Origin of the sequence: Pseudoalteromonas sp. SG43-3 (genome assembly GCF_014164385.1) — a bacterium.
GTDB classification, from domain to species: Bacteria; Pseudomonadota; Gammaproteobacteria; order Enterobacterales; family Alteromonadaceae; genus Pseudoalteromonas; species Pseudoalteromonas distincta.
The window spans coordinates 1-115,343 of the sequence record NZ_JACJFC010000009.1; the positions used below are offsets into that span (position 1 = coordinate 1).

97 protein-coding genes, 2 pseudogenes and 2 riboswitches (1 of these 101 running past the window's edge) are annotated in these 115,343 nt (G+C 39.1%); of the genes and pseudogenes, 50 read left to right on the forward strand and 49 right to left on the reverse strand.

Annotation, left to right across the window (positions count from 1 at the left end; translation table 11 throughout):
- Positions 1-221 precede the first annotated feature (221 nt).
- The gene (locus H5157_RS09910) at positions 222-1,646 is read right to left on the reverse strand and encodes a sodium-dependent transporter (RefSeq protein WP_182724612.1); all 1,425 of its coding nucleotides are present in this window, start codon (positions 1,644-1,646) and stop codon (positions 222-224) included.
- A gap of 189 nt (positions 1,647-1,835) precedes the next feature.
- Between H5157_RS09910 and H5157_RS09915 the strand changes: the two genes are divergently transcribed.
- From H5157_RS09915 to H5157_RS09940, 6 genes are all read left to right on the forward strand, one after another.
- Complete coding sequence (locus tag H5157_RS09915; RefSeq protein WP_024599115.1) at positions 1,836-2,138, forward strand: YciI family protein; 303 nt, start codon at positions 1,836-1,838, stop codon at positions 2,136-2,138.
- A gap of 160 nt (positions 2,139-2,298) precedes the next feature.
- Positions 2,299-2,556: a PepSY domain-containing protein gene (locus tag H5157_RS09920; RefSeq protein ID WP_024594903.1), complete on the forward strand. Its 258-nt coding sequence runs from the start codon at positions 2,299-2,301 to the stop codon at positions 2,554-2,556.
- Positions 2,557-2,558: 2 nt separating this feature from the next.
- Complete coding sequence (locus tag H5157_RS09925; protein WP_007375447.1) at positions 2,559-3,233, forward strand: response regulator transcription factor; 675 nt, start codon at positions 2,559-2,561, stop codon at positions 3,231-3,233.
- Positions 3,227-4,564: an ATP-binding protein gene (locus H5157_RS09930; protein WP_024606453.1), complete on the forward strand. Its 1,338-nt coding sequence runs from the start codon at positions 3,227-3,229 to the stop codon at positions 4,562-4,564. Before H5157_RS09925 ends, H5157_RS09930 begins: the two co-directional genes overlap by 7 nt.
- Complete coding sequence (locus tag H5157_RS09935; protein ID WP_182724613.1) at positions 4,551-4,961, forward strand: hypothetical protein; 411 nt, start codon at positions 4,551-4,553, stop codon at positions 4,959-4,961. The genes H5157_RS09930 and H5157_RS09935 overlap by 14 nt, the downstream gene beginning before the upstream one ends.
- A 123-nt stretch (positions 4,962-5,084) precedes the next feature.
- Positions 5,085-6,164, forward strand: coding sequence for an FAD-dependent oxidoreductase (locus H5157_RS09940; RefSeq protein WP_024606451.1), 1,080 nt, complete (start codon positions 5,085-5,087; stop codon positions 6,162-6,164).
- A gap of 69 nt (positions 6,165-6,233) precedes the next feature.
- On the opposite strand, the gene H5157_RS09945 is transcribed toward H5157_RS09940, so the two are convergent.
- Positions 6,234-7,271: an AI-2E family transporter gene (locus H5157_RS09945; protein ID WP_024595420.1), complete on the reverse strand. Its 1,038-nt coding sequence runs from the start codon at positions 7,269-7,271 to the stop codon at positions 6,234-6,236.
- Positions 7,272-7,441: 170 nt separating this feature from the next.
- On the opposite strand from H5157_RS09945, the gene H5157_RS09950 reads away from it, so the two are divergent.
- Positions 7,442-8,332 carry a TIGR01777 family oxidoreductase gene (locus tag H5157_RS09950; RefSeq protein WP_182692544.1) on the forward strand — a complete coding sequence of 297 codons (891 nt, stop codon included), beginning with the start codon at positions 7,442-7,444 and terminating at the stop codon, positions 8,330-8,332.
- A gap of 155 nt (positions 8,333-8,487) precedes the next feature.
- Entirely contained in the window at positions 8,488-9,651 is a 1,164-nt protein-coding gene (locus H5157_RS09955; protein ID WP_182692543.1) for a GGDEF domain-containing protein, read from the forward strand.
- 134 nt (positions 9,652-9,785) lie between these two features.
- Here H5157_RS09955 and H5157_RS09960 read toward each other — a convergent pair whose 3' ends face one another.
- Both H5157_RS09960 and H5157_RS09965 read right to left on the reverse strand, forming a co-directional pair.
- The gene (locus H5157_RS09960; protein ID WP_182724614.1) at positions 9,786-12,338 is read right to left on the reverse strand and encodes an exo 1,3/1,4-beta-D-glucan glucohydrolase; all 2,553 of its coding nucleotides are present in this window, start codon (positions 12,336-12,338) and stop codon (positions 9,786-9,788) included.
- Positions 12,338-13,612, reverse strand: a complete 1,275-nt coding sequence (locus tag H5157_RS09965; RefSeq protein ID WP_182696455.1) for a sugar MFS transporter — start codon at positions 13,610-13,612, stop codon at positions 12,338-12,340. The genes H5157_RS09960 and H5157_RS09965 overlap by 1 nt, the downstream gene beginning before the upstream one ends.
- A gap of 258 nt (positions 13,613-13,870) precedes the next feature.
- Between H5157_RS09965 and H5157_RS09970 the strand changes: the two genes are divergently transcribed.
- The 3 genes from H5157_RS09970 to H5157_RS09980 all read left to right on the forward strand — a co-directional run bounded on the left by H5157_RS09970 (position 13,871) and on the right by H5157_RS09980 (position 17,635).
- Positions 13,871-15,199 (forward strand): GH1 family beta-glucosidase, encoded by a 1,329-nt coding sequence (locus tag H5157_RS09970; protein ID WP_182696454.1) that lies wholly within the window; start codon positions 13,871-13,873, stop codon positions 15,197-15,199.
- A 46-nt stretch (positions 15,200-15,245) separates the two neighbouring features.
- Positions 15,246-16,568, forward strand: a complete 1,323-nt coding sequence (locus tag H5157_RS09975) for a glycoside-pentoside-hexuronide (GPH):cation symporter (RefSeq protein WP_182711620.1) — start codon at positions 15,246-15,248, stop codon at positions 16,566-16,568.
- Positions 16,569-16,630: 62 nt separating this feature from the next.
- Positions 16,631-17,635, forward strand: a complete 1,005-nt coding sequence (locus H5157_RS09980; RefSeq protein ID WP_182724615.1) for a LacI family DNA-binding transcriptional regulator — start codon at positions 16,631-16,633, stop codon at positions 17,633-17,635.
- A gap of 72 nt (positions 17,636-17,707) precedes the next feature.
- Here the strand turns inward: H5157_RS09980 and H5157_RS09985 are convergent, their stop codons facing one another.
- Both H5157_RS09985 and H5157_RS09990 read right to left on the reverse strand, forming a co-directional pair.
- Positions 17,708-18,376: a DUF2987 domain-containing protein gene (locus H5157_RS09985; RefSeq protein ID WP_259395138.1), complete on the reverse strand. Its 669-nt coding sequence runs from the start codon at positions 18,374-18,376 to the stop codon at positions 17,708-17,710.
- Positions 18,369-19,175 carry a glucosaminidase domain-containing protein gene (locus H5157_RS09990; protein ID WP_182724616.1) on the reverse strand — a complete coding sequence of 269 codons (807 nt, stop codon included), beginning with the start codon at positions 19,173-19,175 and terminating at the stop codon, positions 18,369-18,371. Before H5157_RS09990 ends, H5157_RS09985 begins: the two co-directional genes overlap by 8 nt.
- Before the next feature lie 248 nt (positions 19,176-19,423).
- Between H5157_RS09990 and H5157_RS09995 the strand changes: the two genes are divergently transcribed.
- Positions 19,424-20,716 carry an anti-phage deoxyguanosine triphosphatase gene (locus H5157_RS09995; protein ID WP_024595429.1) on the forward strand — a complete coding sequence of 431 codons (1,293 nt, stop codon included), beginning with the start codon at positions 19,424-19,426 and terminating at the stop codon, positions 20,714-20,716.
- 97 nt (positions 20,717-20,813) lie between these two features.
- Here the strand turns inward: H5157_RS09995 and H5157_RS10000 are convergent, their stop codons facing one another.
- On the reverse strand, positions 20,814-22,970 hold the full coding sequence (locus H5157_RS10000) for a prolyl oligopeptidase family protein (RefSeq protein ID WP_182724617.1): 2,157 nt from the start codon (positions 22,968-22,970) through the stop codon (positions 20,814-20,816).
- 164 nt (positions 22,971-23,134) lie between these two features.
- Here H5157_RS10000 and H5157_RS10005 point away from each other — a divergent pair, with 164 nt between their 5' ends.
- Together H5157_RS10005 and H5157_RS10010 are read left to right on the forward strand one after the other, a co-directional pair.
- Positions 23,135-23,449, forward strand: coding sequence for a DUF962 domain-containing protein (locus H5157_RS10005; RefSeq protein ID WP_182724618.1), 315 nt, complete (start codon positions 23,135-23,137; stop codon positions 23,447-23,449).
- Positions 23,450-23,961: 512 nt separating this feature from the next.
- Positions 23,962-26,532 (forward strand): TonB-dependent siderophore receptor, encoded by a 2,571-nt coding sequence (locus H5157_RS10010; RefSeq protein ID WP_182724619.1) that lies wholly within the window; start codon positions 23,962-23,964, stop codon positions 26,530-26,532.
- Positions 26,533-26,614: 82 nt separating this feature from the next.
- Here the strand turns inward: H5157_RS10010 and H5157_RS10015 are convergent, their stop codons facing one another.
- From H5157_RS10015 to H5157_RS10025, 3 genes are all read right to left on the reverse strand, one after another.
- Positions 26,615-27,673 carry a branched-chain amino acid aminotransferase gene (locus tag H5157_RS10015; protein ID WP_225913198.1) on the reverse strand — a complete coding sequence of 353 codons (1,059 nt, stop codon included), beginning with the start codon at positions 27,671-27,673 and terminating at the stop codon, positions 26,615-26,617.
- Positions 27,674-27,808: 135 nt separating this feature from the next.
- Positions 27,809-28,861, reverse strand: coding sequence for an acyl-CoA desaturase (locus H5157_RS10020; RefSeq protein WP_024606437.1), 1,053 nt, complete (start codon positions 28,859-28,861; stop codon positions 27,809-27,811).
- Positions 28,858-29,901, reverse strand: coding sequence for a flavin reductase family protein (locus H5157_RS10025; RefSeq protein WP_182724620.1), 1,044 nt, complete (start codon positions 29,899-29,901; stop codon positions 28,858-28,860). The genes H5157_RS10020 and H5157_RS10025 overlap by 4 nt, the downstream gene beginning before the upstream one ends.
- A 267-nt stretch (positions 29,902-30,168) precedes the next feature.
- Between H5157_RS10025 and H5157_RS10030 the strand changes: the two genes are divergently transcribed.
- The 5 genes from H5157_RS10030 to H5157_RS10050 all read left to right on the forward strand — a co-directional run bounded on the left by H5157_RS10030 (position 30,169) and on the right by H5157_RS10050 (position 34,628).
- Positions 30,169-31,344, forward strand: a complete 1,176-nt coding sequence (locus H5157_RS10030; RefSeq protein ID WP_182724621.1) for a PQQ-dependent sugar dehydrogenase — start codon at positions 30,169-30,171, stop codon at positions 31,342-31,344.
- 153 nt (positions 31,345-31,497) lie between these two features.
- The gene (locus H5157_RS10035) at positions 31,498-31,677 is read left to right on the forward strand and encodes a DUF6435 family protein (protein WP_007375469.1); all 180 of its coding nucleotides are present in this window, start codon (positions 31,498-31,500) and stop codon (positions 31,675-31,677) included.
- Positions 31,678-32,291: 614 nt separating this feature from the next.
- The gene (locus H5157_RS10040) at positions 32,292-32,579 is read left to right on the forward strand and encodes a hypothetical protein (RefSeq protein ID WP_024606435.1); all 288 of its coding nucleotides are present in this window, start codon (positions 32,292-32,294) and stop codon (positions 32,577-32,579) included.
- Between the two features lie 86 nt (positions 32,580-32,665).
- Entirely contained in the window at positions 32,666-33,145 is a 480-nt protein-coding gene (locus tag H5157_RS10045; RefSeq protein WP_024606434.1) for a hypothetical protein, read from the forward strand.
- Positions 33,146-33,875: 730 nt separating this feature from the next.
- Positions 33,876-34,628, forward strand: coding sequence for a DUF5677 domain-containing protein (locus H5157_RS10050; RefSeq protein WP_024606432.1), 753 nt, complete (start codon positions 33,876-33,878; stop codon positions 34,626-34,628).
- A gap of 387 nt (positions 34,629-35,015) precedes the next feature.
- Here H5157_RS10050 and H5157_RS10055 read toward each other — a convergent pair whose 3' ends face one another.
- The 7 genes from H5157_RS10055 to H5157_RS10085 form a co-directional block, all read right to left on the reverse strand.
- Complete coding sequence (locus tag H5157_RS10055; RefSeq protein ID WP_024606431.1) at positions 35,016-35,468, reverse strand: GNAT family N-acetyltransferase; 453 nt, start codon at positions 35,466-35,468, stop codon at positions 35,016-35,018.
- Between the two features lie 60 nt (positions 35,469-35,528).
- A complete protein-coding gene (locus H5157_RS10060; RefSeq protein WP_182724622.1) occupies positions 35,529-36,122 on the reverse strand; it encodes a DUF2238 domain-containing protein in 594 nt (197 codons plus the stop codon).
- Positions 36,123-36,183: 61 nt separating this feature from the next.
- Positions 36,184-36,975, reverse strand: a complete 792-nt coding sequence (locus tag H5157_RS10065) for an SDR family oxidoreductase (protein WP_182724623.1) — start codon at positions 36,973-36,975, stop codon at positions 36,184-36,186.
- 60 nt (positions 36,976-37,035) lie between these two features.
- Complete coding sequence (locus H5157_RS10070) at positions 37,036-37,539, reverse strand: DUF962 domain-containing protein (protein WP_182724624.1); 504 nt, start codon at positions 37,537-37,539, stop codon at positions 37,036-37,038.
- A gap of 84 nt (positions 37,540-37,623) precedes the next feature.
- Entirely contained in the window at positions 37,624-38,031 is a 408-nt protein-coding gene (locus tag H5157_RS10075; protein ID WP_182724625.1) for a hypothetical protein, read from the reverse strand.
- A gap of 71 nt (positions 38,032-38,102) precedes the next feature.
- A complete protein-coding gene (locus H5157_RS10080) occupies positions 38,103-38,777 on the reverse strand; it encodes a Crp/Fnr family transcriptional regulator (RefSeq protein WP_010553509.1) in 675 nt (224 codons plus the stop codon).
- A 3-nt stretch (positions 38,778-38,780) separates the two neighbouring features.
- Positions 38,781-39,452 carry a hypothetical protein gene (locus H5157_RS10085; RefSeq protein ID WP_182724626.1) on the reverse strand — a complete coding sequence of 224 codons (672 nt, stop codon included), beginning with the start codon at positions 39,450-39,452 and terminating at the stop codon, positions 38,781-38,783.
- A 676-nt stretch (positions 39,453-40,128) separates the two neighbouring features.
- On the opposite strand from H5157_RS10085, the gene H5157_RS10090 reads away from it, so the two are divergent.
- The 3 genes from H5157_RS10090 to H5157_RS10100 all read left to right on the forward strand — a co-directional run bounded on the left by H5157_RS10090 (position 40,129) and on the right by H5157_RS10100 (position 46,228).
- Positions 40,129-43,095, forward strand: a complete 2,967-nt coding sequence (locus H5157_RS10090; RefSeq protein ID WP_182724627.1) for a TonB-dependent receptor — start codon at positions 40,129-40,131, stop codon at positions 43,093-43,095.
- A 102-nt stretch (positions 43,096-43,197) separates the two neighbouring features.
- A complete protein-coding gene (locus H5157_RS10095; RefSeq protein ID WP_182724628.1) occupies positions 43,198-44,748 on the forward strand; it encodes a tryptophan halogenase family protein in 1,551 nt (516 codons plus the stop codon).
- On the forward strand, positions 44,741-46,228 hold the full coding sequence (locus H5157_RS10100; protein ID WP_182724629.1) for a tryptophan halogenase family protein: 1,488 nt from the start codon (positions 44,741-44,743) through the stop codon (positions 46,226-46,228). Before H5157_RS10095 ends, H5157_RS10100 begins: the two co-directional genes overlap by 8 nt.
- 52 nt (positions 46,229-46,280) lie before the next feature.
- Here the strand turns inward: H5157_RS10100 and H5157_RS10105 are convergent, their stop codons facing one another.
- Complete coding sequence (locus tag H5157_RS10105; RefSeq protein ID WP_182724630.1) at positions 46,281-48,857, reverse strand: exo 1,3/1,4-beta-D-glucan glucohydrolase; 2,577 nt, start codon at positions 48,855-48,857, stop codon at positions 46,281-46,283.
- A 239-nt stretch (positions 48,858-49,096) separates the two neighbouring features.
- Here H5157_RS10105 and H5157_RS10110 point away from each other — a divergent pair, with 239 nt between their 5' ends.
- The 3 genes from H5157_RS10110 to H5157_RS10120 all read left to right on the forward strand — a co-directional run bounded on the left by H5157_RS10110 (position 49,097) and on the right by H5157_RS10120 (position 53,062).
- Positions 49,097-50,425: a GH1 family beta-glucosidase gene (locus H5157_RS10110; protein WP_182724631.1), complete on the forward strand. Its 1,329-nt coding sequence runs from the start codon at positions 49,097-49,099 to the stop codon at positions 50,423-50,425.
- Positions 50,426-50,457: 32 nt separating this feature from the next.
- Positions 50,458-51,984: an MFS transporter gene (locus tag H5157_RS10115; protein ID WP_182724632.1), complete on the forward strand. Its 1,527-nt coding sequence runs from the start codon at positions 50,458-50,460 to the stop codon at positions 51,982-51,984.
- A 76-nt stretch (positions 51,985-52,060) separates the two neighbouring features.
- Positions 52,061-53,062, forward strand: coding sequence for a LacI family DNA-binding transcriptional regulator (locus H5157_RS10120; protein WP_007583313.1), 1,002 nt, complete (start codon positions 52,061-52,063; stop codon positions 53,060-53,062).
- A gap of 8 nt (positions 53,063-53,070) precedes the next feature.
- Here H5157_RS10120 and H5157_RS10125 read toward each other — a convergent pair.
- A pseudogene (locus H5157_RS10125) lies at positions 53,071-53,205 on the reverse strand (LysR family transcriptional regulator); the annotation flags it as partial.
- A gap of 242 nt (positions 53,206-53,447) precedes the next feature.
- Between H5157_RS10125 and H5157_RS10130 the strand changes: the two are divergent.
- Entirely contained in the window at positions 53,448-54,617 is a 1,170-nt protein-coding gene (locus H5157_RS10130; RefSeq protein ID WP_182721432.1) for an MFS transporter, read from the forward strand.
- 74 nt (positions 54,618-54,691) lie between these two features.
- On the opposite strand, the gene H5157_RS10135 is transcribed toward H5157_RS10130, so the two are convergent.
- From H5157_RS10135 to H5157_RS10170, 8 genes are all read right to left on the reverse strand, one after another.
- Positions 54,692-55,207 carry a M23 family metallopeptidase gene (locus H5157_RS10135; RefSeq protein ID WP_182721431.1) on the reverse strand — a complete coding sequence of 172 codons (516 nt, stop codon included), beginning with the start codon at positions 55,205-55,207 and terminating at the stop codon, positions 54,692-54,694.
- A 92-nt stretch (positions 55,208-55,299) separates the two neighbouring features.
- On the reverse strand, positions 55,300-55,566 hold the full coding sequence (locus H5157_RS10140) for a YrhK family protein (protein WP_165742813.1): 267 nt from the start codon (positions 55,564-55,566) through the stop codon (positions 55,300-55,302).
- 151 nt (positions 55,567-55,717) lie between these two features.
- On the reverse strand, positions 55,718-57,058 hold the full coding sequence (locus H5157_RS10145) for an SPFH domain-containing protein (RefSeq protein ID WP_182724633.1): 1,341 nt from the start codon (positions 57,056-57,058) through the stop codon (positions 55,718-55,720).
- Positions 57,051-57,389 carry a hypothetical protein gene (locus H5157_RS10150; RefSeq protein ID WP_024595217.1) on the reverse strand — a complete coding sequence of 113 codons (339 nt, stop codon included), beginning with the start codon at positions 57,387-57,389 and terminating at the stop codon, positions 57,051-57,053. Before H5157_RS10150 ends, H5157_RS10145 begins: the two co-directional genes overlap by 8 nt.
- 235 nt (positions 57,390-57,624) lie before the next feature.
- On the reverse strand, positions 57,625-59,112 hold the full coding sequence (locus H5157_RS10155) for a hypothetical protein (protein ID WP_182724634.1): 1,488 nt from the start codon (positions 59,110-59,112) through the stop codon (positions 57,625-57,627).
- A 583-nt stretch (positions 59,113-59,695) separates the two neighbouring features.
- The gene (locus H5157_RS10160; RefSeq protein ID WP_182724635.1) at positions 59,696-62,788 is read right to left on the reverse strand and encodes a pilus assembly protein; all 3,093 of its coding nucleotides are present in this window, start codon (positions 62,786-62,788) and stop codon (positions 59,696-59,698) included.
- 555 nt (positions 62,789-63,343) lie between these two features.
- The gene (locus H5157_RS10165; RefSeq protein WP_004336087.1) at positions 63,344-63,754 is read right to left on the reverse strand and encodes a hypothetical protein; all 411 of its coding nucleotides are present in this window, start codon (positions 63,752-63,754) and stop codon (positions 63,344-63,346) included.
- Positions 63,755-64,255: 501 nt separating this feature from the next.
- Positions 64,256-64,663 carry a hypothetical protein gene (locus H5157_RS10170; RefSeq protein ID WP_024609350.1) on the reverse strand — a complete coding sequence of 136 codons (408 nt, stop codon included), beginning with the start codon at positions 64,661-64,663 and terminating at the stop codon, positions 64,256-64,258.
- A 378-nt stretch (positions 64,664-65,041) separates the two neighbouring features.
- On the opposite strand from H5157_RS10170, the gene H5157_RS10175 reads away from it, so the two are divergent.
- Complete coding sequence (locus tag H5157_RS10175) at positions 65,042-65,590, forward strand: hypothetical protein (protein WP_182724636.1); 549 nt, start codon at positions 65,042-65,044, stop codon at positions 65,588-65,590.
- A gap of 75 nt (positions 65,591-65,665) precedes the next feature.
- On the opposite strand, the gene H5157_RS10180 is transcribed toward H5157_RS10175, so the two are convergent.
- The 4 genes from H5157_RS10180 to H5157_RS10195 all read right to left on the reverse strand — a co-directional run bounded on the left by H5157_RS10180 (position 65,666) and on the right by H5157_RS10195 (position 69,280).
- On the reverse strand, positions 65,666-66,916 hold the full coding sequence (locus tag H5157_RS10180) for a sodium:proton antiporter (RefSeq protein ID WP_182724637.1): 1,251 nt from the start codon (positions 66,914-66,916) through the stop codon (positions 65,666-65,668).
- A gap of 280 nt (positions 66,917-67,196) precedes the next feature.
- Positions 67,197-67,604 carry a hypothetical protein gene (locus tag H5157_RS10185; protein WP_101162764.1) on the reverse strand — a complete coding sequence of 136 codons (408 nt, stop codon included), beginning with the start codon at positions 67,602-67,604 and terminating at the stop codon, positions 67,197-67,199.
- 188 nt (positions 67,605-67,792) lie between these two features.
- Complete coding sequence (locus tag H5157_RS10190) at positions 67,793-68,605, reverse strand: alpha/beta fold hydrolase (RefSeq protein ID WP_182724638.1); 813 nt, start codon at positions 68,603-68,605, stop codon at positions 67,793-67,795.
- A 42-nt stretch (positions 68,606-68,647) separates the two neighbouring features.
- A complete protein-coding gene (locus H5157_RS10195) occupies positions 68,648-69,280 on the reverse strand; it encodes a hypothetical protein (protein WP_182724639.1) in 633 nt (210 codons plus the stop codon).
- Positions 69,281-69,568: 288 nt separating this feature from the next.
- Here H5157_RS10195 and sbcB point away from each other — a divergent pair, with 288 nt between their 5' ends.
- The gene (gene sbcB, locus H5157_RS10200) at positions 69,569-71,014 is read left to right on the forward strand and encodes an exodeoxyribonuclease I (protein WP_182724640.1); all 1,446 of its coding nucleotides are present in this window, start codon (positions 69,569-69,571) and stop codon (positions 71,012-71,014) included.
- A gap of 993 nt (positions 71,015-72,007) precedes the next feature.
- On the opposite strand, the gene H5157_RS10205 is transcribed toward sbcB, so the two are convergent.
- Positions 72,008-72,889, reverse strand: a complete 882-nt coding sequence (locus tag H5157_RS10205) for an NAD(P)-dependent oxidoreductase (protein ID WP_182724641.1) — start codon at positions 72,887-72,889, stop codon at positions 72,008-72,010.
- Positions 72,890-73,010: 121 nt separating this feature from the next.
- On the opposite strand from H5157_RS10205, the gene H5157_RS10210 reads away from it, so the two are divergent.
- Positions 73,011-73,571, forward strand: a complete 561-nt coding sequence (locus H5157_RS10210) for a glutathione peroxidase (RefSeq protein WP_024595202.1) — start codon at positions 73,011-73,013, stop codon at positions 73,569-73,571.
- Positions 73,572-73,659: 88 nt separating this feature from the next.
- The gene (locus tag H5157_RS10215) at positions 73,660-74,640 is read left to right on the forward strand and encodes a 2-hydroxyacid dehydrogenase (RefSeq protein WP_182724642.1); all 981 of its coding nucleotides are present in this window, start codon (positions 73,660-73,662) and stop codon (positions 74,638-74,640) included.
- 94 nt (positions 74,641-74,734) lie between these two features.
- Here H5157_RS10215 and H5157_RS10220 read toward each other — a convergent pair whose 3' ends face one another.
- Entirely contained in the window at positions 74,735-76,057 is a 1,323-nt protein-coding gene (locus tag H5157_RS10220) for a sodium-dependent transporter (protein ID WP_007375800.1), read from the reverse strand.
- Positions 76,058-76,198: 141 nt separating this feature from the next.
- Between H5157_RS10220 and H5157_RS10225 the strand changes: the two genes are divergently transcribed.
- Positions 76,199-76,957 (forward strand): 4'-phosphopantetheinyl transferase superfamily protein, encoded by a 759-nt coding sequence (locus tag H5157_RS10225; protein ID WP_182724643.1) that lies wholly within the window; start codon positions 76,199-76,201, stop codon positions 76,955-76,957.
- Positions 76,958-77,003: 46 nt separating this feature from the next.
- Here the strand turns inward: H5157_RS10225 and lysC are convergent, their stop codons facing one another.
- Both lysC and nhaD read right to left on the reverse strand, forming a co-directional pair.
- Entirely contained in the window at positions 77,004-78,395 is a 1,392-nt protein-coding gene (gene lysC, locus H5157_RS10230) for a lysine-sensitive aspartokinase 3 (protein ID WP_182724644.1), read from the reverse strand.
- A 75-nt stretch (positions 78,396-78,470) separates the two neighbouring features.
- A riboswitch (Lysine riboswitch) is annotated at positions 78,471-78,643 on the reverse strand.
- 101 nt (positions 78,644-78,744) lie between these two features.
- Positions 78,745-79,992, reverse strand: coding sequence for a sodium:proton antiporter NhaD (gene nhaD, locus H5157_RS10235; protein ID WP_101217585.1), 1,248 nt, complete (start codon positions 79,990-79,992; stop codon positions 78,745-78,747).
- 222 nt (positions 79,993-80,214) lie between these two features.
- Here nhaD and H5157_RS10240 point away from each other — a divergent pair, with 222 nt between their 5' ends.
- The 8 genes from H5157_RS10240 to H5157_RS10275 all read left to right on the forward strand — a co-directional run bounded on the left by H5157_RS10240 (position 80,215) and on the right by H5157_RS10275 (position 88,191).
- On the forward strand, positions 80,215-81,486 hold the full coding sequence (locus H5157_RS10240; RefSeq protein WP_182724645.1) for a hypothetical protein: 1,272 nt from the start codon (positions 80,215-80,217) through the stop codon (positions 81,484-81,486).
- Between the two features lie 3 nt (positions 81,487-81,489).
- On the forward strand, positions 81,490-82,038 hold the full coding sequence (locus H5157_RS10245; protein WP_024605891.1) for a condensin complex protein MksE: 549 nt from the start codon (positions 81,490-81,492) through the stop codon (positions 82,036-82,038).
- On the forward strand, positions 82,035-84,812 hold the full coding sequence (locus H5157_RS10250) for an ATPase (RefSeq protein WP_182724646.1): 2,778 nt from the start codon (positions 82,035-82,037) through the stop codon (positions 84,810-84,812). Before H5157_RS10245 ends, H5157_RS10250 begins: the two co-directional genes overlap by 4 nt.
- Before the next feature lie 108 nt (positions 84,813-84,920).
- Positions 84,921-85,472, forward strand: coding sequence for a DUF4136 domain-containing protein (locus H5157_RS10255; protein ID WP_182724647.1), 552 nt, complete (start codon positions 84,921-84,923; stop codon positions 85,470-85,472).
- Positions 85,473-85,655: 183 nt separating this feature from the next.
- The gene (locus H5157_RS10260) at positions 85,656-86,666 is read left to right on the forward strand and encodes a hypothetical protein (protein WP_157742992.1); all 1,011 of its coding nucleotides are present in this window, start codon (positions 85,656-85,658) and stop codon (positions 86,664-86,666) included.
- 3 nt (positions 86,667-86,669) lie between these two features.
- Positions 86,670-87,536: an SUMF1/EgtB/PvdO family nonheme iron enzyme gene (locus H5157_RS10265; protein WP_096041531.1), complete on the forward strand. Its 867-nt coding sequence runs from the start codon at positions 86,670-86,672 to the stop codon at positions 87,534-87,536.
- 9 nt (positions 87,537-87,545) lie between these two features.
- Positions 87,546-87,842: a hypothetical protein gene (locus H5157_RS10270; RefSeq protein ID WP_096041530.1), complete on the forward strand. Its 297-nt coding sequence runs from the start codon at positions 87,546-87,548 to the stop codon at positions 87,840-87,842.
- Entirely contained in the window at positions 87,826-88,191 is a 366-nt protein-coding gene (locus H5157_RS10275) for a hypothetical protein (protein ID WP_096041529.1), read from the forward strand. The genes H5157_RS10270 and H5157_RS10275 overlap by 17 nt, the downstream gene beginning before the upstream one ends.
- A gap of 6 nt (positions 88,192-88,197) precedes the next feature.
- Here the strand turns inward: H5157_RS10275 and H5157_RS10280 are convergent, their stop codons facing one another.
- Positions 88,198-88,689 carry a peptide-methionine (S)-S-oxide reductase gene (locus H5157_RS10280; RefSeq protein WP_182724648.1) on the reverse strand — a complete coding sequence of 164 codons (492 nt, stop codon included), beginning with the start codon at positions 88,687-88,689 and terminating at the stop codon, positions 88,198-88,200.
- Between the two features lie 176 nt (positions 88,690-88,865).
- On the opposite strand from H5157_RS10280, the gene H5157_RS10285 reads away from it, so the two are divergent.
- Entirely contained in the window at positions 88,866-90,716 is a 1,851-nt protein-coding gene (locus H5157_RS10285; RefSeq protein ID WP_182724649.1) for a TonB-dependent siderophore receptor, read from the forward strand.
- Between the two features lie 383 nt (positions 90,717-91,099).
- Here the strand turns inward: H5157_RS10285 and H5157_RS10290 are convergent, their stop codons facing one another.
- Positions 91,100-91,363, reverse strand: coding sequence for a YkgJ family cysteine cluster protein (locus tag H5157_RS10290; protein WP_007375812.1), 264 nt, complete (start codon positions 91,361-91,363; stop codon positions 91,100-91,102).
- Positions 91,364-91,532: 169 nt separating this feature from the next.
- Here H5157_RS10290 and H5157_RS10295 point away from each other — a divergent pair, with 169 nt between their 5' ends.
- The 5 genes from H5157_RS10295 (at position 91,533) to H5157_RS10315 (ending at position 98,161) form a co-directional block, all read left to right on the forward strand.
- Positions 91,533-92,711 carry an efflux RND transporter periplasmic adaptor subunit gene (locus tag H5157_RS10295; RefSeq protein ID WP_182693617.1) on the forward strand — a complete coding sequence of 393 codons (1,179 nt, stop codon included), beginning with the start codon at positions 91,533-91,535 and terminating at the stop codon, positions 92,709-92,711.
- A gap of 2 nt (positions 92,712-92,713) precedes the next feature.
- Complete coding sequence (locus H5157_RS10300; protein WP_182715799.1) at positions 92,714-95,863, forward strand: efflux RND transporter permease subunit; 3,150 nt, start codon at positions 92,714-92,716, stop codon at positions 95,861-95,863.
- Positions 95,864-96,007: 144 nt separating this feature from the next.
- Positions 96,008-96,178 (forward strand): hypothetical protein, encoded by a 171-nt coding sequence (locus H5157_RS10305; RefSeq protein WP_182715800.1) that lies wholly within the window; start codon positions 96,008-96,010, stop codon positions 96,176-96,178.
- Between the two features lie 36 nt (positions 96,179-96,214).
- On the forward strand, positions 96,215-97,171 hold the full coding sequence (locus H5157_RS10310; RefSeq protein WP_024599523.1) for a hypothetical protein: 957 nt from the start codon (positions 96,215-96,217) through the stop codon (positions 97,169-97,171).
- Between the two features lie 99 nt (positions 97,172-97,270).
- On the forward strand, positions 97,271-98,161 hold the full coding sequence (locus H5157_RS10315) for a dienelactone hydrolase family protein (protein ID WP_182715802.1): 891 nt from the start codon (positions 97,271-97,273) through the stop codon (positions 98,159-98,161).
- Positions 98,162-98,228: 67 nt separating this feature from the next.
- Here H5157_RS10315 and rhlP read toward each other — a convergent pair whose 3' ends face one another.
- From rhlP to H5157_RS10330, 3 genes are read right to left on the reverse strand one after another with little or no spacing between them, the layout of a single operon-like run.
- A complete protein-coding gene (gene rhlP, locus H5157_RS10320; protein ID WP_182720065.1) occupies positions 98,229-99,053 on the reverse strand; it encodes a rhombotarget lipoprotein in 825 nt (274 codons plus the stop codon).
- Positions 99,054-99,071: 18 nt separating this feature from the next.
- Positions 99,072-99,416 (reverse strand): lactoylglutathione lyase, encoded by a 345-nt coding sequence (locus tag H5157_RS10325; protein WP_182715803.1) that lies wholly within the window; start codon positions 99,414-99,416, stop codon positions 99,072-99,074.
- 13 nt (positions 99,417-99,429) lie between these two features.
- The gene (locus tag H5157_RS10330) at positions 99,430-100,365 is read right to left on the reverse strand and encodes a LysR family transcriptional regulator (RefSeq protein WP_138489302.1); all 936 of its coding nucleotides are present in this window, start codon (positions 100,363-100,365) and stop codon (positions 99,430-99,432) included.
- A gap of 133 nt (positions 100,366-100,498) precedes the next feature.
- Between H5157_RS10330 and H5157_RS10335 the strand changes: the two genes are divergently transcribed.
- Complete coding sequence (locus tag H5157_RS10335) at positions 100,499-101,524, forward strand: zinc-binding alcohol dehydrogenase family protein (RefSeq protein ID WP_182715805.1); 1,026 nt, start codon at positions 100,499-100,501, stop codon at positions 101,522-101,524.
- Positions 101,525-101,885: 361 nt separating this feature from the next.
- Entirely contained in the window at positions 101,886-102,542 is a 657-nt protein-coding gene (locus H5157_RS10340; RefSeq protein WP_182715806.1) for a nitroreductase family protein, read from the forward strand.
- Positions 102,543-102,655: 113 nt separating this feature from the next.
- Here the strand turns inward: H5157_RS10340 and H5157_RS10345 are convergent, their stop codons facing one another.
- Both H5157_RS10345 and H5157_RS10350 read right to left on the reverse strand, forming a co-directional pair.
- Complete coding sequence (locus tag H5157_RS10345; RefSeq protein ID WP_096792864.1) at positions 102,656-103,057, reverse strand: hypothetical protein; 402 nt, start codon at positions 103,055-103,057, stop codon at positions 102,656-102,658.
- Positions 103,054-103,494, reverse strand: coding sequence for a T6SS effector amidase Tae4 family protein (locus H5157_RS10350; RefSeq protein ID WP_232525520.1), 441 nt, complete (start codon positions 103,492-103,494; stop codon positions 103,054-103,056). Before H5157_RS10350 ends, H5157_RS10345 begins: the two co-directional genes overlap by 4 nt.
- A 189-nt stretch (positions 103,495-103,683) precedes the next feature.
- Here H5157_RS10350 and H5157_RS10355 point away from each other — a divergent pair.
- A pseudogene (locus H5157_RS10355) lies at positions 103,684-103,935 on the forward strand (NAD(P)H-dependent oxidoreductase); the annotation flags it as partial.
- A gap of 124 nt (positions 103,936-104,059) precedes the next feature.
- On the opposite strand, the gene H5157_RS10360 reads toward H5157_RS10355, so the two are convergent.
- The 7 genes from H5157_RS10360 to dapB all read right to left on the reverse strand — a co-directional run bounded on the left by H5157_RS10360 (position 104,060) and on the right by dapB (position 113,151).
- Positions 104,060-104,446: a hypothetical protein gene (locus H5157_RS10360; RefSeq protein ID WP_096792863.1), complete on the reverse strand. Its 387-nt coding sequence runs from the start codon at positions 104,444-104,446 to the stop codon at positions 104,060-104,062.
- A gap of 276 nt (positions 104,447-104,722) precedes the next feature.
- A complete protein-coding gene (ribB, locus tag H5157_RS10365) occupies positions 104,723-105,376 on the reverse strand; it encodes a 3,4-dihydroxy-2-butanone-4-phosphate synthase (protein ID WP_182715837.1) in 654 nt (217 codons plus the stop codon).
- 246 nt (positions 105,377-105,622) lie between these two features.
- Positions 105,623-105,796, reverse strand: a riboswitch (FMN riboswitch).
- A gap of 76 nt (positions 105,797-105,872) precedes the next feature.
- Positions 105,873-106,931 carry a S66 peptidase family protein gene (locus H5157_RS10370; RefSeq protein WP_182695624.1) on the reverse strand — a complete coding sequence of 353 codons (1,059 nt, stop codon included), beginning with the start codon at positions 106,929-106,931 and terminating at the stop codon, positions 105,873-105,875.
- Between the two features lie 158 nt (positions 106,932-107,089).
- A complete protein-coding gene (gene greA, locus H5157_RS10375) occupies positions 107,090-107,566 on the reverse strand; it encodes a transcription elongation factor GreA (RefSeq protein ID WP_004335404.1) in 477 nt (158 codons plus the stop codon).
- A gap of 48 nt (positions 107,567-107,614) precedes the next feature.
- Positions 107,615-110,833 (reverse strand): carbamoyl-phosphate synthase large subunit, encoded by a 3,219-nt coding sequence (gene carB, locus H5157_RS10380; RefSeq protein ID WP_039487473.1) that lies wholly within the window; start codon positions 110,831-110,833, stop codon positions 107,615-107,617.
- 16 nt (positions 110,834-110,849) lie between these two features.
- On the reverse strand, positions 110,850-111,986 hold the full coding sequence (gene carA, locus H5157_RS10385) for a glutamine-hydrolyzing carbamoyl-phosphate synthase small subunit (RefSeq protein WP_182724650.1): 1,137 nt from the start codon (positions 111,984-111,986) through the stop codon (positions 110,850-110,852).
- A gap of 361 nt (positions 111,987-112,347) precedes the next feature.
- Entirely contained in the window at positions 112,348-113,151 is an 804-nt protein-coding gene (gene dapB / locus H5157_RS10390) for a 4-hydroxy-tetrahydrodipicolinate reductase (RefSeq protein WP_182724651.1), read from the reverse strand.
- Between the two features lie 354 nt (positions 113,152-113,505).
- Here dapB and H5157_RS10395 point away from each other — a divergent pair, with 354 nt between their 5' ends.
- Positions 113,506-114,819, forward strand: coding sequence for a Na+/H+ antiporter NhaC family protein (locus tag H5157_RS10395; RefSeq protein ID WP_182724665.1), 1,314 nt, complete (start codon positions 113,506-113,508; stop codon positions 114,817-114,819).
- 132 nt (positions 114,820-114,951) lie between these two features.
- On the forward strand, positions 114,952-115,343 hold the 5' portion of the coding sequence (locus H5157_RS10400; protein WP_149602436.1) for a nucleoside-binding protein. The gene runs 397 nt beyond the window's last position; only the first 392 of its 789 coding nucleotides appear in the window; the start codon lies at positions 114,952-114,954; its stop codon lies off the right edge, out of view.

Consider the following 115,343-nt stretch of genomic DNA (forward strand, 5'->3'; position numbering starts at 1 on the left):
GAAAATTACGCTAGAACTAGGCAAAAATTTTTGTATCTAGTTGTTCTAAATAAAAAATTTTTAACGACGTTATAGTGCAATTTAATTCGTTAAATTGATCAAAGATTTATGCAGGTTGGTATAATAGTTAGACCAGATACCTGTAAAAAACGCCTATAAAAAATGCCGCTAAGCTTAACTGAGCGGCATTATATTATTCAATAAGCTTTTAAAGAGGCCTATTAAAAACCAAATATTTTTAAATCAAAAAACTTAGTCGCCACTGTATTTATAAATATTACAGCTAGAATGACAGGAATAAACGTTGAAAGTGAAAAGTTAACGTACTTTTCCATCAAGCTTCCCGCATAATTAGGCGAACCTAAGCTTAGCTCTTGTGTTAAGCGTGCTTTTTTCCAGCGGTACATTACAAACAAACACACCATTAAGCCATTAAGCGGTAAAATTGTGTCGTAAAATACATCAACAATAATATCAAAAAAGCTCTTACTAACGCCGCCATAACTGGTGAAAGATGTAAGGCTGTCAATCATACCAAACGACATTGTACATAAAATAGTAAGTACACCGGTTGAAAGTGTAAGGATGCCCAGTGCTTTTTTACGGCTAATACCTTTACGGTCGCTTAGTGTTGCTGTCGGTACCTCCACTATTGAAACAAGTGAAGTAATCGCTGCAAAAAATACCAATAAAAAGAATGAGAACGCAACAATAGACGCACCTACATAGCCAATATCATTTTGCAGTGCTAATAATATTTTAGGTAGGTATACAAAAATCATTGATACGGACGAGTCAGAAAGTGCTGATGGGTCTGTATTTGGGTCAAAGCTAAATATCGCTGGCAACACCATTAGCCCCGCTACAAACGCAACGAGTGAGTCAGTAATAGCAACCATTTTAGCGCTACTGACAATGTCATCCTTTTTAGAAATATACGATGCGTAAGTCATTAAGATACCCATGCCCAAAGATAGCGAAAAAAACGCTTGGCTTAATGCGCCATTTAAGACACTTGCATTCATTTTAGAAAAATCAGGAATAATATAGTATTTAACACCGGCCATTGCGTTATCAAGCGTTAATACATAAGTAACTAGAGCTAGTAGCATAACTAATAAAGCGGGCATTAAAAATTTGGCGGCTTTTTCTATGCCTTGTTTAACACCACCTAACAAAATTAAGTTAACGATAATAACCACAACAGCCATATAACCAAACACAGTGTAACTATTAATAAAAACACCAAAGTGGCCAGGATCTGCAAGTAAATCTAAATTACCGAGGCCTGTTTGCGTTAAATAACCAAAGATCCAAACCGTAATCACCATATAAAATACAGCAATCATAAATGGTGTAAGCACCGCAAAAAAACCAGCTAACTTCCATTTTTTATCGTTATTAGATAATAGTTTGTACGAACCAAGTGGATCTTTTTGAGCGTTACGACCCATTGCCATTTCAGCCATCATGACTGGTAAACAAATGAATATGACAAATAAAGCGTAAATTAATAAGAATGCGCCACCACCATTTTTAGTAGCAGAAACCGGAAAACCAACTAAATTACCAATACCAACAGCTGAACCGGCCGCTGCCATTATGAATCCAAGGCGGGAACTAAATCGTTCTCTATTTTCGCTCATGCATAAAACCTTTTTATTATTTTGTATATTTCAGCGACTCTACCAGTGTTACACAGAGATTTTCAAGCAATTACAGCTTAAAAATAAAATCGAAGTGTAAACCTGTGTAAATACGCTTTTAATTCACCAATTTTCAACGCTGTGGTAGTATTGCGTTAATCAAATTTAACAATTTTTATGAGATTCCTTATGTTGTACATGATTCACTCAACAGACGTTGAAAACAGCTTAGAGCTTAGAAAAGCAGCACGCCCGGCACATTTAGCACGCCTTAGTGAGCTTGATTCACAAAACCGTCTACTTACCGCCGGTCCATTACCGGCAGTCGATAGTGAAGATCCTCAAGAAGCAGGTTTTACCGGTTCATTAGTGGTTGCTGAATTTGAATCAATTGAAGCAGCTCGAGAGTGGGCAGCAGCAGACCCTTACGTTGCCGCTGGCATCTATGAAAATACAATTGTTAAACCTTTTAAAAAGGTATTTCCTGCTTAAAAAGTATTAAACCCTAGAGCGTGCGTTGCACTGTAATTCAGGGTTTGTTCACAGGTTTTTAATTAAAATTATCAGGATAAAAACGAATTTACCGTTTTTACTTGAATTTTAGTAACTTAGTTAATTAAACTAAGTGAGTCTGGTCTAGGAGTTTTCCATTATGCGCGTATTATTAAGCCTCGGTTTTATTGCTTGTGTTAGCTTAGCTAACTTTAGTCAAGCAGCAACCGCCACCCAAGCATCTCATGCTGAGGTGGACAAAAAGAAAGCCGTAATACTCGCAAAGAAAACAATTGGCGGTAAGACCTTAAAAATTACCGAAAAAACAGATTTTTATACCGTACGAATACTCAAATCTGACGGCCACGTCGTTGATTTACATATTAATAAAAAAACCGGCGAAGTGAAAAAGGATTAAAAATGCGAATTTTAGTTATAGAAGACGATTTACATTTAGCAGATAACCTACGTAATGCCTTAGAAAAAGAACGTTACAGCGTGGATTTATGCCACGATGGTGAAGCAGGTCTTTTCCACATTACAGAATACCCGCTTGATATGGCCGTAGTTGATTTAGGTTTACCTAAAATAGACGGTATTGAGCTAATTAATAAAGCACGAGCACAAGGCATTACAATCCCTATTTTAATCTTAACCGCGCGCGATCGCTGGCAAGATAAAGTAGAAGGTTTAGATGCAGGTGCCGATGACTACCTTACTAAGCCATTTCATGTTGAAGAGCTTATTGCCCGTTGTAATGCATTAATTCGTCGCAGTGCTGGTAAAGCAAATCCAGAAATGACTGCAGGTCCAATTAAAATCCATACACGTTCACAACAAGTATGGGTTGATGACAAAGAACTTAGCCTGACAGCTTACGAATATAAAGTACTTGAATACTTAATGGTAAATCCGCAAAAAGTAATTTCTAAATCAGAACTGACTGAGCACATTTACGACCAAGATTTCGACCTTGATTCAAACGTAATTGAAGTATTTGTACTACGTTTGCGTAAAAAGCTTGACCCTGAAGGCGTACTAAACCCAGTAGAAACACTACGTGGGCGTGGTTACAGGCTTAAAAGCCAGTGGTAATACCGCAAATATCGTTAAAAATAAGGCAAGGATTTATCCTTGTCTTTGTTTTGTTAGTCGCACTTCCTATCTTATTTTATTCAATTGGTAAGGCGTATTACGCTTCACTTGTTGATGCGACTGAAAAAACTCTCGAAGCACAGCTTTACTCGCTAATATCTGAAGTCGACTTTACTGAGCATGGTATTATTATGCCCAGCACTATTTTAGCGCCTGAGTTAAACAGATTAAATTCAGATACCTACGCAATGATTTACCGAGATGATGATCCTGTTTGGAACTCAGAATCGGCTGTAAATTTAAACTATGTACCTCAACAAATAGAAACCAAAGCCGGTGCTGCCGATTTCAGGCGCGTGGAGTATAATAACACCGCGTACTGGCAACTTAGCCTGACTGTAATTTTAAATAACATAGATCAATCAGAACAAGCTCGCTTTATATTAGTTAAACGTAATGACGCTCTACTTCGTTTAATGGATGGCTTTAAGCAAACCCTTGTAGATTGGATGTTTATAATGGGCATTGCAATTGCAGGCCTGATGGCGATTGGTTTTATTTGGAGCGCTCGCCCACTCCAAAGACTCGATAAAGAAATAAAAGCAATTGAATCGGGTGATATTCAAGAAATTAAAGGCCTCTACCCTGTAGAACTGCAAACAATAAAAGCAGATCTAAACTTGCTACTTGAGTCGCAACAACGCCAAAAAGAACGCTATAGAGCCTCATTGAGCGATCTTGCTCATGCACTCAAAACGCCGCTTGCTGTATTAAAATCAAGTCCATTGGCAAACGATGCCGATGCACAAGAACAACTCGACCGCATTAATGTGATGATCGAGCACCAATTAAAACGTGCTGCAACGGGCGCATCAGACACGTGGAAAAAACAAACCCCTATTAAGCCAGTACTCGATTCAATACTCAGTGCTATGGCAAAAGTATATCGTGATAAAGATATTATTTTTAGCTGCACTGTAACCGAAAAAGATTATTTTTTAGGCGATCAAACAGATTTAATGGAATTACTCGGTAACTTGATTGATAACGCCTGTAAAGCGTGTCGCTCACAAGTAGCAATACAAGTTATTCAAAGCAAAACTTTATGTATTGGAATTAGCGATGATGGTCCTGGCGTGCCAGAGGACAAACGTGAATCTCTACTTACACGGGGTACTCGTCTGGATACATACGAAAGCGGACACGGCGTAGGGATGGCAATTGTATCTGACTTGGTTAAGTCCTATCGCGGTACACTTACCATTACAGAAGCTGATAACTTAGGCGGCGCTCAATTTATTTTAGAGTTTAATTACAATGACAAAAAGTAACTATTTATTAAAACTAACTGCCATTGTGTTATTAGCTTCAAGCCAATACAGCTTTGCAGATGAAGCATGTACTTTAGCCGCTAAAGCAACAACCGATGAAGCTAAGCGATATATTCAATGCCTAGATAGCCAAATTGATAAAGCAAAACAAGCACAAGGCAGTTGGATACAAAAGCGTAAATATGAGCTAACTAAGTCACAAGAAAGCACAGGCAATAAGCAAGTGCTGCCGTTATTTATGCGCAGCATTAAAAATAATGAAAAGTACCTTGAGAGCGCCTGCCAATGGCGTTACTTAATAAAACTTCCTAATGCGACAACCGCAGCCATTAGCTATAAACTGTGTGAAATTGAGCTTATAAATCAATTTACAGAATCACTAAAACACCCATTTTGACGTAACTTAAGCACACTAAACTAGTTACGTTTCTTTACTCACTCCCTATAGCTTACTTGACAATTTATTCATACCAAAACAAACTACCTACTAGTAGATTGCTAAAAACTAATGGATAAACAGATGACCAAACCAGTAATTATTATAGGTGGCGGACTTGCTGGTTTATACAGTGCGTATAAATTACAACTACTTAATATTGAGTACTTATTATTAGAAGCTAAATCGCAATTAGGTGGCCGAATTTTTGCCGCGCAATCACCAATAAATAACGATGTTAGTTTTGATTTGGGTCCTACGTGGATATTTCCCCACCAACCAAAAATTCAAGCGCTAATAAAGTCACTCAACTTAAGTATATTTGAGCAATACCATAAAGGTGATGTGTTATATCAAGCACCTAACTTCAAACAACCTCAACAAATTGCAGGTGCTGGAGATATGCAACTATTTAGACTCAAACACAGCATGAATACCTTAATAACTGCCTTATATGAGCAGCTTAATCCTGATTCAATATTATTAGAACATAATGTCACTGAGCTTAAAAAAGGTGATAATAACTGGCTAATTACGGTTAATCACTTAGGCAATATAAAGCACTTTACTACTGGCAAATTAATTTCAGCAATTCCTCCTCGTATGGTTACAACGCATTTAACACCTGAACTATGGGCGACTCCAACACTCATAAACCGCCTTAGCAGCGTACCTACATGGATGGCAGGACAAGCCAAGTTTATAGCTACTTTTGAACATGCATTTTGGCGTGATAAAAACTTATCTGGGCAAAGCTTTAGCCGCGTAGGCCCTATGGTAGAAATTCACGATGCCAGTGCTGAGGATAGTAATTACGCCGCATTATTTGGCTTTATAGGTGTGCCCTACTTATCACGAAACCAAGTAACTCAAGAGCAATTAATTCAAGCCTGTGCCCAACAGCTCAGCTACTTTTATGGTAAGGATGCTGAAAAGGCAACCGGGTACTTTATTAAAGACTGGGCAGAGGATAAATTTGTAGCTAATAAAGACGATCAAACTCAGCCTTCACAGCACCCAGAATTTGATTTTTCAAACTTGGAAGAGCAATTAAGTAACCTCAATATTCATTTTGTAGCGAGTGAGTTTGCAAAACAAGAAGCAGGATATTTAGAAGGCGCAATATACGCAGTGGATGACGCTATTAAATCGTTTATTAATTAATAGCCCTGTATTTATTGATAACTTAACCATCAAGGGTTTTAATTTTACAGCCCTTGATGGTTATAAATGTTAGTTATTTTTAGTAACGTCTTCACCACTGCCCAATAAAGTGGCAACCCACTTGCCTTCTGCACTGGCTTCTAGGGCTATTTTTACAATCATTGTTAATGGTACAGATAAAAGCATACCCACAGTACCTAATAACCAGCCCCAAAATATTAATGATAAAAACACCACTAACGTTGAAAGACCCAGCCCTTTACCCAAAAATTTAGGCTCTACAATATTACCCATTACCGTATTTATTGTTAAATATCCTGCAGCAACAAGTCCTGCCACTAATGGGCCTTGAGTAATAAGGGCAAGTAATACAGCTGGTACAGCCGCAATAATTGAACCTATATTTGGAATGTAATTGAACATAAATGCCAACACGCCCCAAAGCACAAAGTAGTCAACGTCTAAAATCCATAAGTAAAACGCAGCAATAATACCCGTCCCTAAACTTACTAGCGTTTTAATTGCCAAGTATGAATTAATAGATTCTAAAAAGCGGTCAATTTGCTTCATTTTACTATCAGGGTCTTCAAGTGCCATATGTATTTTCTTGCTCAGCATTGGCCCTTCAAACAGCATAAAAACAACCGTTAAAATAATTAAAAACATGTTTGCCATTACGCCACCTAACCCAGTGAGCATATTAGTGGCCACATCAACCATTTTGCCAGGGTCGAACATATTAATTAACTGATCTTTATTGATCAGTATGTTGTATTGAGATGCTAAATCGACCAGCCACACAAACTCTTCTTTAAGTTGTGTTTTATACTCAGGAAGCTGCTGAGAAAAGTCGTTGATAGATTGCCCTACAAGCCCGCCAAGGCTTACCCCTAAGCCAACTATAATCAGCACGACCAACATAACAGCAATGCCTTTAGGAATTTTGTAGCGCGCAAAAAACTTGATAAGCGGGTTACAAATAATGGCAATAAATGCCGCCAAAATAAACGGAATAATAATTACACTCGCGGCTTTTATTCCAGCGAGGACCACTACTAAGGAAGCAAAAACTATTAAGCTTTTATTTACTCCAGTTAAACTTGCCAATTTATTAATCCTTTTATTAACTATATCGTCCCAGTGTAAGGCAAAAGGTAATTAAATGAAATAATTACGAAGTGATCATAAAAGCCTGTTTTACGTATAAATTTGCAAAGCTGTTTGCTAGCGAGTATGTTTTTTAATCACTTGCTTCTATTTTATTGTAAGGATGAATAATGCATATATTTATAACTGGCGCGACCGGATTAATTGGTAAGCACTTATGCCCTTTTTTACTTCATCATAATACTGTTACTGTACTTAGCCGCAATCCAACTAAAGCAAACGTATTATTAGGCCACAAAGTTAAAGCCGTAAGTGACATTAGTGATGTTGACTTTAACACTGTTGATATCGTTATTAATCTCGCTGGCGAGCCGATTGTAAATAAACGCTGGAGCGACAAACAAAAGCAAATAATACGAAACAGTCGTATTGATATTACACAGCAAATTAGTCAAGCGATTAAAGCCTGTAGTATACCCCCGCATACTTTTATATCTGGCAGTGCAATTGGTTTTTATGGTCGACAAAATAGTAATCCTATTGATGAAACTTTTGAACGCCCACACGATGAATTTAGCCACCAGCTTTGTAAAGACTGGGAAAATGCAGCACTACTCGCCCAATCAGAACAAACCAGAGTATGCCTTTTGCGAACGGGTATTGTTTTAGCTAAAAAAGGAGGTGCACTTGGAAAAATGTTACCTGCTTTTAAATTATGCCTGGGTGGCCCGATTGGTAATGGCGAGCAAGGCATGTCGTGGATACACATCGACGATATGATTCAGCTAATACTCTTTATTATTAAACACCCAGAAATATCAGGCCCTGTTAACGCAACAGCACCCAACCCTGTAAGCAATGCTCAATTTAGTAAAAGCTTAGGCGAGGCGCTCTCTCGACCTGCATTTATCACTATGCCAACCCCAGTACTTAAACTATTAATGGGTGAAATGTCAGACTTACTAACAACGGGGCAATTTGTAATCCCTAAAAAGGCACTCGTTAACAATTATCGTTTTCATCATCCTGATATAAAATCGGCTTTAGAGAGCTTGGTTTAGCGGGCGTTAATATTCGTTCAGTTAAAATCCCTTTCAAATTAGATATATGGGTAAATTACTACTTTTTACCCATATTGACCTTTAAACATTAATACATAATAATCAGCAAGTTTTCCACACCAACCACGCCTATCTTTAATAAAAGAGAATCTTAAATGCTACACCTGCCTACTGTGATCAGTCTCTCTTTTATTCTTAACGTATTAATAGGCTTGTTTTTTTTATCCGTACATAACTTTAAAAAACAAACATCATTTTTATTATTTGGCCTAGCATGCATTACCTTTGCATTTGCCGAGTTACTTGCCTGTTTAAAGTTAGTAATAGACGCGCCTTTTATTACACACTATTTGGCTGATATTTTTATATTACTAAGTCCATTATTAATTATTATTGGGTTAAATAAATATAAGCACAGTAAGGCACTAAACTTAAAACCTCTTTATTGTCTCCTTGGATTAACGGGGGTTGCTTTATTACCCATATATTCAGACCCTGCAGGGCAAATGCTGACAAGCTTAATTATTTCGGTTTTATACCTATATTCCGCATATATTATTAAGCAGATGAACTTTGTAGCCACTTTGCAAAAAAAAGCGCTGATAGTTTGTTTTTCAATTCACAGCATTTTAATGCTCATACAAACAACACTATTGGCAATATCTATTTTTAGTATTAATTCGCCAAACTACATAGAGCCACTGCAACTTATCTTAAGTAGTCATTTAATTTTGGCCACTTGTAGCGCACTAATATTGCCATACCTGCTGGCCTCTAATACAGAGCATACACTTTCAAGCCTTGCTAACACCGATACTTTAAGCCAATTACTTAATCGCCGTGGCTTTTTTACAAAAAGTAAAGAAGCACTAAGTGATCCTAAAAATATAGACAAAAATGTGTCTGTTATTTTGCTCGATATTGATTTTTTTAAACGTGTAAACGATCAGTTTGGTCACGAAGCGGGCGACCACGCAATTAAGTGGATATCTCACTTTATTAAAGAGCAATTTTTAAATGTAGGTATTAGTGCCAGAATTGGCGGAGAAGAATTTGCCATTTTACTACCTGATTACACCCTTGGTGCAGCAAAAAGTGATGCTGAGCTATTAAGAAAGAATATAAGCACTCAAGCTTTTTATCATGAAAATCAGCATATAAAACTTTCCGTAAGCGCTGGGGTAAGTAATGCAATTAATGGGAATGCAACTATAAAAGAACTGCTCGCTTATGCCGATAAACGCCTTTACTTAGCTAAAGAAACTGGCCGAGACAAAGTAGTAACCTTTGATGAAAAAAACTTACTCACGAAAAGTTAATTGCTTTTAAGTGACTTATAAGCGCATTAAAAACAACTATATTTAAACTACCATATTTTATCTAGCTAACATCTATCCATAAAAAAAGCCCTTCATTAGAAGGGCTTTGGTATACACACAATAGAGTTAATAAACTACTTACAAGACAGCGTAGCCTCGTCCGCTTTATTTGGTACAAACTGAATATTAGCTACAGAAATTGATGCTTTACGATTGCTGTGTAAGCTAAATGGGCTTGTTAGGCTTGCAAAATTAACACCCTTATCAGCAAAACAACCTAAATCGATTGATACTGACTGCCATTTATTTTCAATAGTTTTATCCACTACGTTTGCTAAATCAATGCTTGCACCACACTCACCAGAACAAGTCATAGCAAGGGCTACATCGCTCGTTAGTGCTTCGTTTAATTTAATATCAAAGCTAATCACACTGTTTGCTTCAACGTAGGCAATGGTATCTTCTGCAAAGCTTGTTACTATTTCAGCACTGGCTTTTTCTGCACCGCTGAAGTTAAATTGGCGCGCGTCTTCTTGTACTGTTTTGTCCTCAGTACGGTATTTAATTGCACCAAATTCATGCGTACTACTCGATACATCTAAAAGCTCATCGCCCGATTTTAACAATAAGCGCCATGGCGCTACAGGTGCACCAACAAGTATATCCATACTCGTAAGCCCTGAGTTATCAAGTTTAGAGTCTTCATCAAGGTCGTCAGCTAGCACATTTTTATCGCCATACGTTAAACCAAAACCATAAGGAAGTAATGGATCGTAATTTTCATCGCCTTTATTAACCGCAGTTTGTACCGCCGATTTAGGCCAAGAAAACGATAGCTTACCTTTAAAGTTATTTTGGATGGTGCCGTCTGCCGCTTTTAATAAAACATCAGCAATACCCGCACCTTCTGTACCAGGTAACCATGCAGCTACAAACGCATCAGATGCGTTAAGTTCGCTGTTCACCCACATAGGTCGACCTGAAATAAACACAGATACAACAGGGATACCTTGCTCTTTTAACGAGCTTAAAAGTGCTAATGACTTTTTATTTCCGCGCTCAAACTCAAGGTTATCTTTATCGCCGTGCCCTTCCGCGTAAGGTTCTTCACCAAATACAACAATGGCAACATCAGGACGTTGTTCAAACGTACCATCAGCACTTAAAGTAACACTTCCACCTGCTGCAGATATTTGCTCTTCAAGCCCTTTGTAAATTGACGTTGCTCCTGGGAAATCTGCATTTTTATTATTAGTCCCCTGCCACGTAATACTCCAACCACCAGACTGTTTGCCTATGTTATCGGCACCATCACCTGCAACAAGTACGCGTTGATTAGCTGCAATAGGTAATAGGTTATTTTTATTTTTAAGCAATACAAGCGACTCGCGCACAGCTTGACGTGCTACTTCGCGATGCGCTTGAGCGCCAATAAGCTCTGTTTTACCCGAGTACAGACGCTTAGCTGGACTTGGTTTATCAAATAACCCAGCGCGTAACTTAACGCGTAAAATACGTGCAACCGCATCATCAATGCGGCTCATACTTATTTTACCTGCATTTACTTGTGCAATTGTATTTTCATATAGCGGCTTCCACGCACCTGTTGGTACCATAAAAATATCAAGGCCAGCATTTACCGCTTCTGGGCAGCTTTCGTTAGTACAGCCTTTAATTTGCCCATGGCCGTTCCAATCACCCACTACAAAACCATCAAAACCCATACGTGTTTTTAATACATCTGTAAGTAAGTATTTATTGCCGTGATTTTTAACGCCATTCCAGCTATTAAAAGATGCCATAACAGATTGACTACCCGCCGACAAACCACCTACGTAACCTTGGGCATGAATATCAAATAGCGATTGCTCGCTGTCTATATTATTTCCCTGATCATCTCCATCAACGGTGCCGCCATCGCCAATAAAGTGCTTAACCGTGCTAATAACGCGCTTATCACTTAAAAAGTCGCCATCGGCTTTACCTTGCAATCCATTTACAATCGCTGCTGAGTAATCGTGAACAATTTTTGGATCTTCAGAATAGCCTTCGTACGTTCTGCCCCAACGGTCGTCTCGTACTACTGCTACAGTGGGTGCAAATACCCAATCTATCCCCGTAGCCATTACTTCTACTGCGGTAATAGACGCTATTTGCTCTATTAAATCTGGGTTATTAGCCGCGCCTAAACCAATGTTATGTGGAAAAAGTGTCGCGCCAATTACGTTATTATGACCATGTACTGCATCGGTGCCCCACATAGTCGGAATTTTGCTGCCGTCCACTGAGTCATCAATAGATGCTTGATACATTTTTTCTGCAAGTGCAACCCAATCCTCTGGCGTTGCATGCTTATCGCCATTAGGAAAAGCACCACCGCCATTGAGGTAAGAGCCAAAACCATATTTACGCATGTCTTCAACGGTAATATCACGAATTTCTGGTTGAATCATTTGCGCTACTTTTTGCTCAAGCGTCATATTTTCTAAAAACGTGACAATTTGAGCTTCAATAGCAGGGTCTTTTTTCACTGCAATTGAAAGCTTTGGCCAAATTTTCTCAAGCTTTGATTGCGCTTCAACATTTACTTTTTCAACATTGCTTTCGTTAGTACATCCGCTTAGTGCAGTAACACTTCCTACTAACGTTGCAATTGCTAATGCATTAAGTTTAAAAGTCGTTTTCATTATGATGGCTCCTTCACTAATACTGGTTTGCTGCCTCGTAGGCCGTAAAAAACAATAAATATGTAACATAAAATAGGTAAAACATACGAAAGTTGAACACCCACACTATCAGCAAGCGCACCTTGTAAAAGTGGCACTATTGCACCACCTACAATCGCCAAACACAAAATACCAGAGCCTTGAGCGGTATGCTTACCAAGTCCATTTAACGCTAAACTAAAAATAGTTGGGAACATAATCGAATTGAATAAACCAACCAATAGTATTGACCACATTGCTAATTGACCCGACGTGCTCATGGCAATAATGACTAAAATAATAGCCATGGTTGCGTTAAAGCCAAGTACTTTACCTGCGGGTAGTTTTTGCATTACAGCAGCACCAATGAAACGCCCAACCATAGCACCACCAAAATAATAAGTGATGTAATGAGCTGCAACATTCTCTTTTAGCCCTGCTATATTTTCTTGTGCTAAAAAGCTTACTAAAAAGCTACCAATTGCCACTTCGGCGCCTACATACATAAATATACCCACAGCACCTAATACAAGATGGCGGTACTGCCAAGCACTGCCTTCAATTGCCTCTGATTTTTCGGCTTCTGCTTTTTGCTCGCTCATAATGTCTGGTAATTTAAGCCAAGCAAAAATACCGGCTAGTAAAATAAGCATTGCAGCTAAAAGGAGGTAAGGAAGTTGAACTGACTCTGCATTTTGAGCCGGTGTTAAAAAGGCTTCTGACGCTGAGTCTAGAATTAACAGAGCACCAAATGATGGCGCAACAGTGGTACCTAATGCATTAAAAGCTTGGGTAAGCGTAAGTCGAGATGACGCAGTTTTTGGTGAGCCCAACAAACTTACGTAAGGATTAGCAGATACTTGCAATAACGTTATGCCGCTGGCAAGTACAAATAAAGCGAATAAAAATACAGAGTAACTATGTAAAGACGCTGCTGGGTAAAATAAGATACACCCTACTGCCGCAATTAAAAGCCCAACCACGATTCCTTTTTTATAACCAAGCTTTTTAACAATGTATCCACTAGGGAGTGACATTAAAAAGTAAGCGCCAAAAAAGCAAAACTGCACAAGCATTGCTTGAACATAAGTTAAATCGAAAACCGCTTTTAAATGCGGAATCAAAATATCATTTAAGCAGGTAATAAAACCCCACATAAAAAATAGTGAAGTTAAAGATGTAAGTGCAAAACCATAGTTTTTATCTTGGTGGTTTTGCGACTGTGTGTGTGATGTCAGTGGTGCTGAACTAGCCATGTGCTCTCCGCAATTTATTATTATAAATTGATCTTCAGTAAGTAATTAATACAAACCCCGCTAAGGCGCAGTATTAAAGAGTTGACCTGAAGATTAATTAACATTAATCTAAAAATGTAAGCGCTTTCACGGCTAATTAAATACGAACATGTTACATATTTCAACAACTTTTATTTTTAATAATGTTTTGTAACCGCTGAAAGTCAGTAAAAATAGGCGCTAAGCGTGCAATTAAGTTCTCAAAAAGGTTTGTAACTAATGACAAAAATATCATTACCATTTAATTCACCTCTATTAACAAAAGACTTTGTTTATGGTGTAGCAACAGCATCATTTCAGATAGAGGGCGGGTATGAGCATCGCTTACCGTGTATTTGGGATACCTTTTGTAGTACTGCAGGTAAAATTGCTGATAATTCACATGGTCATATTGCCTGCGATCATTACAACAATTGGCAACAAGACATAGATTTAATAGAGTCTCTAGGTGTTGATGCTTACAGGCTTTCTATTTCATGGCCTCGCGTTATGACTCAAGACGGAAAGTTAAATCCTGTAGGCGTTAAGTTTTATACTGATATTTTAGATGAGCTAAAACGAAAAAATATAAAAGCCTTTGTTACTTTGTATCACTGGGATTTACCGCAACACCTTGAAGATGAAGGCGGCTGGCTTAACAGAAAAACAGCTTATGCATTTGAGCAGTACGTAGAACTAATTACTAACGCATTTGGAACACGAGTGTATTCTTACGCTACATTAAACGAACCCTTTTGCAGCGCATTTTTGGGTTACGAAATTGGCATACATGCCCCAGGTCTAGTAGGCAAGCAGTATGGTAAAAAAGCAGCTCATCACTTATTACTCGCTCATGGTCTGGCTATGAACGTGCTAAATAAAACATCGCCTGATACTCAAAACGGCATTGTGCTTAACTTTACACCCGCCTACCCGCTTACAGATACTCAACAAGACATAGACAGTGCAAAATACGCTGATGACTATTTAAATCAGTGGTACATGAAACCAATAATGGACGGTAAATACCCTGATATAATTAACCAACTACCTGAGGATCATTTACCAGAAATACATCCAGGTGATATGGAATTAATTTCTCAGCCAATTGATTACTTAGGCATTAACTTTTATACCCGCCAAGTTTATAAGGCGCATCCTACTGACATTTATGAACCCATTGCACCTACAGGTCCGTTGACTGATATGGGATGGGAAGTTTACCCGCAATCGTTCACCGACCTGCTCGTATCGCTTAATAAAACATACACCCTACCGCCTATTTATATAACAGAAAATGGCGCAGCCATGCCCGATACATATAATAATGGTGCAGTTAACGACTTAGACCGTTTAAGTTATTATAATACTCATTTAAACGCGGTTCATAATGCAATTGAACAAGGTGTTGTTATACATGGCTACTTTGCTTGGAGTCTAATGGATAACTTTGAATGGGCTGAAGGCTATTTAAAACGTTTTGGTATTGTGTATGTAGATTATAAAACCCAGCAACGCACTATTAAAAAAAGTGGCTTAGCTTATAAAGAACTCATCTCTAAAAGATAAGAGCATACCCATAACTAAAAACAAGTATAAAGCGGGATAAATAATCATGGTCAGTGTAAAAGAAAAAATAGCGTATGGCTTAGGCGACACCGCCAGTAATATCATTTTTCAAACAGTTATGATGTTTTTAATGCTGTACTACACAGACGTAGTGGGTTTATCACCCGCTGTTGTCGGTACTATGTTTTTAGCAGTACGTATTTTTGATGCCGTAACCGACCCATTAATGGGCAACCTTGCTGACAAAACACATACGCGCTGGGGGCACTTTCGCCCCTACCTACTTTGGCTTTCGCTTCCTTTTGCCATTATTAGTATTTTAGCGTTTACTACGCCTGATTTAGAAGGCACCGATAAAATAATTTATGCCTTTACTACTTACACACTACTTATGGTGGCTTACACCGCTATCAATATTCCTTATTGTGCATTGGGCGGTGTACTTACTGCAGATGTAAAAGAGCGCGTGACTATTCAGTCTTACCGGTTTGTATTTGGTATGTTAGGCGGCGTAATAGTAGCGGGTTGTACTATGCCAATGGTTGAGTACTTTGGCCAAGGCGATGCTGCTAAGGGCTATCAATACACCATGACTGCAATGAGCATTTTAGGCTTTGTACTTTTTTTACTTTGTTTTTTAGGCACAAAAGAGCGTATACAACAGCCAAAAGAGCAAAACATTCCTTTTGCCCAAAGTATTAAAGCATTAATTAAAAACGATCAATGGCGAACACTTTGCTTAGCTGCGTTTTTTTTACTTACCGGTCAAGTATTAAGGCTTACGCTTGCTGTTTACTACGTAAAATACTATTTAGGTCGAGACGATTTAATCACCTTATTTATGACACTAGGCGTTGCAGCAAGCATGCTAGGGTGTGCTTTAGCTCAACCGCTTGCAAAGCGCTTTTGTAAAATAAAAGCCTATATAAGCTTACAAGTTATTGCCGCCGCTATTTGTGGTTTTAGTTACTTTATTAGTAAAGATCAATTAGTACTCGCATTTACTGCCTTTATTTTATGGAAATTCTTTTTAGATATGGCAACCCCTTTGTTGTGGGCAAAAATGGCCGACACCATAGATTACGGGCATGAAAAAACAGGTGTACGCATTACGGGTTTAGTTTATTCAGGCGTCATATTTTTTATTAAAATGGGCGTGGCGGTAGGCGGCGCAATTGCAGGCTGGTTGTTATCTTTTTACAGTTATCAGGCCGATGTAGTACAAACACTTGATACTCAACACGGTATTTTACTTTCATTTACTGTGTTACCTGCTTTTGGATCTTTATTTGTTGCCTACATAATGAAAAAATATACACTGACTAATCAGGTTGTTGAAAATATTCAATCTAAACTAACAGCTAGTTAAGATATATACTCTAAGGTATTATTTAGCCGAAGTAGTTAAGGATAAGCGAGTGAACAAATAACATGGCAACAATTTATCAAGTCTCAGAGCTTGCGGGCGTATCGTTAGCCACCGTTTCTCGCGTGATGAACAAAAATACCCGTGTAAGCGATAAAACCAAACAAAAAGTGCTTGATGCCATGGAGCAGCTTGGCTACAAGCCTAACTCAATAGCGCAATCTTTAGCCTCTAACTGTACTAACAGTGTCGGTATTTTAGTGTCTGAGTTACATGGTCCTTTCTTTGCCCAAATGATGGCAGGTATTGAGTCGGAGCTTCGTGCTGCGGGTAAACACGTTATTATTACCACCGGGCACAGTGAAGAAGACAAAGAACAAGAAGGCATTGAGTTTTTAATTAGCAGACGCTGCGATGCTATTATTTTGCACGTTGAAGCCGTTTCAGACGACTACCTAATAAAACTAAGTAAAGGCTCTACGCCCGTTTATTTAATGAGCCGTTACGTAGAGCAATTAAAAGACAACTGTATCAGCCTAGATAATCAATTAGGTGGCTACCTAGCCACTAAATCGATATTAAATCAAGGCCATACACAAATAGCGTACATTGCAGGTCCGCAGTTTAAAGCCGATGCTTTTAACCGCTTAGAGGGTCATAAACAAGCACTCACAGAGACTGGTATTAAATTTGATCCTGCGCTTTATTACATTGGGGACTTTAACGAAACCGGCGGTAGTAAAGGCTTAAAACATTTTATTGATGAAAAACTTAGCTTTACTGCACTGGTATGCGCCAATGACGAAATGGCCTCCGGTGCCATGAAGTATGCACGAGAGCACGGTTATAACTTACCAATTGATTTATCGATTGTTGGATTTGATAACGTTATTTTTGCAAACTACCTGTACCCTACACTCACGACCATAGATAATCCGGTCGGGAAAATGGGCGAAATGGCAGCTAAATTAGTGCTTAAAGACGTATATCAAAATAAAAACCTCGTTATAAATCGCTTTTTTGAACCTACTTTAATGCAGCGCGATTCATCAGCACCACTTATTAAATAAAAACCAAAGACTAAAAAAGAGTACTGATTTTGGTACAAAAAAAGCGGCTAAATGCCGCTTTTTGTATGTGAGCTACTTAACAATCCAAGGCGTTACTTTAATAACGTTCGATATATCGCCAAGCACTGCGCTATCATCTTCCCAGCTATCTTTAACTGCAAAATAACACACTGACTTTTCACACATTATGCTCTTATCATCAAATTGCATTGGGCTTTTAAATGTAACTGCTACGCCCTTTTGCTCTGGTAATAAAAACCACATTAATTTACTTACAAAAAAGCCCGATAAATCAGTTAACAGCTCATCAAGTTCTTCGTTAATGGTATATAACGACTGCTTTGAAAATGTTAAATCTTCAAGTTCGTTTGCTTCTATTTGAAGTTTTAATTGGCAATCATGATCTGGATTTTGTGGCTGCACCACAATGACGGCTTTATCTGTATCAAGTTGCTTATCGAACGGTAATAATAGCTGTGCTTTATCGGTGAAGTTAAGTGGGTACTCGTTTCTTTCAGTTAAAATAGTGCCGCTTTTAATGGCACACGCTTCATTAGTTGCTATATCACTTATATAAAAATTAACTCGCGCATATTGGAAGTCGCCTTTGTTAACAACTTTTAATCGGTCATAAAAACCGTCATACGACATAACAAATTCTCTTGCATTAACATTAAATGCACTCATGCCCAGCAGCACTAACGCAATGGCGTTGGTGCAATTAAAAATGTATTTATTCATCAAAGTAGGCTCTATTTTGGCTAATCATCGTGTTTAGCTCTTCTATATACGCTTCACCGCGCTCAGAGTAAGACATTAAACCATGTGTAAGTTCAGTCGCTAAAATTGGTTTTTGCTCAAGACGTAAGTTTTCACGTATTGCGCGCAAATCTTTATAAGCAGGATGCGTATTTATGTTTTTAAAATAAGAGTTTATAGCAGCTCTTACCGATTTAAACGCAGCAACTTCGTGTGCAGCTCCAGTATTACGGCGTTTTGGTACCATGCCACAACCTTTCGTGTAACACCACTGACCAAAAAAGTTAAGGCCAATACGTGCAAAACGCGATGTGCCCCACGCCGATTCATTTGCAGCTTGCATAAGCGCTAATTCTTTAGGGATTATATCAACACGGCGTAGTGCTTGCGTAAGTATTAGCGTATCAATGGTGGTTGGTAAACCGTACGACTTTAATATTGCTGCAATATCTTTGCTTTGTTTAGATTGCAGTGGCTCGTTACCCTCAAGCATCATGCGTGCTATTTCAAGCTTAGCGCGTTGCTGTAATATTTTTTTGTTTTCGGCTTCAACGTGCGGACGAATAAAGCTAAAAAATGCATGTTTTTTTTCTTTAACATCACTAAATTCTGAAAACTTTGGCAGTTTTACATTATGTAATGGTTTTTCTTTTTTCTTCACTTTTTTTGGTTGTTCTGACGTTTGTTCATCTAGTTCAACATCATCATTTTGTATAAACGGATATGCAAGCGCCCATACAAAAAACACGGTTAGTAAAAGCTTAAAAATCGTTTTTAACATGTATTCTCTCTTTGAAACAACAACTATGCATGGTTAATACACAAGCATACGAAGGCGCATTATACCTAAGCCACTTTATAAACGCGAATAACTGGGGTTTGATGACCTTTTACGGTTGAATTTTCAGCAGTTTATTTGGGTTTTAGATAAAACAGAGCCTATGTAGTGCATTTGTTCATTCGCAATTTATAAGTCCATGGGTATACTGAGCAAAGTTTAATAATATTAACTATGTGTGAGTAAGCAGTATGGATAAACAATGGCAAAGCCGAATAATAGAGCAATATAAACATCGTCCTAACGATAACCGCTCGCCGTGGCAGGTCGACCGTTCGCGTATTATTCATGCCGCAGCATTTAGGCGTTTGCAAGCTAAAACCCAAATTATGGGCATTGGCCTAAACGACTTTTACCGCACTCGCCTTACCCACTCTTTAGAAGTATCGCAAATTGGTACCGGCATATTGCGCCATTTAAAAGCGCAACATAGCGACTTTACGCACTTTCCATCAACTGGACTGCTCGAAACACTGTGTTTAGCGCACGATATTGGCCATCCACCCTTTGGCCATGGTGGCGAAATAGCGCTAAATTACATGATGCGCGATCACGGTGGTTTTGAAGGTAACGCACAAACACTGCGCATAGTTGCAAAACTTGAGCCCTACAGTAATGGGCACGGTATGAACCTAACTCGTCGTACTTTGTTAGGTTTTATAAAATACCCCGCGTTTATTAATACGCTTTGGCATACCATTCCCGATGCCACAACCGGTCGTGCATTTATAAAAGCGGATGATTGGCGACCAGCCAAAGGGTTATACAACGACGACGCAGCCATATTTAATTGGATAGTAGAACCACTGAGTCAAAACGATAAAACATTGTTAGGTAACCATGCCGCTATTGATAAGTACCGCGCTAAAACAACTTATAAATCGCTCGACAGCGCCATAATGGAGCATGCCGACGATATAGCATACGCGGTACACGACTTAGAAGATGCCATTGCAACCCACGTACTCACATTAGACGATTGGCAAACCCATGCTCTGCCCCATTTAAAAGCACTAAACTTTGACTGGCTAAACGCCATGCTTGAATCGCTGACCCAGCGCTTGTTTTCAAAAAATGATTATGAGCGAAAAGATGCCATAGGTGAGCTGGTTAATACCTTTATAATTCATATACATTTGGATATTCAAAACGATAACTTTGAATGCCCTATTTTAAAGTACACCGCTAAATTAGATGCCCAATACGACAGTGTATTGCAAATACTTAAGCATTTTGTGTTTCAACGTTTAATACGTGACCCCGAAATGCAGCAAATAGAGTTCAAAGGTCAAAACTTACTAATAGAATTATTTACCGCGTTTGCTAGCGATCCGCTGCGTTTATTACCCGAAACAACACAAGCACAATACATAGAAGCACAAAAACAAAACCAAGGTATGCGTATAATTTGCGATTACTTAAGCGGAATGACCGACGAGTACGCCTATAAAACATACCAACGATTATTTTCACCTATGCAGTAGCTAACTGCTAACTGCTAACATTGAAAAGGCCGAGTAAATTTAATTTACTCGGCCTTTTTGCTCAGCCATTAAAGTTAGCTATTTTGTTAAAGCGCTTTTATAACGACTCTACGCCCATGTTGTATAACGTAAAACCAAATATATCAGCGTACTGCTCAATTGTTTTACTCGTTGGTGTACCTGCACCATGCCCTGCATTGGTTTCTATGCGAATAAGCGTTGGGTTATTACCCGTTTGCTTTGCTTGAAGCTCAGCGGCAAACTTAAACGAATGCGAAGGGACAACGCGGTCATCATGATCGCCAGTTGTGATCATAGTCGCTGGATACTCAACACCTGCTTTTATATTATGAAGTGGTGAATAACCTTTAATGTATTCAAACATTTCTTTACTTTGCTCACTGGTACCGTAGTCGTATGCCCAACCAGCGCCCGCAGTAAATGTATGGTAGCGCAGCATATCAAGTACACCTACAGCAGGTAGAGCCACTTGAAATAAGTCTGGGCGCTGCGTCATTACTGCGCCAACTAACAAACCACCATTAGATCCACCGCGAAGTGCTAAGCGCTTTTTAGATGTGTACTTTTGATCTTTTAAGTACTCAGCTGCGGCAATAAAGTCGTCAAACACATTTTGCTTTTGCAATTTAGTGCCTGCATTATGCCAGTCTTTACCGTACTCACCACCACCGCGAATATTAGCAACGGCGTATACACCACCTTGCTCAAGCCATACTGCATTAACGGGGCTGAAGCTTGGCGTTAAACTAATATTAAAACCACCGTAACCGTATAAAATTGTAGGGTTTGAACCATCAAGCTTAATGCCTGTTTTATAGGTAATTACCATCGGTATTTTAGTACCGTCTTTTGATGTGTAAAACACTTGCTCAGACGTGTAATCATCACTATTAAAATCAATAGCCGATTTACGATAAACACCCGATTCACCCGTAGCTACATCAAACGTATAAGTAGTACCTGGTGTTTTGTAGTTAGTGAACGAATAATAAAGCGTTGTTTGATCTTTTTTACCGCCAAAACCACGTGCTGTACCCACGCCTGGCAATGTAATTTCGCGAATTAGCTCGCCTTTTTTGTTGTACTGTTTTACCTGCGAAATCGCGTCAACCATGTAGTTGGCAAAAAAGGTATCGCCGCCTTTTGTAAGATTTAGTACGTTTTTGGTTTCAGGAATTAAATCAACCCAATTTTCAGGGCTTGGGTTACTTGCATCAACCGTTACTACTTTTTTGTTTGGTGCATTAAGGTTAGTAACTAAAAACAGCTTGCTGCCTTCGTTATCAATAACTGATGTATCTGAATCAGTATTTCCTACAACCGTTACAAACTCACTGTTTTTATTTGTTAAGTCCTTTATAAACAGCTTATTGCCTGAAGTAGACGTACTAGCTGAAATAAGTAAGTAGCGGCCGTCATGAGTTACATCAGCGCCTACATAGCGATGTTTTTGCTCATCAGTTTCACCAAATACAACACTATCTGCAGATTGTGCAGTACCTAGCTTATGGTAATACGCTTTATGCTGATCTGTTTTAGCCGAAAGCTCACTGCCTTTAGGCTTTTCGTAGCTTGAATAATAAAAGCCTTCGTTGCCTAACCAATCTATACCACTAAATTTAACATCAACAAGCGCTTCTTCAACTTGCTCTTTAGTATGTGCATCAATAACTATAATTTTACGCCAGTCGCTACCGCCTTCAGATATTTGATACGCGAGTAATGACCCATCTTTTGAAAACGATAAACCCGACATAGACGTCGTACCATCTTCACTAAACTTGTTTGGATCTAAAAATACTTCAACGTCGCCACCATCTTTACTGCGGTACAAAACATATTGATTTTGCAGGCCATCGTTTTTATAAAAATAGGTGTAATCGCCTTCAGTAAAAGGAGCGCCTATTTTTTCGTAGTTCATTAGTTTTTCAAGGCGCTGCTTTAACTTATCGCGATAAGGAATTTGTTCTAAATAAGAAAACGTTAAATTGTTTTGCGTTTTAACCCAATCGGCAGTTTCTCTGCTCATATCATCTTCAAGCCAACGATATGGGTCGCTAACGGCTTCTTCAAAGTAGGTATCTACTACATCGCCTTTTTTTGTTTCTGGGTATATAACTGCGTTAACTTGATTCATAGGTGCTTTTACTTCTTCTTGAGTTACCGTATTAGTTGGCTCTGAACAGCCGCTAAGCGCTACAATTACAGCACACGCTAGAGTGTGTTTAAACATCCCGAGTTCCATTCTTATTTATTAATAGTGCACCTAAGTTATTAACTTTTAGCCCTTTTGTCTATTTAGATGCGTTAAGCGCCATTTATCGCTGTAAACAAATGTAAACTTACGCTTTAATAGCACGACCCTCATTAAAATAAAAAACAATAAAAGAGCACACTATGCAAAGTACAAACCCCACGTTTAAAAGCTTTAAAGCTTTCTATCCTTATTATTTAAAAGAGCACCGCAACGTGACTTGCCGCCGCTTACATTTTATAGGAAGCACCCTAGTTCTTGTTGTAATCGCAATAGCATTATTAAAACAACACTACAGTTTATTGTGGCTATTACCTGTTATTGGATATGGGTTTGCGTGGGTCGGGCATTTCTTTTTAGAAAAAAACCGCCCTGCTACTTTTAAACACCCTTTTTACAGTTTGTGGGGAGATTGGGTAATGTTTAAAGACATACTTATTGGAAAAATTAAATTTTAACACTATTTCTAGCACTCTTTTTTATACCAATTACTTATAAAAACAAAATTACTTCATGCTTTAAAGTATAGGTTCTAATAAGTAGTACATAATTTATAATACACCCATTAAATGTTAATTTAGTTAACATTTAATGGGTGTATTTTTATTTTATATTTTTAAAAATATTTATAGCTCAACAGTTGTTTATTGCCAGCCCAATAAAAATGGCTTCCTACAAATAATTAGTTAAATCTATCAACCTCATCTTACCAGTTAATTAAACGTTAAATTTAATTTTTAAATATAATTCATTATCCATCAATTACTTAGCAATTACCTTCGCTATATAACTAAAACAATGGTCATTATAAAAAACAACCAAATGTAATTATAAAAACCCTTAAATTAATTGAATGTTATTCAATTGACTGGCTTTGTTAATTAAGTATATGTTCAAGGTAACAAAGAGGTTTAATCTTTATCTTTTTGTACAAAACTAAAATAATTCAATGGGTATGGGGAAATACAGCATGAATAGAAAACCGTTATTAAAATTACAGCAGTCGGTACCACAAATATTACTCGCCATGAGTGCATCAGCTGCACTAGTTGGTTCGCTCTCAGTAAATGCTGCAGAGCAAGAAACCAAAGCAGAAGAAAACATCGAACAAATAAGCGTAATTGGCTCTCGCCGATTAGGCCGTACAGTAGAAGACAGTGCAGTACCCATCGATATAATTGGTGCAGATGCACTTAAAAATTCAGGCTTTACTGAAACGAATGCCCTACTTAGCAATTTATTACCTAGCTTTAACTTCCCGCAAGCATCACTTACTGATGGTAGTGACCATGTACGCCCTGCTCAACTTCGTGGTTTAGCACCTGATCACACTTTAGTGCTTGTTAATGGTAAGCGCCGCCATAGCAACGCATTACTTAACTTAAATGGCTCAACGGGTCGTGGCTCATCATCGGTTGATTTAAATGCAATTCCAGCAAATGCTATCGACCGCATTGAAGTATTACGTGATGGCGCAGCAGCCCAATATGGCTCTGATGCTATAGCCGGTGTTATTAATATTGTGCTTAAAAGTGCCAGCAGCGGTGGCTCAGTGGCGGCTATATATGGTGCTAACGTAACCGAAATGGACGGTGTACCACAGCTTGAGTCTGTATCTGAAGGTAGCGACGGAAATTTAGCCTTTACCGAAGGGGGCGATCGCTCTTTAACAGACGGCCAAACACTAACGCTGCAAGGTAATATGGGTTTTGAGCTTGGCGATAATGGCTTTTTAAACATTTCAACAGAATACCGCGACCGCCATTCAACTAACCGCTCTGACTACGATAACCGTGAAAACTACGCACGATTAGATGATGGCTCGCTAGACCCTCGTGAACTTACCGTAAATCGATATAACCATAACTTTGGTAATGGCGATGTTGAAGACTTTTCAATGTTTTATAACGCAGGTTACCAATTAACAAACGATATCGATTTATATTCGTTTGGCTCTTACAGCAAACGCGAAGGCGAAGGTGGCGGTTTTTATCGCCGCGCGAGTGATAGCCGTAATATAGAAGAAGTATACCCTGATGGTTTTTTACCGGTTATTACTTCAGACATAGATGACTTTTCGCTGGCACTTGGCGCTAAAGGTTTTATAAGTGAATGGAATTACGATGTATCGGCCGTATATGGTCAAGATGCGTTCGAGTTTGGCGTTATAAATAGCTTAAATACCTCATACGGCCCTACTAGCCAAACAAGCTTTGATGCCGGAACACTTACCTACGATCAACTTACCTTAAACGTTGATTTTAGTCGCGAAGTAGACGTCAGCTTTTTAGAAAGCTCGGTAAGTGTAGCTGTAGGTGCTGAGTATCGCCGCGAAGGATACCAAATAGATGCAGGCGAAGAAGCTTCATATGCACAAGGCACATTTGGCCCAGGAGGCGCAGTAACCGACCCAGTCGATGGCCCATTTGGCGCAGCGGGCGCACAAGTATTCCCGGGGTTTACACCCGAATCAGAGGGCGACAATAGCCGCCATAACGTGAGCTTGTATATAGACCTTGAAACCTACCTAACCGACGATTGGAATTTAGCGGTTGCCGCCCGTTATGAAGATTACTCAGACTTTGGCGATACACTTAACGGTAAAGTTGCGACTCGTTATTCATTAACTGAAGACTTAGCGCTGCGCGCCTCTGTATCGACTGGTTTTAGAGCACCCTCTTTGCAGCAACAATACTTTACCTCAGTGGCCACTGTATTTGTTGATGGCGAACCAACCGAAACAGGTACGTTCGCACCAAGCAGCGATGTAGCAAAAGCACTGGGCTCACCTGGTCTTGATGCAGAAGAAGCAACAAACTACGGCGTTGGTTTTACATGGTCTACCGACTTTAATTTCAGCTTGTCGGTTGATTACTACCAAATATTAATTGATGACCGTATTGTGTTATCAAACAACTTATCGGGCGATGCTATTGCCGATTTACTTCAAGGCACAGGTGCTAATCAAGGTCGTTTCTTCTTAAATGCAATTGACAGTAAAACCCGTGGTGTGGATGTGGTTGCCTCTTATAATGTAGCAACTGATGGTTATGGCGATTTAGCCTTTAACCTAGGTTACAACTACGGTAAAAATGAAGTAACAAATATTATCGACCCACCAGCAGAGCTGCAAGGTGCAGGGTTCGATCAAGATAACCTGTTCTCAGGCACTGAGCTGCGTCGTTTTGAAGTAAGCACACCGCGTAATAAGTACAACTTAAGCGCAACATGGACTAACGACGACATACGTACCACGCTTAGAACAACACGTTACGGCGAAACTCAAGACCCTTCAGATATCCCAGAACGTAACGAAGTGCTTAAGCCCAAATGGATAACCGACTTAGATGTCGCCTACTCCCTTAGTGAAAACTTATCGCTGAGCTTAGGGGCTAATAACATTTTTGATGTTTACCCAGATGCAACCCGTGAAAATGTTGACGATGTAACCACCTTCTCACGTTTATTTGCTTACTCTAGCTTCTCGCCGTATGGATTTAACGGACGCTACGTGTACGGTAAAATAGAAATGAAGTTTTAATAAGCGCAGCTTAAAGTAACCAAACACACAAAAGCCACCGATTAGGTGGCTTTTTAAATGCGAGTTGCTGATAAATCTATAATTAAATTTTAGTTAACCAGCCGTGCTTGTCTTCACTTTTACCCCATTGAATATCGTTCAATGCTTGGCGAAGGCGTGCAGTCGTTGGGCCTGGCTCGCCAGTACCAACTTTGTATTCTTTATCGTTATGAATAAATGTACCCACAGCAGTTAGTACAGCTGCAGTGCCCGAAAGCGCCGCTTCAGTACCTGGTTTAGCAGCACGCTCTAATAGCTCAGTAACGCTAAAGTTACGCTCGCTTACCGTCATACCTAAATCTTTGGCTATGGTTAAAATACTATTACGCGTTACACCATGTAAAAACGTGCTATCGAGCGCTTTAGTAATAATTTCGTTGCCATCAATAAGTATAAAGTTAGCAGCACCGGTTTCTTGTACGTCGCCACCTGGGCAAAATAAAATTTGATCTGCTTGATACTTAGTTCGTGCAGCACTAATAGGAGCTAGTGCACTGGCGTAGTTACCACCACTTTTTACCATACCCATGTGCGGAGCGCAGCGCATGCCATCTTCTTCAAGCAGTACACGCAGTGCAGTTGCACCACCGGCAAAGTAATCACCTACTGGCGATAGTAACGTATATAAAAGTGAGCTCATTGATGGCGCTGCCGCTTTACCAATTGCCGCCTCAGTACCAATGTGCGTTGGACGAATATACATAGAGCCTGGTGGTAATGGCGTTTCATCTGCGTATTCGCGCATAATATCGATAATCATCGTTTTTAGCATATCGCTGTCAAAACTCGGTAAGCTTAATAGCGCTGAGCTTTGTTGCATGCGTGCAATGTTTGCATCCATTCTAAAAAGATAAACAGAACCATCTTCATGGCGAAAGGCCTTTAAGCCTTCAAAACATGTACTTGAATAATGAAGAACGTGTGCACCAGCATGAAGTTCAAGTTTATCGGAAGGGACAATCGAGCTTTCGCTCCATTTATTATCAGAAAAACGAGCTTGAATCATTTGCGGCATAAACACGGTACCAAATGCGGCCATTTTAATCTCTCTTGTGTGGTCTATTTTCCTCCATTGTATGACAATCACCCGCCATTTAACCATAGCTAAAGTAAGGCTTTTTTAATTAACTATGAGAAATTTTTGCAAGTGCTGTTTACTAATCAACCGCATTGGGTGCTATAAGCAAAAAAATCGGCTAATGCAGTTGCACTAGCCGATTTTTTAGAAGTAAATAATTTACTTGAACGAATATCTAATAATACGTTTTAGCACCGAGGTATACTGTTTAAAAAAGCTACCTGTATGGTAATCAATACCATGTTTTTTCAAAACGGCTTGTACTTGAGGTGCAACTTCTTGGTAGCGCGAAGACGGCATATCTGGAAATAAGTGATGCTCTATTTGGCAGCTCAAATGCCCCGTTAAAACATGAAACCAATGCGACCCTTTAATATTAGACGAGCCCAGTACTTGGCGATAATACCACTGCCCTTGCGTTTCGTTTACGCAGTCTTCTTGTTTAAAGGTCTCTGTTTCTTCGGTAAAGTGACCACAAAATATTATGGTTGATGTCCATAAATTACGGATTAAGTTTGCTACTAAATTACCCGCCAATACCCATAAAAATAAAGGGCCTGCAAGTAACGGAAATATCGCATAATCTTTAATTAACTGGCGAGCGCCTTTACTAAAAAAGCGTTGCTTTAATGTAGAGTGCGATACAAGCCCTTCACGGTTTTCTTTCTTTTTACCAATAAAAACACGCTCTGCAGCTAACTCGTGATACGACACGCCCCACTGAAATAACACACTCAAATTAATATACGTAAAAAACTGCCATACATTTTTAAAGCGCCATTTAAAATCATCGCTTAAACGCAACAAGCCATAACCAAAGTCTCTGTCTTTACCAATAATATTAGTATACGTATGGTGTTCAAAGTTATGAACGCGGTGCCAACTTTGTCCATCGCACGCTATGTCCCACTCATAATGTTGTGAGTTAAGTTGCTTGTCGTTCATCCAATCGTATTGACCATGCATTACATTGTGGCCAATTTCCATATTGTCTAAAATTTTAGCAAGCGCTAATAGCAGCACGCCTGCAACCCACAATAGTGGCTGAATAAAACCAAGCATAAGCAAAATTCGCCCGCTCCATTCACACACTCGCTGTTTGCGCACAACAGAGCGAATATAGTCAGCATCTTGTTGGCCAACTTTGCCAAGGGTGTCCATTTTAATGGCATCTAGCTCGCTTGCGAGCATGTCATAGTTAATGTTTTTCATAATTGTAACTCCAAATCACTAACAGGTTGGCTTACGCAAAGTTGTATTAATTGCTCGCCGTTGTCACTCAATTCACCTGTTTTTAAATTACGTACCACGCCTGACTTTTTAATACATTGGCATTGATGGCAAATACCAATACCGCAACCGCGTTTAACGGGGAGCTTTTTTTCTTCAAACTGAGTCAGTAAAACATCGTTGCCCGATACAACATGGGCACTGGCGTTAATTTTTACATTAAATTGGCTGTCGTCGTTTAAGGTAGGCAGCGCTAAACCAAATGCTTCTTGGTAATAATTTAGCTTATGCGTTTTAGCAAAATCGCTCACCGTTTGCATAAATGCTGCAGGGCCACAGCAGTAAATATCTGGGTTTTCCCACGGCTTAATATTGCTGGTTATATCGCTTGATTGCTCACGCGTTAATAATAAAAACGAAAAATGCTCAAATTGCGCTGCCAACTCACTTAGCTCATCAACACATTGATGCTCAGTGGCTTTTGCGTAATACACTAACGACACTTTTTGCGTAGTTTGGCTTAAGTAATCATCAAGCATAGCCAGCATAGGTGTTATACCCGAGCCGCCTGCAATAAAAGTGGCTGGCGTGTGTGTGTTTTTAAACACAAAGTCGCCGCTTGGCGCAGAAATATTGCACCACAACCCCGCTTTTAATGCACTGCTGAGTAAGCCTGTAAAGCGCCCTTGCGTATTTGTTTTGATTAGTAAACGCACTAAACCTGTATTTTTAAATTGTTGAACGCTTGAAGCCACTGTAAAAACGCGTGTTAATAATCGCCCATTAATTTCAAGTGTTAAGCTAATGTGCTGCCCTGCGATATGTTCAGGCCATTGTTTGCTTGGCTTAAGTTGCACACTTAAAAAGCCACCATTAAGCACCGTCGTATTAACTACTTGCGCTCTAAACTGCCCTGCACGCCACGCAGGTTTAAACACCTGTATTATTGGCTCTATATAGCCTGCAAAACTTTGATGGTGTAAAAACCATTTTGAAAATTGGTTTAGTACTTGAGTCATCATGGTTAAATCTCTATCAAATCTTAATTACTTTGAACTTACACGTGTACGCCCAAACTTCAGCGCACAAGTGTACGCTCAAATTTTAAGTTTTCAACCCCAATAGAGTAATTATTCAATTTTTTATTAGCACTAATTGCTAAAACAATTTCCTGTGAAGAGGTAATTTTAAAATATATAAGTGTGCATTTTTCATTCAACTCAACACTTAACAAATTTATTTATGCCATGATAAGGTTATGTAAGATTGGATTAATTTTGGAAGCCATAATGATAAATTTAATGTCACATAACACTCACCCTAAACTAATAAGTGCAGGCTTAGCCGTTGCTATATTTGCTATTAACGCACCCGCGCATGCAAAAAGCGATTACGTAAAAAACTATAAACAGCTCGATACTTTATCGCTTAGCGTTAACGCAGTAACAGCGGCAGAAGGTGTAGTTATACCTTGGGCTATTGAGCCTTTAGCTAATGGTGATTTACTAATATCTGAGCGCAGTGGAGCGTTATTTTTATTACCTAAAAATACCACTAAATTAACTAAGGTTTCAGGGCTGCCCGACATTGACGCTAATGGCCAAGGTGGATTACTTGATTTAGCACTACACACCGACAGTAAACAAAACCAATGGCTGTACTTTAGTTACGCAAGTAGTGAGGGCAAAGGAAGCGGAAGTAACACCGCCTTAATGCGCGCCAAGCTAAGTGACGATCATATGCAATTGTCTGATCAGCAATTGCTATACAAAGGCGAGCATAATAGTACCAAAGGCCAACACTACGGCAGCCGTATTGTGTTTGATGATGAAGGTTATGTTTATTTTTCAATTGGCGATCGCGGCTCGCGCGACATAAACCCACAAGATCTCACCCGTGATGGCGGTAAAATTTATCGCTTACACGAAAATGGTAATATCCCAAGTGATAATCCGTTTGTTGAACAAAAAAATGCAAAACATGCGGTATGGTCTTATGGACACCGTAATCCACAAGGTATGTGGATTGATAATCAAAATAATATTTTATGGTCTCACGAACACGGGCCACGCGGCGGCGATGAACTTAATATAATAAAAAAAGGCGCTAACTACGGATGGCCTTTGGTCAGTTATGGCGTTAACTACAGCGGCACCAAGTTTACCGACCTTAAAGAAAAAGACGGCATGCAATCGCCTGTATTACACTGGACCCCTTCAATTGCCCCTTCCGATATGTTGTATGTAACGAGTGATAAATACCCAAAGCTTAAAGGTAAGCTATTATTAGCATCAATGAAATTTGCATTTATTAGCGCATTGGAAATCTCAAAGGGTAAGGTTGTTAAGCAATATAAAGTACTCGATGGAATAGGCAGAGTACGCAGCTTAGCCCAAGGCAGTGATGGTTTTATTTATTTAGGTATTGATGGGCAAGGTATTAAACGCCTGGAGCCAGAAACGTAAGCACTAAAACTAGCACACAGTACGTTAATAATTACACCCTGTTTACTTTGCGCTTTTAAAGCGAAAAGTAAACATTTTCACCAAACAAAGAACTATTAAGCCCATTAATGCGTACACTAACTACATATAATTTAATAAATTAAGAGAATACTAATGTTTTCATTTTTAAAGCCTGATCCCGTAAAAAAACTGCGTAAAGAATACGACGTAAAGCTTGAGCAAGGCATGCAGGCACAAAGAAAAGGCGACATTAAAAGCTTCGCTATGTTAAGTGCAGAAGCCGAAAAAATCTGGAGTGAAATAGAAACTCTAGAGGCTAAAAAAGCCAAATAATACCAATCGTGTTAAGTTATTAGACATTTATAGCGACGGATAAATAGAGTGATAACAAGGCGTAAATTTCGATATGTAGTTGTTCTACATGAGAAGTTTATAACGCCGTTAACGCTTTATTTAGCACGCTAGAAAGGCTAAATATTTAAGTCGACTGGTATAAGTATACTTAAACGCGTCTCCCCTGTTTCAAAAAAAGGAAGACGCGTTTAGTAAATAATTCATGACCTCGTTTTACTGCTTCCACCATCCGTAAACCATCTTATATAATATGCTTACACAAACAAGTGTACTTAAAGCGGTTACTTGCATTATCGCCACCGTTTTTTAGTGACTATTAAATGATTTAAATCGGATTTGGTTTTCATTTTAAATATTTAATTGCTGTATTTATGTACCGCGCTGGCGTTTTTCTTCCTAAGTCTAAAAATGAGGACGTTTTCCTCTTTTCTGCATATTATTAAAAGAACAGCCCGACTTAAAGTTTAATACTCGCAATGTGTTACAGGATTTGTTATTAATATTAAAAATAATTAAAAGGACATACGTTGCTCATAAAAAGAGGAAAGTGTCCTCGATAAAGCTGTTATATGTCAAATAGGTTGTATTGAGAATTGTCATTATATATTCGGAAGGTAACCAATGGGTCTAGCGAAACCTACGCTGTACTTGCGAAAGGGTCATGGAACCTACGCAGCCTAATAGCTGAATTAGAGGTATGGCTTGATAGTGAGGCGGATACTTTACCATCGGGTTTTAAATGGATCGCTGATGTAGGATTTTCACCCCGTGTTGATGCATGTGGCGGCGGCCCGATCTTAAAGGTTGAGCTAATGCAAAAATGTGTTGATTTAAATATAGAAATTTACCTATCCGAGTACACTGAAGATGATGACATATAAAAAAATTCAAGCGGACACTAACAAGAGCGTTCAGCGCTGCTTAATTTGGTGTTAGTGGTCCTTAACAATGGGTTTTCAAATTTAGGATGAATGAAGAGAATGAAAATTACTTTATAGCAAAGTATGTAGCAGGTGCTTGTGAAACTGATGATTTGATCAATTATGCAAATTATAAGTTAAACAATGGCGTTTATTCTGACGAGCTACTGGATATTATTGATGCAGAACCTAAGTGTTGGGGAATTGTTTCACCTCTTTTTGAAAGTCTTATTGCTCAACTACCTTCATTTGAGGATTCAATTAATTTAATAATTAAATATCACTTAAAGTTAATTGCTAGTGAGAAAGTAGACCCATTCATTCAATTTCGGCAGTTGCTAAATGATATTAATAATTTTGATCTATATGAAAACGTGGCTAAGTATGCTGGAGATAATGTAGGGATCGAACATCTTTATGGGTTGTATTACGCAAGAGATGATTTGGATGTAAATGATAATGATGGTGTTGTTGAAATAAGTGTTCTGATGCAAGAAAAATCTAAAAAATGGCTATCGGAACACTAACAAACGCATCAAAGAATTATAGTGACACCCATCCTAATTACCTTGATCCGACTTTCCTTTAAATAAAAAGCGGAGCATTACAGTGAACAAAGGTATGAATAAATTGACCTTACGGGGTCAAATGAAAGTGAATACCTTACTTCACGCTGCGGCAACTGTATTGCCTTGTTCATAATATAGAAAAGCTGCAAAATACGATACATTGAGAAGGGGAAGCCCTTTCAACCTAAAATAAAGCCACTCAAACACCCGTAACCCCTTCAAAAACGCCAATTAAAACAATATCAAACGCTTCAATATTCTGCGTAAAAATACAGTAATCAATTGAACCAAAATAGGAACTCAGCTATGGTTTGTTTATCAATAAATTAAATAATAAAACGAGTTAATCTACAGGCTCGTTCGGGTTACTCAAATATGCTGTTCCAGATAGGAATTATCATTTGCGCTTTAGTTGTAGGATTTATTGAGACTTATTTTTACATGGGCTTCGCTGCACGATTAGCTAGAGACAATAAGGAAATCGGTATAACAAATTTTCGTTTAACTGAAGCACACGAGGCATTTACAAAAGGAAATTGTTGCACAAAACACATTCTTGAAAATGAGTGGTCAAAGTTTAAATGGTGTCGTAGGTTACGTATCTCACTTTTTATTGTCTTTGTGTTATCAATATTCTTTGTAAATAATTAACCAAGTGTAGCCCTAACCAACTGTTTAAAGTGATTCAATGGAAAATTATCACGATTCTTTTAAAAAATATGAGTCTGCGCTTTTAGAATGTACAAAGCTGTCTCAAGAGTGTGCTGGAATACCATCACCAACCAGTTCTCATTTTTATGCTTCGCTATTGTTTACGAAGTTATGTAATTGCGCTCACTCCATTGGTCGCTTGGCTCCAAAACCCCAGCAGATTGGTAAGGATGCTCACTGGGATTATAGTTCTGTTGCATCTTTAACTAGAGATCTTATTGAGTGTTATCTTACTTTTTATTACCTGTGTAGTGATAAGTGCTCAAGTGAAGAGTGGAATGCTCGTTGGCAATTGATGAATCTACACGATCATCTATCAAGGGTTAAAATGTTCAATGCGTTAGGCATGAACTACGAGGAAAAGGAAGAAGCTAAGAGCGTAAAAAATGAAGTCATAGAAAATTTAAAATCAAACAAATGGTTTCGTAAATTATCTGATAAACAACAAACACATTTTTTAAAAGGCAAAAATGCCTTTTTCAAAAGTCAGGATGAAATTCTGACTGCAAGTGGTGGTAACGTCTCAGACTTCAGGTTTAAATACATATTTGCATCTAACCATACCCATACTTTCCCAATGGGCTTCTATAGAATGGCTGATGGTAATAGAGGTCGTGGTGTCGAATCACAAGTAGAGATTCAATATACAGGGCTTTGTTTAGAGTGGGTTTCGGAGTATTTGCTCAAAGCAAAAGCAGAATTCGGCGGTAAATTTAAAAACCAAAAATAGTGTAACCTGCCATGTAACAAGCGCTTCAATAATGATAAATACTAGTTGGCTCCTACGCTGCGCTTCGGATATTTGGCAAGCATTTATAAAAGCGCAAGCTTTGTAGCTACTCTGTGGTGTATATCTTTATTGCTGCCATTATTGCTTTTGGCAAATGATGAAATTTCATAGATCCCAATAATAGCTGTTGTTCTTATAATTGTTTACGGCACAACTATTTCTCTTTTTAGAAGGGATCAGCTATTTGAAGGGACTTGGTGTATGTCAGATGTAGTCGCATATATTTTAGTGCCTATTTGTCTTTTTGCATTTGTCACATATATGATGCTATCAAGCTTAAACACCTAACAAGAACATTAGACGGAATTTGCTCTTCGCCCCCGTTTATTAGGTCTCACGATTATTTTTACCATACACATTCTCAGGATTTATTTGCATTAATAGTGCGGGGTTATCTATTGGTTTAAACCCGTATTGTGCATAAAGCCCGTGGGCATCAGAAGTCGCTAATAAAAAGCGCCTGAGCCCTTGCAGCTCAGGGTGCTCCACTATCGTTTTAATAAGTAACTTACTCAGCCCATTACCTTGCAAGTGCGGGGCAATAAATACATCTGCTAAATAGGCAAAGGTTGCTTTATCGGTCACTACTCGGGCAAATCCAACTTGTTCGTTATGAGCGCTGTAAACACCAAAGCACATTGAGTTATCAATAGCCGATTGCATCACGCTTTTAGGAATGCCTTTGGCCCAATAGCTATTAGCAATAAAGTTATAAATAACGTTAAAGTTAAGTTTGCTTTTGTCTGTGCTAATTGAGTAGTTACTAATGTTTGCTGTCATACGTTAGTAGTCTTTTTTATCAATGTTTTTATAAACATTTCTATAGAACGTTCCTATAGCCTATAAATAATCTTTAACGTTTTTTAGCTGTTTGTCGTGTACTTTTGAAAGTACTAATAGCGAGCAAATAGCCCCAAATAACGCCAGTCCCATATCAGATTGGGTATCCCACACGTAACCTTGAGTGCCTAAAAATGCCTCTGCATTTTCGCCGCTTAACACTGCAACCCCCCATTCTATTAATTCATAAAAAGCACTAAATGCTAAACATACCGAAATAACAAAAGTGATTAACCAACCTTTGCCGTTTACTACTTTTTTGCGCAGTAAAATTTCGCGTGCTAGTAGTGCTGGTACAAACCCTTGAAAAAAGTGCCCTACCTTGTCGTAGTTATTACGCTCGCTACCAAATAGGTTATCGAAAAAAGGGACTTCGGCGTAGGTGTAATGCCCGCCAATCATCAGCACTATGCAATGCGCTAAAATAAATGTATATAAAATAGGGGTAAGTTTAAAGTGGCTATAGGTACTTGCTAGCAGCACTAAACCAATAATTGCGGGGATAACTTCAAGCAGCCATATAAATTGATCTTTTGGGTTAATACCAGACCAAATTAATACAATAAAAAACAGGCTCAACCATAAATATTTCATTTAGAATCCTTTTCTAAATTGATCAAATTTACGGCATTTTACGCCTTTGAAATAAACGACGCTACCTATAGTTTGTTTTTGCAGTAATGCGATTAAACAAAGTAGGAAAAAAGCGCTTAATTGTAGGCGCCCAACCACTTAAACCTTTGCCAATAATCACTTCGTCTTTTTTATCGCTAATGGCACGAATCATTTTTGTAGCCGCTACGCTTACATCCATGCCATTTTCTATCGACTCTTCTGGTTTATTTTGCGCTATGCCTTGCTCGTTTAGTGAATTATGCGCAATTGCTGTTTTAATAGAGCCTGGGCAAATTGTTAAACAATGAATATTATGTTGTGCTACTTCTGCACGTAGGCAATCCATAAAACCAACCACCGCATATTTTGAACCCGAATAACCCGTTCTAAATTTTGAACCAACTTTACCCGCCACACTACTAATAGACACAATTGAGCCAATGCGCCTTGCCACCATAGTAGGCAATACAGCTTTAGTAAGAGCAATTAAGCCAAAGTAATTAACCTCCATTAATTGGCGGTACACGTTAAAGTCGTTTTCTAAAAATAAACTACGCTGCGATACGCCGCCGTTATTAATTAAAATATCAATTGTAGGAAGCTCGTTCATTTTTGCTGTTACTGTACTTAGTACCTGCTCTGGCTCGGCTAAGTCCAGCGGCACAACTAAGTGCCCTTCGCCTTTAAGCGTTGCTTTTAAATCGTTTAGTTTATCTACATTGCGCGCCGATAAAATAACGCGCGCTCCAAGCTCGGCAAATTGTATAGCAAGCTCTTTACCAATACCTGATGATGCGCCGGTGATCCACACGGTTTTATTATTATATTGCATGCGTTGTCTGCCCTTTTATTGTTATTTATTAGGTTTTATAAAGGTACTTAGTAAAGTATTTTACGCCTTTGTAGGACCTGCTATTGCGTTTACTTCATCTTCTAATGTTTTGTAAAAACCCATTAAAAATAGTAGTTCAACAGTTACGTACAAAGGGCCAATAATTAAACCAATTAGGTCATCTACAAATGCCGGTTTTTTACCTTCGTAATAGTGCCCAATAAACTGTAATACCCAGCCAAATACAAACACACCTACGCCAATACTCAACCAAGGCCAAAACGCCATTACTGCAATGGGCTGAGCAGCAACAAGGAGTAAAGTGAATATCACGGCCATAATAAAGCCAAGCGAAAAGCTCAGCATAAAATAATAAACAACCGACGCTAATACAAAAAGTTGTGCGCCATCAATTACTACACTACCAAGGGGGATTTGAATACGCGCTAGTAAACACAACGCTGCAAATACAATGAGCGGAATACCAATAAAGTGCGTTAGTACATTACGTTTAGAACGATGATATAAACCATATTTACCAAGTTGCTGTTGAAGTGTTTTCATTGTTTTGCCTTTATTTTTATATTTAAAACTTACTTTAGCAAAAGTAAGCACAGCAACAATGTCAGGTATCCGACATTGTGTAAATTAAACAAATGCAGAAATTATTTTACCCGGCTCATGCTCACCTTTCATATCCGTTCGCTCGCGCCCTTTTTGATACTCTTGCTCAAGCATTTTTTGAAGTTCCTCTATTTTATCAGCAATTGCGCTAGGGTCTGTGCCCTGACCTTGTAGCTCTTTAGTGAGCTCTTCTATTGTCGCTTTTAGCTCGTCTATCTTGTTTTTGTTTACGCCTAAGCGCTGATAAACCAGCGCTTCTTGGGCACTTTCTAAAAACGTTTGATCTTTAGGCGTTGAGCTTATGCCTTTAACACCATTTGGTTTTTCATTAGGGAGGGTATTAGTTGCCGCAACTTCGCTTAGTCCTGCCGCTTTATTTAATGCAGGAGAGTTATAGTTACTATATTGATTTTTAAAGGTTATTGTAGTCATTAGCTCAAATCCATTGTTGCGTTACATTATCTGTAGCAATTTTGGTTCCAACTAAATAAAAAAGTCTCTATTTAAGCTTGTGTAGCACGCGCCTGTAACTTTTGTTTATCTAAAACAGTTATGCGTTGATACCCCAAACTAATGGCTTGTAGGCTAACAAGCTGTTGCAGTATTTGATTAATAGTTTGGCGCGTTAGGTAGGTCATATCAGCAAGTTGCTGCTGAGATAAAACAAGCGGTGTTAAGTGCTCTGTATGTTCGCTAAGCATTAAAAGCCGATTGCATACTTTTTGCTCAGCGCTTAGTAATGCGTGATCTTCCATTGAGGTAAACATTAGGCGTAACTTTTGTGCCAGCAATAAACCAAACTCTTGCCAATATTGTGGCTGTTCGTTTAATAGCTGTTCAAGCTCGCGTTGGGGCACGTAAAAAAGCACAACATCAGTTTGTGCATATACGTCATGAGTACGCAGGCCACCATCAAATAAAGTTACCTCGCCAAACCAAAGTGACGAATCAATAAAGCTCAATACGGCTTCTTTGCCTTCGTTACTTACGCCACTAATACGCACCACGCCGCTAAGTACTGCATAAATTCCATCGTGCTTATCACCTCGCAAAAATAATGACTGCTGAGCCTTTAGCGAGAGCGTTTTGCCCTGCGTTAGTAAAAAGCTTTTTAAATAAGCGCTACGGTTTTTAAACCAATGCCCTTGCTCTATTACGTTTTGCTGCTGTGGAGTCATTATTTACTGCATTTGCTTATTAAATGGCTGTTTTTCGCTAACCAATTTTTTAGGGAAATTTAAATCGGTTGCTATAACAAAATCATCGTAAGGATCATTACCCGAAAACAGCTCAGTTATTAATGCATCGTTTTTATAAACATTAACGGTTACACCGCTGCCCATACCGCCTGAGTTAATAATATAATAATGATATTCGCCGTTACTAAAAAATAAAATACTCTCGCCAATACGCCCAACTTGCCTGTAGTAACTACCAAATGGAGCATCCGGTGTTGCTTCTTTTTCAAGCCCTATGTCATTAACTCTACCAAATCGATAACTAAGCGATGAGTCATCTTTTGCAACACAAATAGAAAGCACTTTATCGGTAGGCTCTAACTTGTAGGCTGTACTTACATCTGGGTTACGCACAACTTTATGCATTTTTGCGTTAATGTAGGCTGCTTCATTACTTTTACAATGTGTTGCTAGCATACCGACCACTAAAGCGGGTTCGTGTGTTTGAGCTGCTGAAGGCGTGTTGACTTTGAGATTAGAGGGTGAGTTACTTACATTATTATTTAGCTGAGGACTACCTTGAATTGCCATACTTTGATCGTCACAACCAAACAATGCAAACAAGAAGAAAGAATAAAAGCTCGCTAAAAATTTAATGCGCATAATAAAATCCATCTATGAGAGAGCCTTTAAAATAACGATAAAACTAGCGACTCGCAACACCTTATGCGCAATACTTTATAAGTTTATTTTTAAACCATCTTCTGCAAAAACTACGTTACTTTTTAGTGATTTAATTAACGATTTTTTAAACAACTACTGGTTTTTAATGACCGATTCATAAACTGAGATAGAACCGCCGCTTGATGCGTTTTCATCAATCGCGTTGTACATAATCACTACATCGGCATTTTTGCTAAGTTAGCAAATGTACCTATTTTTTGTTGAGTGACCAACGGCAAATTTATTAATTTTAGCTAGTATTAAAAGCTGATTTAAACACCTTATAAAAGTGTGTAAATAACTAAATTAATCAATAATTGGTTTTCTTATAATAAAATGTTGTTACCGCACTATTTCAAACGGTTTTTTATAACCAATTGTAATTTATAATTTAAATAAAATTAAATCCAAAAAACATACATTTTAAAAACAATTTAGTCTCATTTTATTAAAACAACAGTTGACCCTATTCAAAATATAAACTAGCATTTCTGGAAGCGCTTCCACAAAATCTATTTAAACAGATCTTTCTGGAAGCGCTTCCACACATTTGACAATGTTTATAACTACACAATAACAGCCCCATACCAGCTGTTAATAATAATGATAAAAGCGCGAGGGAAACCGAATGTCCAACCATATTGTAAGAAAAACAAAGATAGCGACCAGCCTATCTCTGATTTTAGGTGCATCAATCTCTTTGCCTGTATATGCACAAGAAGCAAATACAGATGTTGAAGTAATCCAAGTTACTGGTTTTAAAAGCAGTATTAAAGAGTCGACTCGTTTAAAACGCGACGCCGCCGGTGTTGTAGATGCTATATCAGCTGAAGATATTGGTAAATTCCCCGATACCAACTTAGCCGAGTCGCTACAGCGTATTACGGGTGTGTCGATTGATCGCTCAAATGGTGAAGGCTCTAAAGTAACGGTTCGTGGTTTTGGCCCCGACTACAATATGGTAACCCTAAACGGGCGTACAATGCCGGCGGCATCTTTGCCTGCAGGCGGTGGTACACCCAGCTCTCGTGCTTTTGACTTTGCAAACTTAGCGTCTGATAGCGTTAAATCGGTTGAAGTATATAAAACTGGTAAAGCAAGCATTGCATCAGGTGGTATTGGCGCAACAATTAATATTAATACCGCTCGCCCGCTCGACAACCCAGGCTTTGTTTCAAGCATTGGCGTAAAAGCATTACACGACTCAACAAACCGCGTTGGTGATGACATAACACCTGAGCTTTCGGGCTTAATTAGCTGGACCGACAGTGAAGCTAAATTTGGTGCCTCGTTAACTGCAAGCATGCAACAGCGCGATAGCTCATCAACTGGTGCGTTTGTAAATCAATGGAATACATCAGCTTTTGACGGCACAATCCCACAAGCTGCAGACGATATTGTTTTAACTAATGCACCCGCCGTTGGCCAGCTTTATTCAATGCCATCAGATTTGCGCTACACCATTGCCGATAGAGAACGTACTCGTACAAACGCGCAATTAACGCTGCAATACAGCCCTATTGACGATTTAACAGCCACGCTTGATTACACATATTCTAAGCAAGATTTATTCGAAGCCCGTGCTGAGCAATCAATTTGGATGGATAACTACAAAAGCGCGCTAACATTTGACGACAACACGGTAAAAACTCCTATTTATTACCGAGAAGAACGTCGCGATCAGCAAACACGCGATTTAGGTTTAGCGTTTCAAGAGCTAAACCAAGTTAACCAAAACGACTCTATTGGTTTAAACGTTGAATACTATTTCAATTCAGAATTGAGCTTTATGTTTGATGCGCACAATTCAAAAGCCACTAGCAAACCAGATGCACCTTACGGCAGCTGGGTAAACGCAGGCTTAGGCGCAAACGTAGTTAACGCACAAGAAGTTGATTTTAGCCGCGAGCTTCCATCAATGAGTATCGATTTTGATGATTGCCGCCGAGATAACCTAAATTGTAATAACACGTTAGATGCCTCTGATGTGGGTACGTCTATTTTAGATTCTAACTTTGCTCGCCAAGAATCTGAAATCACAGAATTTAGAATCCATGGTAAATACGAAATTGAAAACGGCGCAATTGACTTTGGTATAGAGTCTCGCTCTATGGAAAGCCATTCACTGCAATCACTTACACGTAATACAATGGGTAACTGGGGTATAGAAAACCCAGGCGAACTACCTGATGGCTACTTAAACCCAACAAACTTTTTAGCTGAGTTTGACGACTACGATACATCGGGCTCGTTCAACCAAGGTTATACTGGCAGCGCATCTCAAATTGGTTACTGGGCAGGTGAAGAATACGGTTTTAACTTTGCAGCCGATGGCGCATTTGCAACAAACCGCACCATTGAAGAAGACATAACCGCTGCGTTTGTGCAATTTACTTACAATGGTTACATTGGCGATATGCCATACAACATTGTTATTGGCGCGCGCCAAGAGTCTACCGACATTACCTCAACGGCTAATATCGATTTACCTAACGCAGTAGCGTGGGAAGGTAATAACGACTTTAATGTTCGTTTTGGCTCAGCTAAAGAAGATTTCACGCTTAAATCTAGCTACGATCACTTTTTACCAAGCTTTGACTTTGACATAGAAGTAATTGAAAACGTAAAAGCGCGTTTTTCTTATAGCACGACAATTGCTCGCCCAACTTACGATAACTTAAGTTCAGCAGCGACTGTTGGTGTACCAGGTGCCCCTACTCTTTTAGCGGGTTCTTCACCGGCTACAGCGTCAACGGGTAATCCTGGTTTAGTGCCGCTAGAATCAGATAATATTGATGTATCGGCTGAGTGGTACTTTGCAGAAACTAGTTATGTGTCGGTAGGTTATTACACTAAAGACATTGAAAACTTTATTGGTTTAACACCAATGACGCAAAACTACTACGGATTACGCGATGCAACAGCGGGTCCTCGCGCACAAGCTGCCATTGCTGAGCTAGAATCTCGCGGACTTGCTCTAACCGATTCAAACTTATTTCAAATGGTTGCCGCAACAGAAAATGGCGTTGATTTTGACTCTATGACCTACGAAGAGTTTGAAGCCGCTTACGATGTAATTGCTAACAGCGATGACCCATTACTAGAATTTACAGCGCAAGTACCTACCAACAATAAAAATGCCACCATTGATGGTTTTGAAATTGCCTTTCAGCACTTTTTTGGTGAAAGCGGTTTTGGTGTGCAAGCAAACTACACCACAGTTAATGGCGACATAGACTTTGATGTAAACGCTGACCCTACTACAACACAATTTGCACTAGTGGGTTTAAGCGATACAGCTAACTTTATTGCAATGTACGAAAACGATGATTTTCAAGCACGTATTGCTTACAACTGGCGTGATAAGTTTTTAAATAGCGCAGCTCGATACGTAAACGAGCCAGGCTTTACTGAAGAATATTATCAAATCGACTTTAATGTTGCGTACAACTACAGCGAACAACTATCGTTTTTTGTTGAAGGCCTTAACATTACTGAACAAAACAGCCGCGAACATGGCCGTGCGTCAGTTCAATTGTGGAACCTACAACAGCTAGGTGCACGTTACAATATTGGTATGCGTTACAACTTCTAAAGGTGATACAAAGTAAAGCCGTTAGTTTTTACTAGCGGCTTTTTTGTATTTAAAACAGTATTAATGCTAGTTTAATTGTTATCAACTTTAGGGTGTTAACTCATGACCAAACCAATAACAAAAATAGTCGTTTTAGGTGGTGGTACTGCCGGCTGGCTAAGCGCAGGCTTATTAGCTGCCGAACACCCGCACCTTGATGTAACGTTAGTGGAGTCGGCAAACGTGCCTATATTGGGCGTCGGCGAAGGCACATGGCCGTCAATGCGCAACACCCTACAGCGCATTGGCATTAAAGAAAGTGATTTTATAACCCAGTGCGACGCATCATTTAAGCAAGGTTCTAAATTTATAAATTGGCGCAACCTCAGCGAGGGAGAAAACTACTACCACCCTTTTATGAATCCACAAGGCTACGAGCACACTAATTTACACGCCAGCTGGCAACGTATTGCACCTGATCAAAAATTTGCCGACGTTGTTAATATGCAAAGCTTTGTATGCCAAGCAGCACTTGCACCAAAGCAATTACAAACACCCGAATATGCAGCGGTCACCAACTATGGCTATCATTTAGATGCGGGTAAATTTGCTGAGTTTTTAAAAAATCACTGTGTTAAAAATCTAAACGTTACACATATTATTGACGATGTAACCGAGGTTATTAACGACGAGCATGCCTATATTGCTTCATTAAAAACAAATAATAATGGCGATATAACAGGTGATTTATTTATAGATTGCTCAGGCTCTTGTGCTCGTTTAATTGGTGAGCATTTTAATAGTGAGTTTATAGCGCAAGATCATATTTTATTTAATAACAGCGCTGTTGCGGCGCAAATACCTAATGCACACATCAATCAACCAATTGCCTCTGCTACGCTATCTACAGCGCAAAGTAACGGCTGGATTTGGGATATAGCCCTGCCAACACGCCGTGGTACAGGTTATGTATTTAGTAGTAAATATCAAAGTGATGAAAGCGCCACAAATACTCTAAAAAGCTACATAGCTAAAAGTACCAGTGAGCAACAAGCTGAGCAACTTACCTACCGCGTATTAAAATTCAGCCCTGGTTACAGGCAAAAATTTTGGATTAAAAACTGTGTTGCCGTGGGTATGTCTGCTGGCTTTTTAGAGCCGCTTGAAGCGTCAGCTCTTGCTATGGTTGAGCTTTCAATTAGCATGATAAGCGAGCAACTACCGCAAAACGGCACCCACATGAGCCAGCTTGAAACGCGTTTTAATGAGCGTTTTAGCACTCGTTGGCGCCGCGTTATTGAGTTTTTAAAACTTCATTATGTGCTAAGCGAGCGCGACGACACTCCTTATTGGCAAGATATTAGTAATTTAAATACCGCGCCCGAGCGCCTGCAAAACTTACTTAAACTTTGGCAATTTCAGCCCCCTAGCCGCTTTGATTTTATTGAAAACGAAGAAGTGTTTTCATCAAGCAGTTACCAATACGTTTTATATGGCATGGGCTTTGATACACAAACAGTCTCTGCACAAAATACATTTAACGACCCACGTGCTGGGGATTACTATTATCAGCAAAATCGCGAAAAAATAGCGCAGTGCTTAAATGGACTGCCAAGTAATCGCGCGCTTTTAAATCATCTTTTATCAAATAATGGGCAGCCAAATAATGACTAAAACAAACGCTGTTAAAAACGTAGTAATTGCTGGAGGCGGCACTGCAGGTTGGATGGCCGCAGCGGCACTTGCTAAACTAGTTGGTAACAATATAAACATAACCCTTGTTGAATCTGACGATATTGGCACTGTAGGTGTTGGCGAAGCAACAATTCCGCCTATTCGGACATTTCATAAATTGCTGGGTATAAACGAGCAAGCATTTATGAAAGCCACTCAAGCCAGTTTTAAACTCGGTATTAGCTTTGAAAACTGGGGCGATGAAAACACGCGTTATATTCACTCATTTGGCGCAACGGGCAAAGAATGTTGGGCGGGTGAATTTCATCACTTTTGGCTGCAAGGTAAAGCACTTGGAATAAACGACCCATTTGGCGATTACTGCTACGAGCTGCAAGCGGCTAAAGCCGGTAAATTTGCGTTTAATCAGCAAAACCCTATTAACTATGCCTACCATATGGATGCCACGCGTTACGCGCAGTTTTTACGTGAATTTTCAGAGCCATTAGGTGTAAAACGCATTGAAGGTAAAATACAAAAAGTAGTAAAAAACACTAAAACGGGCCATATAGAATCATTGATTTTAAATAATGGCGAGCACATTAACGGCGACTTTTTTATTGATTGCACCGGCTTTAGAGGTTTATTAATAGAGCAAGCATTGCATACTGGCTACGAAGACTGGTCGCATTTACTACCGTGTAACAGCGCCATTGCGGTGCAAACAAAATCAATCAGCGATACCGTATTGCCACTTACCCGCTCTATTGCCCATAAAAGCGGTTGGCAATGGCGTATACCACTGCAAAACCGTGTCGGCAACGGATTAGTTTATTGCAGCCAATATATGGATGACGAACAAGCCAAAGCGCTATTATTAAATAACATTGAAGGCGAGGCGCTTACAGAGCCCCGTATAATTAAATTTAAAACAGGGCGCCGCTTAAAAGGCTGGAACAAAAACTGCCTAGCGCTTGGCCTTGCTAGCGGTTTTGTTGAACCACTTGAGTCCACCAGCATTCACTTAATTATGTCGGGTATTATTCGCTTTATGCGTTTATTTCCGTTTAATGGCATTACCAATCACGCCATTGACGAATACAACAAACAGCTTAAAAGCGAAATTGAAAATATTCGCGACTTTATTGTGCTGCACTACAAAGTAACTAATCGCGATGACAGTGAGTTTTGGCAGCATTGTAATGTCATGGAAGTGCCAAAAACACTTCAGCATAAAATTGATTTGTTTAAACAAACCGGCCGTGTATTTTTAGATGATGGCGACATTTTTAGAGTCGATTCATGGGTGCAAGTTATGCTTGGTCAAGGTATTGAGCCTAATCAACATCACTTAATAGCCAGCATGATGAGCGACGAAGAACTCACCCGTTTTTTACACGGTATTAAGCAACAAATAGAGCAACGCGTAAGCCAATTACCACCCCATCATGTGTTTTTAAAGCAATATTGCCCAGCATAAAAAACCCTTATTACTAAGGGTTTTTGGTACACACAACAACTTTTACGTTTTATTACTCACACTTAACCACGGCGCTTTTAGCGCTTTGTGGTTCAAAGCTAATATCTGCAACTGAAACGTTAAGCTCTCCTGCCGTTTTAATAATAAAAGGGCTGGTTACTCTGGCAAAATCAACGCCCTTTTTAGCAAAACACGTTAAATCTATACTCATGGTTTGCCATGTATTTAAATCAGCATTTTCAAGATCACTGGTAATATCAAGCTCGCCGCCACAGCCTTGTTCGCACTTCATTGCAAGGTATGTTTGTGAGCTAGGTATTTGGTTTACTTTATAGCTAAAGCTAAGGGCTGAATTGGCTTCAATGTAGGCCACTTTATCTTCGGTAAAGTTACTATTAATTTCGATGTAGCTGGCTGTAGTGCCATCAAAATTAAATTGCATCGCATCTTCTTGAATCGCTTTGTCTTCAGTGCGATAAGTAATACCGCCAAGCTTTACACTATTACTTGCTACTTGGTGCTGCTCGCTGTTTGAATTTAAAAACAAACGCCACGGTGTTTTAAAGCTGCCATTAAATATAGATAACGGCGCAAGGTTACTAATATCAACACCTGAGTCTTCATTTAGATTATTGCCAAGCGTACTTTCATCTTTATAGGTTAAGCCAAAGCCATAGGGTAATAATGGCGAGTAATCAGCATCGCCCTTATTTACTGCGGTTTGAAGTGGCGATTTAGGCCACGAGAAAGACAACTTACCTTTAAAGTCGTATTGTACCTGCCCACTTGCATCCGCTAGTAAAACATCAGCAATACCCTGCCCTTCAGTGCCAGGAAGCCATGCTGCTACAAATGCATCTGACGCGTTTAGCTCGCTGTTAACCCACATTGGTCTGCCCGATATAAACACCGACACCACCGCAATACCTTGCTGCTTTAATGTTTTTAATATTTTAAGAGAGCGTTTATTGTTACGTTCAAACTCAAGGTTGTCTTTATCGCCATGCCCCTCTGCGTATGGTTCTTCACCAAATACAACAATGGCTACATCGGGTTTGCTAGTAAATTCACCCGTTGGGCTTAAAATAGCGTTACCGCCAGCAGCCTCTATTTGCGCTTTTAACCCCGCATAAATAGACGTTGCCCCAGGGAAATCTGCATTTTGATTATTAGTTCCCTGCCACGTAATACTCCAACCGCCCGATTGCTTGCCTATGTTATCGGCCGCATCGCCTGCTATAAGTATGTTGCTTGACGGGTTAAGCGGTAATAAATGGTTGTTGTTTTTAAGCAGTACTAACGACTCTTTTACCGCTTGGCGGGCAATATCGCGATGTGCTTGCGCACCTATTAATTCTAATTTACCTGAATATTTTCGATTTGCAGGGCTTGGTTTATCAAATAAACCCGCGCGTAATTTAACGCGTAAAATACGTGCTACGGCGTCATCTATTCGCGCCATTGTTATTGTGCCCGCTTTTACTTGTTTAATTGTATTTTCATAAAGTGGTTTCCAAGCACCCGTTGGCACCATAAAAATATCAAGCCCGGCATTAACAGCTTGCGGGCAGCTTTCATTTGTACAGCCGGCAACTTGTCCGTGCCCGTTCCAATCGCCTACAACAAAGCCATCAAAACCCATTTTTGTTTTTAGTACATCGGTAAGTAAGTATTTATTGCCGTGATTTTTTTTACCATTCCAGCTATTAAACGATGCCATAACCGACTGACTACCTGCGGTTAAGCCTCCTATATAACCTTGCGCGTGAATGTTATATAACGTCTCTTCGCTATCAATGTTGTCGCCTTGATCGTCTCCATCTACCGTGCCGCCATCGCCTAAAAAGTGCTTAACAGTGCTAATTACGCGTTTGTCACTTAAAAAGTTTTCATCGGCTCTGCCTTGCAATCCGTTTACAATTGCGGCTGAATACTCACGTACAATTGCAGGGTCTTCTGAGTAGCCTTCGTACGTTCTGCCCCATCGGTCATCGCGCACAACCGCAACAGTCGGTGCAAACACCCAATCTATGCCTGTTGCCATTACCTCTATTGCAGTAGCTGCTGCAATTCGCTCAATTAATGCGGGGTTATTAGCAGCACCTAAACCAATATTATGCGGAAATAACGTCGCACCAATAACGTTATTATGTCCATGTACGGCATCGGTGCCCCACATGGTTGGAATTTTACTGCCATCAATTGAGTCATCAACCGATGCTTTATACATGCTCTCCGCAAGCGTTATCCAATCTGCAGGCGTTGCATGTTTATTAGCATTTGGGAACGAGCCACCGCCATTTAAATACGAGCCAAAACCGTATTTGCGCATATCTTCAACACTAATATCGCGAATTTCAGGTTGGATCATTTGCGCTACTTTTTGCTCAAGCGTCATTGTTTTTAAGTACTGTGCAATTGTATTTTCAATTTCGGGCGTTTTAACTACTTTGCTTTTAAGCGTTGGCCAAAGTGATAAATTACCTTGCTCATGCTCAGCCTTTTTGGCTACGGCGCTTTGGCTATTATTTGCGTTAATCTCTTGTTTGTTACACCCACTTAAAACGCATAATCCTCCTATTAAAATAGGGAGCATGTGTAACCTGTTAGTGTTTAAGCTTTTTTTCATTTTTATAGCCCTGTGTTGTGTCAGTGTGATTTTGTGAGCGCCTATTTGTTATTTAAATTTAACTATTGACCTGTTTAACAATAGCCACTAACCTAAATATGGAAGCGCTTCCTTAAAGTTATTAAATACCATCCTTAGTGATTAATCAAATTAAATATGGAAGCGCTTCCAATATTGGATTTAATACACGCTATATACAAAGCAACCTTTACCAAAAAAGAAGCAGAGGTTTTCTCTTAATGAAACAATTATCTTTACCTAGTGGCTCACCACTTTTAGCCAAAAATTTTACTTATGGTGTAGCTACGGCCTCATTTCAAATTGAAGGCGGCGCAGCTGATCGCTTGCCATGTATTTGGGATACCTTTTGCAGTAAAGAAGGCAATATAGTCGATAATTCAAATGGCGATGTAGCCTGCGAGCACTACACTCGCTGGAAAGACGATATAAACTTAATTGAATCATTAGGTGTAGACGCTTACAGACTTTCGATTTCGTGGCCGCGCGTAATGACTAAAAGCGGTCACTTAAATCCGGCAGGCGTTAAGTTTTATACCGACATTTTAGATGAATTAAAACGCCGTAACATTAAAGCTTTTGTAACGCTGTACCACTGGGATTTACCACAACATATTGAAGATGAAGGTGGCTGGCTAAACCGTAACACCGCTTACGAATTTGCACATTACACAGATTTAATTACCAAAGCTTTTGGGGAACGTGTGCACTCTTACGCCACCTTAAACGAGCCTTTTTGCAGCTCTTACTTAGGTTACGAAATAGGCGTACATGCACCTGGCATAGTAGGTCGAGAATTTGGTCGTAAAGCCGCGCACCACCTATTACTGGGTCACGGTTTGGCTATGCAAGTACTTGCTAAAAATAGCCCAAATACACTAAACGGTATTGTACTTAACTTTACGCCTTGTTACTCAGTTACCCAAAGTGAAGACGATTTAAAAGCTACTGCATTTGCTGATGACTATATAAACCAATGGTACATGCAGCCTGTAATGCAAGGTAAATACCCTGATATTATTAAGCAATTACCTAAAGCCCACCGCCCAGATATTTTAGATGGCGACATGGAAATAATTGCTCAACCGCTAGATTACCTAGGGGTTAACTTTTATACCCGCATGCATTATCAAGCAAGCGAAACCGACTTTTACCATGAGCTGCCACATAAAGCGCCAATGACCGATATAGGCTGGGAAATTTATCCTAAAGCACTTACAGAGTTACTTGTATCGTTAAACGAAAAATACACCCTACCGCCTATTTATATTACCGAAAACGGTGCAGCCATGGCTGACGAATTTAAAGACGGTGAAATCAAAGATAACGACCGTATTGAATATTACCACGAGCATTTAAATGCCCTACATAACGCAGCTGAGCAAGGTGTAAAAGTAGATGGCTACTTTGCTTGGAGCCTAATGGATAACTTTGAATGGGCTGAAGGATATTTAAAACGTTTTGGAATAGTACACGTAGACTACAACACACAAAAACGAACTGTTAAAGCCAGCGGTAAAGCGTACAGTAACCTAATAACTAGCCGATAATTTTTCGGCTTATAACAATAAGAACACACACAGTGAACAAACTCCCTTTATACGAAAAAGTCGGTTACGCCATGGGCGATGCCGGCGCTAACTTAGTGTGGCGCGGCGCGCTTGCTTATTTAGCGGTGTTTTACACCGATACATTTGGCATATCGGCGGCTGCCGCTGCCATGTTGTTTTTAGTGGTAAGGCTATCTGATGGCGTAACCGATATTATTATGGGTATGATTGCCGACAGAACGCAGTCGCGCTTTGGTAAATTTCGCCCATGGATACTCTATTCGGCACCGTTTTTGGGCTTGTTTATGGTGTTGTGTTTTACTACACCCGACTTTAGCACCACCAATAAACTTATTTATGCTTACGTAACTTACATAGGTTTAACGCTTGCTTACACCGTAAGTAACGTGCCCTACTCGGCACTTATGGGCGTAATGACACCAGACGATACAGAGCGCACAAAGCTCTCTGGTTTTAGGTTTGCAGGTGCGTTTACTGGTGGCTTATTGGTTATGGGTTTTTTACCTGAGCTAGTGGCATTTTTTGGTGGCGGCGACAACGCCAAAGGCTATCAGCTTACTATGTACTTATTTGCCAGCTTACTTATTATTTTAATGATTATAACGTTTGCGACTACCAAAGAGCGTGTAACACCGCACGCCTCAAATGAAGGGAATTTAAAATCAGAGTTGTTTGATTTAACCAAAAGCCTGCCATTTATAATCCTACCTTTGCTTGCTACCACCCTGTTTTTTTATTACCGCGATTTATACAGCGGCGTATTTTTTGCCCTTGTTATGGCTGCAATGACATTCGTTATTAAAAAATTACTCAATAAAGATAAGCAAAGCTTAACGGGATCACAGCGCGACATGGTTGATCTTCTGACCAACAAACCTTGGTTGGTGTTACTCGGCATTGGTTTTTTAACCATGATGTTTAATGGCATAAAATACGGTGTAATTGCGTACTACTTTAAGTATCACGTAGCCAATGAACTCATGGCTGGGCAATACTTTATTGCTTTGTTGGTTGTATCTATATTTGGCGCACTTGCCACAGGTAAACTGGCCGAAATTATGGGTAAACGAAACCTTTTTATTGCTTCATTAATGCTAAGCGGCATACTCACTACTGCGTTTTACTGGGTACCTAGTGATAACCTTATTGTTGTATTTACCTTTGGTTGCGCTGCTGAATTTTTTGCCGCGATGATGCCAACATTGTTCTTTAGTATGCTTGGCGATTCAGCCGATTATTCAGAGTGGAAAAACAAACGCCGCGCTACAGGCTTAATTTATTCAGCGGGTACATTTGTGCAAAAAACCGGTGGTGGTTTTGCAGGTGCATTAGTATTAGTGGTACTTGCAGGCTACGGCTATAACGGTATGGATGAGCTAACAATCACACAAGCCCTACCTGGTATGCAGTTACTTATGAGCTGGATACCCGCCGCATTTGCTTTTTTAGGCGCCGCATTGATGCTTATTTATCCGCTAACCTCAGCGATGACGCAAAAAATAACAGAAGACTTAGCAATTAGACGCAGTAATGTGTAAATTAACTTTTAATGACCCTTCGCACTTTATATTTTTTATAAAGTGCGAGTAAAAATACATATAAGCTAGGACATCAATGGCGACAATTTATCAAGTATCAGAAATGGCAGGTGTGTCTTTATCAACTGTTTCAAGGGTACTTAACGACAACGACTACGTAAGCAAAAAAACTAAAAAAAAGGTATTAGAAGCAATGAAAGAGCTAGGCTATCAGCCAAGTTCTATTGCTCGCTCTTTGGCGTCTAGCACTACAAACAGCGTCGGTATTTTAGTTTCTGAGTTGGATGGTCCGTTTTTTGGTCAAATGATGTCAGCCATTGAAGAGCACCTTCGTATTGCAGGTAAACACGTTATTATTACGCCTGGGCACAGCGACGAGAAAAAAGAAAAAAGCGGCTTTGAGTTTTTAATAGGCCGTAATTGCGACGCTATTATTGCCCACGTAGAAGCGGTATCAAACGAGTATCTAATTGAGTTAAGTAAAGGCAAAACCCCTATTTACTTGATGAGCCGCTACGTTAAAGAAATTGAAGAAAACTGCATTAGCCTCGACAACGTAATGGGCGGCTACTTAGCCACTAAAGCCATGATCAACAAAGGTCATAAAAACATTGCGTACATAGCAGGCCCGCAGTTTAAAGAAGACGCGTCAAATCGTTTAAAAGGTCACAAACAAGCTCTGGCAGAATACAACCTAACCTTTGACGAAAACTTATTTTACATAGGCGACTTTAAAGAAACCGGCGGCAGCGACGGCTTAAGGCATTTTATTCAAAATAAAGCGCAAATAACCGCCCTTGTATGTGCCAATGACGAAATGGCATCGGGTGCTATGAAATACGCCCGCGAGCACGGTTTTAATCTACCAAAAGATTTAGCCATTATTGGGTTCGATAACGTAATTTTTACCAATTACCTCTACCCAACACTGACTACTATAGATAACCCAGTTCCCGAAATGGGCCGAGCTGCGGCTAACTTAGTACTTAAAGACATTTATAAAAAAAGCGGCATAACAGTAAAACACGTGTTTCAGCCAAAGCTTATTTTAAGAGACTCAACACCCGACATTAATTAACTTTAAATCTAGTTAAAATCTAAGTTATGTAATTCATTACGCACCCACTGCGTATCTAAATATTGCTCTACGTGCTGCTGCGCAAACTTTAAAAAGTGACGTGCAGCATGCGATATGTGCCTATCTGCTTGCATTACAAAAAACTCTATTCAGACATAAATGCTCACAAATATAAAACAATATCTACATAAAAACACTACAATAAAAAGCATAATAGATCCGATAATTTACCAAAAAGATCGTTTTAAATTTATTTATATTATTTAATAAAATATCACTTTACTTATTTTTAATTTGGCTCTAAATTCGCGCAAATTTTATTATTAAAGTAACCTCTCAAACTTTAAAACAGTGGTTATTTACCTTGATGAGTCGATAAACACAAATGGCCGAATCAGCCGCCACAAGCACCTCTAATAACCCTTTAGCACCCGTTATCGGGCTGTCATTTTTTGCTATCGCATCCGGCTTTTTAATGAGCCTTATTCCGCTGTCGTTACCCGCATTTAAACTCGATGAAAACCTAGCGCCTTGGCTTGCGAGCATTTTTTACTTTGGCTTACTTATTGGCGCCACCACAATAGAGCGCATTGTGGTAAAAATGGGTCATCGCTTCGCATTTATATTATTTTTAAGCCTATTAATAGCAAGCGTGCTTGCACAACTTGCACTGCCAAATACCGTTAACTGGTTAATTGCACGATTTGTAGCAGGTGTTGCTGTTGCCGGTGTGTTTGTCGTTGTTGAGTCTTGGTTATTAATGACCAACACAGCAAAGTCGCGTGCTAAACGTTTGGGTTTATACATGACCTCACTTTATGGGGGCAGCGCGGTTGGTCAACTTGCTATAGGGCCGCTTGGCACCGAAGGTTCAACGCCTTATTTATTTGTAGCCTCGTTATTATTTTTAGCTATTTTAGCCCCTTTATTAATAACCAAAGGTCAGCCCGAAAAACAGCACCTTGAAAAACTACCACTAAAAGAAATAAAAACATTAAGCCACCCAGCTATGCTCGGATGCTTAGCATCGGGCTTATTACTGGGCCCTATTTACGGCTTAATGCCGGTGTATATTGCAGCACAAGCTGATCAAGCTCAGTACACAGGAACACTTATGGCGGTTATTATTTTAGGCGGCATGGTCGTGCAGCCGCTTGTGAGTTACTTATCTACTCGGCTTGAAAAAAGCTTATTGATGGGTATGTTTTGTTTAGTAGGCGCAGCCGGTGCTGTGGGTATACTACAAGCAAACACTTTAGCAGGATTAATAGTAAGCTACTTAATACTAGGCGCATGCAGCTTTGCACTTTACCCGATTGCTATAACACTTGCGTGCGACTCATTACCAATGGCAAAAATAGTATCTGCAACTGAGGTAATGCTTTTGAGTTACAGTATTGGGTCGGTATTTGGCCCTATGCTTGCTGCAAATTTATCTGATGCACCCAACGGTATTGTGTTTTATTTAGCAGGCTGTTTAATCACTACCTGTATTTATATGTTTATTAAAAGCATTAAAAATATTCGCGCGGGTAAAACCCCAGTTGCAGGCTAATTTTTAGCTTAAATACACGCTTGCTTATTAACTAATTCTAGCTGTTAAACATCTTGATTTAACAGCTAAAACTATTATTTAGCAGTGAGTTTTTTATGTGGGCTCAAAAAAAACATCTTTTTCCACCCTTGGTTTTGCGTTGTAAAAAGCCACGGCATGGGCACTAACGATAAAATAGAATAATGCACATGAGGCTGTTTTCCTGCGGCATTTCCGGTATCGCCCAGTAAGCCAATTTGACTGTTTATGCTTACTACATCACCTGTACTTACCGAGTAGTTATTTAAATGTGCAAAATAATGCACGCGCCATTTAGGCCCAAGCACCGCAACCACCTTACCACCACGAGTTAACTCACCTGCAAATATAACAATACCGCTTGTTGAGGCAACTACGGGAGTATTTTTTGTGCCAAAAATATCAATTCCTTTGTGCACACCCGACCTACCCCAAGGCTCGTACCAAAACGTGTTATGGTTCCAATCTTTACTTGTGGCACCTTGTACCGGAATCATTATTTTTTCGGGAATTAGTAAGCCTACTATTAATAAAGTAGCTATTCCAATTGCAATCCACTTAAGTACTTTCACTTTTTCTATCCTTGATATTTAAATAACTTATACTGGTAAATAAAACACCATAATAACTGAACTCATCATGAGTCGTATTTATGGTGTTTTATTTATGAAGTTTTATTTGAATGAAATACCCGACTAACATGTACTAAGCTGATCAATTTCAAAATAGGTTTTATAAGCAATTGAGCACTGCCCGCTATAAACAGCCATGTGCCACTTTCTATTAGTGAGTCATTTAAAAAGAAAAAACTGCCAATTAAAAACCAAACAGCTATCAAAAAATCGTTAAACGCTCCCAGCGCTTCATATCGTCGCTGGATGGTAATATGCTCTTGTCCTAAATCTAAAATAAACTGATTACTGGGGTCCATAAGTACTGCTCACTCTTTTATTTCATAATTTAAAAAGCTTGTTTTCACAAGCTTAGCCGCACCATACAATAACAAAATTTACGCAATAAAAAACGCTGGCCAATGCGAATCAGCCAACGTTTTATTGTTTGTGCAATACTTAACTAATCGTTTATTTTTTCTCTTTTTCTAAACGCTTTTTAAGACTTAATGCAGCATCGGCGGCTAATAAACGCATAAATTCAGAGCCATTACTTTGCTCGCCTTGGCCTGCGCCTATTACAATTTCAGGCACTAAACGGCTATTACCTAAGCTTGTATATAAAGCGGTTTGAATTTTAACTTCTGCTTTTAGTGTTTCATCAAATACATACTTTGGATCAAGTGCAGCAGACTTAGCTCTTAAACGAGCCTCAGCTAAAACGTCCATACCTAATGCTTCTAAACGTTGTTGCTTTAAAATCTCTTCTTGCTCTTTCGCAAGCTCCGCTTTTACAGCCACTCGTTGCTGCGCAGAAATAATGGCATTTGCCTTAATTCGTTCAGCATCAATTTGCTCTTTTATTTTTAGCTTTTCAGATTCAGCACGTTGCTTAGCAATTGCTTGTTCACCTAAAGCCACTTCAGTACGCGCTTGTTGCTCTGCTTTTTTAAGGTTTTGACGCGCTAGCGCTTCATCAGCAGCAGCTTGCTTTTGGGCTTCAAGGCGAGCATTTACTTTGCTTTCGTAGTCAATATCAATAATGCTGGCATCAACTACTGTAATACCGTAAGCGCCTAAAATGGGTGCATTACGCAGTGTATTACCTTCATCATCCATTTTAATATTAATAGTGACACGTTGCTGTTTACTTAAATTACCTAAATCGTCAGATTTATCGCGCTCGCCCGTACTAATAATTTGTTCAGTAACAAAAATACCGTTGGTTAATTGATCAGCAAAATCTTGACTTAATTGACCATTACCACCAGAGTAATGTTGCTCTACCGACATCATACGCGCCGACGCTTTTACATTTTCAGTGGTTGCACGCATTAATAAATTAGATATTAATGTTTCTTGTGAACCAAACTCTTCGTGTATTTTAAGTAAACCACGTAAAGCACCCGATTCTGCTGCTGGTACATTGCCTGGCAATCTAAAACGAGAAACACCTCGTGCGCCACCTGTTGTGGTATCTAAAAATCGAATCGGAATTAACGGCACAATTGCACTTGCTGTTGCACCGGCATCGCCCGTAAAGTTAATCGAAATTACTTTTTTATAAGCAGATGTACTACCAAATGCTTTTAAGTAAGGGCCTGCTTGATTTATTACGGTTAAGTTACCTGTAAAAGCCGATTGATGTACTAAACGCTCATCTGCTTCATTCCACGAAACAACTTGCGATGTAAGGGTTGCTATCACTACCAATACAACAACAATTGATGACACTATAATTACATTACGACGACCAAATCGACTCATAAATGAGTCACTTTTTACTGCTGGGACTGCTTTTTCGCTATCCATTTTTATTACTCTCCATGTTTAATTTCTTTTTAACAAAGTAAATAATTTCCTGTTCACTCAAATGTGCGCAAAAGCTACCAGAGCGATGTAACTCAACAAATGTTGCAAGGATTTCTTCTTTACCTTTAGCTGTTTTATCTTGGTTTTCTTGTGTTTGATTTTTTTCTGTTAGTTGAGTGATTAGTTCATCAACTATCGTGTCTTTATCAAACAGTACGTTGTATTCCTTGGATTTTCTTACCCGACTTTTATGTACGTTGCTGTAAATTACATAAAGTGCAACGCATAAAATAATAACAAGTAAACTTAACCCTATAATATAAAAAATCATAAGCTCTACTTAAATTAGTTTAAATACTTAACGAGCAATAACAATTGTAAGCATCACTTAACAAATGTTAACCCGGTAATTTTACAGTAAACCCGAGTAAAAAACAGATTAAAAATAAAGTTCATCAGGTATACAGTTATAAGCGCACATAAAAGTAAGCTTTTTCAAACAAAAAATGCCAGTCAGTTATTAACTGACTGGCACTAAGCTAATATTCATTAAAGTGCTTTTTACATTATTCGCATGGCCCCCAATCAACACCATTTTCACTGCACTCATGCAGCATTGTTCCATCTTCTCGGCGAGTCTCTCTAAACCATTGCCCTTCAATTGTTTTTATAATACGTACGTTGTCTGTGGTTTTGTATTTACGCCAAAAGCTAGCATCAATAGATGTTTCGTCATCAAACTTATAGGGCATAGCAGCGAGTACGGTCACTAAATCTTGAATTTCTAAGTCAGTAGCTTTGTCTTTAACATTTACCCAATCAGATAATGTTTGAAAGTCGGCATTTTCTTCTCTAAAGGCAAAGTCAGTTTGGTAAAACGATCCTGACTCAGTATAGCTAATGCTAAAACCTCGCTCGAACGGTGTATCTAAATTAGCACTAACGCATTCATCTGCTGTTGGGAAGTTAACCGATGGGCTAGTATTAGTAACGCCATAAAGCACATTGCTTTGCTCAAAACTAACGCTCTCAATGCTAGAGCATCGGTAAGTACGATCGGCGTTAATGTAAACATCGTCTCTAACTGTTAATTTTCCATTTAACGATTCTTCGCCCCAAGGCGTATCTATTGAATCCAATCGAGACAAAATAACGTCAATTTTGTCGAGTTCGTCTGTATTTTGAAGCTTTACTTGCTCATAAATAAGTTCAGCGCCTGCAAAAATAGCTTTGTCGCGGTACCATGCATTTTCAAACCCATACTCTGCATCTTTTGCTGTGTCTTGATAAATCACTGCTCTTACTTCTTCTGCATCAGGATACTGAGCATCTAGCTCTTGCTTGAATTTATAGGCCGCTTTTAGTCCCTTAACAATTGCTTGTGCTCTGTCGTAAGCGTCGCTGTCGTTAGTAGCGATAAAATCTGAGTAAATTTGCTCTGTCGACAAATTATAATGCGCAACCAAGTTTTGCATAACATTTGTTATTTCGCTTTGAAGGTTTGCAAGTAGCTCAGTATTTTCTTTAAGTGCATCACAACTTAAATTATTGTTACCACTTTTTTGTAATTGAAGGCTCAACTGCTCCCAAATAACGGTTGTTAAAGGTGATATATTTCGAATATCTTCATCAGTCAAAGCCTCAATTGAGGGTGGAAATGACATTTGATACGCTTGTGTTACCTCGCCTAAGTCCTCGTCAATTGCGCCAACCGGTACATCAACGTACATAGTTGAATACGGCACACACAGCGCCTGCTCTTCTGTAAAATTAAAACTATAATTACCCGATTCTTCAGAGACTACAGAAGGTTCTGATTGCTCGTCAAAAGTACCATCGCCATCAATATCCAGCCATACTATTGCACCATATACATAACCATCAATAACCTTTCCTGTAAGAGAGATAGTGTTAACTTCTACGGGATCTACTTTTATAGGATCTGGCTTAGCTACAACTGGCTCTACAACGGCCGCTTTATCACCGCCACCACATCCAACAAGGCCTAGCGTAAACGCTAATGAAATAGCTAACTGACTTTTTTTAAAAAACATACAAAGACTTCCTTTTTTGCACTTTAATTATTATTAAAAATCATATTGTTATAAGTTACTTTAATACAAAATAAGTAATGCCAATCTGCTTATATATTGGATCTAGTTAACGTTAAGAAAATTATGCTAGAACGAGGCAAAAATTTTTGTATCTAGTTGTTCTAAATAAAATTTTAACGACGTTATAGTGCAATTTAATTTGTTAAATTACTCAAAGATTTATGCAGGTTGGTATAAATTTAAACAACAGAAATTTATTGAATTTTTATGGGGGGATGGCAACAAGTTAACATGCCCTGTACCTATATAGTGACACACCATGTTATATTTAGCTCTTACATTTGTTAATTAAATATAACAAATGCCAGCTATTATTAACCACTATGGACTACAGGCACCCAATCTAAAGGGCTTGAGTGATAGGCAGTATTTTGTAAATGAATGTGTATTATACATGGGTTGGTTTAGAGCCCTTCGAAAACTCTAAACCAATTATATAAGCAAACCATTAGCATTTTTGATTTGCTCTTAAAATTAAAAAGCCACCTAACTAAGGTGGCTTATGTTTATTGCATTGTGTTTTTTAAAGTGCCTGAGTATCGTTTTCTTCGCGTTTATAAATATATGTTTGTTGGGTTTTAAAGCCAAAACCAATTGGTTCAGCGCCATTTACTAGCTTAACTTTTCCACCTTCAACATTTAAATTTGGCCCAAGTATTTCAATAGCTTTTATCGGCTTATCAGAACCTTTAACCCCAGGGCCTATTAAATAAAACTGACTAACTTGCGTTACATCCGTTGCATCATCCCAATCGCACTTACCATCCGCATCATTATCTGCACACGACGGGCCTTCCCCAAAAAATAGTTTCGGTGTATCTGGTACATCATTACTTGTTGCAAATTTCACATCGTCATAAACCTTCGTTCCATAATGCAAATGAAAGGCATAAAGCGAACCACCGCCACCCGTTAACGAACATTGGTTTTGCGTTGATGATGAAGATGCAGGCGTAAAGGAAGTAAAGTAAGCAACCCCACCAACGACTGTTGCTGCAGCAAGAGACTTTTCACCCGTCCCTAATTCGTATCGCCACCCTTTAAATTCGGCTAACTTAACTTCAAGATTAACAAATTTATCAACGTCATCAAGTGCGTTACCAAATGGGTCTTCATTCATTTTCATTAAATCATCTGGCACTATTGGGGCTGGAAATTCAGTAAATATTTTTGTTAGGGTGTTTTCATCACGGATCATATACAACTGATCTTGCTCATTAGTAGCAAGTGGGTTTGAACGATTTCCGCTACCTATAACTATTGCGTCGTACGGGGTATCTAAACGGGTGGTGATCATTTCACCACCATAATTGGTTTTAGTAACTTTACTAAACAGCGTTCTAGCAACTAATGGTTTGTAAAAAAAACGTCTGTCTTGCGACGCTAATGTACTGCCAAGCTCCGCAAGTTTAAAATGGGTAATATCACCTTCATCTTCACTAGGAATATCTACTCGCCAAATATTACCACCTGTATCGGTTGCATAAATTCGGTCAATATACCCGTCGTAATCTGAGTCAAGCGTAGTTACATCCGCTGCAATACTGTGCTCTCCGGTAAAACCATGTTCATCTGGAGTCAGCGCCCATACCTTTTCGCCAGTTTTAGCATTAACAATGTAGATACCTAGCCCGGTTTCATCTGTTGTTCTAATCGCATTATCTTTGTTTGTATCGTAGCCTGCGCCAAATATTAGCAATGGATCCTCACCAAAGGCTTTAATGTATGCAATTTGAGGTTTAGACCATGTTTGCGCTAAATATTTAAATTCTTCTGAGCCACCAACAATAGGCTTATTCCATAATTTTTTAGGTTTTTTTGGGTCACTTATATCAAGCGCGTAGTAATTATTACCGCCTCTGCGCATACCTGCAAATGCCCACACTTCATCACCATCACTTGCTCTAATAACACCATCGTTTAACCCTTCGCTATTTGAGCCTTTATTATTAAAGAACACACTTATAGGCCCATCCATGCCATACACTTTTGTATTTGCAAGATTACTACGCAAAGCAGGAATGTTTTTTAATAAGGCAGCAGGTGTAAAAGCCCACTTTTCTTCAACAGTATCGCCTTTGTCTTCAAACATATGTAAAAAGCCGGCATTAGTACCAACAAGTATGTGAATACTTCCATCGCCGTAATCTATAGATACCGGCTTTGAATGCAAAGGGTCGCCAAAAATATTGATTCGCTGATCTACTGATGAGTTATCACCATCTTCATTGTCAACATCAACCCCTCGTGCCCAGCTAATATCACTCTCCTGTAAAGTTAGCCCGATATTAGGAATCAAATCAGGGGCAAGATCGGTAACTGTACCTGTCGCTAAATTTAAAATGGTTTGTACTTTATCAAAAGTAAAATCAATAATACTGCCCGTTTTATCTATGTAGATTTTACGGCTATCAGGGTCTAAAGTTGATAAAAGTAAATTTACGCCACCCTGGGCTACTAAATTCCCATCTGCAGGCTTATTAGTTGGCAGCCAAAATGTTCGCGCTTTCTCATCAATTAACCCATTTTCATCAAGGGCTATTTGATCAGTTGAATCGACTATATTTGCGCCTGACACTTTTAGCTTTTTTAAATTCCCGCTCCAACGTGCGCCTGTTTCTGGGTAAAACATCGCAAAGTAAATTGACTCTCGGCTACGTGTTTGGTCAACATTATTACTTGCTACCGTAGGAGATGAAAAACTATCGTTAACTTCGCGTATTTTCGATATTGTATTATTAAGCGCTTCAGAAAGTTCAGTTGATGTATCTGCATGTAAGTACTCGCCGCCGCCCAATAAAGCGGTTTTTTCTAATAACTTTTTACCATTTGTACTCATGCCACTACCAAAACCGATAGTAAAAACGCGTCCGGTATCAGCAACCTCTGGCGTAGTATCGTACAAGTCAACTTCAACATCTCTTGTACCATGTATTATCTGAGCTAAAGCGGCTAGATAACTATTACTTGTTTTAGAAGGATTTGAGCCAAAAGTAGATTTGTATAATGATTTGATATCATCGTTTCGGTTAGTATCACTTTGAGGATCACCGTCAGTCATCAAAATTAAATTGATTGAATTATCACAACGTACATCGGCACCAACTGCTTGGGTAAATGGTGATATGTATCGAGAGTTATTGTCGTAATATAGCGAACCAGTTTCAGCAGAAAAATCCCGCTCATTTGAGTTTTGTCCGTAGTACACTTTCTGACCTGTTAGATACAAATAGGCTTCCCATAGGGTTTCTGTAACTGGGGTACTACCAGCCGCTGGTAAACTGTGAATTTGGCTTAAAATTGTAGAATGGGGAGATCCAAGACCTGCCATAATATAGCCGCCATTATCATTTTTAAAACGCATCAAACCAAAATCGATAGAGCTATTATCAGTAACCAACTGACTCATTGCACTGATGCCGGCATCTACTTTTCTAATACCGTTGGGTAAAAAGTTTTTCATACTTCCAGATGTATCAAAAACAATGATTACACGTGGTTTTTCGTCGGTTTCAACATTATGGTTTACGTATAGCTCTATATCTTCGGCAAATACAGAAAGGCTAATACCCACCCCGAATAACAAGGCAGCTATTTTTTTTAGTTTAAATTGCATTTTTAAATCCCTTTATTTGCGCTTTTTATTTTTATTGCGCAAGTTAATAACTACTCTATTCCCTGTTTAATTTTTAGTAAGATTGAGGTGGGACTAAAAATAAAACAAAAGTCATATCTAGCTATTCATCACAAAACAGTGATTAGCATCCACGTGGCGTCAATGCTATAAAATATATATTACTTCGATTTTTAAATAAAAACAGACTAAAGTCAAAGACATTAGGTTTTATTATCAATTAAAAACAACAGCTTAAATAAAACAATCCCGTTTTACTGCACAGTTGAATCATGCTAAAAAACTATATTTTTACCTATGTTTCTATATTTATAGATCTATGTTTTAGGTAACAAGTACTTACCAATATAAATTAGTAACGTAAGACTCTAAAAATCACCTTTAAAAACACTATTATTCAGTAAAACTGTTTTATTAAAAGAAGTGTGTTTATAGGTAACTACGGTTATTCAAACATACAAAAAAGCCCATATTAGGTGCTACCTAATATGGGCTTTTATACTCTCGCTAAATTATAAGCGCTTGATACAAGCATTCTTATAAAGATAACTCTTTTTTAGCGCGAGTTAAGTTATGTGTTACAAGTGAGTTTTTAGAAATTTGAACCGCTTCATATAAATCAGAAATACCAGCAGTGTCTTTTTGAGCCTTAATACGTGCTACACCACGGTTACTTAATGCAAACGATGTAAGTTCACGTACTTTTAAACGCGGACCATGGCTTTGCTTAAGCAATGCAATTGCTTGTGTACAAATAGCTTCTGCTTCTTCGTAGTTTCTTGCTTCAACATTTAAAGCACAGCTATTAAATGACTTTTCAAATGCGGGTGCTGCAGTTACAGAGTCTTCAATAACCATTAATTTATAATCACCTTGATTAGCCATTGCAGCAGCTGAGCAAGTTAATAATGAGCCAAGAGCGATGGTTTTTAAAAGTGTAAATTTCATGATTATATTCCTAATTAGTTAAGTCGTACTTGTTGCCGACAACTTAACTTTAGAGTGTTAGCTCAATTACCACAAACGATAAAAACAAACCTAATAAGTGAATAAATCTAACCTATAGACTTTAGTCTAACACTTGTAAAAATACTTAGTAATTACAATTAGTTAAAAACCATGAAAATCACTAAACAATAAATAGCAAAATACATTTTTTTATTTTTTAATAATACCAATTCGCTTAATTAAGTGATCTATTTTGAGGATGGAAAAACGTGTTGATAGCTAGGCAAAAAATTCGCTATTTGGTTGTTCTAAATGAGAATTTTTTAACGCAGGTAGCGACACGTTTAGCCCCGCAAAATGATTATGTATTATTGCGAATTGGTATAACACAATACAAAGTTAATAAACACGAAAAAGCCGATGTTGGGGTTTAACCCAATATCGGCTTTTTTACTCTCGCTATTTTATATTATGCTTTAGTAAGCACTTTATAAAAAGACCTTATAGAGATAATTCTTCTTTAGCGCGAGATAAGTTGTGCGATACCATTGAGCTGTTAGACAATTTTGATGCTTCGTATAAATCAGCAAGTGCAGCTGTATCGTTATGCGCTTTTAAGCGTGCAACACCACGGTTGCTTAATGCGAATGACGTAAGTTGGCGTACTTTAAATTTAGGGCCATCTGCGTCTTTTAAAAGTGCGATTGCTTTAGTACAAATTGCTTCAGCCTCAGCGTAATTTTTTGACTTAACATTTAGTGCGCAGCTATTAAATGATTGCTCAAGTGGCTGTGGCGCTGTTGCAGTTTCAATAACCATTAATTTGTAATCACTTTGATCAGCCATTGCAGCAGCTGAACATGTTAATAGTGAGCTAAGAGCGATAGTTTTGATAAGTGTAAATTTCATGATTAATTTCCTGTAAGTTAAGTCGTACTTGTTGCCGACAACTGAACTTTAGAGAATTAACACAACCCCGACAAACGATTAAAACAAACCTAATAAGTGAAGAAAATTAACCTATAGACCTTAGTCTAATACGTTTAAACTTTTTCTATATATTTAAACAACTTACGCACCAACAATCGTGCCTAAAATCGCTACTTTACGTTTTAAAATGTATATAATTATTTATGCTTTTTTTTAGTTGGTTTTATTTTAAACACCTTACTTTGGCATAGCTGAGTAACTATCAAACAAATTTATACATTTAATTACATGCAATACTAAGTCATGTATTTATAATTACAGCTCTGGTAACTTTTCATCATTAATGGGTTAACTTTTTTGAAACACATACTTCCTCTTTTTGTTTTATTAAGCACGCTTTTATTATTTAGCCAAAATGCTAACGCAAGGCTTTTGCTCGGTAATGACATGCCTAACACCGGTATGTTTATAAAATCAGAATTTAATGGCGATAGCAGCATTACATCTGCAGGTGTAGAAATGATGGTTAAGCAAAATTACAGTAACTTTGGTGTTGTTTTTACAAGCGCAATTGGCGCGGCAGTAATCGATAATAAACAAGGCGAGCAAGAAGAATTTATAACGTGGGACAATGGCATGAAGCTTGGTTATTTTAATGACTTTTTTATATACGCCGAGCTTGGCTTAGATCTGTTCGAACTCGCCTTTAAAAACGATAGAGGCGATAACACCTACCAAATAGAAAAATCGAACAACGACATAGATGGCTACGCAGGTATAGGTGCGGGTTATCACTTTAAGCCATTTAAAATAGAAGTATTTACCCGTGCGCGCCAAATAGATGGCGACTACTGGGAAGCACAAGAACATATTTACAGCGGTGTGCAGCTCAGCTTTACGTTTTAATTGCCCTTTTTTTTATAAGAAAAATAAAAAGCGTGTGAAATACAGCTATTTCACACGCTTTTTAAAAAATTATATTTAACGGATAGTTTTGGCTACTTTACCAATACTCAAACCCTGAATTAAAATAGAAAACACCACAACCGCATAAGTGAGAGCCAATAAAATATCGCGCTCGTTCCCATCAGGTAGTTGCAATACCAGTGCAACCGAAATACCACCACGCAAGCCACCCCAGGTTAAAACTTTCCACGCACCAGTTGGCAACTCTAATTGCTTATTAAATGTAGTGGTTGTTATACCCACAACAATTAAACGTGCCATTAACGCTATTAAAATTGTTAAGCCACCAGCAATAAACAAATTACTCGAAAATGCAATCATGACGACTTCAAGCCCTATGAGTACAAATAAAATGGCATTTAAAATTTCGTCAATCAGCTCCCAAAATAAATCAACGTAATGGCGTGTTTTGTCGCTCATAGCCATACTGCGACCATGATTACCCACCATTAACCCCATCATTACCATTGCAAGTGGGCCCGACAAATGCCAATGGCTAGCCAATGCATAACCACCAATAACGCCTGCTAAAGTAAGTAGTACTTCTTCTTGGTAACTATCAATACTTTTAAGTAAGTAATATAAAATACCACCTAGTACCAAACCAAAAACAATACCGCCACCGGCTTCAACCGCCAGCGTGTGTGCCACATAATAGGTTGTAGGAATATCACCACTTGATAAAACACCCAATAAAAGCACAAAAATAACCACGCCTATACCATCGTTAAACAACGATTCACCCGCAATCACGGTTTCAATACTTTTAGGCGCACCCGCAGATTGTAAAATTCCCATTACCGCAATCGGATCGGTTGGCGATATTAACGCGCCAAACAGTAAACACCAAATAAACGCTAAATCAAAACCGAGCAAAGGAAGCACTAAATAAAGCGCACCAGCAATAATAACCGTAGATAGCAACGTACCAACACAGGCCAAAATACCTATTGGCAATTTATAGCGCCTTAAATCGCTAACATTTACATGTAGCGCCCCAGCAAAAAGTAGCATAGAGAGCATGCCATCGAGCAAAACTTCAGTAAAATCTAACTGATCTAGCAAGCTCACTTCGTAATCTATAAGATCATCAAACCCTAAAAAGCCCAAAAATATAGCGCCGATAGATAAAAGCATCGAAATAACCATAACGCCAATGGTTGTTGGCAAGCCAATAAAGCGATGGTTTACATAGGTGAGTAACGCGGTAATTGATAAAAATATCGCACTTATTTCAAGTACGCTTAGGCTGGTTCCTGGTGCCATGGTTTAAATCTCAATATTTATTTAATGATGCCTTGCTCAAAACAAGCAAAGCAGAAGGGTTATTATTTTTATACGGTTATCTCGCATTATATTCGTGTAGCCTAAACAAGCATACCCAAAATATTAATTATAAATACACACCCTACTCTGTTAACGTATTTAAAGTATTAACTCACGCGTTAAATAAAACAAAAAAGCCCATGTTAGGAATTAACCTAACATGGGCTTTTTTACTCTCGCTATTTTATAACATGCTTTTGGTAAGCACTTTATAAAGTGTTTATAAAGAAAGCTCTTCTTTAGCGCGAGTTAAATTGTGCGATACCATTGTACTTGTAGACATTTGGTTTGCTTCGTATAAATCAGCAAGGCCAGCAGTGTCGTTGTTCGCTTTTAAACGTGCAACACCACGGTTGCTTAATGCGAATGACGTAAGTTGGCGCACTTTAAATTTAGGGCCATCTGCGTCTTTTAAAAGCGCAATTGCTTTAGTACAAATTGCTTCAGCCTCAGCGTAATTTTTTGACTTAACATTCAGTGCACAGCTATTAAATGATTGCTCAAGTGGCTGTGGCGCTGTTGCAGTTTCAATAACCATTAATTTGTAATCACTTTGCTCAGCCATTGCAGCAGCTGAACATGTAAGTAGTGAGCTAAGAGCGATAGTTTTGATAAGAGTAAGTTTCATGGTCGTAGTCCTGTTGGTTAAGCCGTGCTTGTTGCCGACAACTGAACTTTAGAGAATTAACACAAAATCGACAAACGATTAAAACAAACCTAATAAGTGAATAAATCTAACCTATAGACTTTAGTCTAATGCCAAATTACTAATTTACGGCAATTGGTATTTATAAAAACAACCAACGAAACTTAAACTTATTTAGTGCGTTCAAGCAACTTAACTACTTGGGCTACAAACATTTCTGGCTCATCATTTTGCGGGTAGTGATAGCTTTTATTTGTTATAACTATTTCACCTTGAGGAAAGGCATTAGCCCACTTTGAATGTAAGTCGCCCCACATTTCACGCGCTTTGTCGGTAAAAAATAATACCGATGGCTTTTTATATTTTCTAACTGAGGCGATAACAGTCACGGGTACATCAGCAATTTGTGGATAATCAGGCAGCGGGCGTTTTGCCCAAAAATCTAAATACTGATTCGACATGCCATTTTTCATGTCATCAAGCTTTATTGCTGCAATTTCTTTTTCAGCGCGTGGCAAATCAATCGCGCGCATAATATCTACATCGTGCTCTGATGCAGGCTCAATCAACATCAACGCTTTAATCTTATTAGGGTATGTTGCAGCAAATACACGCGCAATATAAGCACCATAAGAGTGCGCAACATACACAACAGGCTCTTCTATTTTCAGTGTTTTAAGTAATAACACAGCCTCAGCTGCATATTCTTCTGAGCTATAGTTTTTCTTTATTTGTGCAGAGCCGCCATTACCAATACGAGAATACCGTATAACTTTAGCGTGCTTGGTAAGTGATTCAAAAACCGGGTCCCAATCACTTAAACCAGCAGAACCGCCCGCTTCAAGTAAAATAGTATGTTTACCTTTACCAGCTAGCTCGTATTCAACCTCAAAGCCATTTACTTGAACTTTAGCCAGTCCAGCTAAGGCACTAGTAGATATAAGGAATGAGCAAAGGAATGTTACTTTTAATTTTAATCTCATTGCTTTTTGAACCAAAAAATCTCTTATTAAGATTTATTTATATTATTTAGTACCTAAAAGAGAGCCGCTGACGATCCGTTCCCAAACTTGCTTATCAAAATATATACCAGAAACTTTACATGCTACTTCTGCAAATTCGATGTGCGAAGGGGAATTAAATTGAAAGTGATTACGGTCACGAAGTACTTTGCTTGTGTGGTAAATAACATCAATAGCTACCAATAATAACCCACCGGTATGAAATTGGATCGATGATTTAAATGCAAATCTATCTTTAGGCTCTATATTAAGTGGTGCATTAAACCATTCTTCAATTTTACTCTCTCGACTATATATTTTCTCAGATAGGTTTGCTGAGACTTGATTTAGATTTTTTATCAATAATCGAACCTCTTTTGAAGGTATGTCTTTTGATGCTGCCAGTTCAAGTAATAGACTATTAACAAAACTCATATCTAGCTTACGTAGCCCTGAGTACTTCGATTTTAAATTTGAGTCGAAGTCATCTAATAACCCTTTGATATGGCTAGCAAACATATCTTTAATTATTTCAAATTCATCATATAAAGCTTTATTTTGTGCTTTGACTCTGTCATTGAACATTTTTACAGTAAAATAGTGCCCCATATAACCACCAGCTAAAGCACATAGAAGTCCAATTATCATATTTACCATTAATCACTCTCTCCATTAGTCAAAGCCGCTATTAATTTAATGTTTAAAATGCTTATATTCCCTATTTATAAAATATTACCCTTATAACTACATTAATAAAGACATTTGCACCACACTAACTAACAATATTGGCGACTGGTATTATTACATTATTAAACATCACTAACACATCTTTATCACCAGAACCTATAAACTCCCTCGCCCATATGCCATAATCTAAATAATTCATTATTTTAGTAACTTGGCGCGTATATAGGCGCTTTTAAGTTAACTACTCAGGGTTTTCAAATGGCATATCAAGAGCAAAATCAAGCAACAATCTATTGGCACGACTACGAGACTTGGGGAGCGAGCCCTCAAAAGGATAAACCTAGCCAATTTGCGGGTATTCGTACCGATCTTGATTTAAATATTATTGGCGAGCCGCTTATTGAATATTGTAAGCCGCAAGCGGATTACTTGCCTCACCCTGAGGCGTGTTTAATTACGGGTATTACGCCACAAGTGGCGATGAAAAAAGGCTTGGTTGAGGCTGAGTTTATAGCAAAAATTCATGCCGAATTTAGCGTGCCAAACACCTGTGTTGCCGGTTATAACAGTATTCGGTTTGATGACGAAGTAAGCCGTTATAGCTTTTACCGTAACTTTTACGACCCATACGAGCGTGAATATAAAAATAACAATAGCCGATGGGATATTATTGATTTAGTACGTGCTTGTTACGCGCTGCGCCCTGAAGGGATTGAATGGCCGTTAAAAGAAGACGGCAGCCCAAGCTTTAAGTTAGAACATTTAACCGTAGCTAATGGTATTGAACACGCCGCAGCGCACGATGCGCTAAGCGACGTAACCGCCACTATTGCACTGGCTAAACTAATAAAAGAAAAACAGCCAAAGCTGTATAACTTCTTTTTTGGACTCCGTGGCAAAAAAGCCCTTGCTGAATTGGTTGATGTATTTAACATGACGCCGCTGGTGCATACCACATCGCGCATACCTGCAACACAAGGCTGTACAAGCTGGGTTGCACCAATGAGCTTTCATCCGGTAAATAAAAACGCGGTTATTTGTTTTGATTTAACCCAAAATCCACAAGTACTCATTGATTTAAACGTAGAAGAGTTACGCAAACGCTTATACACCAAACGTGTAGATTTAGCCGAGGGTGAATTACCTGTTGGCTTAAAACTAGTGCATTTAAACAAGTGCCCTATTTTAGCCCCAGCTAAAACATTATTGCCTGAAAACGCCGCCCGCCTTGGGATTGACCGCGAGCAATGCTTAGCTAACTTAGCTATTTTAAAAGCCAATACCGACCTTCGCGATAAAGTAACCGAAGTGTTTAACGAGCAAGGCGATTACAGCGCAACTACTAACGTTGACTACTTACTTTACGATGGTTTTACAAGCCATGCCGATAAAGCTAAATTTGCGATTATTCGCGATGCTAAACCAGATGAATTGGCTGGGTTGAAGTTAGACTTTGAAGATAAAAAGTTTAATACATTGTTGTTTAGATACCGCGCCCGTAACTGGCCTGAAACGCTAAACCAGCAAGAGCTTGACCAATGGCGCCAGTATTGCCAAAACAAGTTAATACACGGGGAAGATCAACCGTCGATTAATGCGCAAGATTTTATGATCACCCTTGAAAACCTAGCGCATGAACATGACGACAGCGAAAAAAATCTTACAATTTTAAAGGCGCTGTATAACTACGCTCAAAGCATGTAATTTTGTTTGTATAACGCATTAAAAACGCGACGCTTTAGCAATAAAGCGTCGCGTTTTTGTTTATAAATATCTGTACCACTTCAAACAAAGCAAAATCTATTTCACAAAGAGAAGCGAATGAGGAGTAAATGAGAAAACATAAAGACCAACAATCTTTTTTATCTATCACTGCCTCTAAAAGCGCAGCGCCTCATAACCTCATTGTGAATAAATCTTACGGGCTTTGCCCGTCACGCAAGCAAGCTTCGCGTCTACAAATTAAACCCACAGTTAAACTTTGGCGGTAGACGTTGAGCTTGCTCACGTGAAAAGCACCGCTTTTGATTACTTAAATAAACACTATTCACAAAAGAAGCGCATGAGGAGTAAATGAGAAGACATAAAAACAATAACTTTTTAGATCTATTACTTCCTCTAAAAGCGCAGCGCCTCTAAACCTCTTTGTGAATAAGTCACTTTTACGGGCTTTGCCCGTCACGCAAGCAAGCTTCGCGTCTACAAGTAAAACTCATATCTACACTTTGGGGTAAACGTAGAGCTTGCTCACGTGAAAAGCGTAGCTTTTAATTACTTAAATAAAAATCTATTTCACAAAAAGAAGCGAATGAGGAGTAAATGAGAAGACATAAAAGCAACAACCGTTTTAAACTTATTAATTCCTCTAAAAGCGCAGCGCCTCTAAACCTCTTTGTGAATAAATTACTTTACGGGCTTTGCCCGTCACGCAAGGAAGCTTCGCGTCTACAAATTAAACCCACAGTTACACTTTGGCGGTAAACGTAGAGCTTGCTCACGTGAAAAGCGCAGCTTTTAATTGCTTAAATAAAACTCTATTCACAAAGAGAAGCGAATAAGGAGTAAATGAGAAGACATAAAACAACAATCTTTTAGATCTATTACTTCCTCTAAAAGCGCAGCGCCTCATAACCTCTTTGTGAATAAATTACTTTACGGGCTTTGCCCGTCACGCAAACAAGCTTCGCGTCTACAGCGTTACTTTTTATGTAGCGCTTCAATGCGTGCTAGTAAGCTTGAGGTGTCGTATCTGCCGCCGCCAAGTGCTTGTACGTCGGCGTAATATTGATCGACCGTTGCGGTCATTGGTAAAGTAGCGCCATTGTTTTTAGCTTCATCGAGTGCAATGCCTAAATCTTTACGCATCCAATCTACGGCAAAACCAAACTCATATTCCCCTGCCCACATTGTTTTATAACGGTTTTCCATTTGCCACGAACCGGCAGCACCTTTAGAAATGGTTTCTATAACTTTTTCACCATCAAGCCCAGCTTGCTTGGCAAAATGTAAGCCTTCAGCTAAACCTTGCACTACACCAGCAATACAAATTTGATTAACCATTTTACAAAGTTGTCCCGAGCCAACGCCGCCTAGTAATTGGCTAAAACGACTAAACGCCGCCATAACTGGCTGCACTTTAGCAAATACGGCTTCCCTACCACCCGCCATAACCGTTAATACGCCGTTTTCGGCGCCAGCTTGTCCGCCCGATACAGGCGCATCTATAAAGTCGATATTTTGCAGAGCCGCTTTTGCAGCCACTTCACGTGCTACTTCAGCTGAGGTTGTTGTGTGATCAACCAAAACAGTGTGCGGCAGCATGCCCGCTAACACGCCGTCGTCGCCATACACTACTGAGCGTAAGTCGTCATCGTTACCAACACACATAAATACAATGTCGGCATTGTTGGCAGCTTCGCGCGGGGTTGATGCAAAGCTTCCTGAATGTTCTGCAGTCCACGTTTGTGCTTTAGCTTGTGTGCGGTTATAAACGCATACGCTGTGCCCTGCTTTTGCTAAATGCCCCGCCATTGGGTAACCCATTACGCCTAAACCTATAAATGCGACTTTCATTGACATAAAAATGACCTATTTAACTGATAACTTAGAAACTAGACCTCGATTATGTCAACCGGTCGATAAAAAAGCGAATGAAAGTCTTTATAAAATTTCCTTAACGGGAAAGGTAAGTAGGTAACCTATGGACAGTATTTATCAATTTAATGCACCACTTTATAACAGCGAAAATTTTCCTCTTAGCCAGTTACAGGGCAAAACCGTCCTTATTGTTAATACAGCGAGTAAGTGTAATTTTTCGGTGCAATTAAACGCACTCGAAAAGCTCTACCAGCAATACAAAAGCAATGGTTTTACTGTGCTAGCGTTTCCGTGTAACCAGTTTGGCCAAAATGAGCCGCTTGATAATTTAGCCATAAAAGACTTTTACCAAGATCAATTTAATATCTCGTTTGAGGTATTTGGTAAGGTAATGGTAAACGGGCCAGAAACACATCCGTTGTTTAATTATTTAAAGTCGCATACGCGGGGTATTTCGCAAAATCGTGCAATTAAGTGGAATTTCACTAAGTTTTTAATTAACTCACAAGGGCAACTTGTTGCACGCTATGCACCGCGTACTAAGCCCGAAACACTTAAACAAGTAATAGAAAGCAACTTACTGCAAGCTGCAAAGTTAAGCGCTGCAAGAGGTGGTAAAAAGGTAGCATCAAAAATACCTTTGTTTACGCCAGCTAAGGCTTAATTTAAATCAATAAAATGCGTGTTACTAAAGCACAGGTTTATAAAGTAGTTTATTGTATTGATACTTATTAAGTGTCGAGGCTATTACCATGAACATTGCTTTTTTTAGTACTCAAAAGTACGAACTGCCTTTTTTTGAACAAAGTACACGCGATCATCGTGATATAAAAATAACGTATTTTGAGCAATCCCTGAGCGAACAAACGGCCATTTTAACAAACGGGTTTGATGCCATATGTGTATTTGTAAACGACACCGTAAACGACACGGTTATTGAACAATTGGCAAGCCAAGACATAAATACTATTTTACTGCGTTGTGCAGGATTTAATAATGTTGATTTACCTGCAGCAAAAGCACATAAAATTAAAGTATTACGCGTACCGGCTTACAGCCCAGAAGCAGTAGCCGAGCATTGTATTGCACTTATGCTCACGCTTAGCCGTAAAACCCATAAAGCGTATAACCGCGTACGCGAAGACAATTTTGATTTAAACGGATTGCTTGGTTTTAACTTGCACAATAAAACCGTGGGTATTGTAGGTTGCGGTAAAATTGGCCTTGCGCTGTGTAACATTTTAAATGGCTTTGGCGCTAAAGTATTAGTGTGCGACCCATACGCGCAACCTGGCAATTATACAATTACCGATATAGACACCTTGCTTAGCCAAAGCGATGTGATTTCTTTGCATTGCCCATTAACGGAACAAACTCATCATCTAATAGATGATGAGGCATTTAGTAAAATGAAAAACGGTGTTATGCTTATTAACACCTCTCGCGGGGCACTGCTTAACAGCAAAGCGTGCATTAATGCACTTAAAACTAAAAAATTAGGGTATTTAGGGCTCGACGTTTACGAGCAAGAGTCGGAGCTGTTTTTTAAAAACCACAGTGACGAAATAAACCAAGACGATATATTCTCGCGCTTAGTGAGCTTTAAAAATGTTTTAGTAACGGGGCATCAGGGCTTTTTTACCCAAGAGGCACTCACCGAAATAGCAAACACAACCCTACTTAACGCGCTTGAAGTAAATGAAGGTAGGCCTCTAACTAATGAGGTTTTATAAAGACCTAAGCTATACCTAGATAACAGGCACAAAAAAAGCGAATAAGGTGAGCCCTATTCGCTTTTTTTGTTTAAAAATTCACTTTAAATAGAGCTTAACCAAACGCAACGTTTGCAAATACCAAGGTCATTAATATTGGGCAAACAAAACGAATATACTGAGCAAACCAGTAATGTACGCCTGTTGTTGCTTGGTGTAATTTATTACCACGCTGCCACATCCAACCTACCGTAATAAAGTAAAACAAGCCCATAAGCGGCAATTGGTATTGAGTAAATAGCATAATAACTAAGCCAAATAACCAATCAAAATTTAGTATAATTGCGCTTGCACACACAAGTACAACGGCGCTCACTGCCCATGTTGCTTTGGTGCGACTAACGTTGTGGTTTTCGACTAAAAACGCTACCGGAATTTCAGTCGTCGATATAGTTGACGTAACCGATGCGATAGACATTAATACAAAAAACAATAAACCAACTAATAAGCCAATTTCGCCCATGGTGCTAAATAGCTCAGGTAAAATAGCAAAAATTAGCTGCCCTTCACCAATCAATTTACCGCCACTAAATACCTCTACACCGTTGTGCTGCGCCACATAAATAGCAGGAATAATAAGTAACCCCGCTAAAAAAGCAACGCCAGTATCAAGTAGTGCAACACCTGCTGTGAGCTTTGGTAAATTAGCATCTGGTTGTAAATACGAGCCGTAAATCATCATACAACCCACACCTAACGAGAGCGAAAAGAACGCTTGCCCCATTGCGGCAATAATTAAATTAGGGTCGAGTATTTGGCTAAAATCAGGGATTAAATACGCGGCAAAGCCTTCGCTTGCGCCATCGAGTGTTGCAATGTAGGCAATTAAACCAACAAGCAGCACAAGCAGAAGTGGCATCAAACGGCGCGACCAAGTTTCGATTCCCGATTTTACCCCTTTTAAAATAATACTGGCAGTTAAAATAAGCATAAGCGGCGTAAATACAAAATTACGCAGCACTGAGTCGCTATGTAAAAATTCGCTTGCGCCTGTGAAACCTAAAAAGGTTGTTATGGGTTCAATAGCGTACGAAAGCATCCACCCTGCCACTATTGAATAAAAACTTAGCATAACAACTGCGCCCGCAAGGCCTATGTAACCGGCTGCTGCACCTACTTTACGGCTAGTGTTTTGCCATGCATCGCCCAATGCTTTTACCGGGTTAGCTTGTGCTTTGTGACCTAAATAAAGTTCGGTATACAGCGCAGGTAGCGCAAGTAAAAATATAACAATAAAATAAACCAGTAAAAAAGCACCGCCGCCATGGTTGGCCGCTTGCGTAGGAAAACCCCAAATATTACCCAAACCCACTGCTGCGCCAGCAGCGGCTAAAACAAAACCAAGTCGGCTTTGAAACCCATCACGCACTTGTGCCATACATCTACAAATCTGTTATTATTTTGATTATTGTGAATTAAACCATATTTCATGCCAGCTGAGTAATAAAATTGTACCCAGCCTTTATTAGTGGCGTTAACCGCTCACAATATCAGCGACTTCTTTTGCTTTAGGGCTTTTATGACTGAACACTATTTTAAAAACGCCTTGAGTATTACTTCAACTCAATTGGCAAATTTGTCTTTTGCGAGTAACAGTATTTTATTATTTAATGCTAAAACACTTGAGCTTAGTGACTTTAATTTGCCCGATTGCTTAAGCCCATTTGAATTAACTATTATAAACCGCCGTAAAAGCCCACAAGCTAAGCAAGAGTATTTAGCTACGCGGTTATTGTTAAAACACCTTATTAAAGTAGCGCAGCCACAACATACGCACGTACCCCTTAATAAAATGAGTACCGAATTTGACGAAGCAAGCTCAAAGCTGCAAATACATGTAAGTGGTGATGTTATAAATACCTGTATTTCACACTCGCATGGTTTAGTTGGGGTCGCGCTAAATTTTGATAAAAGTGAGTTTGGTTTTGATATTGAAAAAGTAAGCCTAAAGCGACCGTTTGAAAAGCTTGCTAAGCATTTTTATCATAATGATGAAATTACACTTATCACCAAGCCTACTAATACTCAAGCCCAAGCAGATACGTTTTTTAGAATTTGGACACTAAAAGAGTCTCTTGCTAAAGCCACCAGCCGCCCTATTGCAAAGTTACTTAGCCCCAATGTGTTTGACGAATTAAATAGTGCAAAGCTGAGTGCTTGCAGTAATCGCGTTACTGTAGCTGATAGCAGTGACAGTAATGTTTGTTTTGATGTGAGTGTGGTGCATAAAAAAAGCACCGACTGGCGATGCTTTTTATTAAATGACTTTATTAATTAATTTTGTTAAGCAACCTTACTAGTTAATTTTCCTGAATAACCGTTATTTACGCAGCAAAATCGTTTTCTAATAAACGGCTATGAATAGACTGTACTACGTTATCTGACTCAGTTTGCTCTACTAAAAAGCACAGGTTGTGCTTACTAGCACCGTGACAAATTAATCGAATGTTAAAGTCTTTTAGTACACTCATTAAGTTCATTTCGTGTTGGCGTAATTGAATCTCAGAGCCAATAAGTGCCACCAATGTTAGGTTGTTTTCTACCGAAACATGGCAAAACTCTGCAAGCTTATCTAGGCATTCTTGATCAAGCTCTGGGCGCGAGGCGTTTTGCGCGTTATCAAGCGTTATAGCCACACTGATTTCTGATGTAGTTACCAAATCTACCGATATATTGTATTCACTTAATAGTGTAAATACGCGTGCTAAAAAGCCGCTTGCTAGTAGCATTTCTGGGCTTTTAAGCGTAAGCAATATTTGGTTTTTACGTTGCGTTACTGCGCGTATACCTGGTTGCTGCGATTTTTCACGCTCAATCCACGTACCGCCACGCTCAGGCTCTCGGCTAGAACCTACAAACACGTTAATGTGGCTACGACTCGCTGGTAAAATAGTCGCTGGGTGTAATACTTTTGCGCCAAAGGTTGCCATTTCAGCGGCTTCGTCAAAACTTAAGCGTGCAATTGGCGTCGCCTTTGCGCACAAACGCGGGTCGGTGCTAAAAATGCCCACTACGTCGGTCCAAATATGCACACTTTTAGCGTTAATCGCTTCAGCTAGTAATGCAGCGCTGTAGTCTGAACCACCACGTCCTAGCGTTGTGGTGTGACCGTATTCGTCACTACCAATAAATCCTTGAGTTACAATCACTTGAGCGTCTAATAACGGAATTAAATGATCTTTAGCAGCTTGCGCTGTGGCTGCAACATTGGGCGTTGCTTTACCAAATTGGCTGTCTGTTTTAAGCACCTTGCGCACATCAAAGCGATCGGCATTTAAACCCTGTAAACGAAGTACCTGTGCAAACAAATACGACGATAAACGCTCACCAAAGCTAAGTAGCTCGTCGTGTTGCTGATCGGTTGTTAGTGGCTCTTGAGCCAATGTTTGAAATGCTTTTAGGGTTTCGTTAAAGCCAACCGCTAAATCGGTATCTAGCGATAATTCATCTAAAATAGTTTGTTGAATAGCAAGCACGCCATTTATGTGTTCTTGGCGCTCACTAGGAGTAATGCTTGATTTACACAGTGCAACTAAGTGATTAGTTACGCCGGCACTGGCGCTCACGGCAACAATACGTACGCTTTTATCTGCAACAATAATTTCGCTACAGCGACTCATCGCTTCAAAATTTGCAACACTTGTTCCACCAAATTTGGCAACGATGTAATCTGATTTTGCGCCTGATACTGTTTGTGGCACTGATTGGGTAGTCATTTAGTCTCCTTTCGCGGTCTCCAAACCGCAATAAAACAAGAAGAACTTGGCAAAGGAATGCTTGAAGATAAGTCCACTGCCAGAAGCTCTCCACCTATATTGGTGACAGTTTTGAGGATTCAGCCCCATAAACCGAAAAACAATGACGACGTACCATTATTTTCCTCGGCGAGTACTTCCCTCCTTAATGATCATCGGCTTTCGTCGCCTAACATTAAGTACCTAAGTATCGCACCTCTTCTGAATGCTTTATTAACCAGTGGCTAATAAAACAAAACCCCACTAAGTAGCGGGGCTTTGAAAGTTATCGTTTAGACGTCTAGCTGTCAAGCATTTAATAATTTATGAGTTAAATAAAACTGCCCATGTAATACGAGCCCGCATATCCAACCGTGTAACAAATTAATAAATGCAGCGATAAACGCAAGTAGCTCATAAAGGTAAGCGCTTTAACTTTACTCATGGCAATAATGCCCGCAGCCGAACCAATAATAAGCATTGAACCGCCCACGCCCGTTGCATACGTAAACGACAACCAGTGTTGTTGGCTCATTACTATATTGGCTTTTAATAATGCAGCGGTAAGCGGTACGTTATCGACCCCTGCTGATAATATGCCCATTAAGTAGTTTGCGTATTCTGGTGCCATTACCGTGTATAGGTCGGTAAATTTACTCAACATACCAATTTCTTTAAGTGCGCCTACAAGTAAAAGTACACCTACAAAAAACAATAATGTGTCGTATTCTATATCGCGAACAAAATCGATTATGTCTTTGTTTATGTCTTTTTTGCGCATTAAAAATTGCGCCACTAAAAACATCACTGATAAGCCAAACAAAAAGGTTAATAAAGGCGGTACGCTGTAAATTACACTCAACGTAAGTGTGCTCACTACGGTAGATAAAAATATAACAGCAATGGTTATGTCGGTTTTTTCAATGCGGGTTTTACCTGCACTAGCAAACTCAACACGCCCTTTCATACCTATAGACAGTAACGCAGCAAGCAGCATAACGCTTGCAAGTGCTGGCGCTATAAGTAGTAATAAATGAGCAATGGTTACTTTGCCATCTAAAAATATCATTAGTGTGGTTACGTCACCTGTTATTAGCGATACCCCACCTGAGTTCACTCCAAACACAATAAGCGTGGCGTATTTAACGAGCTTTTTAGGTTCAAGCTTTAACGACATAACAACCGCAAGCGATATAAGCGTCGCTGTTACGTTATCTGAAATCGACGAGAACAAAAACGCAAAACCACCCACCAAAAACATGAGCTTTTTTTCGCTAATACTTTTTGGCATAACACGGTGCACAATATTTTCTATAAACCCCTTTGAATTTAAATACGCGACAAAGGTCATTGCAGCCATTAAAAATAGCCATAATGAGGCAATTTCTAAAATATTTTCGTTTAAAAGATGCTGAATCGTATCGGGGCTTTGCCCGTGTAGGGGGTATATAAAAAGAAGAATCCAGCAAAGCGTACCAAAAAACAGCGTGGTTTTAGCTTTATTTACATGGATTATATCTTCTATAACGATCAGTAAAAATGCAATCGCTATCAGGGTTAGAATAATCGAGGAAACCATGGTAGTTAAACAACCTTTGATATAGTTTTAAAGAACACACAAATAACATTCCATTTCATGTGCCTATTTTCGGCGCGAATTTTAGCACTGCCTCTATGCAAAAACTATTATTAAATGGTCTTAAAAACGAATACTATATACAGACAAGGTTAATTAAAAATACGTAATAATGAGTCTTCTAAAAGAACTCAATAATAAAATACTAGGATGTTGTAACCCCTTATGATCCCAGCTAAAAAGCTGCTAAACACCATAACCGAACATTGGGGTGTATTAGAGCTATTATTTAAACGTTTTAAAATGGCTGACTTTAGCCTAAAAGACGTACAAAACGCGATTAAGCAAAAGCAGCCTACGTGGTCAAACGAACGCATTTATAAAGAAACAAATCGTTTGTTAAACCAAGATATTTTAATTCCACTGGCTAAATCCTCTCAACTTGAAATAAATCGTGCCATTGCCGATTTTGCTACTTTTTTACTGCAAGAAGAGCATTTAGGTTTAGCACAAGAAATTAGCGTATTAGTAGAGGACCTGGCTCGTTTAGGTAACCGCCTAGATAACGCTGGCGAAATAGAAGACTTTGACGACTTACGCCGCTACAGCCGCATTATGGATGATCGGGTGCGTAAAATAATGAAGCTTTATACGCACAACGAAAACGCTATTTTAAACATTGTTGAACAAGCCAAATCAAATAATGCAGTGCAATCGCTGCAAAAGCGTTATAAAGCGGTAATAGAAGCCTTTGACGAATACATAGAGCCAATGCTTGAAATGGTTGATATTCGTGGTGAATTTCATGCGTGTTTTATCCTCATTGAAGAGCAAATAAGCAAGCAAATACTGCACATTGAGCGCTCAGGTAAAGCGTATAACGACAAACGTATGCTGGAGCAATTACGTACCCGTATACTCGAAATGCATTTAATGGGCCGAGAAAGCTTACGTAAAAGTGCCGATATGCTTATGCCGCTACGCGAAGAGTTACGTCGTAATAACTTAATTACTCGCCAAGCAGCCAAAGTACTTGGGCTTGTACGTAAAAATGGCGTAGACAATATGCTAAGTGCTGTGCAGCCAAATTTTGTAAGCGACGCGCAGCGATATTCGCTTGGTCAGCAACGCCATATTGTGGCTTACATGGCAAGCTTGGTTGAATTTGAACACGAAGAATACCAATTGCCTGACCAGCAAGACGTGCCTGCTTTTGTTACGCCTAATATTCCTGACTACAACGATGTTAAAACCAGTTTTGCTAAGCGCTTTAATAAAAAACGCAAAAAGCCGCAGCCCTTGCTGCAATTTTTAGACGAAAGCTATCCAGATCTCGATGCCGACGAAATGCTATTTTTGTATCAAAAATTAGTCAGCGACAGCGATATTAAAATAATTCAAAGCGATGAAAAAGCCCGCGTAAAAATTGCCGGTCAGCACTTTTCTTTATATCCATTTAATTCAGAGCCTCAGCCAGATCCAAAGGCAGGTAAATAAACCATGACACACATAAACTTAGACGAGCTAACCCATCTACAAGCCATTAATAAAAAATTAGTAGCGGGTTATCACATTTGTGAGCAAGACAACGTAATGTGGCAAGAGCTTGACCAACACATAGAAGACTACACCGCCCTATTTACCGCCCTAGGTAACGATTTGAAACACGACAGCCGTGGCTTTTATTATTTTGGTAGCGACGAAAGTACGCCAAATATGGGCAAAATATCTCGCGCTATCGCGCTCACCATTTACATTTTAATTGAGCACTACGCCAATACGGGTAAAGACCCAATGCGCGCATTGTTTGACGACGTAAACGATTTAGAGCTTATGCAAACGCTGGTGCAAATTAACAAACATTTGTTTGATCAGCTTGAGATATTTTCGGGATCGGATTTGCGTAAAGACGTTTACCTGCGCATGGTGCGCTTAGGTTTAGCCCGTGAAGTAGAAGGCGGCTTTATGCTACAAGCGCCAATTCACCGCTACATAGATGCACTCATGGAAGTAAACGAAGAAACCTACATTACAGAGGACGAGGAATGAAAAATCTATACGGACTAAGCAAACTCGCCCTACTTAACACCGCAGGCTATGCAAAATGTGTGATCCCGCTTGATAAAAGCAGCTCTATTTGCGCGCCCAATAACACAGGTAAAAGCTCGGTTATTAACGCCCTGCAGTTTCCGCTTATTAACGATTTACGCTTAACAGAATGGGACGGACACGATTTAGATGAAACCCGTAAGTTTTATTTTTCATCCGATCAGTCGTACATTTTACTAGAAGCTAACTTGCCTCATGGCTCGGTAGTAATAGGCGTGGCAGGCCTTGGTAAAATTGCCGGTTACGCGCATCAGTACTTTTGTTATCAAGGAAAGCTTGATTTAGAGCAGTACACGCAAGGTAAAACTATTATTAAATTTACCAAGCTGTTCAACCATTTAAATTCGCTTAACTACAACCCTATTGAGCTTAAAGCACAAGAGTTAAACGCGCTACTTACTGGCGGCGCAACGCCTTTTGACGGCGACATTAACCTAAAAATGATCCCGCTTAATAATGTGCAAGACTCCTCTATTTATAAAGAAATATTTAGACGTATTCTTAACTTACACAAATTAGGCGCAAGCGACGTAAAACGCTTTATGTTACGCGTGTTTGAACGCCATATGTCGAACTCTAAGGTCGACTTTTATGAAGTATGGCGTCGCTCGTTTGATAAAGTAAACCGCTCAAAACGCGAATTAAAAGCCCTTGAGTCAATGCAAGAGCCAATAGCAGCGCTTGAATCAATGCTTGAAAACCAAACCGTGCTTAAAGGTAAATTAGCCGCATACGCACCTAAAATTGACCAAGCACTGATTGATTTTGACACTTATCAAGAGTCGCAACTTAATGAGTTGGGCATTGCGCTTGAAGATATAGAGCACGAAAAACACGAGTTTGAGCAAAAACAAAGCCTATACGTACAGCAATCGCGTGATATAGAGCGCAGACAAACTCAAATTGAGCAGTGGTTTTTAGATTACGATGCGCTTAAAAGCGAGTTTGAACTGGTAAATAAAGCCACGCTTAAAACCAGCCTGACTCAGTTAAAACAAGATTACGAGTCGCTTTCGCACTCTATAACAAGCGCACAAGGGCAAAGCCTACACACACTTGACTACCGCATTAGCGAAACACAAAAACAAATTAAGAGCCTAAAGCTACAACTTAAAAACCTTGAGTTTAATTTGTTTACCCGCATGCGCGAAGACCTCTCGTTAAAAGAAGTAGAGGAAATATCGCGCATTTTAAACCCCGATATTCTCTCATTTGCGACCACCACTAATGGCGATATAACCATTGATGACGAAGACGCGTTTGGTGAATTTTTATCGCTACTTAGCGAAAACGTTAAAGGCGGTGTACTAACTCTGCCAGGTGCGAGCATTAAGCTTAAAAAGCTCTCGCCTGTGCAAATGCAAAGCGGCGAAAACAAAGAGCAATTAACCGCTCAGTTAAATGCACTTGAGCATTCACTTAAAGAGTTTAAGCAACAGCGCGATGTTGCTGCAAACGTTGCCGACAAGCAAAAAGAAAAAGACGCGTTATACGATGAGCTTATGAGCCTCGAGGGCGCCCTAAAACGCTTAGAGCAGTTTGATGTAATGCAGCAATCGGTTGAAGCGCAAGCCATGCTAAAAGAGCAGTTATTAGCTGAGCGCGAACAAGTTGACGACTACCTGCAAGATATTCAAAAAAATAGTGGCTCAATTGCCGATCGCCGCTCGTTAATTAAATCGAAACAAGAGCAAATTAATCGCCAAACTGAGCGCTTACGTCAAGTTAAGAGCGAGCGAATTGACCACACGCTTGATTTATACAGCGGTAAAGTAACCCCGTATATGATTGATATTACGCTCGACTTTGATAACTTAAGCGACCTTGTTCATCACTTTAATAAAGACTGCCAAGAGCTGCGTAATTTTGACATAAACGTACGTAATACCTATTTGCATGTATATAACGCGGGTATTACTAAATTCGACAACGAAAATTACGAATACACTAAATACCAAAAGCTAATAAGCGCCTTTCATAATATTGATAACGAACGCGATGCTGTTGAGCGCCAAGCACGCGTTGCGCTTACCGAAGTGGCCGCAACTATAAAAGGCTTGCGAGAAGATTTAGACCGCCTTCGCCGCGAAATGAATAGCTTTAATAAAGGCATAAGCCAGCACCGTATTTCAAATCTGCAAGCGTTTAAAATTAACGTAATACCTCGCAAAATGCTGGTTGATAGTATCGATACCATTATCAGCACGTCGCATCAGTTTGAACAAGGCGACACGCTTGATTTACTTAGCCAAGAACCTTATAGCGAAAGCGCGGTAAACGAAGCAAAAGATCACCTAATAAAACTTGCCTCCGACAAAGCAGGCCTTACATTAACTGACTTATTTGATATTCGTTTTGAAGTGGTTAACCGCGCTGGCGAAACCGAACACTTTGAAAAAATAGACTCAGCTGGCTCAAACGGCACACGTATTACTATTAAGTTATTATGTGGCATGTTGTTTATTCGTTACTTATTAAGCGATCAGGAACAAAACCTTTACCGTATACCTATTTATATTGATGAAGCGGCCGACATTGACCCGCAAAACCAAAAAGCAATCATAGAAACGGCACTGAGCTTTGGCTTTGTGCCAATTTTTGCCTCGGTTAAACCGCAGGTAAGCTGTGATTACATTGTACCTATTCGTTCAGTAAAAGATGGCGCCCAAAACTGGGTAGACGAAAAAGACTGGATTGAAGTTGAACACAATTAATTGGCCGTTAAGGCAAACCAACTAAACTAAAATATAGGACGTTAAACTAATACACATTTAAACGATGTGTGTTATTTTAAATTAACGCATTTTATTGGAGCAAAGGTAATGAAAAATATACTTATTGTTGCAGCGCTGACATTACTTACAGCCTGTACGCAAACCCCTGACTGGGATTACGACAAATCAGCCAACTTTAGTAATTTTAAAACATTTGCTTGGGTAGAAAACGCGAGCCTAACCAAAGACACCACAAACTACCAAATTAACGGCTTAATGGAAAAACGTGTACGTACTGCCGTTAATAATGAGCTTAGCCAAACATTAGGTATGAGCTTAGTAGACCCAGCCCAAGCTGACGTACTAGTTAACTACCATGCATCGGTAGATAAAGAGCTAGAAGTAGACAGCTTTAACGTAGGCTACGGCGCACGTTGGGGATACTGGGGTACGGGTTTTCAACGCGATATTAGCGCCCGCGAATACGAAGTGGGTACGTTAGTAATTGATATTATTGACCGCGAATCAAACCAACTTCTATGGCGCGGCGCAAAAGAAGGCCGTTTAAAGAAAAAACAATCGCCTGAACAACGCGAAGCATCAATTAAAGAAACAGTCGCTAATATTTTAAGCAACTTCCCGCCGCAAAAGCAGCAGTAAGTTAAAATTAGCGTTAAATAAGTTTTAAAAAGCTCACATTATGTGAGCTTTTTTGTGGGTAAAAATAATATCCAGTCTTAATTAGCGCACCGTCGTTAATTTGGCAAAATATTCAAAGGAAGAAATTTAAATCTGATAAGTATTATGATAAATTGGGAACAAATATTTAAAGGAATAAATAGTATGTCATTAGATCCAACCTTCGAACTTAAAATTAAAAATCTATTCCCTAAGGAAGTCTTACGTGAAATGTTTGCTTCATTAGACTCTGATCCAGAATTTAGACACGCTGGCGTTATCTTCGAGGCCGAGAAAGATAGTATTGCAAAACTCTCTGTAAATCCTGGTAGTTTACTTTTAAATCCAAGTAGCCATTATAACAGTAAAATATTAAGAGTAAGTTGCAGAGCAGATAGGAAAAATATTTATATTCGCGAATATATTTTTCCTAAACAAATGAAAGCCGATAAAAGAATAGATAAAATTAATTCCTCACTTTACGATGAATCATTTAATGCTTTTGTCTCGTGTGCCGGAGCCGCATCAGGTTGGGTGTTAGTATTTGCAGAGATGGGAGGCGGGGCTGCAAGCTTCGGTGCTACATGGGCTGCGATTCCATTAACTTTGACATCTACTACCGCCGCCACTTTTCAATGTGGAGTTAGTACTGGGCGTGTATTTAATCACCTAAGCGGCAATGCAGAATATAACCAATGGCTTGATACATCTCCTACTTTTTCAACTTTGATGGTTACATTAGATGTTATTCAAGTTGCCGACTTAACTAAAGCAGGTTTAGAAGCTGGTTCTTTACTCGTTAAATTTAGTCAAAATAAAGCTTTAGGACAGAATAAACTATTAAAAATGTATAAAGGAATGACTCGGGAAAATCGTAAAAAGCTTGCAGTAGAACTTTTGAAACTTAAAAAGCCTGAGTTAATCAAAAACCAAAAATTACTTAAGCAAGTTTTGAGAGGGCAAACTCTTCTCGATGATGGCACTAAAGCAACAAAGGTATACACTCAGGCACAAGTACAGAGGTTAATCAGAAGCTCTTTTTACAAGGCATTTCTAACTAAAACATCATTAGCTACTGGAGCAGGAACTGCAGCCACGATGTATGGAAGCGTAAATGGCTTACATAATAAAATAAGAAATTCAGCAAGCTATATTATTGGCATAACTACAGAGTGATATATGTTAAATAAATTAAAAGTTAAATATCTCGTTGTTATTTTAATTTTGATTGGGTTCAGTATCGGCTTTTTTAATATTAGCTGGCCTAGTTTTAAAATCTCTAACCATAAAATCACTTATATACAAGATAAACTTAAAAGCGGTGAATTATCACCTAAAATGGTAATAATACCGCCAGGTACAGGCACCATAGGCGGTGAAAATTTTCGCTCTTTTCAAGATGAAGCCCCTATTTTTAAAGCAGTAATAAAAGAAAGCTATGCACTAAGTGAAACCGAGATTACTTTTGCACAATATGATCAGTTTTGTAAAACCGGAATTAGGTCGTGTCCTAACGATGAAGGCTGGGGGCGTGGTAAGCAACCTGTTGTAAATATATCTTGGTTTGATGCTGTTGCTTACACAAAGTGGTTGAGCAAAGAAACTGGCAATATTTATCGCCTGCCTAGCGAAGTTGAGTGGGAATACGCAGCTCGCGCTGGATCAACGAGTAAGTTTTGGTGGGGTAATGATTATGAACAAGGCATTGATCACTGCGATAGAGATTTAGGGGGTTGTCCAAAGGGGGCTGATTTAGGACACCCTTGGCATGTAGGTATTTTAAAGCCAAACCCTTTTGGCTTATACGACGTCACTTCTAATGTCTATGAGTGGGTAGAGGACTGTTATGTAGATAATCATAACAATGCAACAAAGACTATTGCTCCTATTAAAATAATTAACTGTAAGAATAAAACGGTTAAAGGGGCTAGTTGGACCATGCCACAGCCTCATGTGCATCACTCACTTAGAATGGGTTTTACTATAAATTCGAGAGCTAACTCTATTGGTTTTAGGGTCTTAAGAGAAATTAAAAAGGTTAAATAAAGGATTAAAATGAAACCTACATGCCCTTGTTGCCATCATAAGATCAAAAGTACGGAAATAAAAAATACCAATAAAAAAGGGATATTTTTTGAAGTCGAGTGCCCATATTGTCAAACATGGATACGTTTGAATAAAACACAAGAAATTATAAAAGCTGCTGGAATATTACTTTTATTAATAACTAGTCTTCTAAATATTTTCAGTATTCAAAGTGAATATAGTTTAGTTTTCTCAACCGTAGGCTTTGTTGGAATATTTATAGCTATGATTATTACTTTTTTTGGTAAGCATGAAGCAATCAAATAATAAAAAAACAAAAAAGAAGCCAAAAATAAAACACGCTAATATTAGTAATACCAGAATGTTATTAAATAAAATAGCATTCTCCTTGTTTTTTTTAGCTATAGGCTCCTTATCCATCATAATCGCAGTAAAATCTATATACGACGGTTATGTGCTTACACCAACAGATTATCGAGTTGAATCTGAGGTTTATTTTTTCTCGACCTCTCCATTTGCTTATCTTTTTAACCTTTTCTTTTACTTAGGATGTGGGATCTTTTTTTTAGCAGTACCGTACCTAAGCAGAGAAATGTTTCCGCGTAAAAAAGAGAAAAAACTAAGCAAAAAAGCTCAAAGAAAAAATAAACAATAGTTTTTATTAACTCGTTTTGTATTTATACAATAAATCAAAAGGTATATGGCAATAGTCATCTGGGTGGTTGGTTAAACGGTCTTGATGCTCAGGATCGCTTGGTACGTAATTAGTTAGCGGCTCTACCTGTACAGCAATTTTATCGGCATCGCTGCGTTTATTTATATAGTTGTTTGCTGCCTCTAAATGGTTTTGGTTTTTGCTGTAAATGGCAGTGCGGTATTTAGGGCCTACGTCATCCCCTTGTTTGTTAATACTGTGTGGGTCAATAATTTCAAAAAAGTAGTCAAACAGCTTATTTAAGCTAACGGCGTTTAGGTCAAAAATTACCTTTACGCATTCTGCATAACCATCATATTCGCCATCTGTAGTTTTACTTGTACCATTAGCGCGCCCTGCCTGTGTGCTAACAACACCTGGTAAGTGTTTCATAAACTCTTGTACGCCCCATAGGCACCCACCAGCAAAGTAAATAGTATTGTGTTCTTTAATATCCATTATAAATGTTACCTAATGAGAAAAGTGTGAATGGTTATCAAATGCAGATATTAACAAATTAATGTACAATCGCGCACAAAATGACTGCTGTTACATTTGTCTATTTTATCATGCTCAAATATAAGCTTTGAAATTTATTGTAACCGCAGCTTCAAATAAAAAACGACGAGAAGCACATGAACCGCACACCACACATTATATTGCCTGCACTTTTATGCAGTGTTACCCCATTCGTTTATGCTAATACGTTATCTGATGAGTCTTCAATCGAGCAAATAACAGTGGAGGCTTCGCCTACTGCGAATAAACTGCCTGTAGGTACATTTGACTCGCCTATTTCTAATTTAGAATACGATCCGCGTGTAGATCTTCAATCACGAAATATGGCTGAGGCACAAGCTGATGTAACTATTCGTGGCGGTATTTTTGAAAACACCGGCTTTAGAGTAGGCAGTGCTACCCTGCTTGACCCGCAATCTGGTCATTATTTTGCTGAAATACCCATAGCACCGCAAATGCTAAGCGGCCCAGCAGTTTTAACCGGTGCCGATAACGCACTGTACGGTATGAACAGCTCTGTAGGTACGGTTTCGTTTGGTTGGAAACCGATTATTACTGGCGGTAGTGTATCGCTTGGTACTGGTACGAACGACTTTAATCTTCAAAGTATTCACGCTGCTAAAAACACACAATTTGATAGCTCAGCTGGCTATACCTTAGGTTTTGAAGGTGAATATTCTCACTCGCAAAGTGATGGCACTATTGATAATGGTGACCATGACTTTTCGCGCGCCTCAGCTCGCGTGCAATTGGCAAGTGAGAATAGCCAAACCGATTTATTTTTTGGCTCACAAGATAAGTTTTTTGGCTGGCCTAACTTGTACACCCCTTTTGGCGTTAACGAAACTGAAGATTTAGAAACCCGTCTTTGGATGCTTAATCACAAGCAAAACTACGCTGATAACAGCAACTTTGAAGTATCTGCTTATTATCGTACCCATGACGATCACTATATTTACTCGCGCGAAAATCCTAGTGCATTTGAAGCTTTTCATAAAAGCGAAGTTAAATCGTTTGGACTTTCGGGTCGCCATGCACAAAGCGATGCACTGGCAATAAATTACTCTGCACAATTTATTGATGACTCGATTGAATCAACCACACTTGAAAACAACTTTACCTCACGAAAGTATTACAAGCTAAGTATATTGCCCCAATACACAATAGCGCAAAAAAACCAACAGCTTACCTTTCGTTTAGGCGCAGCCTATGACGATACAAATCGTGATGATGCTGAAGTATCAGCTATTGGTGACATAACCTTAAACACCCAAAATAGTGACGGCACAGCACAAACCCTTTACTTATCATACGCGCAAGCGAGTCAAGTTGCAGGCTACACAGCCATTGGCGGCAGCGACTCTGGCGGGTTATTTAGAAGTAACTACAACCTTGAGCGCGAAACCACATCAAACTTGGAGCTAGGTTTATTACTTGAAGAACAAAGCTGGCAGTTAAACTCGGCTATTTTTTATCGAAAAGATAATAACTTGACCGATTGGACCTTTAATTTTGATTCAACCTCAGCGCGCTTTGCAAACCCAGTAGATATTGATACTGCAGGGGTTGAATTTTTAGCGACTAAGCACTTTGATACAGCAAAGCTTATAGCAAGCTACACCTATTTACATAAATCAGAAAACTACGGCGCAGCCGATATTGATGCCAGCTTTTACGCGTTAAACTTTCCTGATCACCGTTTAACACTTGGCGCTGTGTACAACCCAACTGATATTTTAGAATTTAGAATAGATAACGAATGGCGTACACAACACAAAAATTCACTTAGAAACGGCAATGACAATGCGTTATTTACCCAGCTAACGCTTAAAATAACGCCGCCACAGTTGAGTAATTTATTTATCACCTTAGCGGCAGATAACTTATGGGATGAGTCGTTTGAAGAAATACCAGGTACACCTGGGCGCGGTGAGCAATATACGTTAAGCGCAACGTATAGCTGGTAGAAAATAAAGCCAGCGTTTACGAACTCAATTTATACTTTGGTTTGTAAACGCTGTGTTTATTTATATAAAAGTGCAGTTTTTAGGAAAAAATATTACACAAAGAGAAAAGAATTAGGAGTAAATGAGAAAAACAAAAGCCAACTATTACTTTAAATTAATCTCCTCCTCTAAAAGCGCAGCGCCTCCTCCCCTCTTTGTGAATAAATCAGTTTTACAGGCTTTGCCTGTCACGTAAGCAAGCTTCACGTCTACAAAACAAACACAAGCCTACACTTTGGCGGTAAACGTAGAGCTTGCTCGCGTGAAAAGCGCAGCTTTGAATGACGTAAAATAAATACTCAGTAATAAAATAAGTGTAAATAGATGTGTATTAAAAACGAGGATTAAGTTAGCTCTTCAAGCTCTGTAATAAGTGCTAGGGCTTGTGCATTTGTAGACCCGCACACATCAAGCGTGGCACTAAAATCGCTACATACTTTTGGTCGACTTTCATCACCAAATAACTTACATAAATTACGTTCGTCCAGCTGAATACAACGCTCTCCGGCTTTTTTACCATTTGGCATACCTGGAATAGGCGAACTAATACTTGGCGCAATACAACATGCGCCGCAGCCTAGCCTGCAATTCATCGATTCGGTTTTCATAATTTCCTCGGTATAAAAAACACTTACTTTAATTTCTTTTTAGGAACTTAATTAGTCGCATAGTGAGTTGTAACACACACATGTAATGCTTTGTTACATCTTAAAACAGCTTGTAAACACTTTATTGCGTATTATTGCTCTGTCACCACCAATTATGAAGGAATGCCTTGTGGCTACTACAAAACAAATAATACTCCCAATCGCTGTTTTAGCAGGCGGTATTGCTTTAGCTTTCGCCTTTATGGCAATGAAAAAACCACCCGAAGAAAAGCCAGAGCAAGATTTACGTCCTTTAGTAGCAACACAACGCGTACTTTTAGATTCTATAACGCTCGATGTTAAATCGTACGGCATTGTTAAACCAAAATATCGTACCGAGCTAATAGCACAAGTTAGCGGGCAAGTTATTTCGGTATCAGATCAATTTGTTGAAGGCGCGTTTGTAAAGCAAGGCGATATTTTAGCACGAATTGATGCAAATGATTACGAAGCAGACTTTATTGAAGCGCAAGCGGGTTTAGCACAAGCAAGCTCAGCACTTGAAATAGAACGCGCGCAAGCACATGTCGCTCAAGCTGAGTGGGAGCGCATTAAGTCAGACTCAAGCGACGCTATCGCATCAGAACTTTATTTACGAAAACCACAGCTGGCAGAAAAATTAGCGCGTTACCGCTCTGCTCAAGCAAGTGTTAAGCGTGCTAGCCGCAATCTTGAGCGTACTTATATTAAAGCCCCTTATGATGCCATTATTAATGAGCGCACAATTAGCTTGGGGTCAGTAGTAAACCCAGGTAATAGTTTTGGCGCACTAAGCGCAACCTCAGTTGCAGAGGTACGTTTACCGGTTGCCGATCAAGAACTGCAATATTTAAAAAATGGCGGCGTAGGCTCAAATGTTACATTTAACGCAGAATACGCGGGTAAACAAACAATGTGGCAAGCCAAAGTAATTCGCACCGAAGGTGTGGTTGATCAAACAAGCCGCATGAGCTATTTGGTAGCACAACTTGCAACACCTTATGGCGATAAAACACGTCCTCTTCGTTTTGGCTCATACATTAACGCTACCATTGAAGGCCGCCCGCTTGATAACGCAATTATTGTTGCGCACCACTTAGTTAAAGATAATAAAATTGTAATTTTAAATGACGATTTAACATTGTCGTTTAAAACCCTCAATATTATACGCGAACAAAACGGCATGATTATAGCCAGCCAAGGGTTAAACAATGGCGAGCAAATTGTTACCTCAGCGCTTGAATACCCAACTGAAGGTATGGCAGTAAAAATTGAAGATATTGCGCCTGATAAAACTGATGTAACTCAACTTGCGCTGAAAGAGGAATAATCATGAACACTCGTGAAACAGGGTTAATAGCATGGTTTGCCCGAAATCCCGTTGCAGCCAACCTACTAATGATATTTATATTAGTGGGCGGTATTTTAATGGCAATGACCATTCGCAAACAAATGTTCCCACAGTTTGAAAGCAACTGGATAAGCGTACAAGCAGTTTACCCAGGTGCAGCCCCGCAAGAGGTTGAAGAAGGCATAACCATAAAAGTTGAAGAAAACCTCGAAGGTATTGAAGGCATTAAACGCCTAATTACGTACTCTAACCGTGGTTTTTCACAAGCGTGGATTGAAATAGAAGAACAATACAATCCACAAGAAGTACTTGATGAAATTAAAGTACAAGTTGATTCAATAAACACCTTTCCTGCGGGAATGGAGCGCCCTGTTGTGCGCCGCGATAAGTTTGAGCAAGAGGTAATGATACTCGCGCTTTACGGCGACATGAGTAACTACCAGTTAAAAGAGCTTGGCAACGATATAAAAGACGAGCTACAAGCACTGCCTCACGTTAACCTTGTTAATTTTAACGGCGGCTTAGAATATGAAATTGGTATAGAAGTCAGCCCCGATAAACTGCGCGAATATGGCTTAACATTTAGAGATATTGCAGGCGCGGTGCAAAACTTTTCGGCAAATATGTCGGCGGGACAAATACGCTCTGAAAATGGTTATATTTCGATGCGTGTTGAAAAACAAGCCTACCGTGGTTTTGAGTTTGAAAAACTGCCACTTATTACCCTTGCTGATGGCGCACAAATTTATTTAGGCGATGTTGCAACTATTAATGATGGCTTTGAAGAAGGTCTACAATATTCAAAATACAATGGTAAGAATTCACTCTCGTTTGAAGTAAACGCATCAAAAGATCAAGACATTACCGATGTAGCAAAAGTACTTAAAAGCTACATGGCAACTAAAGAGCCGCTTTTACCAGCAGGTGTTAAGCTCTCTCCTATTGTTGATTTAACTTACTACCTTGAAGGTCGACTCGATATGATGGTCGATAACATGATTTGGGGTGGCTTGTTAGTAATGTTAGTGCTGGCACTATTTTTACCGCTACGCTTAGCATTTTGGGTAATGATGGGTTTACCGGTGTCTTTTCTGGGCGCCTTTTTGTTTATGCCTATTGGCTTTTTAGATGTAACAATTAACCTAGCCTCTCTTTTTGCCTTTATACTTGTACTCGGGATTGTTGTTGATGACGCCATAGTTGTGGGCGAATCAGCCAGTGCCGAAATAGAAAAATACGGTCACACACTTGATAACGTTGTACGCGGTGTAAAACGTGTTGCGATGCCAGCAACCTTTGGTGTATTAACTACCATTGCGGCATTTTTACCGCAAACAATGGCAACAGGCCCTGGCGCTGCTTTTTCTAAAGCAATTGGTGGCGTTATTATTTTATGTTTGATTTTTTCACTCATTGAATCAAAACTTATTTTACCTGCCCATATTGCAGCAATGAACCCACGTAAACCAAATCCTAAAAACCTATTACATCGCTTACGTATGGTGATTGATAGTGGTTTAAAAGGCTTTGTGAATAACTACTACCTTCCTTTTGTTGGCCGCTGTATTCACTATCGCTATACCGTAATTGTTGGCTTTATGTGTTTACTTATTGTAAGCGCAGGTATGTTTGCAGGTGGTTTAGTTAAGTTTGTACCAAACCCTAAAATACCGCACGACTTTCCGCGTATTGATATAGAAATGAACCTAGCTTCATCTGAGCAAGCAACGCTTGAAACCGCACGTAAAATTGAAAGCGTGTTGTTACAGGTCGATCAGCAACTACAAGAGCAATACGGTAAACCGATGATCCGCGATTTATCGGTAAGCCTTCGCGGACGAACTGAAGCAAATATTATGGCCATTTTGGTAGAGCCTGATTTACGCCCTATCGACACCTTTGCCCTAAGTGCATTATGGCGTGAGCAAATGCCCGCTCTACCCGGCATTAAAACCATGACCATTCAAGACAGTATAATGAATGGCGGTCGAGATGATGGCGACGTTAGCTTTAAACTTGAAGGCAAAAATGCTGACGAGCTAAAAGAAGTGGCTGGTAAATTAAAAGCCAAATTACAAACAATGGAAGGCGTTGGCGACGTAAACGATTCAATGCAAAGCGCTACCGACGAAGTGCAACTTGATTTAAAACCACTCGCTTACAGCATGGGTTTAACGCTTGCTGATGTAGCGTCGCAAGTTAGCTTTAGTTACTACGGCTTAGAAGCGCAGCGAATATTGCGTGAAGGCGAAGAAATTAAAGTCATGATCCGCTATCCAGAAGACGAACGTAACTCAATAAGTGACATAGCAAGTGTGCGTATTATTACACCTACAGGCGCTGAAGTACCGCTAAGTGAAGTAGCCGAAGTTAAGCTGGTTGACGGTGTAAACCGTATTCGCCGAGAAAACTCTAAACGCACTGTAAACGTATGGGCTGCGGTAAATACCGACAAAGCCGAACCATTTGCGATTGCAGAAGAAATTCGTGATGAATACTTACCAACATTACTTAAGAGCTACCCTGGCGTTACAAGTGATGTAGCTGGGCGCATTCAAGAAGAGATGGATAGCGCTTCAGAGCAGCTTCGTGATTTTGGTATATCAATGATGATTATATTTACCTTGTTAGCCATTCCGCTTCGCTCTTACTCGCAGCCACTTATTATAATGTCGGTTATTCCGTTTGGTGTAGTGGGCGCGATGTTTGGGCATATGATTTTAGGTATGACCATGAGTAGCTTATCGATGTTTGGCATTATTGCTGTAGCGGGTGTGGTCGTAAATGATTCCCTCGTTATGGTTGATTTTGTAAACAAAGCACGCGCTGAAGGTGTTGCGATTAAGGATGCTGTAATGCAAGCCGGTGCTCGTCGCTTTAGAGCGATATTACTTACCTCAATCACTACCTTTATTGGTGTAATGCCAATTATTTTTGAAACGAGTTTACAAGCTAAAATTGTTATCCCAATGGCTGTATCACTTGCTTTTGGTGTGTTATTTGCCACAGTAATTACACTGATACTTATACCGTGCCAGTATGTTGCACTAGAAGATGCTAAACGATTAGTACGTAAAATGCGTGGCAAGCCACCACTAGTAGATGCCCAACCAGCGCCTACTCACAGCTAAATTAAGTAACATCCCAACCAAAAAAGCTCGGCATATTATGTCGAGCTTTTTATTTTTAGCTTAAAAATGATATTCACCTATTTGCCAAGTCTTTACCTTACTGATAATTTAACTCTATAAATATAACCCTCAAAAGGAATAATAATGGGTACACTTCAACTTATTTTATTTACTGTATTTGCTGTACTAACCACAATTGGCTACAAAAAGAATAACCGCAACTTAATGCTATTAGGCGCCGTTGCAATATCGTTTGCGTTTGTAGGTTTAGAGTTTTTGCTGGGTATTGACCAAGGCCTATCAGGCATTAATTAATCAAAAAATTTTAGCTTGAAAATTAAAGGGACTTTAATGCGCTTATACATACTGATTATTTCTTTAGTTATTTTTTTAAGCGGGTGCCAGAGCTATATTGCTTATCAAATAACTAAGCCTCCGCAGAAAGTTCTCCCTAAAGAATTTGAGAGCTCTATCGCTTTATCTGGAGTACAAACCCATTACTGTAGCAGCGAAGTAGATTGTCTTGATTTTAGATTTATCTCACCTAAGGATATCGAAAGCTACCTACTCGATGGTAATAAACTTTCGTTAAGTTTGATTGTTGAAGGAAGCACTGAAGATGATGTTTTTGAATACCAACTTACTTCAGATAATTTACCAAGTAATTCAAGTAGCGGACTTTTAATTATCTTTCCGGGATATGGCGTAGACAGTTTGATTTACACCATGCAAGCAAGATGGCTTAGTCATATTACGGGAAAAAATGTAATAGTGATGCCCGCTAGTAATCAATACGATAAGTTTAGATTTGGTTTAAACTCTCTTGATGTGTTAATCAATTATGTAAATAAAGAAAACTACACTGATATCTCCTTAATTAGTTACTCAATGGGCGCAATTGCGGGAGTTGAGTTGGCATCTAAGCTGAACATTAGTAAGCATATACTTTATGCCCCAATGATTAATTTTGAGGCCGCACTAAACACAATTGCTAACTTATCACACCCTATTTATAGCAAACTATTAGGCGATGATTATATAAATGAAGTTGCCGTTAAGATAATTGAAAAAAGTGAAGTACCTCTTACTAAACTCGCTATATTAAGTAATCTAAATAAGAACCCTCATGCTAGGCAAACTTACATCTTTTCAAGTAATGCAGACAAAGTGAGTCCATATAATGGGTTGCTTACTCTTAATAATCCAAAAGTGAGTATTTATGAGGTAAAAGATTTAAATCACATCAAAATGGTTTCTTTAATATCCAAACAACAAAGGAATGTGCTCCTTTCCTTGCTTGACGGATAGCTTTGGCAACAGTCCTAATAATTGAGAGAAAATATTGCTCGTTTTTTATTCCTAATACGTTATGGTATTTAAATAACATAATAAAATTAAGGAACAGCCATGAATACATCTCCCTCTGATCACATTCCTCAAGAAGCCTTTGATTGGTATGACGAATACGCCCACGGTTTAATGGACCGTCGTACTTTTATGAAAAAACTCGGGGGGCTTGCTGCACTTGGTTTTTCAATGGCTGTACTTACATCAGCATTATTACCTAATTACGCGCTGGCTGAACAAGTGTCGTTTAATGACGATGATATTAAAGCAACGTACGAAGAATTCGATTCGCCAGACGGGCACGGTAAAGGCAAAGGTTACTTAGCAACCCCTAAAAACATAGAAGGTAAACTTCCTGTTGTGCTTGTGATACACGAAAACCGTGGATTAAACCCATACGTAAAAGATGTAGCAAGACGCTTAGCGAAGGTAGGTTTTATTGCATTTGCACCCGATGCGCTCTTTCCACTGGGTGGCTACCCTGGTAACGATGATGAGGGACGCGCTATGCAAAAAACCATGGACCGCGCTAAAATTCAAAACGATTTTATAGCCGCAGCGCACTTTTTAAAATCGCATGCCAACAGTAACGGTAAACTCGGCGCTGTTGGTTTTTGTTTTGGTGGCTACATTGTTAACTATTTAGCGGCTGTAGATAGTAATTTAATCAGCGCCGGAGTGCCTTTTTACGGCACTCCTGCCAGTGAAAGTTTACGTAAAAATATTAAAGCTCCATTAATGATTCAATTAGGTGAGCTGGATAAACGTGTAAACGCATCGTGGCCACAGTACGAACAAGATTTAAAAGCTAATAACGTTGAGTACACTATGCACATGTATAAAGGGGCAAATCATGGATTTCATAATGACTCTACTGGTCGATATGATAAAGACAATGCTGAGCTTGCATGGCAACGTACCGTTGACTTTTTTAATAAAAAGCTAAGTTAGCGAATAAAAAATAATGCCACCGGCTCAAAGTAGGTGGCATTATTAAAGTACTTAGCTATTTTTTGCTTTAAACTTTTCTGCTACGCATAACTAATAACGACAACAAAACGAGTAAATAAATACTCAAAGAGCCACCGCTGCTGGAGCCATCTTTATTTTCGACTTTTGCAATTTTTTCTTCTTTAACACGTGTTTTAAACCTTGCTAGTTCTGCATCTAAATTAGTACTCATATCACTAACCGCTAGATTAAAACCTTCAGCCGACTTTTCAGATAACGTTTCATCAATACCTATTGCTGTTGTTCTTTTTTCAAGCTTACTTATACCAGGTGCTCTAAATAACATTTTTCTACTTTTAATATCAAAAACAGCTGTATCCACAAAGGTTTGGATTGTATTTTCATTGCCTGGAATAACGTACATACCCACTATTGTCCAATAAAGTAAGGCTGCATTATTTTCATAAGATTGCGTAATTTGATCATATGAAACCAGTGCGATTAAATCTACATCGTAAAGTCGCCCTACTTGCTCGAGTGTTGCAAAACCTTCACCACCCTTTAAATAGGTGCTTGGTATAACTTCAATGCGGTCAATGTAATCATATTGAAGAAATGACTTTTTTACTTTTTCGAGTAATTCGACTTGGTTTTGGGTCTCTAACCCGTCTGGCTGCCAGTTTTTAGACGGTACAAATGCAATTCCGACGGTAACAGGGAGTTTTAAAACAGGTATTTCAGGTTTATAGGTAGCACGGCTTTGTTGATCAGGATATAAAAAATCCATTAAGCTACTAGATTGTGTATTTTTACCTGTATTGTTACTCATAAACGAGCTACAAGAAGCAAGTAAGGCCGCCATCAAAATGATTATATATTTATTAAATTTCATATTTATTCCTTTTTATTTTTAATTTAATTCAGTTACGTGCCAAAGCTCACCCGATGGTCCCCATAAGTAAATAACGCTACCCCAAGATTCTTGTTTTATACCCTCAAAGCGGATGTCAAAACCGTTTAGGTTACTAATGAGTTCGTATGCTTCATCTATATTTAACACACAAAGTTGCAGCATTAAGTTTTCAGCAAACGTTTTATTATAATAACGCTGTAAAAAGAACGTACATTCGCCAAAGGTACACACACATAAATCATTTGAAGCATCTTCAATCTTAAATCCAAGCGCTTTATAAAAGCGCTGAGATTGTTCATAGCTTTTACAGGGAATAAAAACTCTAATATCATCAACTTGCATAACTCTTCCTAAATTAGCTCAGTACGCTTTTATCAATAATTCCTTTATTTACTAACTGCTGCAAAATAGCTTGGGATTTTGCTCTGCATGCATCACGTAGTAAACGCACCGCTGGGGTTATTGACTGCCTACTTGGGCAAATAAGCCAAAGTTCACCATTAACATGTTGATAATCTTGCATTACAGTAACCACCCTGTCATTGAGTAAATCATCGGCTATATCAAGGGCTGATTTTACAGCCAAGCCTTTACCCGCAACGCACCAGCGCCTTACTAAATCGCCATCGTTTGAGGCGCGCCTGCCATTCATTTTAACTTTATATTTTGACTCACCATCGGTGAATTCCCACGTATTATTTATAATATCCTGCAACTGATAAAACAAACCTTGATGCGACGCTAAATCATCGGGATGCATGGGAGCCCCGTTCTGTAAGAGATATTCGTCAGTTGCACATAACAAGCGCGGTACGTTACAAATTTTGAATCCATAAACGCTAGCATCATTAGGCGAGCCATAACGAAGCGCTATATCAACTGAGTCACGGTAAAAGTCGATATTACTATCACTTATATGCGTTCTTAAACTTAGCTTTGGATAAGTGTCCATGAGTTCATCAATCCATGGGATCACTAAGTTACGGCCTAAGTCAGATGAAAGGGCAACCCGCAGCTCGCCTTCAATTTCGTCGTGCTCACCTTTTAGATTTTGCTTTGCAAGCTCAAGTACAGCTAAAGCCTGCTCACATTGTGGTATGTAGCGCTCCCCAGCAGCCGATAACCTTAAATGACGTGTTGTACGAACAAATAGCTCACTACCAAGGGCTGCCTCAACACGTTTAATAGCCGCGCTTGCTGTGGCTGTACGCATATCTAACTTAGCAGCTGCGAGCGTAATACTTCTAAACTCAGCTACTTTTAAAATAAGTTTTAAATCTTCTATGTTCATATTATCTATTTATATTTGATAATGATTCAACAATTATGCGGTTTATCTATATTAAAGCAAGGTCTACTATATATCCATCAGCTAGCCAAAGCATGGCTTGCACCTTATATGTAAACAAATTAGGACACTTATTATGAAAGCCATTGGTTATAAAAAATCTCTTCCTGTTTCTAATCCTGAATCGTTAATTGATGTTGAATTACCACAGCCAGTTGCAACAGGTCGTGATTTATTAATTAAAGTTAAAGCTATTGCAGTTAACCCAGCAGATTACAAAGTGCGTGTATCTATGCCCCCTGCTGATGGTGAAATAAAAGTTATTGGTTGGGATGCTGTTGGTGAAGTTGTTGCCATCGGCGATGCTGTAACGGCATTTAAACCTGGCGATGCTGTTTACTACGCAGGTGATATTACCCGCCCAGGTAGTAATGCAGAATTTCAATTAGTGGATGAGCGCATTGTAGGGTTCAAACCACAAAGCTTAAACGATGCTGAAGCTGCTGCATTACCCCTTACTGCAATAACAGCGTACGAATTATTATTTGAGCATTTAAACATTGTAAAACAATCAGCTGATGCAACAACAAAATCAGACGAAGTTATTTTAGTAACAGGTGCCGCAGGCGGCGTTGGTTCTATTTTTATCCAGCTTGCTAAAGCGATTACTGGTGCAACAGTGATTGCCACTGCATCGCGTGAAAGCTCACAAGCATGGGTTAAAAAACTAGGCGCAGATTATGTTGTTGATCATACAAAACCATTACCGGCTCAAATTGACGCATTAAACATTGGATCGGTAACACATGTAGCAAGTCTGCACAGTACTGATACTTACTTTGAAGCGTATACGGAGGTACTTGCACCATTTGGTAAAATTGCAATGATTGACGATCCTGAGTCATTAGATGTGAGTAAATTAAAAATGAAGAGCTTATCGCTACATTGGGAATTTATGTTTGCCCGCTCAATGTTTAATGCCAAAGATTTAATTGAGCAAAGCAAGTTACTAAATCATGTTGCTGAGTTAATTGATCAGGGCCATATTCAAACAACGATTGGTAAAAATTTAGGCATTATAAATGCGGCTAACCTGCGTATTGCACACGCAGAACTTGAAGAAGGTCGCTCTATTGGCAAAATAGTGTTGGAAGGTTTTTAATTCCATAAATACTAAACACGCGCAGCCTGAATTAATTGAAGGCACCAATGTAATTGGTGTCTTCAGCCAATATTTTGGGTGGCTATGGCTGTATTTATATTTATTAAAGAAACTATTACCTAATAATATTTGATAATGATTCAACCATATACCTGTTTATCATATTGTAATAACCCACTACTATCCGTACCTAGCTATATTGATAGGCCTTACTTTACGTAGATATCAATTGAATCAAATAAGTAGAGTGATTTAAAAACACGATATTATTTTTGTAATAAATTTTTAAAAGGGTTTGTTTTTACTAAAACTGACTCAACATAGTAAATACTGGTAAAACACCTACTCAATGGAGAAACTAATGACTCACCCTATTCTTAATGACTTAGAAAAGCGTTACACAGCAAAACGTTACGATGCAACGAAACGTGTATCTCAAGACGATTTAGCCGTTATTTACGAAGCTATGCGCCTATCTCCATCATCTATTAACTCGCAGCCTTGGAAATTCATCGTAATTGAATCAGATGAGGCTAAAGAGCGTATGCATAGTACATTTGCTAATAAATTTGCGTTTAACCAGCCACATATTAAAACAGCTTCGCATATAATATTATTCGCTCACAATCCTAAATATACCCGCGATGACTACGCACAAGTTATTGATGCAGATATTAAAAATGGCCGTACTAAAGCAGAAAATCGCGAACAAGCTTTTGGTGCTTATGCGTTTGTTGATATGAATACTGATGAGCAAGGCGTTAATGAAGAGTGGACTAAAGCACAAACTTACATTGCACTGGGTAACACTATGCATGCCGCTGCACGTTTAGGCATTGATTCAACTCCAATGGAAGGCGTAGATGCCGAGCTGATTGGCGAAGTCTTTGAAAAAGAACTTGATGGTTACGTATGCGACGTCGCATTAGTACTTGGCTATCACGATAGCGCTGAAGATTATAATGCTAAGCTACCTAAATCTCGCTTGGCTAAAGAGCAAGTTATTCAGGTTTTATAAGTAATACTATATTAATAACAGTTTTCAATTAAACCACTTATTATAATAAGTGGTTTTTTATAATCCGTAAGGTATATGGAGTAAGCGAGAAAACTGTACTACTCTTTCATAGATTAATATTGGACAAATTGTTGATAAAACTTTTCATCTAAACCAATATCAGGACACACTAAACCTTTATCTTTCAGTTTAGATAGAGAAAATTTATTACTAACGACTATAACAGCCTGATATTCCAGTGAACATCTATCACTCTCTTTTACTGACCATCTTTTTAATTTCTCTAATTTAGCCGGGGCTCCAGAAATAATATAAATTTTACTTTCATTAAATTGAAAAAAATTTTTCTTGCCATTTTCAGTTTTGACTAATGAGCATGGAGGTGACAACTGTAGTTTTTCACTATTATTGTCCATTGAAACTTCGCAAATTTCAGCATCTAAAAGTATGCCAGCGTTTATATTTGAACAAGAAAATAAAAGTAACATAGAGCTAAATGTTAATTTATTTCTCATACTAAAATTTCCCAAAACCAGATCTCATCACCTAAATTCAGCCAATCTGTGTTACCACCCTTTAGGTACTCCCCATCCCACAAGTCAATGTGATCAGTATTACCCCAGCCATTCATTATAAATATAATTCCTTTTTTATCTTTCAACTTGGATAAAGCGCCCCCTTTAATTACTTTTTTAGTACCAAATGCAGTGCTACGAGGAGAGTCAATCCAATTTGCAAGCTCCTGAGCTGCCAAGATATGTCTAGGACTATGCTTTAAACCAGGGTAGCACCGGCGTTGAGGATACATACTATCAAAAGACGAAGTATCTATTCCTGACTTTTCTAGCGCAACCCCCATGCGAATAGCGCATTGATTTCCAAACAGAGATTTATCACAAGGTGCGTCAGGATATGGATGATTAGACCAAAGTTTATTAAATTTAACGATCATATTATTAATTCCTTTTATATAAGTTAACGTCAATATAGCATGGCATTAACTCGCTTACAAAAGCAAAATAAGCCGTACTATCTTTCACTTATACTATAACGTTAGCACTGACAGTTAACATGTAATGTCACACACTTTAATTAGCCTCTCAAATAAAGTCTGGAAGTTTTCTTAAAAAATAACAATTATTCGAGGTGGACTAAAGCACAAACTTACATAGCGCTTGGTAATACAATGCATACAGCAGAACGCTTAGGGATTGATTCAACTCCAATGGAAGGCGTAGATGCCGAGCTGATTGGCGAAGTTTTTGAAAAAGAGATAGATGGTTACATTTGTGATGTAGCTTTAGTGCTTGGCTACCATGATGACGCAGAAGATTATAATGCCAAATTACCTAAATCACGTTTAGCTAAAGAGCAAGTTATTCAAGTTTTATAATTTTTCAAACCAAGCAGCTGGTTTATATCAGCTGCTATTTTTTCGCTTATACATTTATAAATACAACTCATATTCAGTAAAGGATCCAAGCATATTACTCTGTACTAATGTGCTGCAGTAACTGTTAAGGCCACCTTAATATGGTAAGCAAAAGTATTGAACAAAAAGTACAGCTATAAAAAAATTGCATTACAGTGAAGGAAAACACATCGTCGGTTACAGTCACTATACCGTATTTAGATAGTGTCCAGCCATAACGAAAAGAATGCAATAAAGGTAACCCCACCATAAGTAAAAGTACCACGCTGTAAAATTGATTAATCGTGCTTAAAATCGACAGTTCAGCGAACAACAATAAGGGTAAACTGATACACAAACCAAATAAAAACACACCCGCTATTCTTTTATTAGAGCAGCTGGTCATTCGTAATATTTTTTTAGCCTCAGCCTCTTTTTCTATCGCATCATTATAGTGTTTTAATTCGTTTTCTCTTTTTAAAAATTCAGCCATTAATGCATTGAAATTCTCAGTGTATTTATCTTTATCTATATTAGCTTTTACATCGAACAATTCTTCAAGTGTATAGTTAGAATAATCTATTTTAATGGGGTAATTCCTTATAGAGTACTGTATGTAGCGGCTACAGAAAGTGCAATTCCTTCGCTAAGCTTCTTAAATAACGTAAATAAAAACAAGTGATTATTATATTTTAAGAGCAAGTTAGGCCCATAAAAACACGCAACAGGTGCGTGCTTTTAATATATCTAAGGCTGATAAAATAGTAATTTAACCTACTTTAAGCTGCGCAGCTTGAATGTATTGCACTAAATCTTCAATAGAAACCACGGTCATATTATGCTTATTAGCATAATCACTCACTTCAGGTAAGCGCGCCATTGAACCATCGGGATTAGTAAGTTCGCAAATTACGCCAAATGGTTTTAAGCCGGCAAGTTGCATTAAATCAACGGATGCTTCGGTATGACCGCGACGCATTAATACGCCACCCGTTTGTGCCTTTAAACCAAATACATGCCCTGGGCGCGATAAATCACTTGGTTTTGCATTATCCGCTGTCGCTGCTTTTATAGTAGTTACTCTATCAGCAGCAGACACACCTGTTGTTACGCCATGCTTAGCTTCAATAGTGACTGTATAAGCGGTGTTATTTTGACTCGTATTGTTAGCTACCATTTGCGGTAAATCGAGCTGTTTAATGCGTTCCTCCCCCATGCATAAGCAAACAATGCCGCTGCCTTCGCGGATCATTTCGGCCATTTGAGAAGTCGTTAGGTGCTCAGCTGAAAAAACAAAGTCGCCTTCATTTTCACGGTTTTCATCATCAACAACAAGTACGCCTTGGCCTTGCTGTAGTGCAGTGATGGCGCTTTGTACGCGGGTATGGCTTTCGCCGAATTGAGTAAGTAGAGACTGAATCATCATTATATTCCAAATAAAAATAATAGATTCAGGACTGTGAAAGGATCAGTAATACATCACTTAAATTTAAAGCGATCACTACCAAAATAGCTTAAATAAAATAACAAAAAGCACGCAGCAAAATGCAGCGCACACTGTTATACCAATAACATTAAATTAGTGACTAATTATAGCGCAAAGAAAAATAGCTCACTTAACGCGATACAACGGTCATGTCTTTAATAAAATTGGTTTTAGTATAATAAGCCATATTCTCTTTCATCCGGACTGTAACCGTCGGCTCTGGCATCTCACCAGATCTGCTTGACCTTTACTTAACTGTAAAAATAAGTTAAATAAAGCGCTCGCGGGCTCGTTTGAGTTACAAGTAACATTAAACATACCGCCGGTGGGGAATTTCACCCCGCCCTGAGAATTTACAGTAAGCATTAGCACTTACTGCAGGCACATTATACGCCTGTACTTATTTGTTTTTCAAAACTAAATGCGATAAAAACTACGAAAGTTGAATATTTAACGATGCGCGATCTACTATACCTTCGTTTATATCAGCAACTAGCGTACAGGTAGCACCATTTACCAAATTTAAGTTAGGTTGAACGTGCCCTATATCCGCATCAAAAATTACAGGAAATAAACACCCACCTAGCGCTACATCTAACGCATGGCGATAATCAAAGGCATCGTAATGACCTTGTGTTATTTCACTTCGCCCTAAAACCAAGCCATTGATATCATCAAATATACCGGCTAATTTTAATGACAGTAAAAATCGTGCAACGGTTGTTGGTGTAAGTTCTGAGTTTTCGAGGTATAAAATAAGCCCTTCGGGCGCACTGTTCTTTTTAAACTCATGCAGCGCTAAAAATGGCGAGTCGAGCAATAAACCTACGGTATCTAAACACCCACCAAATAACCGACCAGACATTTCTATGGTACGTTTATCTGTGTAGTTTAAACATTGCCAGTTTGTGGGCTCACTCGGGCTGAGTAATTCGTTCGGGTTTTGCGCGTAATTAGGCTTATTTTTTTGGTATAAAGAAGAAGGACCTTGCTCAAACTTACTACCGGCTTCGTAGGTCAGAGTTTCAAATATTTGTAAGCTGTACGGATTTTTTTCATCTGGGTGTAACTGCATAAGATTGGCGCTGTGGAGGGTTGCCCATTGGCACTTAGCAGTGAGTGCACATGCAATAGTACTCACATCAGAAAAACCAACTAACCACTTAGGCTTTGCTTCTTTAATGGCGTTAAAATCAAGTAGTGGCAGTATTTCCATTGCCAGCTCACCACCCATTGGCGGCATAATCGCATCTATTTCATCATCTAATAAAAAACCCATTAGCTGCTTAGCATGCGCTTTAGCATTAAGCTGTTCACGTGGTTTGTTTTGACGTAAAAACTCGCCTTCAACAACATTATACCCTCGTTGTTTTAGTCCATTTATAACAATATCTAATCGTCCGTGATACTTTTCTTTTAGCCCAGATGAAAGCGAGCAAATAGCAATTTTAGAACCTATTTTTAAAGGCGCTGGGTAAAGTATATTAGCCATTGAGTGTTCCTTTTAATGAAGTGATTATGTACCTATATCATCATGCTCACTCTTTATGCAATATGAACACCCTTATCAGTATAGTGATTTATTTAAGGCATAAAAAAACCGATGTAAATACATCGGTTTTTATTTAAAACGTTAAAGTGAGTTATGCGTTAAAGATACTCAACTTCAATGATTTCGTACTCAACGATACCTTTTGGCGTTTGGATAGACACTGCATCGTCTACTTGTTTACCAATTAAGCCACGTGCAATCGGTGAATTAACAGAAATTAAGTTGTTTTTAATATCTGCTTCATCATCGCCTACAATACGATATTTTACTTCAGCATCTGTATCTACATTTACTATAGTTACTGTGGTACCAAAAATAACTTTGCCCGTATTTGGCATTTTAGTTACGTCGATTATCTGAACATTTGAAAGTTTAGCTTCAATTTCTTGAATACGACCTTCACAAAAACCCTGTTGCTCACGTGCAGCGTGGTACTCAGCGTTTTCTTTTAAGTCACCGTGTTCACGCGCAACAGCAATGTCGGCGATAATTTTTGGACGGGTAACTGTTTTTAATTCGTTAAGCTCTTTGCGCAGTAAATCTGCGCCACGAACTGTCATCGGAATTGATTGCATACTTTTCTCACTTAACACCAAGGCCCTAGTTGGCCTTGGCACATTTCCTTAGTTCAATCGCAGGTGTAGCTCTTGAACTGACGTTACTTTACTACGGTCATCTGCTTTGTTAGCAGTACAGTTAGCAAAAGCCGCGTTCAAGGTTGTCGTATAGTTGGTTTTATTTTGCAATGCACCACGACGTAACACCTTCGAATCTTCGATCGCTTGGCGACCTTCGGTGGTATTAACGATATAGCTGTACTCTTTATTCTTGATATAATCAAGAATATGCGGGCGGCCTTCATATACTTTGTTTACACGTCGTACTTCAATGCCAGCTTCTTCAAGAGCTTGTGCCGTGCCACCCGTTGCGTCAAGTTCAAAACCTAAGTCGGTCATAATCTTGGCTAATTCAACAATGCGTGGCTTATCGCTATTACGAACAGATAATAACGCGCGACCACCGCGTGGTAAAGTGTTGCTTGCACCTAATTGTGCTTTTGCGAATGCTTCGGCGAAAGTATCACCAACACCCATCACTTCACCCGTTGAGCGCATCTCAGGGCCACGAATTGGATCCACACCCTGAAACTTAGCAAATGGTAAAACAACTTCTTTAACGCTGTAATAAGGAGGGATCACTTCTTTAGTAATACCTTGGCTTGCCAAAGACTGACCCGCCATACAACGAGCGGCCACTTTTGCAAGCGCTACACCGGTTGCTTTTGATACAAACGGTACAGTACGTGCGGCACGCGGGTTAACTTCAATTAAGTACACTTTGCCATCTTTTACAGCAAACTGTGTATTCATTAAGCCAACAACACCAAGCTCAAGCGCCATATCTGTTACTTGCTTGCGCATTACATCTTGCACTTCTTGCGATAAAGAATGTGCTGGTAATGAACATGCTGAGTCACCAGAGTGAACACCGGCTTGCTCAATGTGCTCCATGATACCGCCAATAATTACTTGCTCGCCGTCGCAAATTGCGTCAACGTCAACTTCAATTGCGTTATCTAAGAAACGGTCAAGTAATACAGGTGCTTCGTTTGATGCAGATACAGCTTCGGTCATGTAGCGACGTAAGTCGTCTTCATCATATACAATTTCCATTGCACGACCACCTAGTACATACGACGGACGTACAACTAGTGGAAAACCAATTTCGACTGATTTAAGTAGTGCTTCTTCAGTTGAAGTTACTGTTGCATTTTCTGGCTGAAGTAAGTTCAAACGCTCAACAAGTTGTTGGAAACGTTCGCGGTCTTCTGCACGGTCAATCGCATCAGGTGAAGTACCAATTACTGGCACACCATTCGCTTCAAGCTCACGTGCTAATTTAAGTGGTGTTTGACCACCGTACTGCACGATAACGCCTTTTGGCTTTTCAACACGTACGATTTCGAGTACGTCTTCAAGTGTAATTGGCTCAAAGTATAGTCTATCAGATGTATCGTAATCAGTAGAAACCGTTTCAGGGTTACAGTTAACCATAATGGTTTCATAACCGTCTTCGCGAAGCGCAAGCGAGGCATGTACACAACAGTAATCAAATTCAATACCTTGGCCGATACGGTTAGGACCGCCACCAATAACCATGATTTTGTCTTTATCTGTTGGGTTTGCTTCACACTCTTCATCGTAAGATGAGTACATGTAAGCTGTGTCTGAGCTAAATTCTGCGGCGCACGTATCAACACGCTTGTATACTGGCACGATGTTTAATAGGTGACGTTTTTTACGAATTTCAGCTTCAGATACACCAGCAATTTCAGCTATACGTGGATCTGCGAAACCTTTGCGTTTAAGTTTACGTAGGAAGTCGGCATTTAAACCAGCCATACCTACTTCACCAATTTTTGCTTCGTCTTTTAAAATATCTTCTATTTGTACTAAGAACCAGCGATTAACTTTAGTCAGCTCATAAACATCATCAACGCTCATACCATGGCGCATTGCATCGGCAATGTACCAGATACGCTCAGCACCTGGCTCGCGTAATTCGCGGATGATTTTTTCTTTCGCTTTAGGGTCATCAAGTGCAACTATTGGGTTAAAACCTGTTGCACCCACTTCAAGACCACGTAATGCTTTGTGTAATGATTCTTGTTGGTTACGACCAATCGCCATTACTTCGCCAACCGATTTCATTTGCGTAGTTAAGCGATCGTTAGCACCGGCAAATTTTTCAAAGTTAAAGCGAGGAATTTTTGTTACAACGTAATCGATTGAAGGCTCAAAAGACGCTGGAGTTTTACCGCCAGTAATATCGTTTTGAAGCTCGTCAAGCGTGTAACCTACTGCTAGCTTTGCAGCAATTTTAGCAATTGGGAAACCCGTTGCTTTTGATGCAAGTGCAGATGAACGTGATACGCGTGGGTTCATCTCAATGATAACCATACGGCCATCTTCAGGATTAATACCAAACTGCACGTTAGAACCGCCAGTTTCTACACCAATTTCACGTAATACCGCCATAGAGGCGTTACGCATAATTTGGTATTCTTTGTCGGTTAGCGTTTGCGCTGGTGCAACGGTGATTGAATCGCCAGTGTGAACACCCATAGGGTCAAAGTTTTCAATGGTACAAACAATAATACAGTTATCGTTTTTATCACGTACAACTTCTGTTTCGTACTCTTTCCAACCAATCAGTGATTCATCAATCAATAATTCGTTTGTTGGCGATAAGTCTAAACCGCGCTCACAAATTTCTTCAAACTCTTCCATGTTGTAAGCAACACCGCCACCGGTGCCACCCATGGTGAAAGAAGGACGAATGATACATGGTAAGCCAATTCGGCTCATTGTATCTTTAGCTTCTTCCATTGAGTGAGCAATTTCAGCACGAGGACATTCAAGGCCAATGTTTTTCATTGCTACGTCAAAGCGTTCACGGTTTTCTGCTTTGTCGATTGCATCCGCCGTTGCGCCAATTAGCTCAACGCCGTGCTTAGCCAACACACCGTGCTTGTCTAAATCAAGTGCACAGTTTAATGCTGTTTGACCACCCATTGTAGGCAGTACTGCATCTGGCTTTTCTTTTTCAATAATTTTTTCTACCACTTCCCAGTGAATTGGTTCGATGTAGGTAGCATCGGCCATTTCAGGATCGGTCATGATAGTTGCAGGGTTTGAGTTAACTAATATAACTCTATAGCCTTCTTCTCTAAGTGCTTTACACGCTTGAGCACCAGAGTAGTCAAATTCACAAGCTTGACCAATTACAATTGGGCCTGCGCCTAAGATAAGAATGCTTTTTATGTCGGTACGTTTTGGCATTATTACTCCAGTTAAATTAGTGTTTACGCGCTTGCATCAAATCGATGAAGTGGTCAAATAATGGTGCTGCATCGTGTGGACCTGGACTTGCTTCAGGGTGACCCTGGAAGCTAAACGCAGGCTTATCAGTACGATGAATACCTTGAAGCGTTCCATCAAATAACGATTTATGCGTGGCACGAAGCGTACTTGGTAGGCTTGATTCTTGAGCTGCAAAACCATGGTTTTGAGCTGTGATCATAACTACATTACGGTCTAGGTCTTTAACTGGGTGGTTACCACCGTGGTGGCCAAATTTCATTTTTTCTGTTTTAGCACCTGAGGCAAGGGCTAATAACTGATGACCTAAACAGATACCAAAAATAGGTGTGTCGGTTTCTAAAAAGGCTTGAATGGCTTCAATAGCGTAAGTACATGGCTCAGGATCACCAGGGCCATTAGATAGGAAGATACCATCAGGGTTTAAAGCAAGTACGTCAGCGGCAGAAGTTTGCGCTGGTACTACTGTAAGTTTACAACCACGGTCTACAAGCATACGTAAAATATTACGTTTTACACCGAAGTCGTAGGCAACAACATGAAACTTTTCATCAGCAGCGTCAAGGGTTTTAAATCCTTCACCTAATGTCCAGCTTGATTCGCACCACTCAAAATTTTCCTTGGTTGAGACAACTTTTGCTAAATCCATACCTTTTAAGCCTGGGAAGGCTTGCGCGGCTTGTAACGCTTTATTTTCGTCTAGCTCGTCACCGGCAACAATACACCCGTTTTGTGCGCCTTTATCACGCAAAATTCGAGTTAGCTTTCTGGTGTCGATGTCCGCAATACCTAAAATATTACGTTCTTTTAAGTAATCATCTAACGATTGCTCGTTACGAAAGTTACTTGCTAGCAGTGGCAAATCACGGATCACTAGGCCTTTAGCCCAAATTTGATTCGCTTCTTCGTCTTCGCTGTTGGTACCCGTATTACCGATATGTGGGTACGTCAAAGTTACGATTTGTTCCGCGTATGATGGATCAGTCAAAATTTCTTGATAACCAGTCATAGACGTATTGAATACCACTTCACCGACTGACATGCCGTCAGCGCCGATTGCAGTACCGCGAAACACTGTGCCGTCTTCTAGGACTAACAGAGCGGATTTAGTCAAGTTAAACCTCCTAACAGTAAAAAACGGGAGTAAGCAATTGCTTAACACCCCGCCAATACCCAGAGGGATCGTCAAAACCAGATTTTTGTGAGCTTAAATTGTTTTACGCAGTCTTAAATGATGCAGATGTAAAGCATTCAACCTTCAATCATTTTTCTTGCCTAAAACTATTTTCATTCCCACTGAAACCCTGGATTTACTAGCCACTTGGGTATAATTGGAAACACGCATTTAGTAATTTTTGGCAAATTGGCTGCATATTACATGAAGTTGCTATTTAGGTCTAACATTATTTGGTTAATTGTTACAAATAAGTCACTGTAGGTGAAATTAGACCCAAACAGTTAAAATAGTAACTAAACTACTTAAGATCTAGCACATCTTGCATATCATAAAGTCCAGCAGGTTTGTTTTTTAACCAGCTTGCAGCCCTTATAGCACCTAGAGCGAACGTCATTCTCGAACTTGCTTTATGTGTTAATTCAAGCCTTTCGCCCATTGTAGCGAAGTATGCGGTATGTTCACCTACTATATCGCCCCCTCTTAGGACAGAATAACCAATCTCATTTTGAGATTTCGCTGTTTCTACTTGGCTTCGGTCATATACCGCAACCTCGTCGTGATCCCAGCCTTTCGCTTGCGCGATTGACTCACCTATTGCCAGTGCAGTACCCGATGGTGCATCTATTTTATAACGGTGATGCGCTTCAAATATTTCGATATCTAAATCGTCACCAAATTTAGTCGCTGCAGTTTGCACAAGGTTAAGTAATACATTGACACCTACGCTGTAATTTCGCGCAAATACAATAGGGATATGTTTAGCGGCATCGTGTAATAGCGACATATCATCATTTGTTAAACCTGTTGTGCCAATTACCATAGGAATTTTTTGTGCAACAGCTGTTTTTAAATGGTTTTTCATACCCGCTGGCAGCGTAAAGTCGATTAAAACATCTACATCATCTATTGTACTTTCGTCGCTAAAGCTAACACTGTTATCGGCTGCGCTATTTACTTGATTTACATTAATGCCCAATAGCGATGAACCACTACGAACATATGCGCCTGTAAGTTGTGTTTGCTCTTTAATTGTCGCGGCTTCTAATAGGGCTAAGCCCATTCTGCCGTTAGCACCAAAAACACCTATTCGATTTGTAGTCATGGTTTTTACCTAATTTAATTTGAATCCGTTTATTAGCTATATATCCGGACATTGCAAAATACGCAGGTGGGTATTTTTATGCAGTTGGATAAATATTAATCGCTGAAAATCGCGTTGCTTTATAGATATTATCTAAAAGTCATGCAATAGTCAGGTGACCTTTTAATTTAATAATAATAACAATACCAGTTTACTTTAGCCATCTATACATTTAAACTTCTCTTTCGCGTCGATTTGGTCTTTGGCTTGCGGACGCTGCGGCTAACAACTTTTTAAAATAAAAAGTTGTACTGCTAAATTCAGCTAAAAGAGGAGTTTTGGCTGTGATAAATTTTACTGGTTATGAGGATTATGATGCAGCCATCATTTAATAAAAACAAAGCAATACTTTCTTTACTTCCCCTACTTACCTTTGTAGCGCTATTTTTAGGCTCAGGTTTGTATTTGCAATCGCAAGGGGTTGATTATGCTTTTTACCAACTACCTGCACCTGTTGCTATATTGCCCGCCATCATGCTTGCGTTTATTTTAAATAAAGGCACGGTAAACCAATGTGTAGAGACCTTTATTAAAGGTGCCGGACACAACAATATTATTACCATGTGTTTAATCTACTTACTTGCAGGTGCTTTTTCGGCTGTGGCAAGTGCAACCGGTGGTGTAGATGCGGTAGTAAATGCAGGCTTATCGCTTATTCCACCTTCGTTATTGCTCCCTGGTTTGTTTTTAATTGCGGCCGTTGTTTCTACTGCAATGGGAACGTCAATGGGTACGATTGGCGCCATTGGCCCTATCGCTTATGCGGTATCAATTAAAACGGGTATAGATCCAGCATTAATGGCCGGTACGATTGTATCTGGCGCTATGTTTGGCGATAACTTATCTATTATTTCAGACACCACTATTGCAGCTACGCGCACGCAGGGCTGTGAAATGAAAGACAAGTTTAAAGAAAATCTTAAAATTGCAGTCCCTGCAGCCATTCTAACAATCGCCCTGTTGTTTTATTTAACACCTGCTGCACAAGTAGTTGAAACTAAAGACTATGATATTTGGTTAGTACTTCCTTATGCCTTTATTTTAGTGTTAGCAGTTGCCGGCTTGAACGTATTTGTAGTGTTGTTTAGCGGTATTATTTTTGCCGCATTAATGGGCTTTACCGGTAGTTACGAAGGCGCAAGCTTTGTAAAAGACATTTACAAAGGCTTTACTGATATGCAGGAAATATTTTTACTTTCTATGTTTATTGGTGGCTTATCTGAATTTATTCGTATTAATGGTGGCCTTGATTACATTGCTCAAAAAATTCAAGCGATTACTAAAATCATTGCAAAATGGCACCGTAAAGTGGCAGATCAATTAGGTATCGCTGCGTTAGTTTTAACAAGTAATATATGTATTGCTAATAACACAGTGTCTATTATTGTCGCGGGTCCTATTGCTAAAAAGCTAGCAGATGACGGTGAAATAAGCGGTAAACGCTCTGCCAGTTTACTTGATATATTTGCCTGTGTAACACAGGGTTCATTGCCATACGGTGCCCAAGCATTGTTATTAGGTGCTACGTTTAAAATTAGCCCGTGGGAAGTATCAACGTCTTCTTATTACTGTTTTATTTTAGCATTTACAGCCATTGCAGTTATTTGCTTACGCCGCAATAAAGCATAATTTAAACACCGACACTATGTTGCAGCTTAATAAGTAAGCTGCAACATATGTTAAAATAATACTCTACATATCAATCACTTTTGCTATAATGCGCGCCTTCGCGTGTCACTAAAATTATAGTTAAATACAGATATGAAATTTAAAAAATTACTTCCTCTCGTTACTTTTACATCAATTGCTTTATCGTCTTCTGCTTTTGCGGCTAATTGGAGCAGCACAGCACTACATATTAATAATGGCGACCAAAAAAACCCATTTACTGAGCAAGAGTCAAACACCACTGTTTACTCGGTTCAACATGCATCGGGTTACGATTACGGCGATAACTTCTTTTTTATCGATTACAGTAAAGACGATACCGATGATGGTTACCAAGATGCTGATTTTTATGGTGAGTGGTATTCAACGGTAAGCTTATCGGCCATTAGCGGCGAAAAAATTGGCGCAGGCGCATTATTAGATGTTGGCCTTACCGGTGGTATTAACGTTGCTGGCGACGCTAAAGTAATGAAATACTTGCCTGG

Excerpts from the sequence above, each read along its gene's own strand:
- H5157_RS10350 (WP_232525520.1), bottom strand. The coding sequence starts at position 103,494 with ATGATCGTTAAATTTAATAAACTTTGGTCTAATCATCCATATCCTGAC.
- H5157_RS10090 (WP_182724627.1), top strand. The coding sequence starts at position 40,129 with ATGTCCAACCATATTGTAAGAAAAACAAAGATAGCGACCAGCCTATCT.
- H5157_RS10095 (WP_182724628.1), top strand. The coding sequence starts at position 43,198 with ATGACCAAACCAATAACAAAAATAGTCGTTTTAGGTGGTGGTACTGCC.
- H5157_RS10030 (WP_182724621.1), top strand. The coding sequence starts at position 30,169 with ATGATAAATTTAATGTCACATAACACTCACCCTAAACTAATAAGTGCA.
- H5157_RS10325 (WP_182715803.1), bottom strand. The coding sequence starts at position 99,416 with ATGCAAGTTGATGATATTAGAGTTTTTATTCCCTGTAAAAGCTATGAA.
- nhaD (WP_101217585.1), bottom strand. The coding sequence starts at position 79,992 with ATGGTTTCCTCGATTATTCTAACCCTGATAGCGATTGCATTTTTACTG.
- H5157_RS10245 (WP_024605891.1), top strand. The coding sequence starts at position 81,490 with ATGACACACATAAACTTAGACGAGCTAACCCATCTACAAGCCATTAAT.
- H5157_RS10190 (WP_182724638.1), bottom strand. The coding sequence starts at position 68,605 with ATGAGATTAAAATTAAAAGTAACATTCCTTTGCTCATTCCTTATATCT.
- H5157_RS10220 (WP_007375800.1), bottom strand. The coding sequence starts at position 76,057 with ATGGCACAAGTGCGTGATGGGTTTCAAAGCCGACTTGGTTTTGTTTTA.
- H5157_RS10025 (WP_182724620.1), bottom strand. The coding sequence starts at position 29,901 with ATGATGACTCAAGTACTAAACCAATTTTCAAAATGGTTTTTACACCAT.
- H5157_RS10075 (WP_182724625.1), bottom strand. The coding sequence starts at position 38,031 with ATGACTACAATAACCTTTAAAAATCAATATAGTAACTATAACTCTCCT.
- H5157_RS10340 (WP_182715806.1), top strand. The coding sequence starts at position 101,886 with ATGACTCACCCTATTCTTAATGACTTAGAAAAGCGTTACACAGCAAAA.
- H5157_RS09980 (WP_182724615.1), top strand. The coding sequence starts at position 16,631 with ATGGCAACAATTTATCAAGTCTCAGAGCTTGCGGGCGTATCGTTAGCC.
- H5157_RS09960 (WP_182724614.1), bottom strand. The coding sequence starts at position 12,338 with ATGAAAACGACTTTTAAACTTAATGCATTAGCAATTGCAACGTTAGTA.
- H5157_RS10165 (WP_004336087.1), bottom strand. The coding sequence starts at position 63,754 with ATGAAATTTACACTTTTAAAAACCATCGCTCTTGGCTCATTATTAACT.
- H5157_RS09950 (WP_182692544.1), top strand. The coding sequence starts at position 7,442 with ATGCATATATTTATAACTGGCGCGACCGGATTAATTGGTAAGCACTTA.
- H5157_RS10120 (WP_007583313.1), top strand. The coding sequence starts at position 52,061 with ATGGCGACAATTTATCAAGTATCAGAAATGGCAGGTGTGTCTTTATCA.
- H5157_RS10265 (WP_096041531.1), top strand. The coding sequence starts at position 86,670 with ATGTTAAATAAATTAAAAGTTAAATATCTCGTTGTTATTTTAATTTTG.
- H5157_RS10150 (WP_024595217.1), bottom strand. The coding sequence starts at position 57,389 with ATGATTTTTTATATTATAGGGTTAAGTTTACTTGTTATTATTTTATGC.
- H5157_RS10310 (WP_024599523.1), top strand. The coding sequence starts at position 96,215 with ATGCGCTTATACATACTGATTATTTCTTTAGTTATTTTTTTAAGCGGG.
- H5157_RS10080 (WP_010553509.1), bottom strand. The coding sequence starts at position 38,777 with ATGACTCCACAGCAGCAAAACGTAATAGAGCAAGGGCATTGGTTTAAA.
- H5157_RS10305 (WP_182715800.1), top strand. The coding sequence starts at position 96,008 with ATGGGTACACTTCAACTTATTTTATTTACTGTATTTGCTGTACTAACC.
- H5157_RS10010 (WP_182724619.1), top strand. The coding sequence starts at position 23,962 with ATGAATAGAAAACCGTTATTAAAATTACAGCAGTCGGTACCACAAATA.
- lysC (WP_182724644.1), bottom strand. The coding sequence starts at position 78,395 with ATGACTACCCAATCAGTGCCACAAACAGTATCAGGCGCAAAATCAGAT.
- H5157_RS10270 (WP_096041530.1), top strand. The coding sequence starts at position 87,546 with ATGAAACCTACATGCCCTTGTTGCCATCATAAGATCAAAAGTACGGAA.
- H5157_RS09935 (WP_182724613.1), top strand. The coding sequence starts at position 4,551 with ATGACAAAAAGTAACTATTTATTAAAACTAACTGCCATTGTGTTATTA.
- H5157_RS10395 (WP_182724665.1), top strand. The coding sequence starts at position 113,506 with ATGCAGCCATCATTTAATAAAAACAAAGCAATACTTTCTTTACTTCCC.
- H5157_RS10215 (WP_182724642.1), top strand. The coding sequence starts at position 73,660 with ATGAACATTGCTTTTTTTAGTACTCAAAAGTACGAACTGCCTTTTTTT.
- H5157_RS10280 (WP_182724648.1), bottom strand. The coding sequence starts at position 88,689 with ATGGATATTAAAGAACACAATACTATTTACTTTGCTGGTGGGTGCCTA.
- H5157_RS10300 (WP_182715799.1), top strand. The coding sequence starts at position 92,714 with ATGAACACTCGTGAAACAGGGTTAATAGCATGGTTTGCCCGAAATCCC.
- H5157_RS09985 (WP_259395138.1), bottom strand. The coding sequence starts at position 18,376 with ATGAATAAATACATTTTTAATTGCACCAACGCCATTGCGTTAGTGCTG.
- H5157_RS10130 (WP_182721432.1), top strand. The coding sequence starts at position 53,448 with ATGGCCGAATCAGCCGCCACAAGCACCTCTAATAACCCTTTAGCACCC.
- H5157_RS10100 (WP_182724629.1), top strand. The coding sequence starts at position 44,741 with ATGACTAAAACAAACGCTGTTAAAAACGTAGTAATTGCTGGAGGCGGC.
- H5157_RS10105 (WP_182724630.1), bottom strand. The coding sequence starts at position 48,857 with ATGAAAAAAAGCTTAAACACTAACAGGTTACACATGCTCCCTATTTTA.
- rhlP (WP_182720065.1), bottom strand. The coding sequence starts at position 99,053 with ATGAAATTTAATAAATATATAATCATTTTGATGGCGGCCTTACTTGCT.
- H5157_RS10205 (WP_182724641.1), bottom strand. The coding sequence starts at position 72,889 with ATGTCAATGAAAGTCGCATTTATAGGTTTAGGCGTAATGGGTTACCCA.
- H5157_RS10345 (WP_096792864.1), bottom strand. The coding sequence starts at position 103,057 with ATGAGAAATAAATTAACATTTAGCTCTATGTTACTTTTATTTTCTTGT.
- H5157_RS09920 (WP_024594903.1), top strand. The coding sequence starts at position 2,299 with ATGCGCGTATTATTAAGCCTCGGTTTTATTGCTTGTGTTAGCTTAGCT.
- H5157_RS10170 (WP_024609350.1), bottom strand. The coding sequence starts at position 64,663 with ATGAAATTTACACTTATCAAAACTATCGCTCTTAGCTCACTATTAACA.
- H5157_RS09925 (WP_007375447.1), top strand. The coding sequence starts at position 2,559 with ATGCGAATTTTAGTTATAGAAGACGATTTACATTTAGCAGATAACCTA.
- H5157_RS10210 (WP_024595202.1), top strand. The coding sequence starts at position 73,011 with ATGGACAGTATTTATCAATTTAATGCACCACTTTATAACAGCGAAAAT.
- H5157_RS09915 (WP_024599115.1), top strand. The coding sequence starts at position 1,836 with ATGTTGTACATGATTCACTCAACAGACGTTGAAAACAGCTTAGAGCTT.
- H5157_RS10065 (WP_182724623.1), bottom strand. The coding sequence starts at position 36,975 with ATGCAATATAATAATAAAACCGTGTGGATCACCGGCGCATCATCAGGT.
- greA (WP_004335404.1), bottom strand. The coding sequence starts at position 107,566 with ATGCAATCAATTCCGATGACAGTTCGTGGCGCAGATTTACTGCGCAAA.
- H5157_RS10290 (WP_007375812.1), bottom strand. The coding sequence starts at position 91,363 with ATGAAAACCGAATCGATGAATTGCAGGCTAGGCTGCGGCGCATGTTGT.
- H5157_RS10140 (WP_165742813.1), bottom strand. The coding sequence starts at position 55,566 with ATGGACCCCAGTAATCAGTTTATTTTAGATTTAGGACAAGAGCATATT.
- H5157_RS10050 (WP_024606432.1), top strand. The coding sequence starts at position 33,876 with ATGGAAAATTATCACGATTCTTTTAAAAAATATGAGTCTGCGCTTTTA.
- H5157_RS10185 (WP_101162764.1), bottom strand. The coding sequence starts at position 67,604 with ATGAAACTTACTCTTATCAAAACTATCGCTCTTAGCTCACTACTTACA.
- H5157_RS10060 (WP_182724622.1), bottom strand. The coding sequence starts at position 36,122 with ATGAAATATTTATGGTTGAGCCTGTTTTTTATTGTATTAATTTGGTCT.
- H5157_RS10255 (WP_182724647.1), top strand. The coding sequence starts at position 84,921 with ATGAAAAATATACTTATTGTTGCAGCGCTGACATTACTTACAGCCTGT.
- H5157_RS10145 (WP_182724633.1), bottom strand. The coding sequence starts at position 57,058 with ATGGATAGCGAAAAAGCAGTCCCAGCAGTAAAAAGTGACTCATTTATG.
- H5157_RS10160 (WP_182724635.1), bottom strand. The coding sequence starts at position 62,788 with ATGCAATTTAAACTAAAAAAAATAGCTGCCTTGTTATTCGGGGTGGGT.
- H5157_RS09910 (WP_182724612.1), bottom strand. The coding sequence starts at position 1,646 with ATGAGCGAAAATAGAGAACGATTTAGTTCCCGCCTTGGATTCATAATG.
- dapB (WP_182724651.1), bottom strand. The coding sequence starts at position 113,151 with ATGACTACAAATCGAATAGGTGTTTTTGGTGCTAACGGCAGAATGGGC.
- H5157_RS10020 (WP_024606437.1), bottom strand. The coding sequence starts at position 28,861 with ATGAAAAACATTAACTATGACATGCTCGCAAGCGAGCTAGATGCCATT.
- H5157_RS10315 (WP_182715802.1), top strand. The coding sequence starts at position 97,271 with ATGAATACATCTCCCTCTGATCACATTCCTCAAGAAGCCTTTGATTGG.
- H5157_RS10035 (WP_007375469.1), top strand. The coding sequence starts at position 31,498 with ATGTTTTCATTTTTAAAGCCTGATCCCGTAAAAAAACTGCGTAAAGAA.
- H5157_RS09955 (WP_182692543.1), top strand. The coding sequence starts at position 8,488 with ATGCTACACCTGCCTACTGTGATCAGTCTCTCTTTTATTCTTAACGTA.
- H5157_RS10015 (WP_225913198.1), bottom strand. The coding sequence starts at position 27,673 with ATGGTTAAATGGCGGGTGATTGTCATACAATGGAGGAAAATAGACCAC.
- H5157_RS09990 (WP_182724616.1), bottom strand. The coding sequence starts at position 19,175 with ATGTTAAAAACGATTTTTAAGCTTTTACTAACCGTGTTTTTTGTATGG.
- H5157_RS10000 (WP_182724617.1), bottom strand. The coding sequence starts at position 22,970 with ATGTTTAAACACACTCTAGCGTGTGCTGTAATTGTAGCGCTTAGCGGC.
- H5157_RS10240 (WP_182724645.1), top strand. The coding sequence starts at position 80,215 with ATGATCCCAGCTAAAAAGCTGCTAAACACCATAACCGAACATTGGGGT.
- H5157_RS09995 (WP_024595429.1), top strand. The coding sequence starts at position 19,424 with ATGGATAAACAATGGCAAAGCCGAATAATAGAGCAATATAAACATCGT.
- H5157_RS09970 (WP_182696454.1), top strand. The coding sequence starts at position 13,871 with ATGACAAAAATATCATTACCATTTAATTCACCTCTATTAACAAAAGAC.
- H5157_RS10285 (WP_182724649.1), top strand. The coding sequence starts at position 88,866 with ATGAACCGCACACCACACATTATATTGCCTGCACTTTTATGCAGTGTT.
- H5157_RS10250 (WP_182724646.1), top strand. The coding sequence starts at position 82,035 with ATGAAAAATCTATACGGACTAAGCAAACTCGCCCTACTTAACACCGCA.
- H5157_RS10360 (WP_096792863.1), bottom strand. The coding sequence starts at position 104,446 with ATGGCTGAATTTTTAAAAAGAGAAAACGAATTAAAACACTATAATGAT.
- H5157_RS10275 (WP_096041529.1), top strand. The coding sequence starts at position 87,826 with ATGAAGCAATCAAATAATAAAAAAACAAAAAAGAAGCCAAAAATAAAA.
- H5157_RS09940 (WP_024606451.1), top strand. The coding sequence starts at position 5,085 with ATGACCAAACCAGTAATTATTATAGGTGGCGGACTTGCTGGTTTATAC.
- H5157_RS10330 (WP_138489302.1), bottom strand. The coding sequence starts at position 100,365 with ATGAACATAGAAGATTTAAAACTTATTTTAAAAGTAGCTGAGTTTAGA.
- H5157_RS10045 (WP_024606434.1), top strand. The coding sequence starts at position 32,666 with ATGAATGAAGAGAATGAAAATTACTTTATAGCAAAGTATGTAGCAGGT.
- H5157_RS10370 (WP_182695624.1), bottom strand. The coding sequence starts at position 106,931 with ATGGCTAATATACTTTACCCAGCGCCTTTAAAAATAGGTTCTAAAATT.
- H5157_RS10110 (WP_182724631.1), top strand. The coding sequence starts at position 49,097 with ATGAAACAATTATCTTTACCTAGTGGCTCACCACTTTTAGCCAAAAAT.
- ribB (WP_182715837.1), bottom strand. The coding sequence starts at position 105,376 with ATGATTCAGTCTCTACTTACTCAATTCGGCGAAAGCCATACCCGCGTA.
- H5157_RS10055 (WP_024606431.1), bottom strand. The coding sequence starts at position 35,468 with ATGACAGCAAACATTAGTAACTACTCAATTAGCACAGACAAAAGCAAA.
- H5157_RS09965 (WP_182696455.1), bottom strand. The coding sequence starts at position 13,612 with ATGGCTAGTTCAGCACCACTGACATCACACACACAGTCGCAAAACCAC.
- H5157_RS10085 (WP_182724626.1), bottom strand. The coding sequence starts at position 39,452 with ATGGATTTTATTATGCGCATTAAATTTTTAGCGAGCTTTTATTCTTTC.
- sbcB (WP_182724640.1), top strand. The coding sequence starts at position 69,569 with ATGGCATATCAAGAGCAAAATCAAGCAACAATCTATTGGCACGACTAC.
- H5157_RS10335 (WP_182715805.1), top strand. The coding sequence starts at position 100,499 with ATGAAAGCCATTGGTTATAAAAAATCTCTTCCTGTTTCTAATCCTGAA.
- H5157_RS09975 (WP_182711620.1), top strand. The coding sequence starts at position 15,246 with ATGGTCAGTGTAAAAGAAAAAATAGCGTATGGCTTAGGCGACACCGCC.
- H5157_RS10225 (WP_182724643.1), top strand. The coding sequence starts at position 76,199 with ATGACTGAACACTATTTTAAAAACGCCTTGAGTATTACTTCAACTCAA.
- carB (WP_039487473.1), bottom strand. The coding sequence starts at position 110,833 with ATGCCAAAACGTACCGACATAAAAAGCATTCTTATCTTAGGCGCAGGC.
- H5157_RS10180 (WP_182724637.1), bottom strand. The coding sequence starts at position 66,916 with ATGGCACCAGGAACCAGCCTAAGCGTACTTGAAATAAGTGCGATATTT.
- H5157_RS10195 (WP_182724639.1), bottom strand. The coding sequence starts at position 69,280 with ATGGTAAATATGATAATTGGACTTCTATGTGCTTTAGCTGGTGGTTAT.
- H5157_RS10005 (WP_182724618.1), top strand. The coding sequence starts at position 23,135 with ATGCAAAGTACAAACCCCACGTTTAAAAGCTTTAAAGCTTTCTATCCT.
- H5157_RS10070 (WP_182724624.1), bottom strand. The coding sequence starts at position 37,539 with ATGAAAACACTTCAACAGCAACTTGGTAAATATGGTTTATATCATCGT.
- H5157_RS10260 (WP_157742992.1), top strand. The coding sequence starts at position 85,656 with ATGTCATTAGATCCAACCTTCGAACTTAAAATTAAAAATCTATTCCCT.
- H5157_RS10155 (WP_182724634.1), bottom strand. The coding sequence starts at position 59,112 with ATGTTTTTTAAAAAAAGTCAGTTAGCTATTTCATTAGCGTTTACGCTA.